This is a genomic window from Bradyrhizobium sp. 160 (assembly GCF_023073735.1).
GTDB lineage: Bacteria > Pseudomonadota > Alphaproteobacteria > Rhizobiales > Xanthobacteraceae > Bradyrhizobium.
This window is the reverse complement of record NZ_JADPKD010000062.1, coordinates 1-82,703: the sequence shown is the minus strand read 5'-3', so window position 1 is coordinate 82,703 and position 82,703 is coordinate 1. Positions and strand designations below refer to the sequence as shown.

Annotated in this window: 70 protein-coding genes and 5 pseudogenes; 44 read left to right on the top strand and 31 right to left on the bottom strand. The window is 64.3% G+C overall.

Annotated elements, in window-relative coordinates; genetic code table 11:
- The 5 genes from IVA98_RS25625 to cnbZ form a co-directional block, all read left to right on the top strand.
- On the top strand, positions 1–499 hold a 499-nt coding region (locus IVA98_RS25625), incomplete at its 5' end, for an efflux RND transporter permease subunit (RefSeq protein ID WP_247334133.1).
- 157 nt (positions 500–656) lie between these two features.
- Positions 657–3,239, top strand: a complete 2,583-nt coding sequence (locus IVA98_RS25620; RefSeq protein ID WP_247355732.1) for a sensor histidine kinase — start codon at positions 657–659, stop codon at positions 3,237–3,239.
- On the top strand, positions 3,236–3,625 hold the full coding sequence (locus IVA98_RS25615) for a response regulator (RefSeq protein WP_247279850.1): 390 nt from the start codon (positions 3,236–3,238) through the stop codon (positions 3,623–3,625). Before IVA98_RS25620 ends, IVA98_RS25615 begins: the two co-directional genes overlap by 4 nt.
- Entirely contained in the window at positions 3,622–4,872 is a 1,251-nt protein-coding gene (locus tag IVA98_RS25610) for an adenylate/guanylate cyclase domain-containing protein (RefSeq protein WP_247301208.1), read from the top strand. Before IVA98_RS25615 ends, IVA98_RS25610 begins: the two co-directional genes overlap by 4 nt.
- Before the next feature lie 9 nt (positions 4,873–4,881).
- Entirely contained in the window at positions 4,882–5,628 is a 747-nt protein-coding gene (gene cnbZ, locus IVA98_RS25605; RefSeq protein WP_247334131.1) for a 2-amino-5-chloromuconate deaminase CnbZ, read from the top strand.
- Positions 5,629–5,698: 70 nt separating this feature from the next.
- Here the strand turns inward: cnbZ and IVA98_RS25600 are convergent.
- The 12 genes and pseudogenes from IVA98_RS25600 to IVA98_RS25545 form a co-directional block, all read right to left on the bottom strand.
- Positions 5,699–6,582 (bottom strand): annotated as a pseudogene (locus IVA98_RS25600) (ABC transporter permease).
- A gap of 4 nt (positions 6,583–6,586) precedes the next feature.
- On the bottom strand, positions 6,587–7,528 hold the full coding sequence (locus tag IVA98_RS25595; protein ID WP_247301205.1) for an ABC transporter permease: 942 nt from the start codon (positions 7,526–7,528) through the stop codon (positions 6,587–6,589).
- Positions 7,529–7,538: 10 nt separating this feature from the next.
- Positions 7,539–9,047, bottom strand: a complete 1,509-nt coding sequence (locus tag IVA98_RS25590; RefSeq protein WP_247334130.1) for an ABC transporter substrate-binding protein — start codon at positions 9,045–9,047, stop codon at positions 7,539–7,541.
- Between the two features lie 22 nt (positions 9,048–9,069).
- Positions 9,070–10,176, bottom strand: coding sequence for an ABC transporter ATP-binding protein (locus IVA98_RS25585; RefSeq protein ID WP_247301203.1), 1,107 nt, complete (start codon positions 10,174–10,176; stop codon positions 9,070–9,072).
- Positions 10,176–11,165: an ABC transporter ATP-binding protein gene (locus tag IVA98_RS25580; protein ID WP_247301202.1), complete on the bottom strand. Its 990-nt coding sequence runs from the start codon at positions 11,163–11,165 to the stop codon at positions 10,176–10,178. Before IVA98_RS25580 ends, IVA98_RS25585 begins: the two co-directional genes overlap by 1 nt.
- A complete protein-coding gene (locus IVA98_RS25575; protein WP_247355731.1) occupies positions 11,162–11,872 on the bottom strand; it encodes a DUF1028 domain-containing protein in 711 nt (236 codons plus the stop codon). The genes IVA98_RS25580 and IVA98_RS25575 overlap by 4 nt, the downstream gene beginning before the upstream one ends.
- A gap of 9 nt (positions 11,873–11,881) precedes the next feature.
- Positions 11,882–13,688 (bottom strand): annotated as a pseudogene (locus tag IVA98_RS25570) (gamma-glutamyltransferase family protein).
- Positions 13,689–13,769: 81 nt separating this feature from the next.
- Positions 13,770–14,759, bottom strand: coding sequence for an ABC transporter ATP-binding protein (locus IVA98_RS25565; protein ID WP_247301199.1), 990 nt, complete (start codon positions 14,757–14,759; stop codon positions 13,770–13,772).
- Positions 14,756–15,742 carry an ABC transporter ATP-binding protein gene (locus tag IVA98_RS25560; RefSeq protein WP_247301198.1) on the bottom strand — a complete coding sequence of 329 codons (987 nt, stop codon included), beginning with the start codon at positions 15,740–15,742 and terminating at the stop codon, positions 14,756–14,758. Before IVA98_RS25560 ends, IVA98_RS25565 begins: the two co-directional genes overlap by 4 nt.
- 13 nt (positions 15,743–15,755) lie before the next feature.
- Positions 15,756–16,727, bottom strand: coding sequence for an ABC transporter permease (locus IVA98_RS25555; RefSeq protein WP_247301197.1), 972 nt, complete (start codon positions 16,725–16,727; stop codon positions 15,756–15,758).
- Between the two features lie 10 nt (positions 16,728–16,737).
- Positions 16,738–17,718, bottom strand: coding sequence for an ABC transporter permease (locus IVA98_RS25550; RefSeq protein ID WP_247279837.1), 981 nt, complete (start codon positions 17,716–17,718; stop codon positions 16,738–16,740).
- A 105-nt stretch (positions 17,719–17,823) separates the two neighbouring features.
- Positions 17,824–19,419: an ABC transporter substrate-binding protein gene (locus IVA98_RS25545; RefSeq protein ID WP_247355730.1), complete on the bottom strand. Its 1,596-nt coding sequence runs from the start codon at positions 19,417–19,419 to the stop codon at positions 17,824–17,826.
- A 304-nt stretch (positions 19,420–19,723) separates the two neighbouring features.
- On the opposite strand from IVA98_RS25545, the gene IVA98_RS25540 reads away from it, so the two are divergent.
- The 6 genes and pseudogenes from IVA98_RS25540 (at position 19,724) to IVA98_RS25515 (ending at position 27,166) form a co-directional block, all read left to right on the top strand.
- A complete protein-coding gene (locus IVA98_RS25540) occupies positions 19,724–19,981 on the top strand; it encodes a DUF6489 family protein (RefSeq protein WP_091891548.1) in 258 nt (85 codons plus the stop codon).
- Complete coding sequence (locus tag IVA98_RS25535) at positions 19,981–20,781, top strand: esterase/lipase family protein (RefSeq protein WP_247301195.1); 801 nt, start codon at positions 19,981–19,983, stop codon at positions 20,779–20,781. Before IVA98_RS25540 ends, IVA98_RS25535 begins: the two co-directional genes overlap by 1 nt.
- 48 nt (positions 20,782–20,829) lie before the next feature.
- Complete coding sequence (locus IVA98_RS25530) at positions 20,830–22,380, top strand: wax ester/triacylglycerol synthase family O-acyltransferase (protein WP_247301194.1); 1,551 nt, start codon at positions 20,830–20,832, stop codon at positions 22,378–22,380.
- A gap of 10 nt (positions 22,381–22,390) precedes the next feature.
- Positions 22,391–23,290: pseudogene (locus tag IVA98_RS37735) on the top strand (alpha/beta fold hydrolase); the annotation flags it as partial.
- Positions 23,291–26,461 (top strand): annotated as a pseudogene (locus IVA98_RS25520) (bifunctional cytochrome P450/NADPH--P450 reductase); the annotation flags it as partial.
- Between the two features lie 30 nt (positions 26,462–26,491).
- Positions 26,492–27,166 carry a spermidine synthase gene (locus IVA98_RS25515; RefSeq protein ID WP_247334125.1) on the top strand — a complete coding sequence of 225 codons (675 nt, stop codon included), beginning with the start codon at positions 26,492–26,494 and terminating at the stop codon, positions 27,164–27,166.
- Here the strand turns inward: IVA98_RS25515 and IVA98_RS25510 are convergent.
- A pseudogene (locus tag IVA98_RS25510) lies at positions 27,163–28,076 on the bottom strand (alpha/beta fold hydrolase). The gene IVA98_RS25515 and the pseudogene IVA98_RS25510 sit on opposite strands and share 4 nt — an antisense overlap.
- Positions 28,077–28,240: 164 nt before the next feature.
- Here IVA98_RS25510 and IVA98_RS25505 point away from each other — a divergent pair.
- The 16 genes from IVA98_RS25505 (at position 28,241) to IVA98_RS25430 (ending at position 42,346) form a co-directional block, all read left to right on the top strand.
- The gene (locus IVA98_RS25505) at positions 28,241–28,624 is read left to right on the top strand and encodes a hypothetical protein (protein WP_247301191.1); all 384 of its coding nucleotides are present in this window, start codon (positions 28,241–28,243) and stop codon (positions 28,622–28,624) included.
- Complete coding sequence (locus IVA98_RS25500) at positions 28,621–29,703, top strand: PHA/PHB synthase family protein (protein ID WP_247301190.1); 1,083 nt, start codon at positions 28,621–28,623, stop codon at positions 29,701–29,703. Before IVA98_RS25505 ends, IVA98_RS25500 begins: the two co-directional genes overlap by 4 nt.
- Positions 29,700–30,293: a GNAT family N-acetyltransferase gene (locus IVA98_RS25495; RefSeq protein ID WP_247301189.1), complete on the top strand. Its 594-nt coding sequence runs from the start codon at positions 29,700–29,702 to the stop codon at positions 30,291–30,293. Before IVA98_RS25500 ends, IVA98_RS25495 begins: the two co-directional genes overlap by 4 nt.
- Before the next feature lie 195 nt (positions 30,294–30,488).
- Entirely contained in the window at positions 30,489–30,944 is a 456-nt protein-coding gene (locus IVA98_RS25490) for a phasin (protein ID WP_247301188.1), read from the top strand.
- A gap of 202 nt (positions 30,945–31,146) precedes the next feature.
- Positions 31,147–32,433 (top strand): DUF445 domain-containing protein, encoded by a 1,287-nt coding sequence (locus IVA98_RS25485; RefSeq protein WP_247301187.1) that lies wholly within the window; start codon positions 31,147–31,149, stop codon positions 32,431–32,433.
- 196 nt (positions 32,434–32,629) lie between these two features.
- Complete coding sequence (locus IVA98_RS25480) at positions 32,630–33,400, top strand: lipase family alpha/beta hydrolase (RefSeq protein WP_247301186.1); 771 nt, start codon at positions 32,630–32,632, stop codon at positions 33,398–33,400.
- A gap of 96 nt (positions 33,401–33,496) precedes the next feature.
- Complete coding sequence (gene paaX, locus IVA98_RS25475; protein ID WP_247301185.1) at positions 33,497–34,363, top strand: phenylacetic acid degradation operon negative regulatory protein PaaX; 867 nt, start codon at positions 33,497–33,499, stop codon at positions 34,361–34,363.
- 73 nt (positions 34,364–34,436) lie between these two features.
- Positions 34,437–35,429 carry a 1,2-phenylacetyl-CoA epoxidase subunit PaaA gene (gene paaA, locus IVA98_RS25470; protein WP_247334121.1) on the top strand — a complete coding sequence of 331 codons (993 nt, stop codon included), beginning with the start codon at positions 34,437–34,439 and terminating at the stop codon, positions 35,427–35,429.
- A 9-nt stretch (positions 35,430–35,438) separates the two neighbouring features.
- Positions 35,439–35,726, top strand: a complete 288-nt coding sequence (gene paaB, locus IVA98_RS25465) for a 1,2-phenylacetyl-CoA epoxidase subunit PaaB (RefSeq protein WP_106942621.1) — start codon at positions 35,439–35,441, stop codon at positions 35,724–35,726.
- On the top strand, positions 35,726–36,502 hold the full coding sequence (gene paaC / locus IVA98_RS25460) for a 1,2-phenylacetyl-CoA epoxidase subunit PaaC (RefSeq protein WP_247301183.1): 777 nt from the start codon (positions 35,726–35,728) through the stop codon (positions 36,500–36,502). The genes paaB and paaC overlap by 1 nt, the downstream gene beginning before the upstream one ends.
- On the top strand, positions 36,496–36,999 hold the full coding sequence (gene paaD, locus IVA98_RS25455) for a 1,2-phenylacetyl-CoA epoxidase subunit PaaD (protein ID WP_247301182.1): 504 nt from the start codon (positions 36,496–36,498) through the stop codon (positions 36,997–36,999). Before paaC ends, paaD begins: the two co-directional genes overlap by 7 nt.
- Before the next feature lie 137 nt (positions 37,000–37,136).
- Positions 37,137–38,219, top strand: coding sequence for a 1,2-phenylacetyl-CoA epoxidase subunit PaaE (paaE, locus tag IVA98_RS25450; RefSeq protein ID WP_247301181.1), 1,083 nt, complete (start codon positions 37,137–37,139; stop codon positions 38,217–38,219).
- Between the two features lie 55 nt (positions 38,220–38,274).
- Positions 38,275–38,724 (top strand): hydroxyphenylacetyl-CoA thioesterase PaaI, encoded by a 450-nt coding sequence (paaI, locus tag IVA98_RS25445; protein ID WP_247301180.1) that lies wholly within the window; start codon positions 38,275–38,277, stop codon positions 38,722–38,724.
- Positions 38,725–38,765: 41 nt separating this feature from the next.
- Entirely contained in the window at positions 38,766–40,097 is a 1,332-nt protein-coding gene (gene paaK / locus IVA98_RS25440) for a phenylacetate--CoA ligase PaaK (protein ID WP_247301179.1), read from the top strand.
- A 51-nt stretch (positions 40,098–40,148) separates the two neighbouring features.
- Positions 40,149–41,153, top strand: a complete 1,005-nt coding sequence (locus IVA98_RS25435) for a quinone oxidoreductase family protein (RefSeq protein WP_247355729.1) — start codon at positions 40,149–40,151, stop codon at positions 41,151–41,153.
- Positions 41,154–41,266: 113 nt separating this feature from the next.
- The gene (locus IVA98_RS25430; protein WP_247301177.1) at positions 41,267–42,346 is read left to right on the top strand and encodes a YeeE/YedE family protein; all 1,080 of its coding nucleotides are present in this window, start codon (positions 41,267–41,269) and stop codon (positions 42,344–42,346) included.
- A gap of 1 nt (position 42,347) precedes the next feature.
- Here the strand turns inward: IVA98_RS25430 and IVA98_RS25425 are convergent, their stop codons facing one another.
- The 5 genes from IVA98_RS25425 to IVA98_RS25405 are packed head-to-tail and all read right to left on the bottom strand — an operon-like array spanning position 42,348 to position 47,102.
- Positions 42,348–43,571 carry a bifunctional alpha/beta hydrolase/OsmC family protein gene (locus IVA98_RS25425; RefSeq protein WP_247301176.1) on the bottom strand — a complete coding sequence of 408 codons (1,224 nt, stop codon included), beginning with the start codon at positions 43,569–43,571 and terminating at the stop codon, positions 42,348–42,350.
- A gap of 27 nt (positions 43,572–43,598) precedes the next feature.
- Positions 43,599–44,258 carry a sulfite oxidase-like oxidoreductase gene (locus IVA98_RS25420; RefSeq protein WP_247301175.1) on the bottom strand — a complete coding sequence of 220 codons (660 nt, stop codon included), beginning with the start codon at positions 44,256–44,258 and terminating at the stop codon, positions 43,599–43,601.
- Between the two features lie 3 nt (positions 44,259–44,261).
- Positions 44,262–45,584 (bottom strand): MFS transporter, encoded by a 1,323-nt coding sequence (locus tag IVA98_RS25415; protein WP_247301174.1) that lies wholly within the window; start codon positions 45,582–45,584, stop codon positions 44,262–44,264.
- A 30-nt stretch (positions 45,585–45,614) separates the two neighbouring features.
- A complete protein-coding gene (locus IVA98_RS25410) occupies positions 45,615–46,838 on the bottom strand; it encodes a cytochrome P450 (RefSeq protein ID WP_247334117.1) in 1,224 nt (407 codons plus the stop codon).
- 54 nt (positions 46,839–46,892) lie between these two features.
- Positions 46,893–47,102, bottom strand: coding sequence for a ferredoxin (locus tag IVA98_RS25405; protein WP_247301172.1), 210 nt, complete (start codon positions 47,100–47,102; stop codon positions 46,893–46,895).
- A gap of 135 nt (positions 47,103–47,237) precedes the next feature.
- On the opposite strand from IVA98_RS25405, the gene IVA98_RS25400 reads away from it, so the two are divergent.
- Positions 47,238–47,882 carry a TetR/AcrR family transcriptional regulator gene (locus tag IVA98_RS25400; protein WP_247301171.1) on the top strand — a complete coding sequence of 215 codons (645 nt, stop codon included), beginning with the start codon at positions 47,238–47,240 and terminating at the stop codon, positions 47,880–47,882.
- On the opposite strand, the gene IVA98_RS25395 is transcribed toward IVA98_RS25400, so the two are convergent.
- From IVA98_RS25395 to IVA98_RS25380, 4 genes are all read right to left on the bottom strand, one after another.
- Entirely contained in the window at positions 47,879–48,517 is a 639-nt protein-coding gene (locus IVA98_RS25395; protein ID WP_247301170.1) for an aspartate/glutamate racemase family protein, read from the bottom strand. The two genes, IVA98_RS25400 and IVA98_RS25395, sit on opposite strands and share 4 nt — an antisense overlap.
- Before the next feature lie 141 nt (positions 48,518–48,658).
- A complete protein-coding gene (locus IVA98_RS25390) occupies positions 48,659–49,672 on the bottom strand; it encodes an amino acid ABC transporter substrate-binding protein (protein ID WP_247301169.1) in 1,014 nt (337 codons plus the stop codon).
- 12 nt (positions 49,673–49,684) lie between these two features.
- Positions 49,685–51,034, bottom strand: a complete 1,350-nt coding sequence (locus IVA98_RS25385) for an aspartate aminotransferase family protein (protein ID WP_247334115.1) — start codon at positions 51,032–51,034, stop codon at positions 49,685–49,687.
- A 3-nt stretch (positions 51,035–51,037) separates the two neighbouring features.
- On the bottom strand, positions 51,038–51,910 hold the full coding sequence (locus IVA98_RS25380; RefSeq protein ID WP_247301167.1) for a MurR/RpiR family transcriptional regulator: 873 nt from the start codon (positions 51,908–51,910) through the stop codon (positions 51,038–51,040).
- A gap of 87 nt (positions 51,911–51,997) precedes the next feature.
- On the opposite strand from IVA98_RS25380, the gene IVA98_RS25375 reads away from it, so the two are divergent.
- Positions 51,998–53,185 (top strand): amino acid ABC transporter permease, encoded by a 1,188-nt coding sequence (locus tag IVA98_RS25375; protein WP_346657736.1) that lies wholly within the window; start codon positions 51,998–52,000, stop codon positions 53,183–53,185.
- Positions 53,186–53,187: 2 nt separating this feature from the next.
- Positions 53,188–54,294, top strand: coding sequence for an amino acid ABC transporter permease (locus IVA98_RS25370; protein ID WP_247301165.1), 1,107 nt, complete (start codon positions 53,188–53,190; stop codon positions 54,292–54,294).
- A 68-nt stretch (positions 54,295–54,362) separates the two neighbouring features.
- On the opposite strand, the gene IVA98_RS25365 is transcribed toward IVA98_RS25370, so the two are convergent.
- Both IVA98_RS25365 and IVA98_RS25360 read right to left on the bottom strand, forming a co-directional pair.
- Positions 54,363–55,781: an amidase gene (locus tag IVA98_RS25365; RefSeq protein WP_247301164.1), complete on the bottom strand. Its 1,419-nt coding sequence runs from the start codon at positions 55,779–55,781 to the stop codon at positions 54,363–54,365.
- A 115-nt stretch (positions 55,782–55,896) separates the two neighbouring features.
- On the bottom strand, positions 55,897–56,673 hold the full coding sequence (locus tag IVA98_RS25360; RefSeq protein WP_247302350.1) for an SDR family oxidoreductase: 777 nt from the start codon (positions 56,671–56,673) through the stop codon (positions 55,897–55,899).
- A 152-nt stretch (positions 56,674–56,825) separates the two neighbouring features.
- On the opposite strand from IVA98_RS25360, the gene IVA98_RS25355 reads away from it, so the two are divergent.
- Positions 56,826–57,899: a tartrate dehydrogenase gene (locus IVA98_RS25355; protein WP_247334114.1), complete on the top strand. Its 1,074-nt coding sequence runs from the start codon at positions 56,826–56,828 to the stop codon at positions 57,897–57,899.
- A gap of 192 nt (positions 57,900–58,091) precedes the next feature.
- On the opposite strand, the gene IVA98_RS25350 is transcribed toward IVA98_RS25355, so the two are convergent.
- The 4 genes from IVA98_RS25350 to IVA98_RS25335 are packed head-to-tail and all read right to left on the bottom strand — an operon-like array spanning position 58,092 to position 62,301.
- A complete protein-coding gene (locus IVA98_RS25350; protein WP_247302346.1) occupies positions 58,092–59,165 on the bottom strand; it encodes a malate/lactate/ureidoglycolate dehydrogenase in 1,074 nt (357 codons plus the stop codon).
- 11 nt (positions 59,166–59,176) lie between these two features.
- On the bottom strand, positions 59,177–60,088 hold the full coding sequence (locus tag IVA98_RS25345; protein ID WP_247302345.1) for an NAD(P)-dependent oxidoreductase: 912 nt from the start codon (positions 60,086–60,088) through the stop codon (positions 59,177–59,179).
- Positions 60,089–60,100: 12 nt separating this feature from the next.
- Positions 60,101–61,351, bottom strand: a complete 1,251-nt coding sequence (locus IVA98_RS25340; protein ID WP_247302343.1) for a Zn-dependent hydrolase — start codon at positions 61,349–61,351, stop codon at positions 60,101–60,103.
- A gap of 32 nt (positions 61,352–61,383) precedes the next feature.
- Complete coding sequence (locus IVA98_RS25335) at positions 61,384–62,301, bottom strand: LysR family transcriptional regulator (protein ID WP_247279797.1); 918 nt, start codon at positions 62,299–62,301, stop codon at positions 61,384–61,386.
- A 120-nt stretch (positions 62,302–62,421) separates the two neighbouring features.
- Here IVA98_RS25335 and IVA98_RS25330 point away from each other — a divergent pair, with 120 nt between their 5' ends.
- The 6 genes from IVA98_RS25330 (at position 62,422) to IVA98_RS25305 (ending at position 68,017) form a co-directional block, all read left to right on the top strand.
- Entirely contained in the window at positions 62,422–63,237 is an 816-nt protein-coding gene (locus tag IVA98_RS25330) for a putative hydro-lyase (RefSeq protein WP_247302340.1), read from the top strand.
- Between the two features lie 89 nt (positions 63,238–63,326).
- Complete coding sequence (locus tag IVA98_RS25325; RefSeq protein WP_247302338.1) at positions 63,327–64,571, top strand: ABC transporter substrate-binding protein; 1,245 nt, start codon at positions 63,327–63,329, stop codon at positions 64,569–64,571.
- Between the two features lie 168 nt (positions 64,572–64,739).
- Entirely contained in the window at positions 64,740–65,618 is an 879-nt protein-coding gene (locus tag IVA98_RS25320) for a branched-chain amino acid ABC transporter permease (protein ID WP_346657735.1), read from the top strand.
- Positions 65,618–66,601, top strand: coding sequence for a branched-chain amino acid ABC transporter permease (locus IVA98_RS25315; protein ID WP_247302337.1), 984 nt, complete (start codon positions 65,618–65,620; stop codon positions 66,599–66,601). The genes IVA98_RS25320 and IVA98_RS25315 overlap by 1 nt, the downstream gene beginning before the upstream one ends.
- Complete coding sequence (locus IVA98_RS25310; RefSeq protein ID WP_247302335.1) at positions 66,598–67,329, top strand: ABC transporter ATP-binding protein; 732 nt, start codon at positions 66,598–66,600, stop codon at positions 67,327–67,329. The genes IVA98_RS25315 and IVA98_RS25310 overlap by 4 nt, the downstream gene beginning before the upstream one ends.
- Positions 67,313–68,017: an ABC transporter ATP-binding protein gene (locus IVA98_RS25305; RefSeq protein WP_247302333.1), complete on the top strand. Its 705-nt coding sequence runs from the start codon at positions 67,313–67,315 to the stop codon at positions 68,015–68,017. The genes IVA98_RS25310 and IVA98_RS25305 overlap by 17 nt, the downstream gene beginning before the upstream one ends.
- Before the next feature lie 180 nt (positions 68,018–68,197).
- Here the strand turns inward: IVA98_RS25305 and otnC are convergent, their stop codons facing one another.
- Positions 68,198–68,872, bottom strand: coding sequence for a 3-oxo-tetronate 4-phosphate decarboxylase (gene otnC, locus IVA98_RS25300; protein ID WP_247334111.1), 675 nt, complete (start codon positions 68,870–68,872; stop codon positions 68,198–68,200).
- Positions 68,873–68,976: 104 nt separating this feature from the next.
- Between otnC and ltnD the strand changes: the two genes are divergently transcribed.
- From ltnD to IVA98_RS25270, 6 genes are all read left to right on the top strand, one after another.
- The gene (ltnD, locus tag IVA98_RS25295) at positions 68,977–69,894 is read left to right on the top strand and encodes an L-threonate dehydrogenase (protein ID WP_247302329.1); all 918 of its coding nucleotides are present in this window, start codon (positions 68,977–68,979) and stop codon (positions 69,892–69,894) included.
- Between the two features lie 16 nt (positions 69,895–69,910).
- Positions 69,911–70,693, top strand: a complete 783-nt coding sequence (otnI, locus tag IVA98_RS25290; RefSeq protein ID WP_247302327.1) for a 2-oxo-tetronate isomerase — start codon at positions 69,911–69,913, stop codon at positions 70,691–70,693.
- Positions 70,690–71,964 carry a 3-oxo-tetronate kinase gene (gene otnK / locus IVA98_RS25285; RefSeq protein ID WP_247355728.1) on the top strand — a complete coding sequence of 425 codons (1,275 nt, stop codon included), beginning with the start codon at positions 70,690–70,692 and terminating at the stop codon, positions 71,962–71,964. Before otnI ends, otnK begins: the two co-directional genes overlap by 4 nt.
- 167 nt (positions 71,965–72,131) lie before the next feature.
- Positions 72,132–73,823, top strand: coding sequence for a methyl-accepting chemotaxis protein (locus IVA98_RS25280; RefSeq protein ID WP_247302323.1), 1,692 nt, complete (start codon positions 72,132–72,134; stop codon positions 73,821–73,823).
- Positions 73,824–73,992: 169 nt separating this feature from the next.
- Positions 73,993–77,172: an efflux RND transporter permease subunit gene (locus IVA98_RS25275; RefSeq protein ID WP_247302322.1), complete on the top strand. Its 3,180-nt coding sequence runs from the start codon at positions 73,993–73,995 to the stop codon at positions 77,170–77,172.
- The gene (locus IVA98_RS25270; RefSeq protein ID WP_247302320.1) at positions 77,159–78,355 is read left to right on the top strand and encodes an efflux RND transporter periplasmic adaptor subunit; all 1,197 of its coding nucleotides are present in this window, start codon (positions 77,159–77,161) and stop codon (positions 78,353–78,355) included. The genes IVA98_RS25275 and IVA98_RS25270 overlap by 14 nt, the downstream gene beginning before the upstream one ends.
- Before the next feature lie 147 nt (positions 78,356–78,502).
- Here IVA98_RS25270 and IVA98_RS25265 read toward each other — a convergent pair whose 3' ends face one another.
- Positions 78,503–80,011 (bottom strand): acetyl-CoA acetyltransferase, encoded by a 1,509-nt coding sequence (locus IVA98_RS25265; RefSeq protein ID WP_247334109.1) that lies wholly within the window; start codon positions 80,009–80,011, stop codon positions 78,503–78,505.
- Between the two features lie 134 nt (positions 80,012–80,145).
- Positions 80,146–81,279, bottom strand: a complete 1,134-nt coding sequence (locus IVA98_RS25260; RefSeq protein ID WP_247302311.1) for a nitronate monooxygenase — start codon at positions 81,277–81,279, stop codon at positions 80,146–80,148.
- A 318-nt stretch (positions 81,280–81,597) separates the two neighbouring features.
- Between IVA98_RS25260 and yghU the strand changes: the two genes are divergently transcribed.
- Complete coding sequence (gene yghU / locus IVA98_RS25255) at positions 81,598–82,479, top strand: glutathione-dependent disulfide-bond oxidoreductase (protein ID WP_247355727.1); 882 nt, start codon at positions 81,598–81,600, stop codon at positions 82,477–82,479.
- Positions 82,480–82,703 lie beyond the last annotated feature (224 nt).

Here is an 82,703-nt window from a genome sequence, read left to right as displayed (position 1 = left end):
CTTGCGCGACCCGCTGGTGATCATGATCTCGGTGCCGATGGCGATTGTCGGCGCGCTGATCCCGCTGTTCTTCGGCGTGGCGACGATGAACATCTACACCCAGGTCGGTCTGCTCACCCTGGTCGGCCTGATCACCAAGCATGGCATCCTGATGGTGGAGTTCGCCAACGAGCTCCAGGTCAGCGAGCGGCTCGACCGCCGCTCGGCCATCGAGATGTCGGCGCGCATTCGGCTGCGCCCGATCCTGATGACCACGGCCGCGATGGTGACGGGTCTGATCCCGCTCCTGACCGCCACCGGCGCCGGCGCGGCCAGCCGCTTCTCGATCGGTCTGGTCGTCGTGGCCGGCATGTCGATCGGCACGCTGTTCACGCTGTTCGTGCTGCCGGCGGTTTACGTGGTGTTGGCGACCGACCATCGCGCGGCCGCCGATTCGGAGCGGAACAAGCAGGTCAACGAGCTCGACCTGGGCTCCAACAAGGCCTTGCGGCCGACCTGAGGCTGTAGGCGCGCGAACCAGAGGGCGGCAGCGGTTTCCGTTGCCGCCCTTTTATTGTGTTTTTTGTGCGCCGGCGAGGCGCCGCACCGGCCATCGGGCGGCCGCTCCCGGGTGCTTGCGAGAGACAAGGTCCGCTCTTCTTGGTAGTTTCCGAGGGATGAGCCTTTCCGTCCATCCCGACACCCTGCAAGCCAGGACGCTGCCGAGCGCGGCAGCGGCTGGCGTCACTGCCGGCGCGGCGACGGGGCAGGGGATCAGGAGCCGGTTGTTCACCAAATACGTCGCGCTGTTCGTGGCCGTGGTCACCGTCGCGCTGCTCGCCAACGGCCTGTTCGAGGTCTTCTTCTATTATCGCGAGCACAAGGCCTCGCTGATCCGGGTCCAGCATGAGCAGGCCGAGGCGGCCGCGGCCAAGATCGGCCAGTTCGTCAAGGAGATCGAGGGCCAGCTCGGCTGGACCACGCAACTGCCCTGGTCTGGGGGCTCGATCGAGCAGCACCGGTTCGACGCGCTGCGGCTGCTGCGTCAGGTGCCTGGGATCACCGAGCTTGCCCAGGTGGATTCGACTGGCAAGGAGCGGTTGCGGGTCTCGCGGCTGGCGATGGATGCGATCGACAGCGGCATCGACCTGTCGAGCGACGCAAAGTTTACCGAGGCAGTCGCACACAAGGTTTATTACGGACCCATCTATTTCCGCAGGGAGTCCGAGCCCTACATGACGCTGGCGCTGGCTGGTGCGCGCAAGGATGCCGGCGTCAGCATCGCCGAGGTCAATCTCAAGCTGATCTGGGACGTTGTGTCCCAGATCAAGGTCGGTGAGCGCGGAGTTGCCTACGTCGTCGGACCGGAAGGGCGCCTGATCGCGCATCCCGACATCAGTTTCGTGCTGCGCAACACCGACATGTCTGGTCTCGCGCAGGTGCGCGCTGCGCAGGCCGGGGGCGGCGTCATGCCGGACGCATTGCAGGAGGCGACGAACATCCAGGGGCAGAAGGTTCTGACGGCCTCCGCCCCGATCGCGCCGCTCGGCTGGACAATGTTCGTGGAATTGCCTGTCGAGGAGGCCTACGCTTCGCTCTACGCCTCGTTGCAGCGCCTTGCGATCGTGCTGTCGGCGGCTTCGATTTTCGCGGTGCTTGCAGGGATCTTTCTCGCGCGCCGCATGGTCGGTCCGATCCAAGCGCTGCGCAGCGGCGCCGAGCGGATCGGCGCCGGCGATTTCTCCCAGCGCATCTCGATCAAAACCGGCGACGAGCTCGAAGGTCTCGCCGACCAGTTCAACGAGATGGGCGCACGCTTGCAGGAATCCTACGCCGACCTCGAAAACAAGGTCGAACGACGCACCGCGGAATTGAGCGAATCCCTGCAGCAGCAGACTGCGACCGCCGACGTGCTGAAAGTCATCAGCCGTTCGGCGTTCGACCTGCAAGTCGTGCTGAACACGCTTGTTGGCTCGGCAGCTCGCCTGTGTGACGCGGAGGAGGGAACGATTTTCCGGCCCAACGATGGCGTTTTCTATTTGGCGGCAAGCTGCGGGCTCGACGCCGAGCAGGAAAACAAGCTCCGGACTTTCGCGTCTGTACCTGAACGGGGAAGTGTGGTCGGCCGCACCCTGCTCGATGGCAAGACGGTCCATGTCCCGGATGTGCAGGCCGACCCGGAATACGCGCCCTCGTCCGCCCGAAGGCGCGCCCACGTACGTACGATGCTGGGTGTGCCCTTGCTTCGAGAGGGGACACCGATCGGCGTGTTCGTTTTGACGCGACACGATGTGCGGCCGTTTAGCGCGAAGCAGATCGAACTCGCCACGACCTTTGCAGACCAGGCCCTTATCGCGATCGAGAATGTCCGATTGTTCGAGGAGGTCCAGGAACGAACCAGAGAGTTGTCGCAGTCGCTCGACGACTTGCGCGCCGCCCAGGATCGCCTGATCCAGACCGAGAAGCTCGCGTCCCTCGGCCAGCTCACGGCGGGCATCGCCCACGAGATCAAGAATCCGCTCAACTTCATCAACAACTTCTCCGCGGTTTCGACCGAGCTGATCGACGAGCTCAAGGAGGCCCTGCAGTCGGCCGCGCTCGACGGCAAGACGAAGGAGGAGGTCGACGAGCTGACCGGCATGCTCAGGAGCAATCTCGAGAAAGTGGTGCAGCACGGCAAACGCGCCGATTCCATCGTCAGGAACATGCTGCTGCATTCGCGCGAGGGCTCCGGCGAGCATCGCGCCGTCGATATCAATGCAGTCGTGGAGGAGAGCCTCAATTTGGCCTACCACGGCGCGCGCGCCGAAAGACCGGCCTTCAACGTCACGCTCCAGCGCGAACTCGATCCCGCCGCCGGTATGGTCGATATCTATCCGCAGGAGATCACGCGCGTCTTTCTCAACCTGATCTCCAACGGCTTCTACGCAACCGCTAAGCGCAAGGAGAGCGCCGCTGACGCCTTCGAGCCGATCTTGCGCGCGGCAACGAAGAACCTCGGCGAGAGAGTCGAGATCCGGATCCGCGATAACGGCACCGGGATCCCGCCCGAGGTGAAGGAGAAGATGTTCAATCCCTTCTTCACCACCAAGCCGGCTGGCGAGGGCACCGGGCTCGGCCTTTCCATGAGTCATGACATCGTCGTGAAACAGCACGGCGGCACGATCGACGTGAACACCGAGCCCGGTGTATTCACCGAATTCATCATCACGCTGCCGCGCATGATGGCGGCAAGCGGAACTACTGGAGACGGGACTTGAACGTTTATATCCTGGTCGTCGATGACGAGCCCGACGTCGAGGCGCTGTTCCGGCAGCAGTTCCGGCGGGAGCTGCGCGCGGGACGCTTCCAGATGGAATTTGCGTCCTCTGCGCCAGATGCGCTGAGGCGCGCGGCCGAAGTTCGCGATCCCTCGCTGATTTTGATTCTCTCGGACATCAACATGCCCGGCATGAGCGGGCTCGACATGCTGCCGAAGGTGCGTGCCGCGCATCCGGATGTTCCCGTCATCATGATCACGGCCTATGGCGATGCCGAAACGCGCCGCAAGGCGATCGAGCGGGGCGCCGTCGGGCTCCTCACCAAGCCGATCGACTTTGCGCTGTTGCGGCAGGAGATCGACACGAGGCTCGAGCAAGCCGCATGACTGCGACCATCCTCTTCGTCGATGATGAACCGGATCTCGAGGTGCTGATTCTGCAAAAATTCCGCAGGCAGATCCGGGACGGGCTCGTCGACATCATGTTCGCGCGCGACGGTCTCGAGGCGCTGCAATCGCTCGAGCAGAATCCGCATGTCGACATGGTGGTCTCCGACATCAACATGCCGCGGATGGACGGGCTGTCGCTGCTCGCGAAGCTTCAGGAGGCCGAGGACAAGAAGTCGACCATCATCGTCTCCGCCTATGGTGACATGAGCAACATCCGTACCGCCATGAACCGCGGCGCATTCGACTTCCTGACCAAGCCGATCGATTTCGCCGATCTGGAAGCCACGATCGATAAAACCATTCGCCACGTCGAGATGCTGCGCGAGGTGCGGCGGCGCCAGATGGAAGCCGAGCGCGCCCATGCCTCGCTGTCGCGCTTCTTCTCGCCGGAGATCGCAAGGCGCCTGGCGGCGGATGTCGCCGGCGACGGCATGGAGGTGCAGTGGCGCGACGTCGCGACCATCTTCACAGATATCACCGGCTTCACCTCGCTGGTGGAGAGCGCACCGCCCCAGATGCTCGGCGAGCTCCTCAATGAATATGTCGGCGGCATGACCGAAATCGTCTTCGCGCATGAGGGGACGGTCACGAAAATCATCGGCGATGCGATCCAGGTGCTCTTCAACGCGCCGGGGGACCAGCCGGATTATGCGGCGCGTGCAGTCACCTGCGCACATGATCTCGACGCCTGGGCGGAGGCGTTCTCGGCGCGTTGGAGGGGCAGAGGCGTGAATTTCGGGACCACCCGGATCGGCGTGCATGCAGGCCCGGCGCTGGTTGGCAATTTCGGCGGCAATCGCTTCTTCGACTACACCGCCTACGGCGACACCATCAATATTGCGGCGCGGCTGGAGGCTGCCAACAAGCATCTGGGAACGCGCATGTGTGTCAGCATCAGCGTCGCCACATCGGCCGATAACTTTCAAGGCCGCCCAATAGGCGAGCTGATGCTGCGCGGACGCAGCGAGCCGCTGCGCGCGTTCGAACCGCTGTCGGAGGCCAAATTCGAAGCGCCGGAAACCGCGCTATATTCCGATGCTTTTGCCAAGATGGAGGCCGGCGACGTCGCCGCCATGCCCGCATTCGCAGCGCTGGTCGGCATGCACGCCGACGATCCCCTGGCCGGCTTTCACCTGAGGCGCCTGCTCAACGGCGCCAAGGGCATTCGCATGCAACTGGAATAGGAGTCCGCCATGATTCGTGAGTTCTCGGCCGGCAATTATCGTTTCATTCCGTCCGTGTTCCAGTATTCGGCGGGTGCCGCCGCAGATGAGGGCTACGAGATCGAGCGCGTCCGGTTCGATCGCCTGGTGCCGCTTGCGGAAGGATTTGCGCTGACGGCAAAGTTCATCCGGGAGGCAGGGCGGCCGCTCACGGCGTTCTGTGCCTGCGAATTGCGCTCGCCGGCGGCCTTCAGCGAGGAAGGTTTTCGCGCGTTCAACCTGCACTATGTGAAGACGCTGTCGGAATGGGGGATCTTCGACGGCACCACCAATCCCGTGGCACGCAGCAATGTCTGTCCCGAGATCGATCCGCCGTCGGAGCCGTCGTTCTACGCGTTCTCCTTCACGCGCCCGACCCCGTCGAAATCGCCGAGCTTCGTGATCGCCGGCGGAGCCGAGGCTCGCGAGGGCAGCGGCACCTATGTCGAGCGCACGGTGCGTTACCGCGACCTCAGCCCGGAAGGGCTGCGGGAGAAAGTACGCTTCACAACGACCGCGCAGATGGAGAACCGGATGGCGGCCTTCGGCTTCGGCTGGAAGGACACCACCGGCGTGCAGGCCTATTCGGTGCACGACTTCCATCACGCGCTGGTCGACGAGTTGGTGCGCCGCGGCGCGCTGCGCTCCGGCCTCACCTGGCATTTTGCCCGGCCGCCCGTGGTCGATCTCGAATATGAGATGGACTGCCGCCGCGTGATGCGGGAGGTCGTGATTTGAGGTCTATCGGCAGGTGATCTTTACCTCTCCCCAACGGGGAGAGGTGGAGGGCGGCAGCGTTGATCCAATCTCAGCGCTGGCGCGGGTCGAGCGCGTCGCGCAGGCCGTCGCCAAGCAGGTTCAGCGACAACACCACGAGAAAGATCGCGAGCCCCGGCCAGATCGCCATCCAGGGCGCCTGGGTCAGGAGCGCTGTGCGGCATTGAGCATGCTGCCCCAGGACGGTGCCGGCGGTTGCTGGCCTAGGCCGAGGAACGACAATGCCGCTTCGGCGATGATGGCGGCGGCGATCGACAGCGTCGCCTGAACCAGCAGCGCCGGAAGGATGTTCGGCAGGATGTGCGAGAATGCGATCCGCCATGGCGGATTGCCGAGTGCGCGCGCGGCCTCCACATAATCCTCCGCCTTGACGCTCAGCACCTGACCGCGGGTCAGGCGGATAAAGATCGGAGTGGCCGAGATGCCGATGGCGATCATGGCGTTGCCGAGGCTCGGGCCGAGGAATGCCGCGAGCGCAATTGCCAGGATCAGGAACGGGCAGGCGAGCATTGCGTCCGTGATCCGGCTGATCAGTGCGTCGGTGAAGCCGCCGCGATAGCCGGCGAGGAGGCCCAACGGCACGCCGATGCCGAGCGCGATCGCAACCGAGATCAGGCCCGCGAGCAGCGAGGCGCGCGCGCCGTAGACGACGCGGCTCAGGATGTCGCGGCCGAGCTCGTCGGTGCCGAACCAGTGCGCGGCGGTCGGCGGCTTGCGCACCAGGCTCCAGCTCGTCGCGATGGGGTCGAAGGGAACGACGACCGGCGCAAGCACCGCAAGAAGGATGAACGCGATGATCACGATGAGGCCAAACACAGCGGCCTTGCGCTTGAACAGGCGCCGCCGCGCGCGGCGTGCCGGGCTGTCCAGCTCGTGAGCTTGCGTAGCGGGACTGGCCAGCGTCGTGTCGCTCATGGCACTAGCCCCGCAGCCGCGGATTGACGAGGATATAGGCGACGTCCGCAATGAGATTCAGAGTGATGTAGACGGTGGCTGTCACCAGCACCACGCCCTGCACGACCGCATAATCGCGGTTGAATACCGCATCCACGATCAGCTTGCCGAAGCCGGGGATGGAGAAGATCTGTTCGGTCAGCACGGCGCCTGAGAGCAGGGTACCGAGCTCGAGCGCACCGAGCGTGATGATAGGTGTCAGTGCGTTACGCATCGCGTGCTTGAGGATGACCGAGCGTTCCAACAATCCCTTGGCGCGCGCAGTGCGGACATAGTCGCTCTCCAGCACCTGGAGCATAGCGCTGCGGGTGTGCCGCATCAGGATCGCGGCAATTGCATTGCCGAGCACGAAGGCGGGCATGATGGTGGCAGCCAGGCTCGCGCGCCAATTTTCGGTGAGCGGCACATAGCCCGAGGCCGGCAACCAGCCGAGCTCGATCGAGAACAGGAAGATCAGCATGATGCCGAGCCAGAAGTTCGGCGTGGAGATTCCCCATAGCGCAAAGAAATTGGCGCCGTAGTCCCAGGCGGTGCCCTTCTTCACGGCCGCGACGATGCCGGCGGGGATGCCGATCAGGAATGCGATCAGGATCGCCATCGAGCCGAGCTGTAAGGTCACCGGCAGCTTCTGCGCGATCAGCTCGCGCACCGGCATCTTGTTGCGCAGCGATTCGCCGAAATCGCCGGCGAGTACGCCCTTGATCCAATAGGCGTACTGCACAGGGACGGGCTGATCGAGCCGGTACTGATGGCGGATCTGTTCGATCACGGCAGGATCGCGCTCTTCGCCCGCCATCACCAGCGCAGGATCGCCCGGCAGCAATTGCTGGAGCGAGAAGATCAGCACCGAGACGAAGAACAGTGTCGGCACGATCTGCACAAGGCGGCGGGCGAGGAACTTCAGCATCCTTTCATTGTCACTTCAGCTTGAGGCCGATAACGCGCACGAGCCCGTCGGGCATCTGCCGGTAGCCTTCGAGCTTCGTCGTATGCGCGATGATGATGCGGCGGTGGTAGAGGTACAGGAGGGGCTCCTCGTCCTGGACCAGCCTCGCCAGGACTTCGTAGCTGGCTTTGCGCTTGGTGGGATCGGTCACCGATCGCGCATCCTCCAGCGCCTTGTCGGCCTGCGCATTGTTCCAAGCGCCGTAATTCTGCGGCGCGCCGCTGTGCAGGAAGACGAAGGTGTTGCCGTCGGGATCGACGCGCCCGCTCCAGGCCAGCATGAAGGCCTGGTAATCGCCGGCCTCGGCCTGCTTCAGCCCGGTTGCAAATTCGGTGACGCGGAGCTTCATGTCGAACCCGGCTTCGGCCGCCATGGACTGGATCACCTGCGCCGGCGTTTCGGTCTCCGCGCCCTTCGATACCAGGAAATCGACGCTGACCGGCGGTGTCACGCCGGCTTCCTTCAGCAGCGCCTTGGCCTTCTCGACGTTGCGGGGACGGACCGGCAGGGATTTCTGATAATAGGGATGATCGGGATTGACCCATTGATTGCCAACCTGAAACTCGCCGTTGAACACGACCTGGTTGATCGCCTCGCGGTCGATGGCAAGGTCGAGCGCCTGTCGCACCTTGGCGGATTGGCTGAGTGGCCCCTTGGCCTTGTCCTTGCCGATGTTGAGCGTGATGCCCTGATAGCCGAGCTCGATGGCGGTCGCGACCTTCAGCCGCGAATCCGCGCGGACCTCCTTGAGGTCGGTGGCGAGCACGCGCTCGATCAGGTCCAGTCCACCGGATTTCAGGTTCGCGAGCCGCACCGTGGCATCGACGATCGGCTGGAACACGATACGATCGATGAAGACGTTGTCCTTGTTCCAGTAGTCCGCGAACCTCTCGAATACGATGCGGTCCTGCTGCACGCGCTCGACGAATTTATAGGGGCCCGCGCAGACCGGACGCAGGCCGAACTTGTCGCCGGCTTCCTTCGCCGCCTTCGGCGACATCATCATGCCGGCCCGATCGGTGAGCTGCGCGAGCAATGGCGAGAACGGCGACTTCAGCACCAGCTTGATCGTGAGGGGATCGACGACCTCGACGTGATCGACCGAGGCCAGCTCCGGCTTGCGGAAGGAGCCGGGGAAGGTGAGGTGTCGTTCCAATGAGAACTTGGCGGCCTCGGCATCGAACGGCTCGCCGTCGTGGAATTTCACACCGGGGCGGAGCTTGATGACGAGCGCCTTGCCGTCGTCGGCCGTTTCGCTCGACAGCGCGAGCTGCGGCACGATGTTGAGCTTCTCGTCGATGTCGAACAGCTTGTCGCAGAATGCGGAGAACACGATGCGGCCGACATAGGTGCGCGCCATGGTCGGATCGAGGATGTCGGGGTCCTCGGCGAGGCCGATGCGCAGCGTGGTCTGGGCTTGCGCTGTTACGACCGACAGCAGGAAGGCGGTGGCCGTTGCGGCCAGGCGAAACATGTTCATCGGACAGTCCCCATTGCTTCGGCTACGTCGTTGTGGGCGCGGTGCCTTGTATACCAACCCCGGAGACCGCTGCGCCTTCCGTCTTTCGGCTGAAGGCCGCGACCAATTTCGCAAGTGCTGGCGAAAACCCGCCGGCTGCCGGCAGGATAGCGTCGGCGGACGGCAGCTCTGCCGTACGGTGACAGGCGGCGGCGTGGCCCGCGCTGTCTGCCACGAGCTCCGGCGCCTCAATGCGACAGCGCTCGACAACGAAGGGGCAGCGGGTATGGAAGCGGCAGCCCGCCGGCGGATTGAGTGCGCTCGGGATCTCGCCCGTCAATAGCACCGTCGTTCGCTTCGCTTTCGGCTGTGGCAGGGGGATCGCGGACAACAGCGCCCGGGTATAGGGATGGCGGGGCGCTGCGAACAGCGCGTCCGCCTCCGCGGTCTCGACGATCTGGCCGAGATTCATCACGGCCACGTGGTCGGCGATGTGCTTGACCACGGCCAGATCATGCGACACGAAAATGTAGGCGAGGCCGAGCCGGTCCTGGAGCTCGCGCAGCAGGTTGAGGATCTGCGAGCGGATCGAGACATCCAGCGCCGAGACCGGCTCGTCGCAGACGATCAGCTTCGGCTCGACTGCGAGCGCACGGGCGATGGCAATGCGCTGGCGCTGACCCCCGGAGAATTCATGCGGATAACGGCGCTCCAGCCGCGGCTCCAGCCCGACCAGCCGCAGCAGTTCGGCGACCCGCCCGCGCCGCTGCGTCGGCGGCACCAGATCGTGCAGCGCCAGCGGCTCGGTCAGGATCTGGCCGACGGTCATGCGCGGATTGAGCGAGGCGTAAGGGTCCTGGAAGATGATCTGGGCTTCACGGCGGAAGGCGCGGAGCGCATTGGCGTCGAGGGAGAGAAGATCGCGGCCATCAAAGCGTACCGTACCCGCATCCGGCTCGATCAGCCGCAGCACCAGGCGGCTGACGGAGGATTTGCCGCAGCCGGATTCGCCGACCAGGGCCAGCGTCTTGCCGGCCTCGAGCGAGAAGCTGACGCCGTCGACGGCCTTGACATGCGCCCGCGCGCGGCCGAACAGCGAGCGTTCCGCGACGAAATGCTTGACCAGGCCTTGGACCTCGAGCAGTGCCATCACGACACCAAACGTTCGAGTGGCGCGCGGATACAGCGCGAGAGGTGGCCGGGGCTGACTTGCAGCAGTGGCGGCGGCGCCCTGGTGCAGGCGTCCAGCACGAACGGGCAGCGCGCGGCGAAGCGGCAACCGGCGGGCAGCCGTGCCGTGTTCGGCACCATGCCTTCGATCGTGGCGAGCTGCTCGGCGCGATGATCGAGCCGCGGGATCGAGCCGAGCAGGCCGACGGTGTAGGGATGCTGCGGCGCCGAAAACAATTCGTCCACAGGCGCGCGTTCGACGATCTCTCCGGCATACATCACCGCGACCTCGTCGCAGACTTCGGCAACGACGCCGAGATCATGCGTGATCAGGATGATGGCGGCGCCGCTCGCGGCCTTCAACTCGCGCATCAGCTCCAGAATCTGCGCCTGCAAGGTGACGTCGAGCGCCGTGGTCGGCTCGTCCGCGATCAGCAGGCGCGGATCGCAGGCGAGCGCCATTGCGATCATCACGCGCTGGCGCATGCCGCCGGAGAGCTTGTGCGGGAATTCGTCGATGCGTCGCTCCGGTGAGGGGATGTGGACGCGGCGCAGGAGCTCGATCGCCCGCTCCCGCGCATTGCGCCGCGAACCGCCACGATGGCGCAGGATCGTCTCGACGATCTGCTCGCCGATGGTCAGGCTCGGGTTAAGTGAGGTCATCGGCTCCTGAAAGATCATCGCCAGACGGTTGCCGCGCAGGTCGCGTAGCGTCTGGTCCGGCGTCTTCAAGAGGTCGAGCCCCTCGAAGCGGATCGCTCCGGATATCTCCGCGCTTCTCTTCGGCAGCAGGCCCATGATCGCCAACGAAGTCACGCTCTTGCCGCAGCCGGATTCGCCGACGAGGCCGAGCGTGGCGCCATTGGCGACGCTGAGATCGACACTGTCGACCGCCTGGGTGATACGGCCATCGTCGCCGTGGAAGCGGATGCGCAAATCCTCGATCTCGATGAGGGGGGTGGCGCTCATGACTGTCTTGCGCGGGCTGCGGCGATGCTGGCGTCGATCACGCTGCGATCGGTGTTGCCGGCCGGGTTCCGCCGCGTCGGCATGGAGGCGCGGAAGTGCACCCAGAGCTCGTGGCTGACACGCTCGAGCCGTTCGAGCTCGCCGAGCGGATCGGGATGATCGTCGGCCCGAATGTCCAGCGCCGGCCATTCCTCCTCGCCGTGGATCAACAGCGCGGCCGACTGCTTGCCGCGCTTGTCGCCGCCGGCGGCTTCGCCCGCACGCATCGCCGCGAGCAGGCGGCGCGGAAAGGGCAGGCTGTCGTTGGCAATGTAGGTCTTGGCCGTCTCGTCAAGCACGTCGGCCCCCGTCAGCATATTGCCGGCGATCGAGAAGCGGCTGCCTGCGATGTGCCCGCACCACTCGACGCAATCGCACCCGGTGTGCGCGGCGATGTCGCCGCTAGCGTCCATGATGTGGATCTGCCGGCTTTCGCGGCCGTCATCGGTCGCGAGCAGGGCGGCGAGCAGGTCGTGTGCATTGAGGCCTTCACGCAGCAGCTTGACACCGTCGATGCCGTAATAGGGATTGACGAAGGCCTGCGTCGCGATGGCGCCGAGGCCGGCGGCAATGTACGGAACACGCGCGCCGACCGCGAAGAAGCGGGTCGCGACGGCAATACCGAACTCGCCGGTGGCAGTATCTCGCGCGATGATCGACCAGGTCATGTGCTGCCTTCAGCGTCCCGCGGCATAGCCCTGCATCCCGCGCGGATTGGCGGCAGCGCGTCGACGGGGGCCGACGCGCGAGGCCGCGGTAAGACGGCCTTCGGACCAGTCGGGACCGACCTCGACGATATGCCCACGCTCGCGAAGGTTCTCGATCGTCGCCCTCGGCACGCGGTTCTCGACCACGAGCACGCCCGGGCGCGCAGTGCGCGGCCAGAACGAGATCGGAAAATGCTCGGAGTGCCAAGCCGGCGCGTCGATCGCCTCCTGGAGGTTGAGGTTGCAATGGACGTGGCGCAGGAAGAATTGCGTGATCCACTGGTCCTGCTGATCGCCGCCCGGCGAGCCCCAGGCGAGATAGGGCTCGCCGTCGCGCAGCGCCATGGTCGGCGACAGCGTGGTGCGCGGCCGCTTGCCCGGCGCAAGCGCGGCGGGATGGTCCTCCTCCAGCCAGAACATCTGCGCACGGCTGCCGAGGCAGAAGCCGAGCTCGGGAATGATCGGCGAGGATTGCAGCCAGCCGCCCGATGGCGTCGAGGACACCATGTTGCCGGCTTTGTCGATGATGTCGAAATGCACGGTGTCGCCGCGCACTTCGCCGAAGCGGCCCACGGTCGGCTCGCCGGCGCCGAGCGCGCCCACCGCCTCGCGCTGGCCCTCGGCACGGCGAAGCCTGACCACGCCACCAAAACCCTCGACCATACCGGGCGCGAAGTCGAGCGAGGCCTTGTCGGTGACGAGCTTGCGGCGCTCGTCATTATAAGCATCCGACAGTAGCGTCGTGATCGGGATCTCGGTGAATTTGGGGTCGCCGTAGAATTTTTCGCGATCGGCGAATGCCAGCTTGGCGCATTCGATCTGGACGTGGATGAACTCCGGCCCGGTCGGATCGAGCCCATCGAGCGCAAAGCCTTTCAACAGAGCGAGCTGCTGAAGCGTCACCGGCCCCTGGCTCCAGACGCCCGGCCTTGCAGACGGTGTAGCGACCATAATCGTAGGTAAGCGGCGCCTCGATCGTCGGCTGCCACCGCGCCATGTCGTCCGCTGAGAGGACGCCGCGATGCGGCGAGCCGCTGACGTCCATCACCTCTTGCGTCCGGCAGAATTTGTCGATTGCTTCTGCGACAAAGCCTTGCGACCAGGCCTTGCGCGCGCGCTCGATCTCGGCGTCGCGGCCGCCGCCGCCGCTTTCGGCTTCGCTGAGAATGCGGGAGTAGGTCGCAGCCAGTGTCTTGTTGGTGAACAGCGTTCCGGGCTTTGGCACTTGACCGTTCGGCAGGTAGACGGCAGCCGAGGTCGGCCAATGCTTGCGGAACAACTGCTCGACGGTGTGGATCGTGGCGCAGGCGCGCTCGACCAGCGGATAGCCGTCACGCGCATAGGAGATCGCGGGCTCGAGCACGTCGCGCACACGCATCGTGCCATAGTCGCGCAGCAGCATCATCCAGGATTCGAAGGTGCCGGGAACGCAAGCGGCGAGCAGGCCGGTGCCGGGCACCATGTCGAGTCCCTCGCTCCTGTAGTGCGCGATGGTGGCGCGCGCCGGCGCCGGGCCCTGGCCGCAGATCACCTCGGTGCGCCCGCGCTTCACGTCATGGACGATGATAGGCACATCGCCGCCGGGGCCGTTGAGATGCGGCTCGACCACCTGGAGCGTGAAGGCGGTGGCGACACCGGCGTCAAAGGCGTTGCCGCCCTTCTCCAGAATGGCCATGCCGACGGCGGTCGCGATCCAGTGCGTGGTGGCGACGACCCCGAAGGTGCCTTCGATTTCCGGTCTCGTCGTGAACGGATCGGGATTGATGTTGCTGGCCATAGGCTACCTCATTTGCGGCGCGCGCAATTGATCACAGGGCCACGCCGCCGCCAAATGCGCAGGTTGCATGGCACGCGCGCGTCACGCCGGGACCGGCGCGGTGTTGACCGCGTGGCAGGCGACGCCGTCGATCAGTTCCGGGATCTCCTTGCGGCAGCGATCGAACGCCAGCGGGCAGCGCGGATTGAAGGCGCATCCGGAGGGCGGATTGATCGGGTTCGGGATCTCGCCCTTGACTGGAATGCGCTGGCGGCCGCTCATGGCGAGATCAGGCACGGCACCGAGCAGCATCTTGGTGTAGGGCATGCGCGGACGGGCGAACAGCTCGCGTCCTTCCGCGATCTCGACGATGCGGCCGAGATACATTACGCCGACCCGGCTCGCCATGTGGCGCACCACGGCGAGGTTGTGGCTGATGAACATGTAGGTCAGGCCGAATTTGTCCTGGAGGTCGCGCATCAGGTTCAGGATCTGCGCCTGCACCGAGACGTCCAGAGCCGAGGTCGGCTCGTCGCAGACGATGAATTCGGCGTCCGATGCGAGCGCTCGCGCGATCGCGATGCGCTGGCGCTGGCCGCCAGAGAATTCGTGCGGAAATTTCAGTCGGTCGTCGGGGTGCAGGCCGACGAGGCTGAGCAGCTCGCCGACGCGCGCCTGGATGTCACGCTCACCCTGGATCAGGTCGAAGGCGCGGATCGGCTCGGAGATGATGGCGTCGACCCGGAAGCGCGGGTTCAGGCTCGCATACGGATCCTGGAAGATCATCTGGATGCGGCGGCGTAGCTTGCGGCGTGCGGGAGCCTGCCGCGGATCGGTCATCGACACGCCGTCGATCAGCACGTCGCCGGAGCTCGGCGGCAGCAGGCCGACGACCATCCGCGCCACCGTGGTCTTGCCGGAACCGGATTCACCGACCAGAGCGAACGTCTCGCCCTTCCTGATCTCGAAGGTGACGTGATCGACAGCCTTGAGATATTCGAGATGCCCGCCTTCGAGCACGCGGTTGAGCCATGGCTTCGACACGTCGAACACCCGGCGCAGATTTCTAGCCTGGACGAACGGTGCGCTCATGCCGCGCTCTCCGCCGGCACATTATCATAAAGGTGACAGGCGACCGACTGCGCGCCACGCGTGAGCGGCTCCGGCCGTTCCACGCGGCAGCGGTCAAAGGCGAAGGCGCAGCGCGGGTTGAACGAGCAGCCCGGCGGGATCGCCGACAGGCGCGGCATCGAGCCGGGAATCTGCACGAGGCGCTTGTCGTCTCCGGCCAGAGTCGGGATCGCGCCCATCAGCCCCCTGGCGTACGGGTGCAGCGGATTCTTCACGACATCTTGCACGGGGCCGATCTCGGCGATGCGGCCGGCATACATCACCGCGACCCGGTCCGATGTCTCCGCGATCACGCCCATGTCGTGGGTCACCAGCATCACGGCCGTGCCGTGGTCGCGCCCGAGCCGCTTGATCAGGGAGATGATCTGCGCCTGCACGGAGACATCGAGCGCGGTCGTCGGCTCGTCCGCGATGATCAGCTCCGGCTCGGCGCAGATCGCCAGTGCAATCACCACGCGCTGGCGCATACCGCCGGAGAATTCGTGGGGATAGCCGTCGATCCGCTTTTCCGGCGCTGGGATGCCGACTTCGGCCAAGAGTTCGACGGCGCGGCGCCGCGCCGCTTGTTCGGAGAGATTGAGATGGGTCCGGATCGTCTCCACGATCTGGTCGCCGACCCGGTAGAGCGGATTGAGCGAGGTGAGGGGATCCTGGAAGATCATGCCGATGCGCTTGCCCCGGATGCGGCGCATCTCTTCCGGCGGCAGATTGTCAATGCGCAGGCCCGCGAGATGAATCTCGCCGCCGGCGATGCGGCCGGGTGGATCGATCAGGCCGATCACGGAGAGGCCGGTGACGGATTTGCCGGCGCCGGATTCACCGACCACGCCGAGCACCTCGCCCTTGGCGATGTCGAAGGAGATGCCGTCGATGGCGCGCAGCGTGCCGCGGCGGGAGGCGAACTCCACATGAAGATTACGCACGGAGAGAACAGGTTCGGTCATGAGCGAGGCGTACTCATCTGAGCTTCGGGTTGAGCGCGTCGCGCAGCCAGTCGCCGAGCAGGTTGATCGAGAGGATCAGCGCTGCCAGCGCAAGCCCCGGGAAGGCGACGATCCACCATTCGCCGGCGAACAGGTAGTTGTTGCCGATCCGGATCAGCGTGCCGAGCGAGGGCATGGTGTCGGGCAGGCCGACGCCGAGGAAGGACAGCGTCGCCTCGGTGATGATCGCAAGAGCGAGATTGATCGTGGCGATCACCAGGATCGGGCCCATCGTGTTCGGCAGCACATGCCGCAGCATGATCTTCGGTGCGGGCAGACCGATCAGCTGCGCGGCGGCGACGTAGTCCTTATTCTTCTCGACCATCACGGAACCGCGCACGGTCCGGGCGTAACCCACCCAGAAACTGAGGCCGATCGAGATCACCAGCACGACCAGCATGCTGGTGGCATCCAGCCGGTTGCCAAGGATCGATTTGGCGACGCCATTGACCAGCAGCGCGATCAGGATGGCCGGGAAGGTGAGCTGCACGTCGGCGATGCGCATGATCACGCCATCGACTGCACCGCCGAAATAGCCGGCGATCAGGCCGAGCGCGATACCGAGCGCACCGGCGAAGATCACGCCGGCCACGCCCACGGCGAGCGAGATGCGCATGCCGTAGAGAATGGCGGAGAACACGTCGCGGCCCTGCTCGTCGGTGCCGAGCAGGAACGGGCTCTGGCCGTCGGCGGTCCACAGCGGTGAAATCCGCGAATTCATCAGTTGCAATTGTGCCGGATCGAATGGGTTCTGCACCGCGAGCGCGGATGCAAAGATCGCAAGCAGGAAGAACAAGACCGTGATCGCCGCTGCTGCCATGGTGAGCTTGGAGCGGCGAAACGAATAGAAGATATCGCTGTCGAGCGCGCGGCTGAGCCATCCGCGGGCCGTTTGCGCTGGCTGCGTGCTCTGCCCATTGGAATTGGAGACGACTGCGTCGGACATGCAGGCTGCCTTACGTGGCGCGGCCGACGGTCGCGCGTAGACGCGGATCGACCACGGTGTAGAGGATATCGACCACCAGATTGATGGTGACGAAGATCAGCGAGACCATCAGCAGGTAGGCGGCCATTATCGGGATATCGACGTTTTGCACGGCCTGCACGAACAGAAGTCCCATGCCCGGCCATTGGAACACGGTTTCGGTGATGATCGAAAATGCAATAACCGAGCCAAACTGCAATCCCGCCACCGTGATCACGGGGATGAGCGTGTTCTTCAGCGCGTGGCCGAAATGGATGGCACGGGTGGTCAGCCCGCGGGCGCGGGCGAAGCGTATATAGTCGGTTCGCAGCACTTCCAGCATCTCCGCGCGCACCAGCCGCATGATCAGGGTCATCTGGAACAGGCCGAGGGTGATCGCGGGCATGATCAGCGCCTTCAGGCCCGAAAGCGTGAGCAGGCCCGTAGTCCACCAGCCGAGCTTGACCACCTCGCCGCGGCCGAAGGAGGGCAGCCAGCCCAATGTCACCGCGAACAGATAGATCAGAAGAATACCGATCAGGAAAGTCGGCAGCGAGATGCCGATCAGCGAAACCGCCTGGAATAACTTGGCGAGCACGGTGTCGCGCTTGAGCGCCGAATAGACACCCATCAGAATGCCGAGCACCATTGCAAAGACGGTCGCGCAGATCGCAAGCTCCAGCGTCGCGGGCATGCGCTCCATCAACAGCGTCGAGACCGGCTGGCGGAACTGATAGGACACGCCGAACTTGAACTGCGCGGCATCGGCGAAATAGCGCACGAACTGCACCGGCACGGGATCATCGAGGCCGAGCGACTTGCGCACGGCTTCGCGTTCGGCCGCCGACGTGTCGATCGAGACGATCTGGTTGACGGGGTCGCCGGCGAAACGGAACATCGAGAAGGCGATGATGCCGACGGCGAACATGACGCCGATGGCCTGAACGGCGCGGCGAAGAGTGAAAGCGAGCATGCCTTCCACTGTCCTTGAGTGTGTGTCTGGCCGACGCCTTTGTCAGCCGGAAAAGGAAAAGGTCCCGGAGGCCTGATGCTGCCGGGACCTTGTGTTCAACTGAGGCTATTCCTTCTTGGTCGCCCAGTGGAACATGACGAGATTGTCGGCGCGCTGCGGTAGGTTGACCTTTTTCGATACGCCCCAGGCCAACGCCTGCTGGTGCAGCGGGATGTACGCCCAGTCCTTGTTGGCGATTTCGTAGGCTTGCTTGATCAACTGGTTGCGCTTGGCGGTGTCGGTTTCAACCAGCACCTTGTCGGTGATGGCGTCGAACTCCTTGTTGCAATAGCCGCCGAGATTGGCTTCGCCGCGCGAGGATTTCGCATCGTCCCGGCAGCCCATGATGTCGTAGAGCACGTTGTGGGAATCCATCGTGCTCGGCGTCCAGCCCAAGAGATAGAACGAGGTCTGGTAGCCACCTTGCTTGAGCACCTTGGCGAAGTATTGCGCCTTCGGCTGCGCCAGGAGATTGATCTTGACGCCGATACGGGCGAGCATGCCGACGACGGCCTGGCAGATCGCCGCATCGTTGACGTAACGATCGTTCGGGCAATCCATGGCGACCTCGAAGCCATCGGGGTAACCGGCCTCGATCAGGAGCTTCTTGGCGCCATCGGGGTCGAATTTCGGCCGCGTGAACTCCTTGGACAGCGCGAACAGTTCCGGCGCAATCATCAGAGCTGACGGCGTCGATAGCCCGCGCATCACGCGCGTCTTGATCAGCTCGATGTCGATAGCCTTGTAAAAGGCTTCGCGGACGCGGACGTCCTTGAACGGATTCTTGCCCTTGATGTTGGAGTAGAGCAACTCGTCGCGGGTCTGGTCGAAGCCGATGAAGATGGTGCGCAGCTCCGGCCCTTTGAGCACCTGGGCATTCGGGCTGGAATCGACGCGGGAGATGTCCTGGATCGGCACCGGCTCGATGACGTCGACTTCGCCCGAGAGCAGCGCGGCGACGCGGGTGGCGTCGGAGGCGATCGGGGTGAAGGTGATCTCCTTCAGGTTACCATCCATCTTGCCCCAGTAATTGGGGTTGGCCTTGAACACCGTCTTCACGCCGGGCTGATGGCTTTCGATGATGAAGGGACCGGTGCCGTTCTCGTGGAGCGAGGCGTAGCTCGGCGTGGTCGCCGCCACCGGCGTCGGATCGACGACGTTGTTCTCCTCGGCCCATTTCTTGTCCATGATGTACCAGACATCCCACGACGAATGCAGGATGGGATTGGGCGAGGGCAGGACGAAATCGACGGTGTAGTCGTCAACCTTGACGACCTTGACGTCGGGTGCAAGGCGGGTCTGCATATTGGACCCCTTCTTGCGGACGCGATCGGCGGAGAACAGCACGTCGTCGGCGGTGAACGGATCGCCGTTATGGAATTTCACGCCCTTGCGCAGGTGGAAGCGCCAGCGGGTCGGCTCCGGCGTCTCCCAGCTTTCCGCCAGCGCCGGAATGATCTTGAGGTCCTTGTCGCGCGCGGTGAGGCCCTGATAGACGTGGCCGAGATGGGCGTGGGTGGTGCTCTCGTTGAGGGTATAGGGATCGAGCGACTTCAGGTCGCCCTGGTTGGCATAGCGCAGCGCCTGGCTCGACGCCGGCGAGACCGAGAACGCAGCCATACCGGCGAGCGTCGCCGCAAACAGACTTCGACCTAATGACATTCTTGACCCTCTCCACACTGCCGTGCCGGTGATTTTTGATTTGTTCGGCCGGCCGATCAATCCATGTTGCCCAGAGTTCTCGACCCGTGCAAGCGCCATTCCAGCAAGGAACGCGCCAAGTTGCACCGCTGTGCAGCAATGCTGATCGTGCCGGCTGGCTTGGGCGGCTTTCGACTTTCGACTTGGTTGACCATATTCGGCCGTTGCGGGTCGGGATATGTCGCGCCGGCATCAGGCGCTTGCGTCGCACCACAACTCGCGGCGATACTGCCGGCAGGCCGCTCGAATCTCATCCGGAGGGGACATGAAGGTTAATATCGAAATCGACTGCACTCCCCTCGAGGCCCGCCAATTCTTTGGACTGCCGGACGTGTCGCCGATGCAGACGGCGGTGATGGACAAGCTGCAGCAGCAGGTCCTGAGCAACATCGACAAGGTCTCGCCCGAATCGTTGGTGCAGAGTTGGTTTACATACGATCCCAAGCTCGCCGAACGGTTTCAGGACATGTTCGTCGCGATGGCAGGCCTCGGCGGCACGCGCAGCAGCGACAAGAAGAAATAGTGTCATCAGGGCCGGACGGGACGCTGGATTCAGGCCGGCTTCGTCCGCCGGGTATCGGGCTGCTACTTGCCGAGGCTCGGGGTCTGCTCGAATTCAATGCGAGCCTGCTGCTGTCACCGCTTCTGATGCGCGCGCCCAGGGGCGACGGCCATCCGGTGCTGGCGCTGCCGGGCTTCCTCGCCAGCGATCTCTCGATGGCACCGATGCGACGCTATCTCAGCGAGCTCGGTTATGAGGCACATGCCTGGCGGATGGGCCGCAATCTCGGCGGGCTCGGGCGGATGCGGGATTCGCTGCGCATGCGCTTGGCCGAGATCCACGCCGCCTCCGGCCGCAAGGTCAGCCTGGTCGGATGGAGCCTCGGCGGCGTCTATGCCCGCGATCTCGCACTTCAGGCGCCGGAGATGGTCCGCTATGTCATCACGCTCGGCACCCCTTTTGCTAACGACGTACGGGCGACCAACGCCACGCGGCTGTACGAGGCGCTGTCAGGCGAGCGGGTCGAGGATTATGCCGAACAGCGCGAGGCGCTCGCCGGCGATCTGCCGGTGCCCACGAGTTCGATCTATTCGCGTGCCGACGGTGTCGTGAATTGGCGGACCTGTCTGCTCCGTCCCTCCGCCCGTGCCGAGAACATCGAGGTGCACCTGGCGAGCCATATCGGGCTCGGGGTCAATCCCGCGGCGCTGTGGGCCGTGGCGGACCGGCTGGCGCAAGCGGAGGGGGAATTCCGGCCATTTGACCGGGCCGGACCGTTTGCCATTGCATATGCCCCGGCGGAACAGGCAGTATCGGCCTGACGAGAAGCGCGGACCAAACGCGCCCGTCAAGTCTTGCGGGAGGGAATTATGGCTGACGGGAAGAAGCTGTCGTCGCTGGACGCGTCGTTTCTCTATCTGGAAACGCCGGAAATGCCGATGCATGTCGGAAGCATGGCAATCTTTCACCTGCCCGACGACTACAAGGGCGACTTCTTCGAAGACTTCAAGGCCATGATCGTCTCGCGCCTGCACATCGCGCCGATCCTGAAGGCGCGGCTAGAGAAGGCGCCGCTCGACATCGATCATCCCTCCTGGGTCGAGGACGATCAGTTCGACATCGATCGTCACATTTTCCGCGCCAGCCTGCCGCAGCCGCGCGACCGAGCCACGCTCGAACGCATCGTCGGCTGGATGCATGCCAAGCTCCTGAACCGGGCCCGTCCGCTCTGGGAGTTCTACGTGTTCGAGGGCATGAAGGACAACGAGGTCGGCCTTTATTCCAAGATGCATCATGCCGCCATCGACGGCGGCGCCGGTGCGGCCTTGACCAACTTGATCTACGACATCTCGCCGATCCCACGGAAGGTCGAGCCGCCGACGGCTGGAGCCAAGCCCGGACAGGAGCCGCGCGATATCACGGCCAACCTGCTCGATTCCTATCGACAGCTCTTCAGCCAGCCGCTCGATGCGTCGGCGGCCGCGAAGAACCTGCAATTGCCGCGTACCGGCAAGAGCGACATCGGCTCGATCCTGTTCGACAATGCGATGTACCAGATCGAGAGCGCGGTGCGGTTCGCCGGCAACATCCCGACGGTGCTCAAGAGCGTCTCCGACGTGCTCGGCAAGGTCGCAGATCCGAAATCGCGCGAGAGCCTCGCCAGCATGGTGTCGCCGCCGACCATGCTCAACAAGACCATCTCGTCGGAGCGGAGCTTCGCCGGCGTATCGATCTCGTTGTCGCGGGCCAAGGCGCTGGCCAAGCAGGCCGGCGGCAAGCTCAATGACGTCGTGCTGGCGCTCGCCTCGGGCGTGGTCCGCCGCTATCTCCAGCAATATGGCACGCTGCCGGCGAAATCGCTGACTGCGGCGGTGCCGATCTCGCTGCGCGAGGAGGGCAACACCGAGGCCAATAACCAGGTGTTCGGCATGATCTGCTCGATCGCGACCAACATCGACAATCCAAAGGCGCGGCTGGAAGCCATCATCGCGCAATCGGCCAAGTCCAAAGAGATGTCGCATCCACTGCGGGCGCTGATGCCGCAGGTCTCCAACATCTCGATGCTGGGTGCCCCGATCATGGTGCAGATCCTGGCGCTGCTCTACAGCCGCTCCAATCTGTCCGACGTGCTGCCGCCGGCCGCCAATATCACGGTGTCGAACGTCCCAGGACCGCGGCAGACGCTCTATGCTGCAGGGGCCGAGCTTCTGCACATTTTCCCGGTCTCGATCTCGACGCATGGGCAGGCGCTCAACATCACCGTGCAGAGCTACCGGGACCAGCTCGATTTCGGCTTCATCGTCGGCGCCAATATCATTCCGCACGTGCAGGTGATGAGCGACATGCTGCCGGAAGAGTTCGCCGCACTGGAGGCGGCCTATGCGCCGCCCGCGGCCGACATCAAGCGTGCTGCGGAATAAGGAGTTCGCGATGATTGAAATGCCGCCGCTCAAGTTCGCGACGACGAACGGAATCCGCATGGGCTATTACGAGGCTGGCCCGGCCGACGACAAGCCGCCGGTCGTGCTGTGCCACGGCTGGCCCGAGCTCGCCTTTTCCTGGCGCCACCAGATCAAGGCACTGAGCGAGGCCGGCATCCGCGTGATCGCGCCCGACCAGCGCGGCTACGGTGCGACCGACCGGCCCGAGCCGGTCGAGGCCTACGACATTGAGCACCTGACCGGCGATCTCGTCGGACTGCTTGATCATCTGCAGATCGATAAGGCGATCTTCGTCGGTCACGATTGGGGCGGCTTCATCGTTTGGCAAATGCCGTTGCGGCACATCGACCGGGTCGCCGGCGTAGTCGGCATCAACACGCCCCACACCAATCGCCCCTGGGCCGATCCGATCGAGCTGTTGCGCGCACGCTTCGGCGACAAGATGTACATCGTTCAATTCCAGGATCCGGCGCGCGAGCCGGACAGGATTTTCGGCAGCCGTGTCGAACAGACTTTCGATGCGTTCATGCGTAAGCCGGTGCCGCGCCCGGCCGACACCCCGCCGGAGGAGGTGGTTGCCGGTGTCGGCGCTTCGCCGCGGCTCAATCTGGCATTTCCGCAGATGATTGCCGGCTATGACGCGAAGCACGATCCGCGTACGCCGATCCTGTCGCCGGAAGAGAAGAAAGTCTTCGTCGATGCCTTCACCAAAACGGGTTTTACCGGGGGCATCAACTGGTACCGCAACATGTCGCGCAACTGGGCGCGCTCCGAAGGGCTCGATCATACGGTCCGCGTGCCGTCGCTGATGATCATGGCCGAGAATGACGCGGTGTTGCCGCCATCCTCCGCTGATGGCATGGACAAGCTGATTCCCGATCTCGAGAAGCTGTCGCTGGACTCGGCCGCCCCCGTGCAGCACCTGACGCGGCTCGCCAAGGAGCTGGGTCCGATCTTCTGGCTCGACATGATGGGCTCGCCGATCGTGGTCGTCTCCGGCCACGACCTCGTCGACGAGCTCTCCGACGAGAAGCGCTTCGACAAGACGGTGCGCGGTGCGCTGCGGCGTGTACGTGCGGTCGGCGGCGACGGCTTGTTCACGGCCGATACCAAGGAGCCGAACTGGAGCAAGGCCCACAACATCCTGCTCCAGCCGTTCGGCAACCGGGCCATGCAGTCGTATCATCCGAGCATGGTCGACATCGCCGAGCAGCTCGTTCGCAAATGGGAACGGCTCAATGCCGACGACGAGATCGACGTCGTCCACGACATGACCGCATTGACGCTGGACACAATTGGCCTGTGCGGCTTCGACTACCGCTTCAACTCGTTCTACCGGCGCGACTATCACCCGTTCGTCGAGTCGCTGGTGCGCTCGCTCGAAACCATCATGATGACGCGTGGCCTGCCCTTCGAGCAGCTTTGGATGCAGAAGCGGCGCAAGACCTTGGCCGAAGACGTCGCCTTCATGAATAAGATGGTCGACGAGATCATTGCAGAACGACGCAAGAGTGCGGACGGCATCGACGACAACAAGGACATGCTGGCCGCGATGATGACCGGCATCGACCGCGCGACCGGCGAGCAGCTTGATGACGTCAACATTCGCTACCAGATCAACACCTTCCTGATCGCGGGCCACGAGACCACCAGCGGCCTGTTGTCCTACACCCTCTATGCACTGCTGAAGCATCCGGACATCCTCAAGAAGGCCTATGACGAGGTCGACCGCGTCTTCGGTCCCGACGTCAATGCGAAGCCGACCTATCAGCAGGTGACGCAGCTCACCTACATCACGCAGGTCCTGAAGGAGGCGCTGCGGCTGTGGCCGCCGGCGCCGGCCTATGGTATCTCGCCGCTCAACGATGAGACCATCGGCGGCGGCAAGTACAAGCTCAGGAAGGGCACGTTCACCACCATCCTGGTGACGGCGCTGCATCGCGATCCCTCAGTCTGGGGACCGAACCCTGATACATTCGATCCCGAGAATTTCAGCCGCGAGGCGGAAGCCAAACGGCCGGTCAATGCCTGGAAGCCGTTCGGCAACGGCCAACGCGCTTGCATCGGCCGGGGCTTTGCCATGCACGAGGCTGCGCTTGCGCTCGGGATGATCCTCCAGCGCTTCAAGCTGATCGATCACCAGCGCTATCAGATGCACTTGAAGGAAACGCTGACGATCAAGCCGGAGGGTTTCAAGATCAAGGTTCGCCCGCGCGCCGATCGCGAGCGCGGTGCCTTTGGCGGACCAGTCGTGGCAATGGCTTCGGCACCCAAGGGACCGCGTCAGCCGGCCGCCCGGCCCGGCCACAACACGCCGATGCTGGTGCTCTACGGCTCCAATCTCGGCACCGCCGAGGAACTCGCGACGCGCATGGCCGACCTCGCGGAAATCAACGGCTTTGCCGTGCGTCTCGGCCCGCTCGACGATTACGTCGGCAAGCTGCCGCAGGAAGGCGGCGTGCTGATCATCTGCGCCTCCTACAACGGCGCACCGCCTGACAATGCGACGCAATTCGTCAAATGGCTCGGCGGCGACTTGCCGAAGGACGCCTTTGCCAATGTGCGCTACGCCGTGTTCGGCTGTGGCAACAGCGACTGGGCAGCGACGTATCAGTCGGTGCCGCGCTTCATCGACGAGCAATTGTCGGCACATGGCGCGCGCGCCGTCTATCCGCGCGGCGAGGGCGATGCGCGCAGCGATCTCGACGGCCAATTCCAGAAATGGTTTCCGGCGGCTGCTCAGGTCGCGACCAAGGAATTCGGCATCGACTGGAATTTCACCCGCACCGCGGAGGACGATCCGCTCTATGCAATCGAGCCGGTGGCGGTGACCGCCGCCAACACTATCGTGGCCCAGGGCGGTGCTGTCGCGATGAAGGTTCTGGTCAATGACGAGCTTCAGAACAGAAGCGGGCCTAATCCGTCGGAGCGTTCGACGCGCCATATCGAGGTGCAACTGCCGTCCAATGTCACCTATCGGGTCGGCGATCATTTGAGCGTGGTCCCGCGCAACGACCCGACGCTGGTCGATTCGGTCGCTCGCCGCTTCGGCTTCCTGCCAGCCGATCAGATCCGGCTTCAGGTCGCGGAAGGCCGCCGGGCGCAATTGCCCGTCGGCGAGGCCGTGTCGGTCGGCCGTCTGCTCAGTGAGTTCGTCGAATTGCAGCAGGTCGCGACACGGAAGCAGATCCAGATCATGGCGGAGCACACCCGCTGCCCGGTGACGAAACCAAAGCTGCTCGCCTTTCTTGGCGAGGAGGCGGAGCCGCTCGAGCGTTACCGCACCGAGATCTTGGTCAGACGCAAATCGGTGTTCGACCTGCTGCTCGAATATCCGGCCTGCGAATTGCCGTTCCACGTCTATCTCGAAATGCTCTCGCTGCTCGCGCCGCGCTATTACTCGATCTCGTCCTCCCCGTCGGTCGACCGGGCGCGCTGCAGCATCACCGTCGGGGTGGTCGAAGGGCCGGCCGCTTCCGGGCGCGGCACCTACAAGGGCATCTGCTCCAATTATCTCGCGAACCGGCGAGCGGGTGATACGATCTTCGCCACCGTGCGTGAGACCAAGGCCGGCTTCCGCCTCCCCGACGAGCCATCGGTGCCGATCATCATGATCGGACCGGGCACGGGACTTGCCCCGTTCCGCGGCTTCCTTCAGGAGCGCGCTGCGCGCAGGGCGAAGGGGGCTGCTCTTGGTCCGGCGATGCTGTTCTTCGGCTGCCGCCATCCCGATCAGGATTTTCTCTACGCGGACGAGCTGAAGGCGCTGGCGGCAAGCGGCATCACCGAGCTTTTCACCGCGTTCTCGCGTGCCGATGGCCCGAAGACCTATGTGCAGCATCTCCTGGCCGCGCAGAAGGACAAGGTCTGGCCGCTGATCGAGCAAGGCGCCATCATCTATGTCTGCGGCGACGGCGGCAAGATGGAGCCCGATGTGAAGGCTGCCCTCGTCGCGATGCACCGCGAGAAGAGCGGTAGCGATGCCGCGGCCAGTGCACGCTGGATCGAGGCGATGGGCGCGAACAACCGCTATGTGCTGGACGTTTGGGCGGGTGGGTGACCACGGGCCCGATCGTGCTAAACGTCAGGCATGATTCCCTGGGAAAAGATCGACACCGCGCAAATCCCCGGTTCCGACGGTGAGCTCCGCCTGATGCGGCGCGGCAAGGAGTTCTCTATCAAGCTCGGCAGCAACGAGCTGATGAACAGCCGCTTGTCGGGCTCGGAGGCCGCGCTTGCAACGCTGGCGGCAAAGCAGATCGAGAACGTCGCAAACCCTGTCGTCCTCATCGGCGGCCTCGGCATGGGTTTTACGCTGCGCGCGGCGCTTGCCGTGCTCGGAGGCAAGGCGAGGATCGTGGTCTCCGAACTTGTGCCTGCGGTGGTGGCCTGGGCACGCGGCCCGATGGCGTCGGTCTTCGGCGACAGCCTCGACGATCCCAGGGTGAGCATCCGGGAGACCGACGTTGGCGAAATCATTCGGGCGCAGCGCTCCGCCTTCGACGCCATTCTCCTCGACGTCGACAACGGGCCGGAAGGGCTGACACGAAAGGATAACGACGCGCTCTACAATGCGGACGGTTTGAGGGCGGCCAAGACGGCGCTGCGGCCAACCGGCGTGCTCGCTGTCTGGTCGTCAGGGCCCAACCCGGCCTTCACCAAGCGCATTGCGAGCGCCGGCTTCGACGTCAACGAAGTCAACGTCCGTGCTACCGGCAGAGGCGGCGGCGCGCGCCACGTGATCTGGATCGCGAGGAAGGGCTAGGCGGCTTGCGCCGCCGCGCCATGCGCGTGGTCGTCGATGGCGCCGATGATCTCGGGCCAGAAGCGCATCGGCAGCGCGTGGCCCATGCCTTCGATCATCAACAGCTTGGCGCCGGGAATTGACGCTGCCGTGTCCTTGCCGCCTTCGGGATGGACAGGGGATCGACGGTGCCGTGAATGACGAGCGTCGGCGTCTTCACCCCATGCAGCCGTTCCTTGCGGCTGCCCGAGGCGAGCACGGCGCGGAGCTGCCGGCCGACGCCGGCCGGATTGAGTCCGCGTGCGAACACGCGCTCGGCGCGTTCAGGGTCGAGCGCTTCCTCTTCCGGAAATGACCCGGCGCGCAAGATCTTCCAGGTCTGGCCGAAGCGGACCATGAATTCCTCCTTGCTGCGTGGCGGCGGCGCCATCAGCATTGCGGCGGCCTCGCGTGTCGGCGGTGGCACGCGCGGATTGCCCGTGGTCGACATGATCGAGGTCAGCGAGCGTACGCGCTCGGGAAATGACAGCGTCACCTCCTGGGCGATCATGCCGCCCATGGAGGCTCCGACCAGATGCGTCGACTTGATGCCGAGCGCATCCATCAGCCCGATCGTGTCCTTCGCCATGTCGATCAGCTTGTAGGTTGCAGCAACCGGAATCCTGAGGAAGCGTAGCTTCAGCAGCTCGAGCGGCGTCAGCCGCTTGCCGCCGGTCAGATGGCTCGACTTGCCGATGTCGCGGTTGTCGAAGCGGATCACGCGAAAGCCGCGCGCGGCAAGCTGCTCGCAGAACGCATCATCCCAATGGATCATCTGCGCCCCGAGCCCCATGATCAGCAGCAGCGGCTCGGCATTGTCGTTGCCGAAGATTTCGTAGCAGATGTCGATCCCATTGGCGCGGACGGTCTGGGGCGGCTGATGGACGTTCACGGTCGCTATCCCTTGCTGCTGACCAATGCTGTATTGCACGGTTTCCCGCGGCAAAGAAGCCGTGTGCGCGGCACCGGGCCGCTCGCCGGTTGACCGGCCCCTCGCAAGGGTGTGGTATGGCCCAAAAGAAGAGCATCGAAGCTCTCGACATCAGGACGACGCCGATGACCGACAAGACCAACGACCCTGTCGCCATGTGGCAGAAGATGATGGGCGAGATGGAGAAGGGGTTCAACTCCTTCGCCAACCAAGCCATGTCGTCGCCCGAATTCTCACAGGCGATGAACCGCGCGGGAGGAGTTGCTGCAGGTGCTCAGAAGCAGCTCGGTGAACTCATGGAGAAGTATCTCGTCGCAATGAACCTGGCGAGCCGGCAGCAGGTCATGGGTCTTGCGGAACGGCTCCAGTCCATCGAAGCTCAGATCGGCGAGATGAGGTCGATGCTGAGTCAGATGGCGGCAAATTCCGGAATATCGCAAGGCGGCGACGGCGCCCCACGGCCGCCGCGGACGAAGCGCCCGCCCTCCGAAGACGGAGAGCGGACATGAACGCGCCGACGGGACTTGATTTCGCATCTATCCCGGAGCGCATCCAGACCGAGGTGCAGCGCGCGATCCAGCGCAGCATCAAAGGCGTCGAATATTTCTCGACCTCCGGCCCCACGCTCGGATCGACACCGAAGGACGTGCTGCATTCGCGCGGCACGATGAGCCTCTATCACTACCGGCCAATGTCGAACGAGATCTACCGCGTGCCGGTGCTGATCGTGATGGCCACCACCAACCGTGGCTACATTCTCGACCTCGTCCCTGGCCAGAGCTTCATCGAGTTCCTCTTGAGGCGCGGCTACGACGTCTACATGCTGGATTGGAGCGCGCCGCGGCCGGAGGAGAAGAGCCTGCGGATGGAGGACTATGTCCTCGACTTCATTCCGGATTGCGTCCGCCGTGTGCAAGCCGATTCCGGCGAGCAGGACGTTTCCATCATCGGCTATTGCTTCGGCGGGGTGCTGTCGCTGCTCTACGGCTCGATCCACAAGGACGGGCCGATCAAGAATCTGATCTGCTTCACTACGCCGATCGACTTTCGCGAGATGAAGCTGTTCTCGAACTTCTCCGACCGCCGCTATTTCGATGTCGACCATCTCGTCGATAGCGTCGGCAACGTGCCGCCGGAGATGATCCTGTCCTCGTTCGAGATGTTGCGCCCGGCCTCGCGCACGGTGAGCCAGATCCAGCTTTGGGAGAACATCTGGAACGACGAGTTCGTCAAGTCTTACCGCATGTTCGACCGTTGGGCGACCGACACGCTGCCGCTGGCGGGTGAATATTTCCGCACCATCACCAAGGATCTGATGTGGGACAATAAGCTGTTCAACGACACCATGTCGGTCGGCGGCCGCGCAGCGAAGCTCGAAAACATCAAGGTGCCGCTCCTGCATGCGGTCGCCGAGCATGACCACATCGTGCCTTATGACTCCGCAAAGCACCTGATCGCAAAGATCGGCTCCGCGGACAAGGAAGAAGTGATGTTGAAGGGCGGCCACGTCTCCCTCGTGGCCGGTGCCAACGCGGTGAAGCGGCTGTGGCCGAAACTGGACTCCTGGCTGGGAAAGAGATCGACATGAATGAGCAGCGTTCCTATCCGCGTCACCTCAGGACCGATGCCGGTGATATCGAGATCCGCCTGATGTCGCCTGGAGACGAAGCCGCGGTGCTGGCCTTCGGCCAAGGTCTTCCGTCCCATGATCTGTTGTTCCTGCCGCGCAATATCAGCCAGCCGAAGGTGCTCTCCGCCTGGGTCAAGGAGATCGAGCGCGGCGCGATCACGAGCCTGCTTGCGGTGAGGGACGGCAAGGTCGTCGGCTGCGGCACGCTGGTGCGCGATCCGCATTCCTGGTCGCCTCATGTCGGTGAGATCCGCATGGTGGTCTCGTCCGACGTACGCGGGCAGGGTGTCGGGAAGGCGCTCTCGCAGGAGACCTTTGCACTTGCGCTCGGAGCTCGCCTGGAAAAGCTCTCGGTGCAGATGACGGTCGACCAGCAGGCGGCGATTGCCTTGTTCGAAAGCCTCGGCTTCAAGGCCGAGGCTCTGCTGCGCGATCATGTCCGGGACGTCGATGGCAAGACCCACGACATCGTCGTGCTCGGGCACCATATCGCGCAGGTTCAGGCCCAGATGGAGGCCTATGGATTGCCAGGCGCGGTCCAGCACTAAGGTGAAGATCGGGTGGTCCGGGACGGCCGCTGACGAAGGCAGCGCGGCGCCTTTTTCTAAGGCTTTTCACGATTCCGTGATGCCGCAGTGCAATAAGGATATTGCATCGCACAATAGTCCATGCCATATATGTCGTGCCCCGGGCCATGCGGACGGGGTGAGCCATAGCTCAGCGCAATGAGGATGGAGGAACCCATGACCACCGAAACCAACACCGCCTTCGAGGGCTTCAAGGACGCTTTCAAGAACATCCAGAATTTGGAAGTTCCTGAGGCCGCCCGCGAGTTCGTCAAGAAGACGGCCAGCACCGCTAAAGACCGTGCTGCCGAAGCTTTCGCCGGCTCCGAGCGGGTGACCGCCGCCGTCGAGAACGCGGTGACAGAATCGATCGCCGAGGCCGGCAAGATCAGCCGCAACATTCAGCAGGCGATCTATGAGGACGCTGAGGCGTTCTTCTCGGGCATCGACAAGCTCGCGTCCGCCAAGTCGATCAGCGAGGCCGTCGAGATCCAGTCGAGCCTGCTCCGCGCCCGCGGTGAAGTGTTCGTCTCGCGAGCCAAGGCGACTGCCGACTATTTCGGCAAGCTCGCCGCCAACGGTGCGAAGTCTGCGCAGGACAATTTCGCCAAGGTCTACAACAAGACCGCGTGATACGGCGCCTTGGGACGAGAAACTGATTTTGAGGCCCGCTTCGGCGGGCCTTTGTTTTTTTTCGCCACCGTCACTGCGAGCCACCGGGCCCGCGCAAAGCGCGGCCCGATGACAGGCTCCGCGAAGCGAATCCAAAGTCTTTCCACGGAAGCAGACTGGATTGCTTCGCTTGGCTCGGAATGACGAGTACTGTGATGCAGTGATGACTCCATCCGCCGCCTTCTCCTTCGACACCCCTGGTGACGCCAAACGTGCGGCCGAGCTGCGCCGCGTGAAAGCGCTCGCGACGTTGGTTCTGGCCGCGACGCTTGCGCTCTTCATCGTCGCGAAGATCCTTCTGAACGTGCATCCCGTGTTCGGCTTCGTCGCGGCCTTCGCGGAAGCCGCGACCATCGGCGGGCTCGCCGACTGGTATGCCGTGGTTGCGCTGTTCAAGCGGCCGCTCGGCCTGCCGATCCCGCATACCGCGATCATCCAGAGCAACCAGGCCCGCATCGCCGACAAGCTCGGCGAGTTCATCCAGGTGCATTTCCTCGAGGCCGGACCCGTCGAGGCCAAGCTGAAGGAAATCGATTTCGGCTCCTTCGTTGCCGACTGGCTGCGTGATCGTAAGCGCAGCGACGATCTCGCGCGCTTTGCGCTGCGCCTGCTGCCGGAGGCGTTCTCAGCGACGGAGAGCTCGGGCCTGATGACCTTCATCATCCGCCGCATGTCATCGCAGCTCCAGGCGATCGACCTTGCGCCGCTCGCAGCCGGCACGCTGCGCGGATTCGTAGCTGAGGGGCGGCACCAGATTCTGTTCGACGATCTCCTGCGCGTGATGCACGAGACGCTGAATCAGAAGGAGACGATGGCGATGATCCGCGAGAAGGTGCGCGCGGAATTGCCGACCCTGCTGAGACTCTACCGCGCCGACAAGTTTCTGGTGAACAAGATCGTCGCATCCGCCACCGCCTTCTTCAATGAGGTGCGCAGTGATCCCAAGCATCCGTTTCGCGGTGAATTCGACCGCATGGTGCTGACCTTCGTCGAGAGGCTCGGCACCGACCAGGCCTATATCGACCGTATCGCCGGGCTGAAGCGCGATCTGCTGGCGCGCCCCGAGCTTGCCCAACTCGCCCGCACCGTCTGGGCCAACACGCGCTCCTTCATTGAGCGCAGCGCCAGCGGCGAAACGCAGATGCTCCAGCATCATCTCGCCGGCATGTTCGTTGCCGCAGGCGAAGCGCTCGCGGGCGATGCCGAGTTGCGGGGCGAGATCAACAAGGGCCTGGTGACCGTGCTGCGCAGCTTCGTCGCCGATCAGAAGGGCGGCGTCTCGACTTTCATCTCCGACCAGGTCAAGGCGTGGAATATGACGCAGTTGATTTCTCTGATCGAAATCAATATCGGGCGCGACCTGCAATACATCCGCTTCAATGGCTCGCTGATCGGCGGTCTCGCCGGACTTGTGCTCTACTCCGTCGAATTCCTGCTCCGATTGTTGTGACTTTTGCGTCACGGCGTAAGCATTAACGCCTGAGCCTATTGTCGCCTTGCGCCTCTCCCGCTTGAATATCGGGAACCGGCCGCCTAGCTGATTCATGTTGCGCTGCGGAACGTTCAAGAGGCCGGCGTGTTGGAATCCATGCCCATTTTCCGCAATGCAGCCGGCCTTTCCAGGAATTCTTCCCAGGGGAACATTGATGAGCGCAACTGCCCAGACGCTGCGTCCGCCGTCCCGCTCCCTGATGTTTCTGGAGGGGCGCGCGATCCACGAGTTCGGCGCATTCCTCGGCGCGCTGCCGCTCTTGAGCCTCGCGCCGCGCGGCGACGGGCATCCGGTGCTGGTGTTGCCAGGCCTCGTGGCCTCCGATTCCTCCACGCGCGCGCTGCGCGCGTTTTTGACCAGCAAGGGCTATGCGGTGAGCGGCTGGGGCCAGGGTCGCAACTACGGCCTGCGTCCCGGCGTCCAGCAAGCGATGGTCGATCTGGTCCAGGAACTCAGCGATACGCATGGCCGCAAGATCAGCCTGATCGGCTGGAGCCTCGGCGGCCTCTATGCACGCCAGCTCGCCAAGATGATGCCGGAGCGCGTGCGCCAGGTGATCACGCTCGGCAGCCCCTTTGCCGGCAATCCGCGTTCGACCAACGCCTGGCGCGTCTATGAATGGGCGAGCGGGCGGAAGGCCGACGAGGTCGATCCGCACTTCGGCGGCGAGCTCGCCGTCCCGCCGCCCGTGCCGACCACCGCCATCTTCAGCCGCACCGACGGCATCTGCGCCTGGCAGGGCTGTATGGAGAAATCGGGAGCGCAGACCGAGAGCATCGAGGTCGAAAGCAGCCATTGCGGCATGGGACATCATCCCGCGGTGGTCTACGCGGTCGCCGATCGCCTCGCACAGACGGAAGGCCAGTGGCAGCCGTTCGACCGCAGCGGCTGGCGCAGCCTGGCCTATCCCGATCCGCACAGGTGATGCTTCGCCTCTGCCCGTAAGAACAAACGGGAAGAGGAGCAACGGCGTGGTTCCCCTCCATTGTCGCGCCCGCACCAAACGCGCTATGCCTTGCGCATGGCACATCCGTTGTCCCGCATCATCGATCAGCTCAAGCGCGAGCCGTCGCGCACTGGCTCCATCGTCATCACCGTATTCGGTGACGCCATCGTACCGCGTGGCGGTGTGGTGTGGCTCGGTACGCTGTTGGAATTCTTCGAAAGCCTCGACATCGACAGCGGCGTGGTGCGTACCGCGATGTCGCGCCTTGCAGCCGATGGCTGGCTGACGCGCGAAAAGGTTGGCCGCAACAGCTTCTATCGGCTGGCCGAAAAGGGACGCCAGACCTTCGAGGCCGCGACGCGCCACATCTACGATCCGCCGCCGTCCAACTGGACCGGGCGTTTCGAGCTGCTGCTGATCGGCAATGGCGAGGACCGCGACGCCTCGCGCGAGGCACTCCGCAATGCCGGCTTCGGCACTCCGCTGCCGGGCGTATGGGTTGCGCCATCGGGCGTACCGGTGCCCGACGAGGCCGCTGGCGCGATCCGCCTTGAAATCTCGGCGGAGGATGACAGCGGGCGCCGCCTGCTCAGCGCGAGCTGGCCGCTGGACCGTACCGCGGACGCCTATGTGAAGTTCATGAAGACGTTCGAGCCGCTCCGTGCCGCGATCGCGCGCGGCACGGATTTGTCCGAGACTGACGCCTTCACCGCGCGCATCCTCCTGATCCACTATTACCGCCGCGTCGTGCTGCGCGACCCGCTGTTGCCCGAAAGCCTGCTGCCGGCGGATTGGCCGGGCAGGGCAGCGCGTGCGCTTTGTGGCGAGATTTATCGCGCGCTGCTGGCTCCGTCGGAACAGTGGCTCGACAGGCATGGAACTAACGAGAGGGGACCCTTGCCGGCGGCGCGGAAGCTTCTGGAACGGAGGTTTGGGGTCTGATATATGTTACAGAAATATCTTGCATGAACTAAATTTTGTTATACATTTCCTCCAACAAATCGGGAGGATGCGCATGTACACCCAGGCGCTGAACATGGCCGAGACCGATGATCGCGGTCTTGAGGACGCAGCCAGGGCTGCACAATTCCAGGCCCGCATTGATACCGAGGAGCGCATCGAGCCGAACGACTGGATGCCGGCGGCCTATCGCAAGACGCTCACCCGCCAGATCTCCCAGCACGCCCATTCCGAGATCGTCGGCATGCTGCCGGAGGGCAATTGGATCACGCGCGCCCCGACGCTGCGCCGCAAGGCCGCGCTGCTCGCCAAGGTGCAGGACGAATGCGGCCACGGGCTCTATCTCTATGCCGCCGCCGAGACGTTAGGGACCTCGCGCGAAGAGCTGGTCGATGCCATGCTCGCCGGTAAGGCCAAATATTCCTCGATCTTCAACTATCCGACGCTGACCTGGGCCGACATCGGCACCATCGGCTGGCTGGTCGACGGCGCCGCGATCATGAACCAGATCCCGCTGTGCCGCTGCTCCTATGGCCCCTATGCGCGCGCGATGATCCGCGTCTGCAAGGAGGAGTCCTTTCACCAGCGCCAGGGCTACGAGATCATGTTGACGCTGTGCCGCGGCTCGGAGGAGCAGAAGGCGATGGCGCAGGATGCGTTGAACCGCTGGTGGTGGCCGGTGCTGATGATGTTCGGCCCACCCGATGCCGCGAGCCAGCACAGCGACACCTCGACGAAGTGGAAGATCAAGCGCTTCTCCAATGACGAGCTGCGCCAGAAATTCGTCGATGCCACCGTGCCGCAGGCGCAATATCTCGGCCTCACCATTCCCGATCCCGGCATGACCCAGGATGCCGACGGGCACTGGCGCTACAGCGAAATCGACTGGACCGAATTCAAGCAGGTGCTCGCCGGCAACGGTCCCTGCAATCGCGATCGGCTGGCCGCGCGCCGCAAGGCGCACGAGGAGGGCGCCTGGGTGCGCGAGGCCGCGGCTAGCTATGCCGCCAAGCGCGCGCAGCGTCAGACCGCACAAGCCGCGGAATAGGAGATTACGATGGCCACGCCGAACACGCCGCTGTGGGAAGTCTTCATTCGCAGCCGCAACGGGCTCGCGCACAAGCATGTCGGCTCGCTGCATGCGAGCGACGCAACGATGGCGCTGCAGGCCGCCCGCGACATCTACACCCGCCGCGGCGAGGGCCTGTCGATCTGGGTCGTGCCGTCCACTGCGATCACCGCGAGCGATCCCGCCGACAAGGGCATGATGTTCGAGCCGGCGGAGTCGAAGATCTATCGGCACCCGACCTTTTATGAGGTGCCCGAAGAAGTGGGACATATGTGATGCCGGTCGCCAACATCCAGGTCTCTGAAACGCCGCTGGTGCTCTACGCGCTGCGCCGGGCCGACGATGCGCTGATTCTCGGCCACCGGTTGTCGGAATGGTGCGGGCATGCGCCGATGCTGGAAGAGGACATGGCGCTGTCCAACATCGCGCTCGATCTCATCGGGCAGGCACGGGAGCTCTATGGCTATGCTGCCAGGGTCGAGGGCGAGGACAACGACGAGGACAAGCTCGCTTATCTGCGCGACGTCAGGCAGTACCGCAATCTGCTGCTGGTCGAGCAGCCGAACGGAGATTTCGCCCAGACGCTGGTTCGGCAGTTCTTCTATTCCGCCTTCGCCGATCTCTATTGGCGCGCGATGATGACCTCGCGCGATCCAACGCTTGCCGCCATTGCAGCCAAGTCGGAGAAAGAGAGCGCCTATCATCTGCGCCATGCCTCGGAGTGGATCATCCGGCTCGGTGACGGCACGCACGAAAGCCACGCCCGCGCGCAGGCCGCGATTGATCATCTCTGGGCCTTCACCGGTGAGATGTTTGCCGTCGACGAAGGCGAACGCGCCCTGATCGATGCCGACATTGCGGTTGATCCGGCGAGCTTGCGCGGTCGCTGGTTGACGACGTTGTCGGATATCGTCAGCGAGGCGACACTTGAGCTGCCGCAGAACGACTGGATGCAGCAGGGTGGCCGTTCTGGCCGGCACAGCGAGCATCTCGGCCATCTCCTGTCCGAGCTGCAATCGATGCAGCGCACTTTTCCGGGGCTGACATGGTGACGGTGCTGGATCGCGACACTGACCTGCGCCGGCGCGCCTGGGATGCTGCGGCGAGCGTGGTCGATCCCGAGATTCCGGTGCTGACCATCGGCGATCTCGGCGTGCTCCGTGACGTCGTTCTGGACGGCGATCGCGTCGAGGTCGCGATCACGCCGACCTATTCGGGCTGCCCTGCCATGAACATGATCGCACTCGAAATCGAGCTCGCGCTGGAACGCGCCGGCTTCCGTCGTCCGAACGTGCGTACAGTGCTGTCGCCGGCCTGGACCACGGATTGGATGAGCGAGGAGGGGCGCGCCAAGCTGCACGCCTACGGCATCGCGCCGCCGCAGGCCTCAAGCTCGCGCCGCGCGCTATTCGGCGGACAGACCGTCGCGTGTCCGCAATGCGGTTCTGACAAGACCGAACTCTTGTCCGAATTCGGCTCGACCTCCTGCAAGGCGCTCTGGCGCTGCAAGGCCTGCCGCGAACCCTTCGACTATTTCAAGTGTCATTGAGCTGAACGAATGCCAACCCCATCGTCATTGCGAGGAGCTCTTGCGACGAAGCAATCCAGACTGCTTCCGCGGAGAGACTCTGGATTGCTTCGCTTCGCTCGCAATGACGTCGGAGAGACCGAACGAGCGGGCACGTAATGTCAGCAGCCGCACCGCGCTTCCATCGCCTGGCCGTCAACGACCTCCGCCGCGAGGCCTCGGACGCCATCTCGATGACCTTCGCCATCCCCGGCGAACTCGCCAGCGATTACGCCTTCACGCCCGGCCAATACCTGACGCTCCGCACGACGCTCGATGGCGAAGAGGTTCGTCGCTCCTATTCCATCTGTTCCGGACCCGAGGACGGCGAGATCCGGATTGCCGTGAAGAAGGTCGACGGCGGCGCATTTTCGAGCTGGGCGGCGGACGAGCTGAAATGCGGTGACGAGCTCGATGTGATGACGCCGACGGGGCGCTTCGGCCTAGTCCCATCGGCGGAGAGCGGGCGCATCCATGTCGGCTTTGCCGCGGGCTCCGGCATCACGCCCATCCTCTCGATCGTGAAGGGCATACTCGCGCGTGAACCGCAGAGCCGCTTCTTCCTGTTCTACGGCAATCGCTCTACCGACAACATCATGTTTCTCGAAGCGCTGGAGGAGCTGAAGGACCGCTTCATCGACCGTCTTTCGATCTTCTACGTCATCTCCGGCGAGGAACAGGACATCCCGATCCTGCATGGCCGGCTCGACGGCGACAAGGTGAGGGTGCTCTTGCGTTCGCTGGTGCCGGCGGAAAGCGTCGACCATGTCTTCATCTGCGGTCCATCAGGCATGAGCGAGGACATCGAGGCGACCTGCCGCGATCTTGGGGTCGCGGAAGAGCGTATCCATGTCGAGCGCTTCGTCTCCGAATTCGGCGGCAAGCCGCGGCCGAAGAAGGTCGTTGCCCCCGACGCGCCGCCGAAGGCGGTCGCATCCCTTATCATCGACGGCAAACGCCGCGACGTGCCTGTTGCCGAGGACGAGGCGATCCTCGATGCCGCGCTCCGCGCCGGCGTCGATCTGCCCTTCGCCTGCAAGGGCGGCATGTGCTCGACCTGCCGCGCCAACCTGATCGCGGGCGAGGCGCCGATGGACATCAACTACTCGCTGGAACCCTGGGAGCTGAAGGCCGGCTTTATCCTGACCTGTCAGGCGAAGCCGTCGTCGGAGCGCGTCGTGGTCGATTACGACCATGTTTGACAGTTTTGGCCGAGCAGCAGAGCATGATGGATAAACACTTGCCCGGGAGAAGCGCGTGAACATCAAAGCTGCTCTTTCGTCCGAGGATATTGCCCGCGCCTGTGCTGACGCGATGTGGGTGGAGGACGATGCTTCCAAGGGGCTCGGCATGGAGATCGTCGAAATCGGCCCGGGCTTCGCGACGCTGACGATGGTGGTGCGGCCGGACATGGTCAACGGCCAGCGCATAGCCCACGGCGGCTTCATCTTCACGCTCGCCGATTCTGCCTTCGCATTTGCCTGCAACTCGCACAATGAGCGCGCCGTCGCGGCGCAGGGCCAGATCACTTTCATCAGACCGGGCAAGCTCGGCGATCGCTTGGTTGCGAAGGCTAGAGAGGTCACCCGTGGCGGCCGCTCCGGCATCTACGACGTGCGTGTCACTGTCGGCGACACCGTCATCGCGGAATTTCGCGGGCATTCGCGTGTCATTCCCGGCACGTGGCTGCCGGCGCAGGATCAATAAGAGAGCAAAGAAAAGAACAAACGAAATGAGGGGAAACGAGGATGGCTCTGACGAGACTCAAGGAAGGTGGCAACACTTATAGCGCGGAGATGGACGCGCAGGAGCGCGCCTCGCGTGACCAGATCATGGCGCTGCAGAAGCAGCGGCTGGCCTGGTCGCTGAAGCACGCCTATGACAACGTCGCGCATTACCGTAGCGCCTTCGACAAGGCCGGCGTGCATCCGTCCGACTTTCGCGAGCTTGCGGATCTTGCAAAATTCCCCTTCACCGTGAAGACGGATCTCCGCGACAATTATCCTTTCAACATGTTCGCCGTGCCGCGCGAAAAGCTGGTGCGGGTGCATGCCTCCTCAGGCACCACGGGCAAGCCGATTGTAGTCGGCTATACCCAACGCGACATAGACACCTGGTCGGACGTGATGGCGCGATCGATCCGCGCTGCCGGCGGCCGGACTGGCATGATCATCCACAATGCCTATGGTTATGGTCTTTTCACCGGCGGACTCGGCGTCCACTACGGCGCCGAGAAGCTCGGCTGCACCGTGGTGCCGATCTCCGGCGGCATGACCGAACGGCAGGTGCATCTCATCAACGACTTTCGGCCCGACATCATCACGGTGACGCCGAGCTACATGCTGGCGATCCTCGACGAGTTCAAGCGTCAGAAGCTCGATCCGCGCCAGTGCTCGCTCAAGATCGGCATCTTCGGCGCCGAGCCTTGGACCAACGCCATGCGCGGCGAGATCGAGGACGCCTTCGACATGGATGCGACCGACATCTATGGTCTCTCCGAGGTGATCGGTCCCGGCGTGGCGCAGGAATGCATCGAGACGAAGGACGGGCTCCATATCTGGGAGGACCATTTCTATCCCGAGGTGATCGACCCCGAGACCGGCGTGGTGCTGCCCGACGGCGAGAAGGGCGAACTGGTCTTCACCTCCCTCACCAAGGAAGCGTTCCCGGTGATCCGCTATCGCACCCGCGACTTGACGCGGCTATTGCCGGGCACGGCGCGGCCGGGCATGCGGCGCATGGAGAAAGTGACAGGGCGCTCGGATGACATGATCATCCTGCGCGGGGTCAATCTGTTCCCAACTCAGATCGAGGAGGTGCTGCTCGCCACCGACTGGTGCGGCGGCCACTTCATCCTGGAACTCACCCGCGAAGGCCGCATGGACGAGCTCACCATCATCGCGGAAGCGCGTCCCGAAAGCTGGGACGGCCGCGGGCTTCTCGATCATGCCGACAGGGTATCGACCCAAATCAAGAATACGATCGGGATCAGCTCCAAGGTTCAGGTGGTCGCGCCGGCCACGCTGGAGCGCTCGCTTGGCAAGGCCAAGCGGCTCTATGACAAGCGGCCGAAGGATTGACTTGATCGTCTCCAAAGGCGACAAGCCCCGCAAGAAATCACGGGTCTTTCGATGTCGCCAGCCGATGCCAAAACCGTTGAAGCGCGCTGCGTCCGCCTCAATGCCAGGGCCGAGAACGCCGCGGCGCTTGCTCCGGTGGTCGAGCCTCAGACGCTCATGCGCGGTCCGAACGATCTCCTGATCGAGGTGAAGGCTGCCGCAGTCAATCGCTCGGATGTGAAGGCCGCAACGGGCCTGATGCCTTATGCCGTCTTCCCGCGGACGCCCGGCCGTGACTACGCTGGTGTAGTGATCGATGGGCCGGCCGGCACGATCGGCCGTGAGGTGTTCGGCTCGTCCGGCGATCTCGGCATCCGCCGCGACGGCACCCACGCAACCCATCTCGTGGTCGAAGCCGATGCCGTGATGGAGAAGCCGAAGACGTTGTCCTGGGAGGAAGCCGCCGGCATCGGCGTGCCCTTCGTCACGGCCATGGAAGGCTTTCGCCGCGCCGGCGTGCCGAAGAGCGGCGACACCGTGTTGGTGTTCGGCGTCAATGGCAAGGTCGGCCAGGCTGCCGTGCAGATCGCGACCTGGCAGGGCGCACGCGTGATCGGCGTGGTGCGCAAGGCAGAAGCCTATGAAGGCCACACCAACGCGCCGATCGAGGTGATCGATGCCTCCACGAGCGATATCGCCACGCGCGTGCGCGATTTGACCGGCGGCAAAGGCACAGACATCGTCTTCAACACGGTCGGCGATCCCTATTTCCAGGCGGCGCACAAGTCGCTTGCCTTGCGCGGCCGCCAGATCCTGATCGCCGCGATCGACCGCATCGTGCAATTCAACATTCTCGAGTTCTACCGGGGTCAGCATACATATGTCGGCATCGACACGCTTGGCCTGTCGTCGTCGGCGACGGGCGCGGTGCTGCGCGATCTCGGTGCGGGCTTTGCGAGTGGCCACCTGAAGCCGTTCCCGATCAAGGCGAATGCCGTCTACCCGCTGGAGCGCGCCAAGGACGCCTATGTCGCCGTCGCTGGCTCGTCCCGCGACAGGGTAATCCTGCGGCCATGAAACGCGTCATTGCGAGCGCAGCGAAGCAAATCCAGGGTCTTTCCACGGCGGCAGTCTGGATTCTTCGCTGCGCTCGCAATGACGGCGAATGGCTAGAGACCTGAGAACCACCGATGGAATCTGCACAGCTCGTCATCCTCGCCGGTCTCGTCATCGGCCTGATCTATGGCGCCGTCGGCCTGCTCAGTGGCTTCTGTCTGATGAGCAGCATGCGCGGTGTTCTGGCGGAGGGCGACGGGCGGCTGGTGCGCACTTATGCGCTGGCGATTGCGGTTGCGATCGCCGCCAGCCAGTTGCTGGCGGGCAGCGGCACGGTCGATCTCGGCAAGTCGATCTATCTGCAACAAACCTTTTCTGCGCCGGCGTTGTTCCTCGGCGGCTTGCTGTTTGGCTATGGCATGGTGCTGTCAAATGGCTGTGGCTCGCGCGCGCTGGTGCTGCTCGGCCGCGGCAATCTGCGCTCCTTCGTCGTCGTGATCGTGCTTGCGATTGCCGCGCAGATGACGCTCAAAGGCCTGATTGCGCCGGCCCGCATTGCGCTGGTTCAGGCGTCGCAAGCTACCGTCAACGCGAATTCGCTGCCGTCGCTGCTGGCCGCGCTTGGTGCCGCTGAGCCGGTTTCGCGCGCGCTCGCTGCTGCCGCGGTCGTCGTCGCGCTGATCCTGTTCGCCTTCGCGCAGCCGGCGTTCCGGCGCTCGCCGGGCCAGATCGCGGCCGGCGTCATCATTGGACTTCTCGTTGCCAGTGGCTGGTTCGCCACCGGCTCTCTCGGCGCCGACGATTTCAATCCGGTGCCGGTGACTTCGCTCACCTTCATCGCGCCGATAGCCGATAGCCTGCAATACGCCATGCTCTCGACCGGCCTGACACTCAATTTCGGGATCGCGACCGTCGCTGGCGTCTTCGCCGGTAGCCTGGTCACGGCGCTCGCGACGGGTTGTTTCCATGTCGAAGGCTATTCCTCGCCCCGCCACATGCTACGTTCGGCCGGCGGCGCCGCGCTGATGGGAATCGGCGGCGTGATGGCGTTCGGTTGCTCGATCGGGCAGGGGCTCACCGGAATTTCGACGCTGGCGCTGGGCTCGTTCGTCGCTGTTGCCGGCATCCTGCTCGGCACGGCGGCGGGACTGCGCGGTGCGCTGCGCGTTCAGCCTCTCAAGACGGCAGCCGGGGCTGGCTCATCGGCCCCTTGAGCTACTCCACGGCTTTCGTCACGATGCGGATCTCCGAGGTCAGCGTCCGGTGCACCGGGCACTTGTCGGCGATCTCCATCAACCTCTTGCGCTGCTCGGCATCGAGCGCGCCCTCCATTGCAATGCCGCGCTCGATCTGATCGAGCATCCCCTCGCGCGTTTCGCACTCCGCACAGTCCTTGGCATAGATCTTGGAGTGCTTCAGTGTGACCGTGACGCGGTCGAGCGGCAGTGACTTGCGCTCGGCATAAAGACGCATGGTCATGGAGGTGCAGGCGCCGAGGCCGGCGAGCAGGAAATCGTAAGGGCCGGGCCCGGCATCCTCGCCGCCGGCGGCGACCGGCTCGTCCGCCACCAGACGGTGCGGACCAACCGAGACGATCTGGTGGAACTTGCTCTTGCGGGTCTCCTGGACCACGACCTGGCGCGGCGTCTCCGGGAGATCCATCGCCTTCGCGGACTTTGCGGTGTCGACATAGCGGCTGGCCCAGGCCGCGATCACATCGGCTGCGTAGAGAGCATCGCCGGGCTTCGCCAGCAGATGGTCGGCGTGGTCGAGGGAGACGAAGCTCTTGGGGTGCTTGGCCGCGACGAAGATCTTGGTCGCATTGTCGATGCCGACGGTATCGTCGACCGGGGAGTGCATCACCAGAAGCGCTTTGTGCAGACGGGTGACGTCCTTCATCAGCTCATGCTCGACGATATCGTCGAGGAATTCACGCTTGATCCGGAATGTACGGCCGGCCAGCGAAACGTCGACTTCGCCCTGCGCGCGGATGTTGTCGATGTGGTCCTTGAAAAGACCGGTGACGTGGGCGGGATCGGACGGCGCCGCGATGGTCACAACCGCGGTGGCTTCGGGGATCTGTCCTGCTGCCGCGAGGATCGCGGCACCGCCGAGGCTGTGGCCGATCAAGACGGACGGCGCTCTGCGCGTCGCGCGCAGGTGATCGGCGGCGCGCACGAGATCGGCGACATTGGAGGAGAACGTGGAATTGGCGAAATCGCCCTCGCTGGAGCCGAGCCCGGTGAAGTCGAAGCGCAGCACAGCAATGCCCTTGGCCGCGAGCGCGACCGCGATGCGCTTGGCCGCCAGCGTATCCTTGCCGCAGGTGAAGCAATGCGCGAACAGCGCGAAAGCCGCAGGCTCTCCGTCCGGCAGCTCCAGCGCGGCCGAAAGCTGATGGCCGCCTTCACCCCTGAATTGAAAGCGCTCCGTCGCCATTGGACTTCCCCCCGTCCTTTGTTCAACCTAATCGCCTGAATAGCGCTGCCCGGTCCATGGATCGCCGCGGTTATGATAGCCGCGGACTTCCCAGAAGCCCGGCGCGTCCTTGTTCAAAAACTCGATGGCCTGGAGCCATTTGGCGCTCTTCCAGAAATACAGATGCGGCACGACCAGCCGCACCGGGCCGCCGTGCTCGGCCGATAGCGGCTGGCCGGACCAGCTATGGGCGAGCAGCGCATCCTCGGCGGCAAAGTCTTCCAGCGCGAGATTGGTGGTGTAACCATCATAGGAATGCAGCACGACGAAGCGCGCATCCTCGCGCGGCTGGCAGGCCGCGAGCAGCTCACGCGTCGCGAGTCCTTCCCACTCATTGTCATAGCGCGACCAGGTCGTCACGCAATGGATGTCGGAGGTGAACCGCGCCTGCTTCTGCGCGACAAACTCGTCGAAGGTCCAGAACACGGGATTTTCGATCGCGCCATAGACGTCGAGCCGCCAGCGCTCACGCGATACCGGCGGCACGACCCCGAGATCGAGCACCGGCCAATCCTTGGTGAGATGCTGGCCGGGCGGTAGCCTTTGGTCTTCAGGCCGCGTGATCTTGCCGGTGAGGAAGCGGCCCTCGCGCGCCCATTTCTCCTTGGTGCGCGTCAGCTTGCTGTCGGATGGCGTCTCGTCGGTCATGGCCTACTCGTGCCGATGCATTGCAGAGGCGTGCTTGGTGTCGCGCATGGTGGAGTAGATGATCAGCGACAGGCAGATGATGCCGGCAAGATAGAAATAGAACCACTCCTCGTGCCCGATGCTCTTGAAGTAGAGCGCGATCGCCGGCGCCGTGCCGCCGAAGATCGAGACCGTGATGGCGTAGGGCAGGCCGACGCCGAGCGCGCGGACATTGGTCGGGAACAACTCGGCCTTCACCACCGCATTGATCGAAGTGTAGCCGGCGACGAACAGCCAGGCGGCGCAGATCAGGATGAACGCGACGAAGGGTGACTTTGTCTCCTTCAGCGTCATCAGCAGCGGCACGGTCGCGAGCGTGCCCGCGGCACCGAAGAAGATCAAGAGCGGCTTGCGCCCGATCCTGTCTGAGATGGCGCCGTAGATGGGCTGGAGGATGGTTGCGAAAATCAACGTGCCGAAGATCACGAAAGTGGTCTGGTCCTCGGTCAGCCCGACCGAAAGCTTGACGAAGGTCTGCATGTAGGTGGTGAAGGTGTAGAACGCCGCAGTGCCGCCGGCGGTGAGGCCGACGACTAACAGCAGTTCGCGCGGATAGCGCAGCAGATTGGTGATCGAGCCGGTCGGCTTCACCACCTTCTTGGCTTCCTCGAACGCTTCGGTCTCGTGCAGGCCGCGCCGCATCACCGCGGCGAAGATCGCGAGCGCCGCCCCGATCGCGAAGGGGATACGCCAACCCCACTCCTTCAGCTCCGCCGGCGTGAGGAAGACCTTCTGCAGAAGCAGCAGCACGATGATCGCGGTGAGCTGACCACCGATCAGCGTCACGTACTGGAAGCTGGAATAGAAGCCGCGGTGCTTGGGGTCGGCGACTTCGCTGAGGTAGGTGGCGCTGGCGCCATATTCGCCGCCGAGGCTCAGGCCCTCGATCACACGGGCGAGCGCCAGGATCACCGGTGCGGCGAAGCCGATCGTGGCATAGGTCGGCGTCAGCGCGATGATCAGCGAGCCGAAGCACATGAAGACGACGGACAGGGTCAGCGAGATGCGGCGACCGAAATGGTCGGCGAGATAGCCGAAGAACCAGCCGCCCAAGGGCCGCATCAGGAAGGTCGCCGCGAATACGACGGCGACGTTCAATTGCTGGACGACGGGGTCGTTACCAGGGAAGAACGCGGGAGCGAAGTAGAGCGCGAACGCCGTATAGGCGTAGAAATCGTACCATTCGACGAGATTGCCGATCGAGCCGATGAAGATCGCCTTGATCCGCCGTTCAGCGTCGGCAACGTCAAAATGCCCAGAGGCCGGCTTGGTTGCTTGCTCTGTCACGTCCGGCCTCCCGTACTCTGTTGGAGAGGCCTACATCGCCTTTCCGAGCAGAAATGGCAACTGGCGGGGGCCTCTCACCGTGCCCTGCGACCAGGTCACGGTGCCTGCCGGGTCGAGCGCGAAGTCTGGAATGCGTCTCAGCCATTCCTCCAGCGCAACCTGCATCTCCATGCGCGCAAGGTTGGAACCGACGCAGCGATGGATGCCAAGCCCGAAGGCGGCGTGGCGGTTTTCGCGGCGGTCGATCACGACTTTGTCAGCGTCCGGAAACATCTTGGGGTCACGGTTCGCCGCCGGGAAGGACAAGAGCACCATATTGCCCGCCTTGACCGGGCAGCCCGAAATGGTGGTGTCCTGGACCACCTCGCGCGCCATGGTCACCGGCGAATAGGCGCGCAGCAGCTCTTCCACCGCGATCGGGATCAGCCCGGGCTCGGCGATCAGCCGCTCGCGATCGGCCGGCGTTTTCGCAAGATGCCACAGCGAGGAGCCGATCGCGCTCCAGGTGGTGTCGATGCCGGCGATCAGCAGCAGGCGCAGCGAGCCCACCACGTGGGAGTCCTCAAGCGGATTGCCGTCCTTGTCCCTGGCATCCATCAGATAGGAGATCAGGTCATCGGTCGGCTTGGTCTTGCGCGCCTCGATGTGTCCGCTGAAATACGCGCTCATCTCCTCGACGGCCTGGAGCAGCTTGGTCTCGTCCTTGATGCCGAGCTCGAGGATCATGTGGATCCAGTTGATGAAGAGGTCGCTGTCGCTCTCGGGAATGCCGAGCATATGCGCGATCGCGCGCACCGGAATGTGCTTCGTGTAGCTCGCCGCAGCGTCCACGCTCTTTTCGGCGATGAAGTCGTCGATCAGTTCGTTGCAGATGGCGCGGACCCGCGGTTCGAGCTTCTTCATCGCATCCGGCGTGAACGGCGGCAGCAGCAATTGCTTGGCCGGCTTGTGCACGGGCGGGTCGGAGGTGATCGGCGGGGCGGCGTTCTTGCTGGTGATCTCCGGCCGCACGTCGCGGACGATGATCCGGCGCGAGGAGAAATGCGTGGTGTCGTTGGCGATCTCGCGCACCGCTTCATAGGTCGTCGGCAGATAGCAGCCGAGGAAGCGTTTTGTGTGCACCACCGGACTCGCGGCGCGCAACTGGTCCCAGATCGGGAAGGGATCTTCCGTCCATTGCGGATCGGTGTGGTCGAAATCATGGACCCAGTCGGTGACGGGTGGATGGGCGGCAGGCAGGCTGGCGTCGGACATCTCTAATCCCTCGGTTCGTGGTCGCTGAAGACAGGCGAGCGGGCGAAGAGCGCGCTACTCCTCGATCACGTCGATTGCGATTTCCGGGCAGTTGGATTTGGCAAGCCAGGCTTTGTCTTCCAGACCCGGCGGGACCGTGCCGTCGCCGGTTTCATGGGCGTTGCCGAATTCGTCGAGCTCGAATAGCTCCGGCGCGAGCGCCTTGCAGCGGGCGTGGCCCTGGCACTTGTCGGGATCGACGTGAACCTTCAGTCGCTCTGTCATCGCGGCTTCCTCGGTCGTTTGCGCGCGAGGCCCGAAGGCGGCGCGTTTCCTCGTCTGAGTTCTTCTTAAGTTATATCCTATTACATTCGCGACAGGCTTCCCCTGTCAAGCGCAAACTTATAGGCTTCGCTCGATATGCGCTCACAACTCACTCGCAAGCCCGAGAAGACCTACCACCATGGCGATCTTCGCGATGCCTTGATCAAGGCCGCTCTGCGCGAAGCGGAACGCGGCGGCGCCGAGGCGATCAGCATCAAGGCGCTGGCCAAGCAGCTCGGCGTCTCGCAGCCGGCCCCATACCGGCATTTTGCCGACCGCGAGGCCTTGCTCGCGGCGGTGACGGCGGAGGCGTTCCGGCAGCTCAGTGCAATTCTGCGCGAGGCGATGGCAAGGCCGTCGAAGCAATCGAAGCTGTCGCGGCTCGCGCTGGCCACGCTCGATTTCGGCCTCCGTCGCAATGGTGTCTACCGCCTGATGTTTGCCTCGCGCACCGTGTCATGCGCCGCCAAGGGCAGCGAGCTGCACGAGGCCACGCGCGAAACCTTTGCGCTCGTGATCGAGGCCTTGGAGGCTCCGGCGGTCGGTTACTTGCGCGAGCGGCAAGCGCTCAAGATCTGGGCGGCACTGCACGGCGTCGTGATGCTTGCCGAGCAGGGTCTGTTCACCGGCGAGGCGGCGCATGCCACGCGTGAGGAATTGGTCGAGGACTTCGTGAGCGAAACGAAGGCCGCCCTGGCCGTCGCGATCAAGGATGCCCGGCGAAAAAAGAACGGCGCTTAGGCCTTCGCCTTCAGCAGCCTCATCAGCTTGTCGACCGCGCTGTCCGGTGTGGTTACGACAGGGCGGCCGGTGGCCTCGGCGACCAGCGGCGCCGTCGCGGCGATGCTGAACTGCGCCAGCGCAATGACGTCGCAATCGCGCAAATCGCGCGATGCGTCTGCAATCAGCCGATCGTGCGTGGCGCGGTCGCCGCGGTCGAGTGCCGCCAGCGCCCCTTCGGCAAGTTTCGGTACGACCTCGACGGCGGCCGGAAACTCCTCGGGCATCGAGGCCAGGGTCGGCGGGAAAGTCGAGAGCAGGCCGATGCGCTGACCCATGGTCACGGCACGTTCGATCATGGCCTCGTTCGGCCTCAGCACCGGCATCGGTGCATGGGCGCGCGCGACCGCTTCGATGCAGGGACCGAAGGCCGAACAGGTGAACAAAATCCCATTCGCCCCCGTTGCCGCCGCGTAGTCGCCCAGTGCCAGGAAGCGCTCGGTCATGGAATCGCTGAGCACGCCCTCGCGCGCCAGATCGGCCGACAGGCTGTCGTCGAGCAGGTTCATCAGCCGTGCCTCGGGCCAAGCCTTCGCGAACGCCGTCTCGATCGGCGCGATGGAATGCTTGAGGGCGTGGATGAGGGCGATCCGCATATCTTCGCTGCTTCTCCCTCTCCCCGTTCTTACGGGGAGAGGGCTGGGGTGAGGGGCTCTATCTGCGCTAAGGTGAGGGTGGAGAGTCCTGCCTCACCCAGATTGCTGCGCAATCCGACCAAGCGCGGAGAGGTAAACTCCTTACTTGAACGGAATGGCGTACATCAAGCCGCCTTTGCTCCAGAGACCATTGAGGCCACGATCGAGCTTGAGCGGGCTGGCCTTGCCGACATTGCGCTCGTAGATCTCGCCATAATTGCCGGTGGTCTTGATCGCCGCGACCAGCCATTTGTTGTCGAGCCCAAGCCGCGAGCCGAGGTCGCCGGAGGCACCAAGGAGCCGTTGGATTGCAGGCGTCTGCGACTTCGCCATTTCGTCAACATTGGCTTGCGTGACGCCGAGCTCTTCTGCCTCGATCAGGCCGTAATGCAACCAGGTGATGATGTCGCTCCAGACCTCGTCGCCGTTGCGGGTGAAGGGGCCGAGCGGCTCCTTGCTGATGGTCTGCGGCAGCACGACGTAGTCGGCCGGGTTCGGCGCCGCGGTGGTCACTGCACCTGCGAGCGCGGAAGCGTCCTGGGTCATGGCATCGCAACGGCCGCCGAAGAAGGTCTGGTACATGGTGTCGATGCGGTCGAACACCAGCGGCTTCCAGTCGATGCCGTTGGCGCGGCCGTAATCGCCCAGCGTGACCTCATGCGTGGTGCCTTGAGCCACGCAGACGGTGGCGCCCTTGAGGTCCTTGAGCTCCTTCACGCCGAGGTCCTTCTTCACCACGAAGCCCTGACCGTCGTAGAAGTTGATCGGACCCTGCCGCAGGCCCAGCGTGACGCCGCGCAAGTAGGTCTGGGTCGAGTTGCGGTAGAGTACGTCGATCTCGCCCGATTGCAGTGCGGTGAAGCGATTCTGCGCAGTCAGCGAGACGTAACGCACCTTGTTGGGATCACCGAGCACGCCGGCCGCAAGGGCGCGGCAATAGTCGACGTCGAGGCCTTTGTAATTGCCTTGCGAATCCGGCGCGGAGAAGCCGGCAAAGCCGGCGCTGACGCCGCACACCAGCGTGCCGCGGCTCTTCACCGTGTCGAGCGTCGCGGCCGAAGCGACAACAGCCGACGCTGCGAGCACGCCCGCTGCGATAACCACTTTCCTCATCATGCTACTCTCCCCTCAGTTATTGACATTACGCAACACGTTGTCGACGGCCGTGCCAAGCCTGTCGACGATCAGGTCGATCTCGTCTGCGGAAGCGATATAGGGCGGCGCCAGCAGCACGTGGTCGCCGCGCACACCATCCACGGTGCCGCCGCCGGGATAGCAGCCGAGCCCGTTGGCGAGCGCCTCCGCCTTGATTTTCTGGTGCAGCTTGAGCGCCGGATCGAACGAGGTGCGGCTGGCGCGATCGGCGACGAGCTCGATGGCCCAGAACAGGCCGCGGCCCCTGATGTCGCCGACATGGTGGTGATTGCCGAAGCGTTCGGTCAGCCGCTGCTCGAGTTGTCGTCCGCGCTCCCTGACCCGATCGAGCAGGCCGTCCTCGCGGATCACGTTTTGCACCGCGAGCGCGGCCGCGCAGGCGAGGGGATGCGCCAGATAAGTGTGACCGTGCTGGAACGCGCCTGAGCCGGCGCGGATCGTGTCGATGATCTTGCCGCTCGCCAGCATCGCGCCGATCGGCTGGTAGCCACCGCCGAGCCCCTTTGCGATCGCCTGGATATCGGGCGCGACACCTTCCTGCTCCCAGGCGTGCATGGTGGCGGTGCGGCCCATGCCGCACATGACCTCGTCGAGGATCAGCAGCGCGCCGTGCCGATCGCAGATCTCGCGTATCGCCTTGAAGTAGCCGTCGGGCGCGGTCACGGCGCCGGCGGTGGCGCCGACCACGGGCTCGGCGAGAAACGCCGCGACCGTGTCGGGCCCCAGCCGCTGAAACTCGGCCTCGAGCTCGGCGGCAAGGCGCGCGACGAACTGCGCGTCCGACTCGCCCTCGCGCTTCTCGTGATAGACGAAGGCCGGCGTCACGTGGCTGAACGCAGTCGAGAGCAGCGGCGCGTAGGGCGCGCGTCGCCAGGCATTGCCGCCGGCGGCAAGCGCGCCGAGCGTGTTGCCGTGATAGCTCTGCCGCCGCGCGATGAAGTGTTGCCGCTGCGGCTCGCCGCGCTCGATGAAATATTGCCGCGCGAGCTTGATGCTGGCCTCGATCGCTTCCGATCCGCCGCTGACGAAATAAGCATAGGCGAGACCGCCGGGCTCGTGCCCAACCAGCGCTTCGGCCAGCGCCTCGGCGGGCTCGGAGGAGAAGAACGCCGTATGAGCATAGGCAAGCGTCGCGGCCTGCTTCGCCATCGCCGCGATCACGCGCGGGTGCTGGTGCCCGAGGCAGGAGACCGCCGCGCCGCCGGAGGCATCAATGATGCGCCGGCCATCCTCGGCGAAGAGATAGACGCCTTTACCGCCGATCGCCTTAGGCGGCGTTTCGCGCAATGAGCGATGCAGCACACGGCTGGTGCGGGCGGCCATGGGTCAACCTTTCTCTGGGACGTAAGTGGAGGCCGCGGCGAGTCGCGCCTCAGTACTTTCCAGACGCTTCTTCGCGGCAACCCCGCCGAGCGAGAACGTGACCGCCGCGAGCGACTGCGCGATCGCAATCGCGCCAGTGAGGCTCGGAAAGAAGCCGGGGGAGGAGGCCGCCTCGAACAGCAGCACGTGGTCGGCGCCCTCGGCCATGGGTGCCGAGAGACTATCCGCGATGGCGACCAGTGTCGCGCCGGTACGATAGGCCGCCCGTGCGACGCAGACGCTTGCATGCGTGTAGGGCAAGAAGCCGACGACAATGACCGCTTCCCCGGGCCGGAAGGCGCCGAGATCGAGGTCGTCGGGCCCGGAAGCGCCGACGAGCTGGACCTGTTCGGGTCGAAACAGTCGCAGCTCGTAGTTCAGCAATTCCGCGACGCTGCGGCAGCTTCGATAGCCGGCGATCCAAATCCGCTTGGCGTCGTGCAGCGCGCGGGCAGCTTCCGCGATCGGCTGCGCCGGGATCCGTCGAAGACCCGCGGCCTCCGCCTGGAGCTTGTCGATAACGAGCGCGACATCGGCGTTCGGCCCGTGTCGACGGCCCTTTGCGCGGCCGGAGAAGGGCGCCGCCTGCGATGGCCGCCGCGCCTCGGTCAGCGCCGCGCGCAATTCCTCCCAGCCGGAATAGCCGATCGCCTTCGCAAGCCGCGTGAACGCGGCAGGATCGGCGCCGGCTTCCGCCGCGAGATCGCGCATGGAACGGGTGGTGGCGTCGTAATCGTTGGCGGCGACGAAACGTCCGACCTCCTGCAAGCGCATCGGGAGCGATGGCAATGCAATACGCAGCTCGCTCAACGGCGAGGATTTCGCAGGCTCGACCATGAAACATTTGTTGCATGAATTGAGGTTTGGTGCAACACTTGACGTGCGCTGCCGGAAGTCGCTGCCTTTTGAGAAGGTTTTTGTGCCGTGACATCAGACGTGCCGAGACCGCCGCCACGCCGTCGTTTCTTCGGCGCCTTCGGGCGCCGCGAGCTGAAAGGCCTGTTCTGGCAGGTGCTGGTCGTCGGCATCGCGGTTGCGGTCATCGCTTTCCTTTGGTCCAACACCGTCACGAACCTCTCGGCTCGGCGCATCACGACCGGCTTCGCCTTCCTCGGTCGCGAGGCCGGCATGCCGATCGCCGACAGTCTGCTCGCCTATAATCCGAGAGACACTTATTTTTGGGCGTTCGTCGTCGGCGTCACCAACACCTTGCGCGTTGCCGTGATCGGAATCGTGCTCGCGACGATTTTGGGCACGCTGATCGGCATTTCGCGATTGTCGGCGAACTGGCTGCTGTCACGGCTCGCTGCGGTCTATGTCGAGACGCTCCGCGACATCCCGCTGCTGCTTCAGCTCCTGTTCTGGTACGTATTGATGCAGGCGCTGCCGGCCGCACGCGCCGCGTGGCGACCAGTCGAGGGTGTGTTCCTGTCCAATCGGGGCCTGATCCTGCCGGCGATCCCGTTCGGGCCGGCGCAGCTCGCGGTCCTCGGCACCGCCGTGCTGGGTTGCGCGGTGCTCTATATCGTCCGGCGATCGCTGGTCGCGCAGCAGATGCGCGATGGCAAGCCGCGGTCGGCGTGGCCCTTTGCGGTTGCGCTGGTGATTGCGTTGCCGGCGCTGGCGTCCGTGCTGCTCGGTGCATCCTGGAGCATCGAATGGCCCGAGTTGCGCGGCTTCAACTTTGTTGGTGGGCTGACGCTGGCGCCGGAATATTTCGCGCTGTTGCTCGCACTCGTCACCTACACCTCGGCCTTCGTCGCCGAGATCGTGCGCAGCGGCATCCAGTCGGTGCCGCGGGGACAGTGGGACGCCGCCAACGCGCTTGGCCTGCGCCGCAGCTTCATGCTGCGGCAGATCATCCTGCCACAGGCATTGCGCGTGATCGTTCCGCCGATGACCAGTCAGTATCTCAATTTGACAAAGAACTCATCGCTTGCGGTCGCGATCGGTTACCAGGACGTGGTCTCGATCGCCAACACCACGCTGAACCAGACCGGGCAGGCGATCGAGGCGATCGCGCTGATCATGGCGGTGTTCTTGACCATCAGTCTCGGGATCAGCTTTTTCATGAACTGGTACAATGCGCGCATCGCGCTGGTGGAGCGCTGAGAATGACGGCGATCAGCGATATGCCGGACGTGCCGCGTGCCGCTCGCCGCCCGCAAGTTGGTAATCCGATGCTGCGCTGGCTGCGCAGCAACTTGTTCTCCTCGATTCCGAACGGCATCCTCACGATCGTGCTGCTGGCGGTGCTCGCGAAGGGCGTGATCAGCTTCGTGCAATGGGGCATCGCCAGCGCTGTCTGGCTTACGCCGGCGAATGATTCCAGCGCTTGCCGCGCGGTGCGCGGCATCGGCGCCTGCTGGGCTGTCATCCCCGAAAAGTACCGCTTCATCCTGTTCGGCACCTATCCATTCGACGAGCAGTGGCGACCGGCGTTGTCGGTCGTGCTGTTCATCGCGCTGTTCTATCTCTCGACCCGCCGCGCGCTGTGGCGGCGCGAACTCGTTTTCATCTGGATCGGTGCACTCGCGCTGATCAGCGTGCTGATGTGGGGCGGGGTGCTCGGGCTCTCGTTCGTCTCGCAGGACCGCTGGGGCGGATTGCCGGTCACGCTGATCCTGGCGACGTTTGGACTCGCGTTCGGCTTTCCGCTCGGCATCCTCGTCGCGCTCGGCCGTCGTTCGAAGCTTCCGGCAATCCGCTCGCTTAGCGTGCTCTATGTCGAGCTGATCCGCGGCGTGCCGCTGGTGAGCCTCTTGTTCATGGCGAGCGTGATGTTTCCGCTGTTCATGCCGAGTGGGTTCAACATCGACAAGCTGTTGCGCGCACAGATCGCGATCATACTGTTCGCGGGCGCCTACCTTGCCGAAGTCATCCGCGGTGGTCTCCAGGCCGTACCGCGCGGGCAGTATGAGGCTGCCGACGCGCTGGGACTGTCCTACTGGCGCAAGCACCGGCTGATCATCTTGCCGCAGGCGATCCGCCACGTCATCCCGCCACTGGTCAACACCTTCATCGCCTTCTTCAAGGATACCAGTCTCGTGCTGATCATCGGCATCTTCGACCTGCTGACGACGGCGAAGACCGCGATCATCGATCCCGCTTGGCAGCAGTTTTCCGTCGAGGTCTATATCTTCGTCGCCGCAATCTATTTTGTCTTTTGCTTTGCGATGTCGCGCTATAGCCGGAGTCTGGAGGCATCAGGCGCGCGGTGACGCTCGGCCCCGGCGATGCAGCGCATCGCTGAAAGAGCGCTGCGCTGCATCCGGGCACCAGAGCGAGATTAATTCTTCACCTTCGGATCAATCGGGGTCGTGCCGCGCAGGCCCAATATATCCTCCAGCACCTTCGCGCCTGCAATCACCTGCGCATCTGCGCGCGGTGCGCCGACCACCTGCACGCCGACAGGCAGGCCGGACGCGGTAAAGCCGCAGGGCAGCGACAGCGACGGGCAGCAGGCGAGCGTGATGGCGTAGACGATGCCGAGCCATTCGACATAGTTCTCGAACGTCTTGCCGGCGCATTCGGCGACATAGCGATGCTCGACCGGGAAGGGCGGCACGATCGTCGTCGGCACCAGCAGGAGGTCGTAGGTCTTGAAGAACTCGACGGCGCGCGCCGTCATGCCAACGCGCTGGGCCTCGGCGCGCGCAAGCTGCTCGACGGTGAGCTTGAGGCCTTCCTCGATGTTCCAGATCACCTCGGGCTTGAGCAGGTCACGCTTGGTCCGGAGAAGTTGCGCCTTGCTGATCGCGAAATCGAAAGCGCGCAGCACGTGGAAGCATTCATGCGCCTCGCGCCAGTCCGGATGCGCCTCCTCGACGATGACGCCGGCCTCGGCAAAACGTTCAGCCGCCTTGCCCGTGATCGCCTTGACCTCGGGATCGACCGGCGTGATGCCGAGATCGGGCGAATAGGCGATGCGCTTCGGCCTCTTGCCAGACTGCGCCGCCGAGAGAAAAGAAGTCAAAGGCGCCGGCAGCGACAGCGGATCGGCGGCATAGTCGCCGCTCATGGCATCCAGTAGCAGCGCGAGATCCTCGACGTTGCGTGCCATCGGACCCTGCACGCCCAGATTGCGGTCGATGCCTGCCTTCGGCGTATGCGCGACGCGGCCGATGCTCGGCCGCATGCCGACGATGCCGCAGAAGCTCGCAGGGCTGCGCAGGCTGCCGCCCATGTCTGAGCCCTGCGCGAGCCAGGCCATGCCGGTGGCGAGCGCAACTGCTGCGCCGCCGGAGGACCCGGCCGCAGATTTCGAAGTATCCCAGGGATTGAGGGTCGCGCCGAATACCTCGTTGAAGGTGTTGGCGCCGGCGCCGAATTCCGGAGTGTTGGATTTGGCGTAGACGACTGCGCCGTTGGCCTCGAGGTTCTCGACCATGAGATCGGATTTCGCTGGGATGTTGTCCTTGAAGATCGGCGAGCCCTGGGTGTTCAGCACGCCCGCAACGTCGGTCAGATCCTTGATCGGCACCGGCAGGCCCGCGAGCAGCCCGCGCGCGCCGGCCGGCTTCTGCATCAGCGCCTTGGCGTTATCCCGGGCGCGGTCGAAGCACAGCGTCGGCAGCGCGTTGACCTTGCTGTCGACTTCACTGATGCGCTTCTCCAGCACATCCAGCAGCTCGAGCGGCGAGACGTCGCCGGACCGCAATTTGTCGACGACGGTGCACGCAGTTTCGCGAATCAGCTCTTGAGACAATTATCGTGCTCCTGTGTTTCAACCATCATTGCGAGCGTAGCGAAGCAATCCAGACTCTTACCCGCCGATACATTCCTGGATTTGCTTCGCTGCGCTCGCAATGACGAGGACAGAGTTAACCCCAGCCGGCGCTGATGCCGCCATCGACGGTATAGATCACGCCCGACGTATAGCCCGAGCGATCCGACGCCAGGAACGCCATGAGGTCGCCGATCTCGCGCGCATGCGCAGGGCGCCCGAGCGGCAGACTCTTCTGGAATTCCCTGTAGCGGCTCTCGTCGCCGAATTGGTGCTTTGCCCGCGTCTTGAGCAGCGTGACGTGGCGGTCGGTGCCGACAGGGCCGGGATTGATGCCAACCACACGGATGTTGTCGGCGAGACTTTTTCCACCGAGGGCACGGGTGAACGCCATCAGCGCAGCATTGCCGGCGCTGCCGCAGATGTAATTGGCATCAAACTTCTCGCCGGCCGCGCCGATGTCGTTGACGATCACGCCGCCACCCCTGGCCTTCATCTGCGCGTAGATCTGCCGCGTGAGGTTGATGTACCCGAACACCTTCAATTCCCAGGCGTGCCGCCAGGTCGCCTCGTCGATCTTGTCGATGGACCCGCCGGGGATGTCGCCGGCATTGTTGACGAGGATGTCGATGCCGGCGGCCTCCTTGGCGAGCCGCGCAATGTCCTCGGCTTTGCGCAGATCGACGACACTCGTCGCGGCGTCGATCTGGTGCGCGGAACGCAACCGCTCGGCCAGCGCCTTGAGCTGCTCGCCGCTGCGGGCTGCAAGCAGCAGATGCGCGCCTTCCTCGGCAAACGCCTCAGCGGCGGCCGCGCCGATGCCCTTGGATGCGCCCGTGATCAGGACGCGCTTGCCGCGCAGATGCAGATCCATGAGGGGTACTCGCAGGATGGGAACAGGATCAGATCAGTAGGCGCTCGGTCGCGCCACGGTCAACATTGCAGTGCAGCGTTGCACTGCCGCCGCGTTTGGTCCATTGCAGTGCAATCAAAAGGCGGCTGCCGAAACCAACCAAGGACGTCTCGATGAGCAAGAAACAATACCGGATCGCAATCATTCCCGGCGACGGCATCGGCAAGGAAGTGATGCCTGAGGGCCTGCGCGTTTTGGAGGCGGCGGCGAAGAAGCACGGGGTGTCCCTGCAATTCGACCATTTCGACTTCTCGTCCTGGGATTATTACGAGAAGCACGGCCAGATGATGCCAGATGACTGGAAGGAAAAGATCGGTAAGCACGATGCGATCTATTTCGGCGCGGTCGGCTGGCCGGCCAAGATTCCGGATCACGTCTCGCTGTGGGGCTCGCTGATCAAATTCCGCCGCGAGTTCGACCAGTATGTGAACCTGCGTCCCGTGCGGCTGATGCCCGGCGTGCCGTCGCCGCTGGCGAACCGCAAGCCCGGCGACATCGATTTCTGGGTGGTGCGCGAGAACACGGAAGGTGAATATTCCTCCGTCGGTGGCCGCATGTTCCCGGACACCGAGCGCGAGTTCGTGACGCAGCAGACAGTGATGACTCGCACCGGCGTTGACCGCATCCTGAAGTTCGCCTTCGAACTCGCGCAGTCGCGGCCGAAGAAGCACTTGACCTCGGCGACGAAGTCGAACGGCATCTCCATCACCATGCCCTATTGGGATGAACGCGTGGAGGCGATGGCCAAGAAGTTTCCGGGCGTGAAATGGGACAAGTACCACATCGATATTCTCACCGCGAACTTCGTGCTGCATCCAGACTGGTTCGACGTCGTGGTCGGCTCCAATCTGTTCGGTGACATCCTCTCCGATCTCGGCCCGGCCTGTACCGGCACCATCGGCATCGCGCCGTCTGGCAACATCAATCCCGAGCGCAATTTCCCATCCGTGTTCGAGCCGGTGCACGGCTCGGCGCCCGATATCGCGGGGCAGGGCATCGCCAACCCGATCGGCATGATTTGGTCGGGCGCGATGATGCTCGAGCATCTCGGCGAGAAGGAAGCCGGCAAGTCGATCGTCGACGCGATCGAGCGCACGCTCGCCGAACGCACGCTGCGGACGAAGGACCTCGGCGGCAATGCCGACACCACTGCCTGCGGCAAGGCGGTGGCGGAGATGGTAGACTAGTTCGCTGTTTTACCCTCTCCCCTTGTGGGAGAGGATGGCTTCAATGCGAAGCGTCGAAGACGGGTGAGGGTGTATCTTCGCGGAAGCAGACCTCTCATTGTGGGTTTTTGCTCGCTGCGAGAACCCCCTCATCCGGCGCTTCGCGCCCCCTTCACAAGGGGAGAAGGGGAAGACAAGCGTGCTTCGCTCTGCTTAGCCCACAATCTTCTCAATCGTCGCCTGATCAAGCCCGAACCGCTTTCCGGCGTCCAGAATCTCCTGCCAGGTATTCGGATCCACAGGAATGCCCTCGGCGAGCCGCTTCTTCTTGGTCTCGCGCTCGGGCTCGCCGGCGATCTTCACCTTGTCGACGCCGGGGGCGGGGGGCGAGCCGGTGTGCCAGGCAACGAAGCTCTCGACTTCGCGCGCGAGGTTCTCGCCGGTGCCGAGCTTGTTCGGATCGATGATGATCGAGAGCATGCCGTTGAGGACGCGGCGCTTGCTGTCGGCCGGTCCTTTGACGACCTGCCCGCCCGAAAGTGCGCCGCCGAGAATTTCGCACACCAACGCCAACCCAGAACCCTTATGCTCGCCGAACGGCAGGATGGCGCCGTGCGGGGCGATCACGGTGTAGCGCGGGTTCGTGGTTGGCCTGCCTTCGTTATCGATGATGGTGCCGGGCTCGAGCGCGACCCCCTTGTTGTAGGCGACGCGGGTCTTGCCCTGCGCGATCTTGCTGGTGGCGAAGTCGAGCACGATCGGCTCGTGGCCTTCGCGCGGGATGCCGACGCAGAACGGATTGGTGCCGTGGCGCGCATCGCTGCCACCCCAGGGCGCCACGATCGGGCGCGAGATCACGTTGACGAAGTGGATCGACACCAGCCCGTGCTCAATGCACTGCTCGGCCCAATGGCCGATGCGGCCGATATGGTGCGAGTTGGAGAGGCCGACGACGCACACGCCGTTGCGCTTGGCGCGCTCGGCGCCTAGCTCCATCGCCTCATGGCCCATCACCTGGCCGTAGCCGGTGAGGCCGTCGAGGGTCAGCAGGGGGCCCGTATCCATCACGATCTTGACATGCTGGTTGACCGCGAGGCCGCCCTCGGCGACCGCCTCGGCATAGCGCGGAATCATGCCGACGCCGTGCGAGTCGTGGCCTTTCAGGTTCGCCTCGACGAGGTTGGTGGAGACCAGTTCGGCTTCGCGATCGGTGGATCCGCCCGCCTTGGCGATGGCATGGATGACGCTGGTGAGCTTCTCTGCCTTGATGGTGCGGTAATCGGCCATGGTTGTTGCTGTTATCCCTTCACGATCCGGCGGCAGTGCTCCCACGCCGCGCCAATCAGGTTCTCGCTCGCCTCCGGCGTGCGGAAGGCGGAATGCGCCGACAGCGTCACATTCGGCAATTTTGTCAGCGGATGGTCGCCGGGCAGCGGCTCGACGTTGAAGACGTCGAGGCCGGCATGGCGGATGTGGCCCGATTTCAGCGCATCAATCATGGCGGCTTCGTCCACGATCGCGGCGCGAGCGGTGTTGATCAGGATGACACCGCGCTTCATCGCAAAGATCTTCTCGCGCGTGATCATGCCGCGCGTCTCGTCATTGAGCAGCAGGTGCAGCGACACGACGTCGCTCCTTGCCAGCACGGTATCGAGATCGGTGAATTCCACGCCAGGATGGCTCTTCGGCGAGCGGTTCCAGGCGATCACCTTCATGCCGCTACCGGACGCAATGCGCGCAACTTCTGCGGCGATGCCGCCGAAGCCGATCAGCCCGAGCGTCTTGCCGGTGAGCTGCATACCGTCCTCGCGCAGCCAGTTGCCGCCGCGCATCTCGCGATCCATCATCGCGATGACGCGGGCCGAGGCCCACATCAGCGCGATCGCGGATTCCGCCACCGCCGTGTCGCCGTAGCCCTTGATCAGATGCACGGAGATGCCGAGCTCGGCCAGTTCCTCCGGGTTCATGTAGCTGCGCGCGCCGGTGCCCAGGAACACGACGTGCTTGAGGCCGGTGCACTTCCTCGCAACCCCGGTCGGCAGTGCGGTGTGGTCGACGATGGCGATCTCGGCGCCGTCGAGGATCTCCGGATATTGCTCCGGCTTGATATCGGGATTCCTGTGGATCCGCACTTTGGGATCGCCGGGCTTCTCCAGCCGCTCCATGATCACGGCCAGCGTTTCATTGGCGTCGACGAAAACTCCGCGCATGGTTCTCTCCGGTCAGGACGCGACGCCGGCGATCGCCAGCACGGTGTGCATGAGCACGTTGGTCCCCGCGGCACAGTCCGCTTGCGTGGCATCCTCCAGCTCGTTATGGCTGATGCCGTCCTTGCAGGGCACGAACACCATCGCCGCCGGCATGACGGTGTTGAGGTTGCAGGCGTCGTGGCCCGCCCCGGAGGTGATGCGGCGAGAGGAATAGCCGAGCGTCTTCGCCGCGTTCTCGACCGCTGCAATCAGCTTGGGATCGAAATGCGTCGGCGGCTTGCGCCAGACCAGGTCGATCTTGACCTCGACCTTGCGGCGCGCAGCGATCTCGGCAATCGCGGCGCGCAAATCGCGATCGAGCGCGTCCATGATGGCACCATCCGCGCTGCGGCAATCCATGGTGAAGGCGATCTCGCCGGGAATGACGTTGCGGGACGGATTTGCGATCACGGCCTCGCCGATGGTGCCGACCGCGTTCGGCCCATGCTTTTTCGCGATCGCTTCCATCGCCAGCACGATCTCCGACAATGTCGCCAGCGCGTCGCGCCGCAGCGGCATCGGTGTCGAGCCTGCATGGCTCTCGAAGCCGGAAATCTTGCCGTCGTACCACAGCACGCCCTGGCCGGAATCGACCACGCCGATGGTCTTGCCTTCGGCCTCCAGGATCGGGCCCTGCTCGATGTGCAATTCGACAAAGCAGCCGAGCTTCTGGAAACCGACCGGCTTGTCGCCGCGATAACCGATGCCGTCGAGCGCCTGCCTGACGGTCATGCCTTCAGCGTCCTTGCGCGCCAAAATGTCATCGGTGGTGAAATCGCCGACATAGGCGGCAGACGCCATCATCGCCGGTGCGAAGCGCGAGCCTTCCTCGTTGGTCCAGTTGACGATGCAGATCGGCGCTTCCGTCTCGATGCCGGCATCGTTCAGCGTGCGGATCACTTCCAGTGCGCCGAGCGTACCCAGAATGCCATCATACTTGCCGCCGGTCGGCTGGGTGTCGAGATGCGAGCCGATGCCGACGGGCGGCTTTGTCATGTCGCGCCCCTTGCGCAGGCCGAACATCGAGCCGAGCGCATCGACATGCACCTCCAGGCCCGCGTCTTCGCAGGCCTTGCGGAACCAGTCGCGGACCTGCTTGTCCTCGGAGCTGAGCGTCAGCCGCCGCACGCCACCCTTGGCCGTCGCGCCGAACTGCGCGGTCTCGTGGATGGAGCCCCAGAGGCGGGCGGGATCGATCTGCAGGTTGGTGGCGGCTCGGCTCATGCGGTCAGTCTCTCAATTGTCCGGCGTCTTTTTCAATGACGCGCCAGCGCGGGCGCGTCAACCGCGAGGCTGCTCTGCGCAATTTGCCGCGCCAGCTCCGCGACGCGCTCGATAGCCACGACGTCGGGCGAGGCGAGCCAACTCGCGGTGAAGGTCAGCGGCGCGATCGCGAGATCGGTGTCGAGCAGTTGCAGCCTCCCGTCGGCGAGCTCGTTCTCGACGATGGCGTCGGGGATCACGGCGATGCCGAGCCCTTCGACCGCCATGTGGATGACGGTGGCCAGCGAGGCGGAGGCATGCAGTCGGATCGGCGGCAGCTCGGGCCGGTCGAACACCTCGCGCACGACCTCGTAAGGCTTGGTCTTGCGCGGGAAGGTGATGATCGGAAATCGCGCGAGCTCCGCCGGCGTCACCGGGCCCTTGCCGAGGCCGAGCGAGGGGCTGGCGAGGAAACCGATCGGATAATCGGCGAGCACGCGGTTGTGCACGCCGGAAGCGGACAGCGGTCCCACCACGAACGCAAGCTCGATCTCCTGCGCGAGCAGGCGGGCGGTGAGGTTCGGCGTGATGTCGACCTCGATCTCCAGCGACAGGTTCGGATAGACCTCGTTCATGCTCTTCACCAGGCGCGGCAGCCAAGTGTGCACGATGGTCTCGGCGACGCCGAGTCGCATCACGCCGCGCATCGCCGAGCGGTCGCCGATCTCCGCCATCATCGCGGCGCGCAGCCCGATCAGCTTCTCCGCATAGACCATCATCTGCCGGCCGCTCGGGGTCGGCGAGGCCACGCGATGGTCGCGGTTGAGCAGCTTTACGCCCATCTCGCGCTCGAGCTGGGCGATGCGCTGGGAGATCGCCGGCTGGGTTGTGTTGAGCCGTTGCGCGGCGCCCCGAAAGCTGCCGAGCTTCACAACCCAGAGAAATGTCTCGATCGACCTGAAGTCCAGCATTGGAAGGATCTTCCTAATCGATAAAAAAAATTTATCGAGTTTGATTAGAAACGACGATTAGACTTTATAGCACGCTTGGTGTTGGCTTGTCTTTGTCGAGTTTATAGGCAGGTCGATCCCATGACTGTTTTGGTGGCAGCGCAGCAAACTGAAACGCCCGACACGCTCCCGAGCCGCAAGGCGCGGCTTGCCTATCGCGAAGGGCAGGTCGCCTCCACCGCCGGCGTTGCGCCCGGCTTCGTCCAGGGCAATCTGGCGATCCTGCCGGCGGAATATGCCAGCGCCTTTCACCGCTTCTGCCAGCTCAATCCGAAGCCGTGCCCGATCATCGGCATGTCCGACGTCGGCAGCCCGCACATCCCCTCGCTCGGCGTCGATCTCGACATCCGCACCGACGTGCCGCGCTATCGCGTCTGGCGTGACGGCGAGGTCGTCGACGAGCCGACCGACGTGAAGAGCTACTGGCGCGACGATCTCGTGACCTTCGTGCTTGGCTGCTCCTTCTCGTTCGAAGAGGCGCTGCTCGAGGAGGGCATGCCGATCCGTCACATCGAACAGAACGTGCGCGTGCCGATGTACCGCACCAACATCGCTTGCGGCGAGGCCGGACCGTTCGCCGGTCCGATGGTGGTGTCGATGCGCCCGTTCAAGCCGGCGGATGCGATCCGCGCGGTGCAGATCACCTCGCGCTATCCCGCCGTGCACGGTGCGCCGGTGCATCTCGGCCATCCGCATCTGATCGGCATCAAGGACATTGCCAAGCCCGATTACGGTGATCCCGTGCCGGTCGCCGATGACGAGATCCCGGTGTTCTGGGCTTGCGGCGTCACGCCGCAATCGGTGATCAACGCAGCAAAGCTGCCGTTCGCGATCACGCATTCGCCCGGCCTGATGCTGGTGACGGATCTCAAGAACAGGACCATGGCCGTGATTTAGTAGGCAGCGTTTGCTGCTTGTTCGGGCTTTACCGCATCCATCAATCACTTCATTCGATCAGTCGAGATTCAGTAACAGGGGACTTTGCCATGACGATCTCTCGCCGCGACGTGTTGTTGGGAGCTACCGCTACGGCCGCGCTGGTGCCGCTGGCAGCGCGCGCACAGACCTCGGAAGTCGTGATCGGCGTGATCTATCCGTTCTCCGGCGGCAGCGCGCAGCAGGGCGTCGATGCCCAGAAGGCCTATGAGACCGCGCTCGAAGTCATCAACAAGGACACCGATTTCGACCTGCCCCTGGCGAAAGGTGAAGGCCTGCCGGGGCTCGGCGGCGCCAAGGTCCGCCTCGTGTTCGCCGACCACCAGGCCGATCCGCAGAAGGGGCGTGCCGAGGCCGAGCGCCTGATCACGCAGGAAAAAGTCGCCGCCATCATCGGCACCTATCAGAGCGCGGTCGCCGTCACTGTCAGCCAGATCTGCGAGCGCTACCAGATCCCGTTCGTCTCCGCCGACAATTCCTCGCCGAGCCTGCATCGCCGCGGCCTGAAATACTATTTCCGTGCCGCGCCGCATGACGAGATGTACTCGGCCGCAATGTTCGACTTCTTCGATGCCATGAAGAAGAAGGGCACCAAGATCGAGACGCTGTCGCTGTTCCACGAGGACACCATCTTCGGCACGGACTCCGGCAACGCTCAGGCCAAGATCGCCGGCGAGCGCGGCTACAAGATCGTCACCGACATCAAATACCGTGCCAACTCGCCCTCGCTCTCGGCCGAGGTGCAGCAGCTCAAGTCTGCCAACGCCGACGTGCTGATGCCGTCGAGCTACACCACCGATGGCATCCTCCTGGTCAAGACCATGGCCGAGCTCGGTTACAAGCCGAACGCGATCGTGGCGCAGGATGCCGGCTTCTCGGAGAAGGCGCTCTATGATGCCGTCGGCGACAAGCTCGAAGGCGTGATCTCGCGCGGCACCTTCTCGCTCGACCTCGCGCAGAAGCGCCCGATGGTCGGCAAGATCAACGACATGTTCAAGGCGAAGTCGGGCAAGGACTTCAACGACCTCACCTCGCGCCAGTTCATGGGCCTGATCATCCTCGCCGACGCCATCAGCCGCGCCAAGTCGACCGACGGCGAGAAGATTCGCGATGCGCTGGCGGCGACCGACATCCCGGGCGAGCAGACCATCATGCCCTGGAAGCGCGTCAAGTTCGACGAGATGGGCCAGAACAACGACGCCGACCCGGTGCTGCTGCAATATGTTGGCGGCAAGTTCGTCACCATCTTCCCGCCGCAGGCCGCGATCGCCGAGGCGATCTGGCCGATGAAGTAAGACGCTGCTGGAGCAGGATAGAAGATCGAGGTCGTCGTGAATGCCTCGTCATTGCGAGGAGCGTAGCGACGAAAGCAATCCAGACTGCCTCGGCGGTGAGATTCTGGATTGCTTCGCTTCGCTCGCAATGACGGAGCAAACTATGACGTTTCGAACGGGGGATCAGAGGTGACAGCCCAAGCCATTATCCAAAGTCTCGCGAGCGGCCTGCTCATGGGCCTGCTCTACGGACTGATCGCGGTCGGCCTCGCGCTAATCTTCGGCCTGATGGACGTCACGAACTTCGCCCATGGCGAGTTCCTGATGATCGCGATGTACCTGTCCTTCTTTCTGTTCGCGTTCTTCGCGATCGACCCCTTGCTGTCTGCGCCGCTGGTCGCCGCGGCGCTCTTTATCTTAGGGGCGGTAGTCTACTTACTCATTGTACGCTTCGCCATGCGCGCCAAGGCCAATGCCGGCATGGTGCAGATCTTCTCGACCTTCGGCCTGGCCATCGTCATGCGCGGCCTCGCGCAGTACTTCTTCACGCCGGACTATCGCAGCATCCCCCAGTCCTGGCTCGGCGGTAAAACCATCTCGGTTGCCGGCATTTTCCTGCCGGAGCCGCAGCTGGTTGGGGCGCTGGTCTCGATTCTCGCTTTCGCCGGTCTCTATCTCTTCATCCACCGCACCGACTTCGGCCGCGCGCTGGAAGCCACGCGTGAAGATCCCGGTGCGGTCGCACTTGTCGGCATCGACAAGAACCGCGTGTTCGCGTTCGGTTGGGGGCTCGGCGCCGCGCTGGTCGGCCTTGCGGGTGCGATCATGGCGAGCTTCTTCTACATCTATCCCGACGTTGGCGCGTCCTTCGCCCTGATCGCCTACGTCACGGTGGCGCTCGGCGGCTTCGGCAGCGTGTTCGGCGCCTTCGCCGGCGGCATCATCGTCGGTCTGGTCGAAGCGGTGACCGCGCTGGTGCTGCCGCCGTCGCTGAAATCGGTCGGTATCTACGCGGTCTATCTGCTGGTCGTCTTCGTCCGGCCGCGCGGCCTGTTCGGATCGATATGATGGACAAGGATTTTGCAGCGCGGCGCCGCCGCGACCTCGTCATCGCCGCGGTGCTCGCCGTGGTTGCCGCGCTGACGCCATTGTTCGTGAAGGACGTCGTCGTCCAGAACATCCTGATCCTGACGCTGATGTATGCGGGACTGTCACAAAGCTGGAACATCCTGTCCGGCTATTGCGGGCAGATTTCGCTTGGGCACGCGCTGTATTTCGGCCTGGGTGCCTATACCACCGAGCTGCTGTTCATGAAGTTCGGCGTGCTGCCCTGGTTCGGCATGCTGGCGGGCGGCGTGGTGTCGGCGCTGATCGCGATGGGACTCGGTTATCCCTTCTTCCGCCTGCGCGGCCATTACTTCGTGATCGCCACCATCGTCATCGCTGAGATCGGGTTGCTTCTGTTCCATAACTGGGAATGGGCCGGCGCCGCGATGGGCATCACCATTCCAATCCGCGGCGACAGCTGGCTGAAATTCCAATTCCTGCGCACGAAGCTGCCGTACTTCTACTTCGCGCTGGCGCTGTGCTGCCTCGCCTGGTTCGTCACTTGGTGGCTGGAAGATTCCAAATGGGGCTATTGGTGGCGTGCGGTAAAGGACAATCCGGAGGCGGCCGAGAGCCTCGGCGTCGTCGTGTTCAATTCCAAGATGGGCGCGGCCGCCGTCTCCGCCTTCCTGGTCGCGGTGGGTGGCAGCTTCTACGCCCAGTTCGTCTCCTACATCGATCCCGAAAGCGTCATGGGCTTCCAGTTTTCGTTGCTCATGGCCTTGCCCGCCGTGCTCGGCGGCATCGGCACCCTGTGGGGGCCGGTGCTCGGCGCCGCCATCCTGATCCCGCTGACTGAGCTGACGCGCTTCAAGTTCGGCGGCTCGGGACGCGGTGTCGACCTCATTGTTTACGGCACGCTGATCGTCCTGATCTCGTTGGCCTTGCCGCGAGGGCTGTTGAGCCTGTTTTCGCGCCCGAACAAGACGGGAGCCACGCGATGACCGCGCTGCTTGAAACACGCGGCGTCTGGCAGAGGTTCGGCGGGCTCGTCGCCAACAGCGATGTCTCGATCTCGGTCGGCCGCGGCGAGATCGTCGGCCTGATCGGCCCGAACGGCGCCGGCAAGTCGACATTGTTCAATCTCATCGCGGGGGTGCTGCCGCCGACGCAAGGCTCGATCTGGTTCGACGGCGAGGATGTTACCCGCATGCCGGCGGCCGAGCGCTGCCAGCGCGGCATCGGGCGCACCTTCCAGGTGGTCAAGAGCTTTGAGACCATGACGGTCATCGACAACGTCATCGTCGGCGCCTTGGTTCGCAACACCCTGATGCGTGAGGCGCGCCGCAAGGCGCATGAGGTGCTCGAATTCACCGGCCTTGCCGCGCGCGCCGATGTGCTCGCAAGCGACCTCGTGCCGGCCGAAAAGCGCCGCCTCGAAGTCGCGCGTGCGCTGGCAACCGAGCCAAAGCTGCTGCTGCTCGACGAAGTCCTCACCGGCCTCACGCCGACGGAGGCGCAGACTGGCGTCGGCTTGGTGCGCAAGGTGCGCGATGCCGGCATCACCGTGCTGATGGTCGAGCACGTCATGGAGATCGTGATGCCTTTGGTCGACCGCGCCATCGTGCTCGACCTCGGCAAGGTGCTGGTCGAGGGCAAGCCTGCTGAGGTCGTCCGCGATCCCAAGGTGATCAGCGCATATCTGGGAGATCGTCATGCTGTCGGTGCGTGAAGTCACGACCGCCTACCAGGGCCTGGTCGCGATCTCCGCGGTCTCGATCGAGGTTCAGAAGGGCGAGATCGTCTGCGTTGCCGGCGCCAACGGCGCGGGCAAGTCGACGCTGCTCAAGTCCATCGCCGGCGCCGAGCGGCCGCGTTCGGGCACGGTGACATTCGACGGCAAGCGTCTCGATGGCATGGCGCAGCATCACATCACGGCCACCGGCATTGCCTATGTGCCCGAGAACCGCCGCCTGTTCCCTCGCCTGTCGGTGCGCGACAATCTGCGCCTCGGCAGCTATCTCTATCGCGGCGAGGCGAACCGTGAGGAGCCGCTCGATCTCGTCTTCCAGCTTTTCCCGCGTCTGTCCGAACGCCTGGAGCAGCGCGCCGAGACGCTCTCCGGTGGCGAACAGCAGATGCTCGCGATCGGCCGCGCGCTGATGACGCGTCCGCGGCTGTTGATGCTGGACGAGCCTTCGCAGGGTATCATGCCAAAGCTGGTGGACGAGATCTTTCAGGCCGTGAAGCGCATCCGCGACGCCGGCATGACCGTGCTGATCGTCGAGCAGCGCATGGCCGAGTGCCTCGAGATCGCCGATCGCGCCTACATCCTGCAAACCGGCCGCGTGCTGATGCAGGGCGCGGCCGCGGAGATCAAGGGCAATCCCGACGTGAGGAAGGCGTATCTGGGGTTGTAGGCACGAAGTGTGGAGCAAGCTGCCCCCGCACACGCGGTGTCATCGCCCGACTTGATCGGGCGATCCAGCATTCCAGAGACGCCAGCGAGAGACGGATAAGCCGCGGCGTACTGGATTCCCCGCTTTCGCGGGGAATGACAGTGGGCGAGGCGACGCTCGTCCATTCCTAACCGCAAATCGCTAGTCCCCATGCCCATGCTCCGGCAGCGTCACCCCGAACACCTTCGCCAGATCCTGCACCTGCTCCGGCGACAAATACCGTGGGTTCATCCCGCGCAGCAGCAGGTACAGCTTTGCCGTTTCCTCCAGCTCTTCCGTCGCGAACACCGCGGCTTCCAGCGTGTCGCCGGCGACGACTGGGCCGTGATTGGCGAGCAGCACCGATGAATATTTCCCCGCCAGCCCTTTGATCGCATCCGCGACGGCAGGATCGCCAGGGCGATAATACGGCACGAGCGCGGTGGCGCCGCATTTCATCAGATAGTAGGCCGTCATCGGCGGCAGCGCGGCGCGCGGGTCGATCTCGGGCAGCATCGAGAGCGCAACCGAATGGGTCGAGTGCAGGTGCACGATCGCGCGCGCGCTCCCGCGCGTGTCATAGAGCGCCGTGTGCAGCGGAACTTCCTTGGTCGGCGCATCGCCTGAAACCAGCCGTCCCCGGCTATCCAGCCGCGACAGCTTTGCCGGATCGAGGAAACCAAGCGAGGCGTTGGTCGGCGTCACCAGCCAGCCGCCGCCGTCCAGCCTGACGCTGATATTGCCGGAGGAGCCCGGCGTCAGCCCGCGCTCGAACAGCGACCGCCCGAAGCGGCAGATATCCTCGCGCAGCCGTGTCTCATTGCTCATGGCCGTCATGCCTGCTTGTCTCACGCTTTGGCAGCGCGGCCAAGCCGTGTTATCGGTTCGCCGAGCCGCCGCAAAGGGCGGCGGTCCGGGAAACGTTCGCAAGGGTCAGTTGCATGTCCGCCTCCACGTCACAAAATCAGCGCATCGTCGTGATCGGGCTCGGCTCGATGGGCTTTGGCATGGCGACCTCGCTGAAACGCGCCGGCCATGCCGTCACCGGCTGCGACGTCTCGGACGATGCCGTCGCGCGCTTCGTAAAGGACGGTGGCGCGGGTGCCAAGACGCCGGCTGACGCTGCCAAGGACGCCGACATCGTCGTCAGCGTCGTGGTCAACGCTGCCCAGACCGAAACGATCCTGTTCGGCAAGGACGGCGCCGCCGAGACCATGCCGAAGGGCAGCGTCTTCATATCCTCGGCGACCATGGATCCGGATGTCGCGCGGCGTCTTGCCAAGCAGTTTGAGGCGACCGGCCGGCATTATCTGGATGCGCCGATCTCCGGTGGGGCGCAGCGCGCCGCGCAAGGCGAGCTGACCATCCTCGCGTCCGGTAGCTCCGCCGCTTTTGCTAAGGCGCGGCCAGCTCTCGATGCCATGGCCGCAAAGGTCTATGAGCTCGGGGACGCCGCAGGGCAGGGCGCCGCGTTCAAGATGATCAACCAGCTCCTCGCTGGTGTGCACATCGCCGCCGCCAGCGAAGCGATGGCGTTCGCGGCCAAGCAGGGCCTCGACATTCGCAAAGTCTATGAGGTGATCACGGCCTCCGCGGGCAATTCCTGGATGTTCGAGAACCGGATGCCGCACGTGCTCGATGGCGACTACACGCCGCGCAGCGCGGTCGAGATCTTCGTCAAAGACCTTGGCATCATCCAGGACATGGCGCGCAGCGCCAGATTCCCGGTGCCGGTCTCCGCCGCCGCGCTCCAGATGTTTCTGATGACGTCAGCCGCCGGCATGGGCCGTGACGATGACGCTTCGGTGGCGCGGATGTATGCGCAGGTCACCGGCGTCAAGCTGCCCGGCGACAAGTAGAGCTGAGAGGATTCCGATGCCCCGTTTTGCCGCCAATCTCTCGATGATGTTCACCGAGGTGCCGTTCCTCGACCGGTTCGATGCCGCCGCGCAAGCGGGCTTCACCGCAGTCGAGTTCCTGTTTCCCTATGAGCATCCCGCCGAGGCGGTCGGCGAACGGCTCAAGCGCAACGGCCTGACCCAGGCGCTGTTCAACCTGCCGCCGGGCGACTGGAACGCCGGTGAGAAGGGCTTTGCCGCGCTGCCATCACGCTTCTCCGATCTCAAGGCAAGCCTGGAGACGGCACTGCCCTATGCGAAGGCGACCGGGGTCAAGTGCCTGCACCTGATGGCCGGCATCGCCAACCGCGGCGAGCGCGTGGCGATCGAGGCCTTCTACAAGTCGGTGGCCTGGGCCGCGGAGTTCTTCGCGCCGCACGGCATCGACGTCGTGATCGAGCCGATCAATGCGCGCAACGTGCCCGGCTACTTCCTCAACGATTTCGGCTTCGCGCGCGACCTGATCCAGGAGTTGAGGCTGCCGAACCTCAAACTCCAGTTCGACATCTATCACTGCCAGATCATCCATGGCGACGTCACGATGCGGCTGCGCGAGATGATGCCGATCATCGGCCACATCCAGATCGCCAGCATTCCCTCGCGCAACGAGCCTGACGGCGAGGAGCTCAACTATCCGTTCCTGTTCGATGAGCTCGACCGGCTCGGCTATACCGGCTTCGTCGGCTGCGAATACAATCCGCGCGGCAAGACAACGGATGGGCTCGCCTGGTTCAAGCCTTACGCAGGAGTGAAGCCGTGATACTTGCGTTGGGCTGCATCGCCGACGACTACACCGGCGCCTCCGACCTTGCCAATACGCTGACGCGTGCGGGCCTGCGTACTGTGCAGACCATCGGCGTGCCCGCGAACGATCTCGCGCTGCCCGAGGTCGACGCCGTCGTGGTGTCACTGAAGAGCCGTTCGATCGACGCCAGCCTTGCCGTGTCGCGCTCACGCGCGGCGGAGACATGGCTGCGCGGCCGCGGCGCGGGCCACGTGCTGTTCAAGATCTGCTCGACCTTCGATTCCACCGATGCCGGCAATATCGGGCCGGTGATGGACGCCTTGCGCGCCGATTGCGGCGAAAGCGCCGTGCTGGTGACGCCGGCCTTTCCGGAAACAGGACGCACCGTCTACCAGGGCAACCTCTTCGTCGGCGCCGTGCCGCTGAACGAGAGCCCGCTGAAGGACCATCCGCTCAACCCGATGCACGATTCCAACCTGGTGCGCGTCTTGGCGCGCCAAAGCAAGACGCAAATCGGGCTCGTCGATCTCGCCACGGTCTCGCGCGGTACAGACGCCGTGCGGGCGCGCCTGGCCGAGCTCGCGGGCAAAGGCATCGGCGCCGCGATCATCGACGCCGTGTTCGACCGCGACCTCGAGACGATCGGCCTCGTCGCCGCCGAACATCGGCTCTCGGTCGGCGCCTCCGGCATCGGCCTTGGCCTCGCTCGTGCGCTGGTGTCGACAGGCAAGGTCAACTCGACGGCGGCAGGCGGTACGGGCGCTGCGGTTGGCGGGCCGGCGGCCTGCCTTGCCGGAAGCTGCTCGCAGGCAACACTTCAGCAGATCGCCAATGCCGAGCGTGTCATGCCGGTGTTACATCTTCATCCCGAGCAGATCGTCGCAGGGGCCGGCGAAGCGCAGCGGGCGCTGGCCTGGGCGAGACCGCGCCTGGCGGATGGCCCTGTCCTGATCGCCTCGAGCGCGACACCGGAAGCCGTTGCCGCCGTTCAGGCGCATCACGGCCGCGATGCGGCCGGGCATGCCATCGAGCAGGCCATGGCCAACATTGCCGAAGGCCTGATGCAGGCGGGTGTTCGGCGCTTGATCGTCGCGGGTGGCGAGACGTCAGGTGCCGTGGTCGACCGGTTGAGGATTCCCGGGTTTCTCGTAGGAGTGGAAATTGCGGCGGGTGTCCCGGTGTTGCGCGCTGTCGGCGCAGAGACAGGCGAGATGCTGCTTGCCCTAAAGTCCGGCAATTTCGGTGGCCCGGAGTTTTTCACGGACGCGCTTAGACTCATGCGCTGAGCGCAGAGCATTGTTAGCTGCCTGTTCATTTCTTTCGGCTTTCCGTACTCGTACGGAGTCGTAGTTAACTTCTGCGCAGGTGCTCTGGTGTCGGATGTCGGTGCTGCTCCTTTTGTTTGATTCGTAGTTCCCGGACGCGCACCGGCCAGCACAAAGAGACCCAGTTCATGTTCGCCACTATTTCCATCCGCGCCAAGATCATCAGTGTCGTGGCATTCTTGCTGGTCGCAATGACCGGCATGGGTCTGCTCGCCGTCATGAAGATGCGGTCGATGAATGCCAACACCGTCGACATCACCACGAACTGGATGCCCAGCGTGCGCGTGCTGGGCGAACTGCGCGCCGGTGTGATCACCTATCGCAACGTGATCCGCGAGCACATGCTGTCCGAAACCCTGGAAGAGAAGCTGGCGGCGGAAAAAACGCTTGGGACGGTGGTCGAGGCGAATACCAAGCTTCGGCAGTCGTATGAAGCCATGATCACGTCGATCGAGGAACGGGCACTCTACAGCGAGTGGTCCAAGCTGTGGGAAGACTACAAAAAGGGCACACAGGAGGTGATGGCCCTGTCGCGCAAGGAGGCCGGCAAGATTCCGCACGAAGCGCACGAGTTGAACAGCAAGACGGTCAACAAGATCGGGCTGCAGGCCGACGAGGTTTTGAGGCGGGACATCGAGCTCAACACCAAGGGCGCGGATCAGGCCGCACGAGACGCTGACGACAGTTATGATCATGCCGTCATGCTGGTCTCACTCATTCTCAGTGCGGCGGTCGTCATTGGCATCGGCGTCAGTTTCTATCTTGTTCGTGACGTCTCCCGGGGCATCAGCTCCATCACCGAACCCATGCAGGCGCTGGGCAAGGGTGACCTCACTGCCAAAGTCCCCCATCGCGGCGAGAAGACCGAGATCGGCGCCATGGCCGATGTGCTCCAGGTCTTCAAGGAGGCGCTGATCGCCAAGAGGGCGGCCGACGAAGCCGCCGCGGTCGACGCCGAAGCCAAGATCGAGCGCGGCCGCCGCGTCGACAGCATCACCCGCGAATTCGAAACGATGATCGGCGAGATCGTCCAGACCGTGTCGTCGGCCTCGACCCAGCTCGAAGCCTCCGCCTCGACGCTGACCTCGACCGCCGACCGCTCGCAGCGGCTGGCGACCACAGTTGCCGGAGCTTCGGAGGAAGCCTCGACCAACGTGCAGTCGGTGGCCTCGGCGACCGAGGAGATGGCCTCGTCAGTCGGTGAGATCAGCCGCCAGGTGCAGGAATCGGCGCGGATGGCGGGCGACGCCGTCGGCCAGGCGCGCGCGACCACCGAGCGCGTCAGTGAACTGTCCAAAGCGGCGTCCCGCATCGGCGACGTCGTCGAGCTCATCAACACCATCGCCGGCCAGACCAATCTCTTGGCGCTGAACGCCACCATCGAGGCCGCGCGCGCCGGCGAAGCCGGCCGCGGCTTTGCGGTGGTCGCCTCCGAGGTGAAGGCGCTGGCCGAGCAGACCGCGAAGGCGACCGGCGAGATCGGCCAGCAGATTTCCGGCATCCAGGCGGCGACCAACGATTCGGTCGGCGCCATCAAGGAGATCTCCTCGACCATCGAGCGCCTGTCGGAGATCTCGTCGGCGATCGCGGCCGCCGTGGAAGAGCAGGGCGCGGCAACCCAGGAGATCGCGCGCAACGTGCAGCAGGCAGCGCAGGGCACCCAGCAGGTCTCCGCCAACATCACCGACGTGCAGCGCGGCGCGACCGAGACCGGCACGGCCTCCTCGCAGGTGCTGTCGGCGGCGCAGATGCTGTCGAACGATTCGAACCGGCTGAAGAACGAAGTCGGCAAGTTCCTGTCCAACGTGCGCGCCGCGTGAGGCACGCGGCCGCATGGCTGCGATGTAGATTTCGCAGTGCGGTAGCAGGGAAGTGAATGCGCGAGGGCCGCCGGAGGTTAGCGTTTCCGGCGGCGCTCGGGTAAAGGGAGATGGGGGTCGCCCGGGGGCGGATTTCCACATTCTCGCTTGACCTGGAATTGCCTGGCGCATGATTGCTCTGGTCCGTATTGCCCTGAGCCGGCCCTATACTTTCGTCGTGCTCGCGCTGCTGCTGCTGATCATCGGGCCGCTGGCGGCGCTGCGGACACCGACTGATATCTTCCCGGACATTCGCATTCCCGTGATCGGCGTGGTCTGGCAGTACACCGGCCTGCCGCCCGACCAGATGTCCGGCCGCATTACGACGCCATTCCAGCGCGCGCTGACGACGACGGTCAACGATATCGAGCACATCACTGCCAATTCCTATAACGGTTTCGGCATCATCAAGATCTTCTTCCAGCCGAGCGTCGATATCCGCACCGCGAACGCGCAAGTCACCGCCATCTCGCAGACGCTGCTCAAGCAGATGCCGCCGGGCGCGACGCCGCCCTTGATCCTGAACTACTCCGCTTCCACCGTTCCGATCATCCAGGTGGCGCTGTCGGGTGAAGGCCTCACCGAGCAGAACCTCGCCGATATCGGCATCAATCAGCTTCGCACGCCGCTGGTCACTGTGCCCGGGGCGGCGATCCCGTACCCGTTCGGCGGCAAGCAGCGCCAGGTTCAGATCGACCTCGATCCGACCGCGCTCCAGGCCCGCGGCCTCTCGGGCCAGGACGTTGCCAACGCGCTCGCCGCCCAGAACCTCATCACGCCGGTCGGCACCCAGAAGATCGGCCAGTTCGAATACAACATCCAGCTCAACAACTCGCCGCTCCGGATCGACGAGCTCGGCAATCTGCCGATCAGGACCGTCAACGGCGCGATGGTCTACGTCCGCGACGTCGCGAGCGTGCGCGACGGCAATCCGCCGCAGACCAACATCGTCCATGTCGACGGCAACCGCTCGGTGCTAATGATGGTGCTGAAGGCGGGCGCGACCTCGACACTCGATATCATCGCCGGCATCAAACAGAAGGTCATCGAGGTCAAGGACCAGCTGCCCGACGCACTGAAGATCGGCTTCATCGGTGATCAATCGGTGTTCGTCCGCGGCGCGATCCAGGGCGTTGCCTTCGAAGGCGTGATCGCGGCGCTGCTCACCAGCGTCATGATCCTGTTGTTCCTCGGCAGCTGGCGCTCGACCATCATCATCGCGGTCTCCATCCCGCTGTCGGTGCTGGGCGCCATCATCATGCTGTCGGCGATCGGCGAGACGCTGAACATCATGACACTCGGCGGCCTTGCGCTCGCCGTTGGCATTCTCGTCGACGACGCCACGGTCACGATCGAGAACATCAACTACCATCTGGAGCAGGGCAAGCCGGTCGAACAGTCGATCCTCGACGGTGCCAACCAGATCGTGACGCCGGCCTTTGTGTCGCTGCTCTGCATCTGCATCGTGTTCGTGCCGATGTTCTTCCTCACCGGCGTCGCGCGCTTCCTGTTCGTGCCGATGGCCGAAGCCGTGATGTTCGCGATGATCTGGTCGTTCATCCTGTCGCGCACGCTGGTGCCGACCATGGCGAACTACCTGCTGCAGGCGCATGTCCATCACGAGGGCGGGCCGCCGAAGTCGCGCAATCCCTTCGTCTGGTTCCAGCGCGCCTTCGAGGCGCGGTTCGAGCGCATTCGCGGCTTCTATCGTGGTTTGCTCGGCCTCGCGCTGGCGCACCGTGCGGTCTTCGTGATCGGCTTCCTCTGCGTGGTCGGCGCGTCCTTTGCCCTGGTGCCGTTCCTCGGGCGCAACTTCTTCCCCGCGGTCGATGCCGGCAACATCCTAATGCATGTCCGCACCCAGGTCGGCACCCGCGTCGAGGAGACCGCCAACCAGCTCGCCGACGTGCAGAAGGCGGTCCGCAAGCTGATCCCGGGCGAGATCGAGACCATGACCGACAACATCGGCATGCCGATCTCCGGCATCAACATGACCTACAACAACACCGGCGTGATCGGCCCGCAGGACGGCGACATCCAGATCAAGCTGAAAGAAGGCCACAAGCCGACCGAAGAGCATGTACGCGTGCTGCGTGAGCAGCTGCCGCGATTGTTCCCCGGCGTCAGCTTCGCGTTCCCGCCCGCCGACATCGTCAGCCAGATCCTGAACTTTGGCGCGCCGGCGCCGATCGACCTCCAGATCCGCGGCGCCGATGTCAGCGCCAATTTCGCTTACGCCAATAACCTGCTGGCCAAGGTCCGCAAGATTCCCGGCGTTGCCGATGCGCGCATCCAGCAATCGCCGAACAATCCGACATTCAACATCGATGTTGATCGCACCCGCGCGCAATATGTCGGTCTGACCGAACGGGACGTCACCAACAGCCTCGTCGTCAATCTCGCCGGCTCCTCGCAGGTCGCGCCGACCTACTACCTCAACCCCGACAACGGCGTGTCGTACTCGATCGTGATGCAGACGCCGCAATACCAGATCGACTCGCTCAGCGCGCTCCAGACGCTGCCGATCACCGCGACCGGCAATGCGCAATCGCCGATCCTCGGCGGCATCGCCGATATTAAGCGCTCGACCTCGAGCGCGGTGGTCTCGCAATACGACATTCAGTCGATGGTGCAGATCTTCGCGACCACGTCCGGCCGCGATCTCGGGGCGGTCGCGGCCGACATCCGTCAGCTGATCGCGGACACCGCAAAGGAGGTGCCGAAGGGCTCGTCCGTGGTGCTGCTCGGTCAGGTGCAGACCATGAACAGCGCCTTTACTGGTCTGCTGTTCGGCCTGCTTGGCGCCGTCGTGCTGATTTATTTCCTGATCGTCGTGAACTTCCAGTCCTGGTCCGATCCCTTCGTGATCATCACGGCGCTGCCGGCCGCGCTTGCCGGCATCGTCTGGATGCTGTTCATGACGGAGACCACGCTGTCGGTGCCGGCGCTCACCGGTGCCATCATGTGCATGGGCGTTGCCACCGCCAACAGCGTGCTCGTGATCTCCTTCGCGCGTGAACGCTACCAGGAGCTCGGCGATCCCGTCGCCGCTGCGCTGGAAGCCGGTTTCGTCCGATTCCGCCCCGTCCTGATGACCGCGCTCGCCATGATCATCGGCATGGCGCCGATGGCCTTGGGCCTCGGCGAGGGCGGTGAGCAGAATGCGCCGCTCGGCCGCGCCGTGATCGGCGGCCTGATCTTTGCAACCTTCGCCACGCTGATGTTTGTTCCCGTGGTGTTCAGCATGGTACACAAGAAACAAGGCGCCAAAGCCGCCGCCCCATTGGAGACTGCGCATGTCGCCCACTGAAACCCGCTCCCCGGTGTCGCACCGGAAATTGGGCATCTTCGGCGTGGTGGCGCTGATTGCGGCAGGCCTCGTGGTGGGCACGGGCATCCGTGCCCGCGAGGAGCAGGGCTCCAAGTTGAAGGAATGGACCCATGATCAGGCCATTCCGAGCGTTGCGGTGACCCAGCCCAACGCCAAGGCCCTCAACGCCACCATCGATCTGCCGGGCCGGCTGGAGGCCTACTACCGTGCGCCGATCTTCGCGCGCGTGTCGGGTTACCTGAAGAGCTGGAGCGCCGATATCGGCGCCCGCGTCAAGGCAGGGCAGGTGATTGCCGAGATCGAGGCGCCAGACCTCGATCAGCAGCTGTTGCAGGCCCGCGCCGACCTCGCCAGCCAGCAGGCCAGCGCCAGGCTGTCCGAAGCGACGCTGAACCGCCGCAAGACGCTGGTCGCCTCGAACTTCGTCTCTGCACAGGAGATCGACGAGCGCACTGCAGATCTCTCCAACAAGAACGCTGCCGTGCATTCGGGCCAGGCCAACGTCGAGCGGCTGGAAGCGCTGGCCGGCTACAAGAAGATCACCGCGCCGTTCGACGGCGTCGTCACCGCCCGAGACACCGACGTCGGCGCACTGATCAATGCCGGCGGCGGGGCGGGTCCGGCGATGTTCGTGGTTTCCGACATCACCAAGCTGCGTGTTTACGTCAACGTGCCCCAGAATTATGTGCCGGCGATCAAGATCGGCGCCAAGGCCATCATCACGCTCCCGGAATATCCGAATCGGTCGTTCCAGGCGACCGTGGAAGCCTCCTCCCAGTCCGTCGACGTCGCCTCGGGCACCACGCGGATGCAACTCGGGCTCGACAATTCCAGCGGCGAGCTGATGCCCGGCGGTTATGCCAGCGTGAAGCTCAGCTTGCAGCGCGACTCCGCGCCGCTCAGCATCCCCGCCAGTGCGCTGATCTTCAACAGCAACGGCCTGCGCGTTGCGACGGTCAGCCCGGACGACAAGGTACAGTTCAAGACCGTGACCATCGCGCGCGACCTCGGCCGCGAGATCGAACTTGCTTCGGGCATTACAGCGGACGACCGCGTCATCACGGCACCGCCGGACGGCTTGTCGGATGGGGATGCAGTGCGCGTGGTTGGCGCCAAGGCCAAGCCGGCGACCGCGTCGGAGAAGCAGGCACCGAAGAGCTAGGGCGCCTCGTGCCCCGGACGCAGCGCAGCATGAAGTCATGCGCTGCTGAGCCGGGGCTCGTCTCCCCTCAAAGCACCGTGTTTCTTGCCGGGGGCCCCGGCTCTGCGGAGCGGCCTTGCATGCCGCACCCTGTCCGGGACACGAGAGCTACGTCACCCGCCACTGCGGCACGCCGTCGGTCGCCGTCGTGACATCGCCGACTGATCCCACCGGCGTGCGATCCATGTTGAGCAGATGCGCCAGCGTCGCCGTGTCGCTCGCTGGAATCCGCGCCAACGTGCGGCGATCGTCTGCCGTCCGCAGCATCACCACGCCATGCTCGACCTCGCCGCCGCGGCCGTAGAGCACGGTAAAGCTCTCGACCTTGCCCTTGCCAGTTGCCTCCGCGACGAATTCCGGCACGGCCCGCTTGTTGCGGTCGGCTTCCGCCTGCACGCTCGTCTCCTGCATCAACGCCGCGCGCGGCGGCGTCTTCGACACCACCAGCGCGTGGTGCTTGGTGACGAAGCCGCCCTGGCCGTAGAGCAGACCGAGCTTGGCGCCGTCGCGCACGCGCCGCACCATCGCGCAGGCCGCGTGCGTCATGTAGGTATTGAGCGGGGCGCCGAAGAACGTGAGGCCGCCGGTCACGGTCGGCTGCACGTCAGCATCCAGGCCAAGCGTCCGCCGCGCCATCTTCGGGACGCACGGGAAGCAGCTGTAGAGCTCGATGGCGTCGAACTTCTTGCCGTCGCCGCCGGCGAGATCCATCACGGCCTTCAAGACCGCGTTCTGCGGATGGCTCTCGTAGAACTGGTCGCGCAGGAGATAATCGCGCGGCTCCTCCGCCGAGGCGCCGCCGAGCGGATAGACCAGCTTGTCCTCGGTAATGCCCGCCGCACGCGCCTTGGCAAGGCTCGTGAGCAGCAGCGCGCCGCCCATGTTGACGCTGGGATTGGCGACCATGAGCTTATTGTAAGGCCATGCGATCAGGCGGTTGTCCGCGGTCGGGGTCGTGATTTCGTCAGGCGCATAGCGCCGCTTCAGCCAGGCATTGGGATTTTGCGCCGCGGCTTCGGAGTAGCGCGACCACAGCGTGCCGGATTCAGCCATCGCCTCGCGCGGCGTCTGGCCCCAATACGCGGACGAAGCCGCCTCATAGAACGGATAGACGGTGACCGGGCGGAACACGCCGAGCTTCACTGCCAGCGGTTTCTGGAACGCTGCCCCGCGCTTGGGCTCCTCGACATCGTGTGCGAATGGCGTCCATGGCAGCTTTGTCCCGGCGCGCTCAGCCTTGGTCGCGGTCGATTGCGCCTCGGCGCCGCAGATGGCCGCCACGGTGCATTCGCCCCGCGCGATGCGCTTTGCAGCCTCGTGAATATAGCGGATCGGGCTCTCGCCGCCGACTGGGCCGTAGTAACAATGCGAAGGCGAGATGCCGAGCCGCTGTGCCAGCAGCGCTTCTGGATCGCGATAGCGCCAGCTCAGAAAGTTCACGACGTCAAGCGACTGCACCTCGCCCAGCAGCTTTGCACCGGCGTCTGCTTCCGCGCGCCGCAGCGCCTGTTCGAGCAGATCGAGCGGCTCGAGGCCGTCAGTGATCTCCTTGGGACGGTCGACAATCTCGCCGACGCCGACGATGACGGGGATGCGGTCTGGGGAAACAGTCGTCATTGTTCTTGCTTCTTCACTCTCTGAGATCTCCGACCTCATCCTGAGGAGCCTGCGAAGCAGGCGTCTCGAAGGATAGGCCACGGGCTCTCATGGTTCGAGACGGCGCTTGCGCGCCTCCTCACCATGAGGGTCCATCACTCCGCCACCAGCGCATTCATGTGCTCGACGGCCTCCGCAAACTCTTCCTTGAACTCCTGCACCACGGCGCCGGCCGACTTCACGCTGTCGATCAGCCCGACGCCCTGGCCGACGAAATAGCTGACGAGATCACGCGCCTTGGCATTGCCGCTCGCCGCCGCGCGATCGATGGAGTTGAAGGCGTCGCGACTGATGATGCTCTGGAGCGGCATCGGCAGCGCGCCCGGACTCTCCGGCGCGCGGTCCCAGGCATCGGTCCAGACCGAGCGGAGCTGTCGCGCGGGCTTGCCGGTACGGCCCTTCGAGCGCACCGCGTCGCGTGAGGAGGCCGCGATCATCTTCTCGCGAAAAATCTCCGTGGTTTCGGCCTCGACGGTCGCAAGCCACACCGATCCGGTCCAGGCGCCGGCCGCGCCCATCGCCATGCAGGCCGCCATCTGCCGGCCCGTCATGATGCCGCCGGCGGCCAGCACCGGCACCTCGCGGATCGGCTTGATCGCCTTAATCACCTCCGGCACCAGCACCATGGTCGAGACGTCGCCGCAATGGCCGCCGGCTTCCGTGCCCTGCACCACGAGAATGTCGACACCGGCTGCGACCTGGCGCAGCGCGTGCTCCTTGGCGCCGACAAGCGCAGCAACGGGCACGCCGTGGGTCTTGCCCATCTCGATCATGGCCTTCGGCGGCACGCCGAGTGCATTGGCGATGAGCCGGATCGGATGGCGGAACGAAATTTCGAGCAGCTCCAGCGCCGTTTTGGCGTCGAACGGCTGCGGCTGGTTGGCGGCGACCTCGGTCGTCGTCAGCTCGATGTCGTACTTCTTCAGGAGATCGCGCGCGTAGTTGCGGTGCTCTTGCGGCACGCGGGTTTCCAGGCTCTTCCAGGTGACGTTCTTCTCGCCCGCGGTGGAGATGTTTTCGGGGATCAGCACGTCGATGCCGTAGGGCTTGCCATCGACGTGATCGTCGATCCATGCCAGTTCGCGTTCGAGCGTATCAGGCGTATGCGCGGTGGCACCTAACACGCCAAAGCCGCCGGCGCGGCTGACGGCCGCAACGACGTCGCGGCAATGGCTGAAGGCGAGCAGCGGGAACTCGATCCCCAGCATGTCGCAGATCGGCGATTTCATGGCTCTCTCCCGGCAGTCTTCGCGTTCTCGTTGCTGTCGCGGCGAAGCAAAGCGACGCTAGCGGATCGTCGCTGGCGATGCCATGCCGGATTCGACGGCGCATCTTGCGTGGACACGCCGCGCGATGCTCCACCCCCAGGCTAACTCCTGGTGCTTGGAAGGCTTCGTGATGGAGTCCGAAGCGCCGGAGCTGGCGGCAGACAGGCGAGCGCATGACGCGAGCCTGAGGCCCGCGCCGGGCGCAGATCGGGCAGCCCTTGTCATCCGCCATTTGCGGGCTAATTAATGCAGGCGCATCTTTCCGCCGGAGCCTCTCGCATGACCGATACCCCTGCCTACGTGCCGCCCAAAGTCTGGACCTGGAACAAGGAAAATGGCGGCCAGTTCGCCAACATCAACCGCCCGATCGCCGGCCCCACCCACGACAAGGAGCTACCGGTCGGCCGCCATCCGCTCCAGCTCTATTCGCTGGCGACGCCGAACGGGGTGAAGGTGACGGTGATGCTGGAAGAGTTGCTGGCGCTCGGCCATAAGGGCGCCGAATACGACGCTTGGTTGATCAGGATCGGCAACGGTGACCAGTTCGGCAGCGGTTTTGTCGAGATCAATCCGAACTCCAAGATCCCGGCGCTGATGGACCGCTCCGGGCCCGAGCCGATCCGGGTGTTCGAGTCCGGCTCGATCCTGTTCTACCTCGCCGAGAAGTTCGGCGCCTTCCTGCCGAAGGACGTCAAGACGCGCACTGAGGCGATGTCCTGGCTGTTCTGGCAGATGGGCAGCGCGCCCTATCTCGGCGGTGGCTTCGGCCATTTCTACGCCTACGCGCCGACCAAGATCGAATACGCCATCGATCGCTTCGCGATGGAGACCAAGCGCCAGCTCGACGTGCTCGACCGGCGGCTCGCCGACAACGAATATCTCGCGGGCAGCGAGTACACCATCGCCGATATGGCGGTGTGGCCCTGGTACGGCGCCCTCGCCAAGGGCTTGGTCTATGGCGCCGGCGAATTCCTCTCGGTGCAGGATTACAAGAACGTGCAGCGCTGGACCGACCAGATCGCCAGGCGCCCGGCCGTGAGGCGCGGCCGCATGGTCAATCGCGTCTCCGGCGATCTCGCCAGCCAGCTCCACGAGCGGCACGACGCGAGCGATTTCGAGACCAAGACTCAGGACAAGGTTGAGGCGGCGAAGACTGCGTAACGTCGTTCGCCGATATGGTAGTTCGCCGATATTGTAGCAACCATTAAGTGACGGCAGTTTTTTGCTCCGCCCGGATCGTCTGCGCCTGCCATGATGACGCCGTGCTCGCGTCCGTCAAGGCGTGACCTGGCAACAGACCACGTGAGGTTCGAGCGAGCGACGGCCATCCTTGACGGACGCTGCGCGCGACGTCATGAGGGGCCGTAGGTCGGGACGAAGAAGCG

Excerpts from the sequence above, each read along its gene's own strand:
- IVA98_RS25330 (WP_247302340.1), top strand. The coding sequence starts at position 62,422 with ATGACTGTTTTGGTGGCAGCGCAGCAAACTGAAACGCCCGACACGCTC.
- IVA98_RS25405 (WP_247301172.1), bottom strand. The coding sequence starts at position 47,102 with ATGACAGAGCGACTGAAGGTTCACGTCGATCCCGACAAGTGCCAGGGC.
- paaX (WP_247301185.1), top strand. The coding sequence starts at position 33,497 with ATGGCACATCCGTTGTCCCGCATCATCGATCAGCTCAAGCGCGAGCCG.
- IVA98_RS25380 (WP_247301167.1), bottom strand. The coding sequence starts at position 51,910 with ATGGTCGAGCCTGCGAAATCCTCGCCGTTGAGCGAGCTGCGTATTGCA.
- otnI (WP_247302327.1), top strand. The coding sequence starts at position 69,911 with ATGCCCCGTTTTGCCGCCAATCTCTCGATGATGTTCACCGAGGTGCCG.
- IVA98_RS25590 (WP_247334130.1), bottom strand. The coding sequence starts at position 9,047 with ATGAACATGTTTCGCCTGGCCGCAACGGCCACCGCCTTCCTGCTGTCG.
- IVA98_RS25325 (WP_247302338.1), top strand. The coding sequence starts at position 63,327 with ATGACGATCTCTCGCCGCGACGTGTTGTTGGGAGCTACCGCTACGGCC.
- IVA98_RS25280 (WP_247302323.1), top strand. The coding sequence starts at position 72,132 with ATGTTCGCCACTATTTCCATCCGCGCCAAGATCATCAGTGTCGTGGCA.
- IVA98_RS25390 (WP_247301169.1), bottom strand. The coding sequence starts at position 49,672 with ATGATGAGGAAAGTGGTTATCGCAGCGGGCGTGCTCGCAGCGTCGGCT.
- paaK (WP_247301179.1), top strand. The coding sequence starts at position 38,766 with ATGGCTCTGACGAGACTCAAGGAAGGTGGCAACACTTATAGCGCGGAG.
- IVA98_RS25550 (WP_247279837.1), bottom strand. The coding sequence starts at position 17,718 with ATGCTCGCTTTCACTCTTCGCCGCGCCGTTCAGGCCATCGGCGTCATG.
- IVA98_RS25485 (WP_247301187.1), top strand. The coding sequence starts at position 31,147 with ATGACTCCATCCGCCGCCTTCTCCTTCGACACCCCTGGTGACGCCAAA.
- IVA98_RS25340 (WP_247302343.1), bottom strand. The coding sequence starts at position 61,351 with ATGAGCCGAGCCGCCACCAACCTGCAGATCGATCCCGCCCGCCTCTGG.
- ltnD (WP_247302329.1), top strand. The coding sequence starts at position 68,977 with ATGTCCGCCTCCACGTCACAAAATCAGCGCATCGTCGTGATCGGGCTC.
- otnC (WP_247334111.1), bottom strand. The coding sequence starts at position 68,872 with ATGACGGCCATGAGCAATGAGACACGGCTGCGCGAGGATATCTGCCGC.
- IVA98_RS25270 (WP_247302320.1), top strand. The coding sequence starts at position 77,159 with ATGTCGCCCACTGAAACCCGCTCCCCGGTGTCGCACCGGAAATTGGGC.
- IVA98_RS25435 (WP_247355729.1), top strand. The coding sequence starts at position 40,149 with ATGTCGCCAGCCGATGCCAAAACCGTTGAAGCGCGCTGCGTCCGCCTC.
- IVA98_RS25480 (WP_247301186.1), top strand. The coding sequence starts at position 32,630 with ATGAGCGCAACTGCCCAGACGCTGCGTCCGCCGTCCCGCTCCCTGATG.
- yghU (WP_247355727.1), top strand. The coding sequence starts at position 81,598 with ATGACCGATACCCCTGCCTACGTGCCGCCCAAAGTCTGGACCTGGAAC.
- IVA98_RS25265 (WP_247334109.1), bottom strand. The coding sequence starts at position 80,011 with ATGACGACTGTTTCCCCAGACCGCATCCCCGTCATCGTCGGCGTCGGC.
- paaE (WP_247301181.1), top strand. The coding sequence starts at position 37,137 with ATGTCAGCAGCCGCACCGCGCTTCCATCGCCTGGCCGTCAACGACCTC.
- IVA98_RS25370 (WP_247301165.1), top strand. The coding sequence starts at position 53,188 with ATGACGGCGATCAGCGATATGCCGGACGTGCCGCGTGCCGCTCGCCGC.
- IVA98_RS25310 (WP_247302335.1), top strand. The coding sequence starts at position 66,598 with ATGACCGCGCTGCTTGAAACACGCGGCGTCTGGCAGAGGTTCGGCGGG.
- IVA98_RS25575 (WP_247355731.1), bottom strand. The coding sequence starts at position 11,872 with ATGACCTGGTCGATCATCGCGCGAGATACTGCCACCGGCGAGTTCGGT.
- IVA98_RS25420 (WP_247301175.1), bottom strand. The coding sequence starts at position 44,258 with ATGACCGACGAGACGCCATCCGACAGCAAGCTGACGCGCACCAAGGAG.
- IVA98_RS25305 (WP_247302333.1), top strand. The coding sequence starts at position 67,313 with ATGCTGTCGGTGCGTGAAGTCACGACCGCCTACCAGGGCCTGGTCGCG.
- IVA98_RS25425 (WP_247301176.1), bottom strand. The coding sequence starts at position 43,571 with ATGGCGACGGAGCGCTTTCAATTCAGGGGTGAAGGCGGCCATCAGCTT.
- IVA98_RS25610 (WP_247301208.1), top strand. The coding sequence starts at position 3,622 with ATGACTGCGACCATCCTCTTCGTCGATGATGAACCGGATCTCGAGGTG.
- IVA98_RS25430 (WP_247301177.1), top strand. The coding sequence starts at position 41,267 with ATGGAATCTGCACAGCTCGTCATCCTCGCCGGTCTCGTCATCGGCCTG.
- IVA98_RS25540 (WP_091891548.1), top strand. The coding sequence starts at position 19,724 with ATGAAGGTTAATATCGAAATCGACTGCACTCCCCTCGAGGCCCGCCAA.
- IVA98_RS25360 (WP_247302350.1), bottom strand. The coding sequence starts at position 56,673 with ATGGATCTGCATCTGCGCGGCAAGCGCGTCCTGATCACGGGCGCATCC.
- paaB (WP_106942621.1), top strand. The coding sequence starts at position 35,439 with ATGGCCACGCCGAACACGCCGCTGTGGGAAGTCTTCATTCGCAGCCGC.
- IVA98_RS25355 (WP_247334114.1), top strand. The coding sequence starts at position 56,826 with ATGAGCAAGAAACAATACCGGATCGCAATCATTCCCGGCGACGGCATC.
- IVA98_RS25335 (WP_247279797.1), bottom strand. The coding sequence starts at position 62,301 with ATGCTGGACTTCAGGTCGATCGAGACATTTCTCTGGGTTGTGAAGCTC.
- paaC (WP_247301183.1), top strand. The coding sequence starts at position 35,726 with ATGCCGGTCGCCAACATCCAGGTCTCTGAAACGCCGCTGGTGCTCTAC.
- IVA98_RS25400 (WP_247301171.1), top strand. The coding sequence starts at position 47,238 with ATGCGCTCACAACTCACTCGCAAGCCCGAGAAGACCTACCACCATGGC.
- IVA98_RS25500 (WP_247301190.1), top strand. The coding sequence starts at position 28,621 with ATGAACGCGCCGACGGGACTTGATTTCGCATCTATCCCGGAGCGCATC.
- IVA98_RS25350 (WP_247302346.1), bottom strand. The coding sequence starts at position 59,165 with ATGGCCGATTACCGCACCATCAAGGCAGAGAAGCTCACCAGCGTCATC.
- IVA98_RS25490 (WP_247301188.1), top strand. The coding sequence starts at position 30,489 with ATGACCACCGAAACCAACACCGCCTTCGAGGGCTTCAAGGACGCTTTC.
- IVA98_RS25315 (WP_247302337.1), top strand. The coding sequence starts at position 65,618 with ATGGACAAGGATTTTGCAGCGCGGCGCCGCCGCGACCTCGTCATCGCC.
- IVA98_RS25560 (WP_247301198.1), bottom strand. The coding sequence starts at position 15,742 with ATGACCGAACCTGTTCTCTCCGTGCGTAATCTTCATGTGGAGTTCGCC.
- IVA98_RS25275 (WP_247302322.1), top strand. The coding sequence starts at position 73,993 with ATGATTGCTCTGGTCCGTATTGCCCTGAGCCGGCCCTATACTTTCGTC.
- cnbZ (WP_247334131.1), top strand. The coding sequence starts at position 4,882 with ATGATTCGTGAGTTCTCGGCCGGCAATTATCGTTTCATTCCGTCCGTG.
- IVA98_RS25260 (WP_247302311.1), bottom strand. The coding sequence starts at position 81,279 with ATGAAATCGCCGATCTGCGACATGCTGGGGATCGAGTTCCCGCTGCTC.
- IVA98_RS25410 (WP_247334117.1), bottom strand. The coding sequence starts at position 46,838 with ATGTCCGACGCCAGCCTGCCTGCCGCCCATCCACCCGTCACCGACTGG.
- IVA98_RS25620 (WP_247355732.1), top strand. The coding sequence starts at position 657 with ATGAGCCTTTCCGTCCATCCCGACACCCTGCAAGCCAGGACGCTGCCG.
- IVA98_RS25555 (WP_247301197.1), bottom strand. The coding sequence starts at position 16,727 with ATGTCCGACGCAGTCGTCTCCAATTCCAATGGGCAGAGCACGCAGCCA.
- IVA98_RS25345 (WP_247302345.1), bottom strand. The coding sequence starts at position 60,088 with ATGCGCGGAGTTTTCGTCGACGCCAATGAAACGCTGGCCGTGATCATG.
- IVA98_RS25495 (WP_247301189.1), top strand. The coding sequence starts at position 29,700 with ATGAATGAGCAGCGTTCCTATCCGCGTCACCTCAGGACCGATGCCGGT.
- IVA98_RS25595 (WP_247301205.1), bottom strand. The coding sequence starts at position 7,528 with ATGCTGAAGTTCCTCGCCCGCCGCCTTGTGCAGATCGTGCCGACACTG.
- IVA98_RS25515 (WP_247334125.1), top strand. The coding sequence starts at position 26,492 with ATGATTCCCTGGGAAAAGATCGACACCGCGCAAATCCCCGGTTCCGAC.
- IVA98_RS25545 (WP_247355730.1), bottom strand. The coding sequence starts at position 19,419 with ATGTCATTAGGTCGAAGTCTGTTTGCGGCGACGCTCGCCGGTATGGCT.
- IVA98_RS25385 (WP_247334115.1), bottom strand. The coding sequence starts at position 51,034 with ATGGCCGCCCGCACCAGCCGTGTGCTGCATCGCTCATTGCGCGAAACG.
- paaA (WP_247334121.1), top strand. The coding sequence starts at position 34,437 with ATGTACACCCAGGCGCTGAACATGGCCGAGACCGATGATCGCGGTCTT.
- IVA98_RS25395 (WP_247301170.1), bottom strand. The coding sequence starts at position 48,517 with ATGCGGATCGCCCTCATCCACGCCCTCAAGCATTCCATCGCGCCGATC.
- IVA98_RS25530 (WP_247301194.1), top strand. The coding sequence starts at position 20,830 with ATGGCTGACGGGAAGAAGCTGTCGTCGCTGGACGCGTCGTTTCTCTAT.
- IVA98_RS25505 (WP_247301191.1), top strand. The coding sequence starts at position 28,241 with ATGACCGACAAGACCAACGACCCTGTCGCCATGTGGCAGAAGATGATG.
- IVA98_RS25580 (WP_247301202.1), bottom strand. The coding sequence starts at position 11,165 with ATGAGCGCCACCCCCCTCATCGAGATCGAGGATTTGCGCATCCGCTTC.
- paaD (WP_247301182.1), top strand. The coding sequence starts at position 36,496 with ATGGTGACGGTGCTGGATCGCGACACTGACCTGCGCCGGCGCGCCTGG.
- IVA98_RS25565 (WP_247301199.1), bottom strand. The coding sequence starts at position 14,759 with ATGAGCGCACCGTTCGTCCAGGCTAGAAATCTGCGCCGGGTGTTCGAC.
- IVA98_RS25585 (WP_247301203.1), bottom strand. The coding sequence starts at position 10,176 with ATGGCACTGCTCGAGGTCCAAGGCCTGGTCAAGCATTTCGTCGCGGAA.